This window comes from Salinivibrio sp. SS3, assembly GCF_001722105.1.
In the GTDB taxonomy this organism is placed as follows: domain Bacteria; phylum Pseudomonadota; class Gammaproteobacteria; order Enterobacterales; family Vibrionaceae; genus Salinivibrio; species Salinivibrio kushneri.
The window spans coordinates 1-91,126 of sequence record NZ_MEBQ01000002.1; the positions used below are offsets into that span (position 1 = coordinate 1).

The 91,126-nt window shown below is 52.0% G+C and carries 80 protein-coding genes, 4 tRNA genes, 1 rRNA gene and 1 riboswitch; of the genes, 52 read left to right on the plus strand and 33 right to left on the minus strand.

From position 1 onward, the window contains the following. The first annotated feature begins 115 nt into the window (after positions 1–115). Both rrf and BGL48_RS00170 read left to right on the plus strand, forming a co-directional pair. Positions 116–231, plus strand: a 5S ribosomal RNA gene (gene rrf / locus BGL48_RS00165). A gap of 241 nt (positions 232–472) precedes the next feature. Beyond that, positions 473–549: transfer RNA gene (locus BGL48_RS00170), tRNA-Asp, on the plus strand. 77 nt (positions 550–626) lie between these two features. Here BGL48_RS00170 and ilvY read toward each other — a convergent pair. Beyond that, entirely contained in the window at positions 627–1,490 is an 864-nt protein-coding gene (gene ilvY / locus BGL48_RS00175; protein ID WP_069360749.1) for an HTH-type transcriptional activator IlvY, read from the minus strand. Positions 1,491–1,622: 132 nt separating this feature from the next. Here ilvY and ilvC point away from each other — a divergent pair, with 132 nt between their 5' ends. Then, the gene (ilvC, locus tag BGL48_RS00180; protein ID WP_069360750.1) at positions 1,623–3,107 is read left to right on the plus strand and encodes a ketol-acid reductoisomerase; all 1,485 of its coding nucleotides are present in this window, start codon (positions 1,623–1,625) and stop codon (positions 3,105–3,107) included. A gap of 73 nt (positions 3,108–3,180) precedes the next feature. On the opposite strand, the gene ubiK is transcribed toward ilvC, so the two are convergent. From ubiK to BGL48_RS00200, 4 genes are all read right to left on the minus strand, one after another. Then, a complete protein-coding gene (gene ubiK, locus BGL48_RS00185; RefSeq protein WP_069360751.1) occupies positions 3,181–3,447 on the minus strand; it encodes a ubiquinone biosynthesis accessory factor UbiK in 267 nt (88 codons plus the stop codon). Positions 3,448–3,540: 93 nt separating this feature from the next. After that, entirely contained in the window at positions 3,541–6,633 is a 3,093-nt protein-coding gene (locus BGL48_RS00190) for a multidrug efflux RND transporter permease subunit (RefSeq protein ID WP_069360752.1), read from the minus strand. Positions 6,634–6,645: 12 nt separating this feature from the next. Continuing rightward, positions 6,646–7,752: an efflux RND transporter periplasmic adaptor subunit gene (locus BGL48_RS00195; protein ID WP_069360753.1), complete on the minus strand. Its 1,107-nt coding sequence runs from the start codon at positions 7,750–7,752 to the stop codon at positions 6,646–6,648. Between the two features lie 21 nt (positions 7,753–7,773). Beyond that, positions 7,774–8,334, minus strand: coding sequence for a TetR/AcrR family transcriptional regulator (locus BGL48_RS00200; RefSeq protein WP_069360754.1), 561 nt, complete (start codon positions 8,332–8,334; stop codon positions 7,774–7,776). 167 nt (positions 8,335–8,501) lie between these two features. Between BGL48_RS00200 and rep the strand changes: the two genes are divergently transcribed. Next, a complete protein-coding gene (gene rep / locus BGL48_RS00205; protein ID WP_069360755.1) occupies positions 8,502–10,523 on the plus strand; it encodes a DNA helicase Rep in 2,022 nt (673 codons plus the stop codon). Between the two features lie 46 nt (positions 10,524–10,569). On the opposite strand, the gene BGL48_RS00210 is transcribed toward rep, so the two are convergent. Continuing rightward, on the minus strand, positions 10,570–11,004 hold the full coding sequence (locus BGL48_RS00210) for a c-type cytochrome (protein WP_069360756.1): 435 nt from the start codon (positions 11,002–11,004) through the stop codon (positions 10,570–10,572). Positions 11,005–11,327: 323 nt separating this feature from the next. On the opposite strand from BGL48_RS00210, the gene BGL48_RS00215 reads away from it, so the two are divergent. The 8 genes from BGL48_RS00215 (at position 11,328) to BGL48_RS00250 (ending at position 18,672) form a co-directional block, all read left to right on the plus strand. Beyond that, positions 11,328–11,404: transfer RNA gene (locus tag BGL48_RS00215), tRNA-Arg, on the plus strand. A gap of 35 nt (positions 11,405–11,439) precedes the next feature. Beyond that, positions 11,440–11,515 (plus strand) — tRNA-His (locus BGL48_RS00220). 25 nt (positions 11,516–11,540) lie between these two features. Then, positions 11,541–11,617: transfer RNA gene (locus BGL48_RS00225), tRNA-Pro, on the plus strand. A 797-nt stretch (positions 11,618–12,414) separates the two neighbouring features. Continuing rightward, positions 12,415–14,133 carry an ABC transporter ATP-binding protein gene (locus tag BGL48_RS00230; protein WP_069360757.1) on the plus strand — a complete coding sequence of 573 codons (1,719 nt, stop codon included), beginning with the start codon at positions 12,415–12,417 and terminating at the stop codon, positions 14,131–14,133. An 88-nt stretch (positions 14,134–14,221) separates the two neighbouring features. Next, positions 14,222–15,775 carry an ABC transporter substrate-binding protein gene (locus BGL48_RS00235; RefSeq protein WP_069360758.1) on the plus strand — a complete coding sequence of 518 codons (1,554 nt, stop codon included), beginning with the start codon at positions 14,222–14,224 and terminating at the stop codon, positions 15,773–15,775. A 60-nt stretch (positions 15,776–15,835) separates the two neighbouring features. Then, positions 15,836–16,813 (plus strand): ABC transporter permease, encoded by a 978-nt coding sequence (locus tag BGL48_RS00240; RefSeq protein WP_046074479.1) that lies wholly within the window; start codon positions 15,836–15,838, stop codon positions 16,811–16,813. 3 nt (positions 16,814–16,816) lie between these two features. Next, positions 16,817–17,755, plus strand: coding sequence for an ABC transporter permease (locus BGL48_RS00245; protein WP_069360759.1), 939 nt, complete (start codon positions 16,817–16,819; stop codon positions 17,753–17,755). Between the two features lie 122 nt (positions 17,756–17,877). Further along, positions 17,878–18,672 (plus strand): SPOR domain-containing protein, encoded by a 795-nt coding sequence (locus BGL48_RS00250; protein WP_069360760.1) that lies wholly within the window; start codon positions 17,878–17,880, stop codon positions 18,670–18,672. Between the two features lie 112 nt (positions 18,673–18,784). On the opposite strand, the gene BGL48_RS00255 is transcribed toward BGL48_RS00250, so the two are convergent. The 4 genes from BGL48_RS00255 to hemC are packed head-to-tail and all read right to left on the minus strand — an operon-like array spanning position 18,785 to position 22,797. Then, entirely contained in the window at positions 18,785–19,981 is a 1,197-nt protein-coding gene (locus tag BGL48_RS00255; RefSeq protein ID WP_069360761.1) for a heme biosynthesis HemY N-terminal domain-containing protein, read from the minus strand. Next, on the minus strand, positions 19,978–21,108 hold the full coding sequence (locus BGL48_RS00260) for a uroporphyrinogen-III C-methyltransferase (RefSeq protein WP_069360762.1): 1,131 nt from the start codon (positions 21,106–21,108) through the stop codon (positions 19,978–19,980). Before BGL48_RS00260 ends, BGL48_RS00255 begins: the two co-directional genes overlap by 4 nt. Then, a complete protein-coding gene (locus BGL48_RS00265; RefSeq protein WP_069360763.1) occupies positions 21,101–21,865 on the minus strand; it encodes a uroporphyrinogen-III synthase in 765 nt (254 codons plus the stop codon). Before BGL48_RS00265 ends, BGL48_RS00260 begins: the two co-directional genes overlap by 8 nt. Then, positions 21,862–22,797 carry a hydroxymethylbilane synthase gene (gene hemC / locus BGL48_RS00270; protein ID WP_069360764.1) on the minus strand — a complete coding sequence of 312 codons (936 nt, stop codon included), beginning with the start codon at positions 22,795–22,797 and terminating at the stop codon, positions 21,862–21,864. Before hemC ends, BGL48_RS00265 begins: the two co-directional genes overlap by 4 nt. Before the next feature lie 389 nt (positions 22,798–23,186). Between hemC and BGL48_RS00275 the strand changes: the two genes are divergently transcribed. Further along, entirely contained in the window at positions 23,187–25,772 is a 2,586-nt protein-coding gene (locus tag BGL48_RS00275; protein WP_069360765.1) for a class I adenylate cyclase, read from the plus strand. A gap of 50 nt (positions 25,773–25,822) precedes the next feature. On the opposite strand, the gene cyaY is transcribed toward BGL48_RS00275, so the two are convergent. Further along, complete coding sequence (gene cyaY, locus BGL48_RS00280; protein WP_069360766.1) at positions 25,823–26,134, minus strand: iron donor protein CyaY; 312 nt, start codon at positions 26,132–26,134, stop codon at positions 25,823–25,825. Positions 26,135–26,211: 77 nt separating this feature from the next. On the opposite strand from cyaY, the gene lptM reads away from it, so the two are divergent. From lptM to BGL48_RS00305, 6 genes are read left to right on the plus strand one after another with little or no spacing between them, the layout of a single operon-like run. Beyond that, complete coding sequence (gene lptM, locus BGL48_RS16415) at positions 26,212–26,322, plus strand: LPS translocon maturation chaperone LptM (protein ID WP_219722564.1); 111 nt, start codon at positions 26,212–26,214, stop codon at positions 26,320–26,322. Between the two features lie 24 nt (positions 26,323–26,346). Then, entirely contained in the window at positions 26,347–27,600 is a 1,254-nt protein-coding gene (gene lysA / locus BGL48_RS00285) for a diaminopimelate decarboxylase (RefSeq protein ID WP_069360767.1), read from the plus strand. An 8-nt stretch (positions 27,601–27,608) separates the two neighbouring features. Continuing rightward, positions 27,609–28,439, plus strand: a complete 831-nt coding sequence (gene dapF, locus BGL48_RS00290; protein WP_069360768.1) for a diaminopimelate epimerase — start codon at positions 27,609–27,611, stop codon at positions 28,437–28,439. Beyond that, a complete protein-coding gene (locus tag BGL48_RS00295; RefSeq protein ID WP_241828106.1) occupies positions 28,427–29,128 on the plus strand; it encodes a DUF484 family protein in 702 nt (233 codons plus the stop codon). The genes dapF and BGL48_RS00295 overlap by 13 nt, the downstream gene beginning before the upstream one ends. Further along, on the plus strand, positions 29,125–30,102 hold the full coding sequence (gene xerC / locus BGL48_RS00300; protein WP_069360770.1) for a tyrosine recombinase XerC: 978 nt from the start codon (positions 29,125–29,127) through the stop codon (positions 30,100–30,102). Before BGL48_RS00295 ends, xerC begins: the two co-directional genes overlap by 4 nt. 1 nt (position 30,103) lies before the next feature. Beyond that, a complete protein-coding gene (locus BGL48_RS00305; RefSeq protein ID WP_069360771.1) occupies positions 30,104–30,832 on the plus strand; it encodes an HAD-IA family hydrolase in 729 nt (242 codons plus the stop codon). Here the strand turns inward: BGL48_RS00305 and BGL48_RS00310 are convergent. Genes BGL48_RS00310 through BGL48_RS00325 form a run of 4 tightly spaced genes read right to left on the minus strand, consistent with a single transcriptional unit; the run spans position 30,829 to position 33,167 of the window. Next, positions 30,829–31,272 carry a DoxX family protein gene (locus BGL48_RS00310; RefSeq protein ID WP_069360772.1) on the minus strand — a complete coding sequence of 148 codons (444 nt, stop codon included), beginning with the start codon at positions 31,270–31,272 and terminating at the stop codon, positions 30,829–30,831. The two genes, BGL48_RS00305 and BGL48_RS00310, sit on opposite strands and share 4 nt — an antisense overlap. Before the next feature lie 3 nt (positions 31,273–31,275). Continuing rightward, positions 31,276–32,016 carry a DNA-binding domain-containing protein gene (locus tag BGL48_RS00315; RefSeq protein WP_069360773.1) on the minus strand — a complete coding sequence of 247 codons (741 nt, stop codon included), beginning with the start codon at positions 32,014–32,016 and terminating at the stop codon, positions 31,276–31,278. After that, a complete protein-coding gene (locus BGL48_RS00320; protein WP_069360774.1) occupies positions 32,013–32,852 on the minus strand; it encodes a DUF692 domain-containing protein in 840 nt (279 codons plus the stop codon). Before BGL48_RS00320 ends, BGL48_RS00315 begins: the two co-directional genes overlap by 4 nt. A 54-nt stretch (positions 32,853–32,906) precedes the next feature. Beyond that, complete coding sequence (locus tag BGL48_RS00325; protein WP_069360775.1) at positions 32,907–33,167, minus strand: DUF2282 domain-containing protein; 261 nt, start codon at positions 33,165–33,167, stop codon at positions 32,907–32,909. A gap of 243 nt (positions 33,168–33,410) precedes the next feature. On the opposite strand from BGL48_RS00325, the gene uvrD reads away from it, so the two are divergent. Beyond that, entirely contained in the window at positions 33,411–35,591 is a 2,181-nt protein-coding gene (uvrD, locus tag BGL48_RS00330; protein ID WP_069360776.1) for a DNA helicase II, read from the plus strand. Between the two features lie 86 nt (positions 35,592–35,677). Here the strand turns inward: uvrD and BGL48_RS00335 are convergent, their stop codons facing one another. Together BGL48_RS00335 and rarD are read right to left on the minus strand one after the other, a co-directional pair. After that, positions 35,678–36,322, minus strand: a complete 645-nt coding sequence (locus BGL48_RS00335; RefSeq protein ID WP_069360777.1) for a LysE family translocator — start codon at positions 36,320–36,322, stop codon at positions 35,678–35,680. Next, on the minus strand, positions 36,319–37,251 hold the full coding sequence (gene rarD, locus BGL48_RS00340) for an EamA family transporter RarD (protein WP_069360820.1): 933 nt from the start codon (positions 37,249–37,251) through the stop codon (positions 36,319–36,321). The genes BGL48_RS00335 and rarD overlap by 4 nt, the downstream gene beginning before the upstream one ends. 237 nt (positions 37,252–37,488) lie before the next feature. On the opposite strand from rarD, the gene recQ reads away from it, so the two are divergent. The 4 genes from recQ to BGL48_RS00360 all read left to right on the plus strand — a co-directional run bounded on the left by recQ (position 37,489) and on the right by BGL48_RS00360 (position 40,869). Then, positions 37,489–39,303, plus strand: a complete 1,815-nt coding sequence (gene recQ / locus BGL48_RS00345) for an ATP-dependent DNA helicase RecQ (protein ID WP_069360821.1) — start codon at positions 37,489–37,491, stop codon at positions 39,301–39,303. Continuing rightward, complete coding sequence (locus tag BGL48_RS00350) at positions 39,290–39,592, plus strand: DUF3630 family protein (protein ID WP_069360778.1); 303 nt, start codon at positions 39,290–39,292, stop codon at positions 39,590–39,592. The genes recQ and BGL48_RS00350 overlap by 14 nt, the downstream gene beginning before the upstream one ends. A gap of 112 nt (positions 39,593–39,704) precedes the next feature. Continuing rightward, positions 39,705–40,373 carry a 7-cyano-7-deazaguanine/7-aminomethyl-7-deazaguanine transporter gene (locus BGL48_RS00355; protein ID WP_069360779.1) on the plus strand — a complete coding sequence of 223 codons (669 nt, stop codon included), beginning with the start codon at positions 39,705–39,707 and terminating at the stop codon, positions 40,371–40,373. Between the two features lie 61 nt (positions 40,374–40,434). Further along, complete coding sequence (locus tag BGL48_RS00360) at positions 40,435–40,869, plus strand: GNAT family N-acetyltransferase (protein WP_069360780.1); 435 nt, start codon at positions 40,435–40,437, stop codon at positions 40,867–40,869. A gap of 546 nt (positions 40,870–41,415) precedes the next feature. Here BGL48_RS00360 and elbB read toward each other — a convergent pair. Further along, entirely contained in the window at positions 41,416–42,066 is a 651-nt protein-coding gene (gene elbB / locus BGL48_RS00365; RefSeq protein ID WP_069360781.1) for an isoprenoid biosynthesis glyoxalase ElbB, read from the minus strand. Positions 42,067–42,519: 453 nt separating this feature from the next. Between elbB and polA the strand changes: the two genes are divergently transcribed. Then, complete coding sequence (gene polA / locus BGL48_RS00370; RefSeq protein WP_069360782.1) at positions 42,520–45,270, plus strand: DNA polymerase I; 2,751 nt, start codon at positions 42,520–42,522, stop codon at positions 45,268–45,270. Positions 45,271–45,826: 556 nt separating this feature from the next. Here the strand turns inward: polA and yihA are convergent. After that, positions 45,827–46,468: a ribosome biogenesis GTP-binding protein YihA/YsxC gene (gene yihA, locus BGL48_RS00375; protein ID WP_069360783.1), complete on the minus strand. Its 642-nt coding sequence runs from the start codon at positions 46,466–46,468 to the stop codon at positions 45,827–45,829. Between the two features lie 149 nt (positions 46,469–46,617). Here yihA and BGL48_RS00380 point away from each other — a divergent pair, with 149 nt between their 5' ends. From BGL48_RS00380 to hemN, 5 genes are all read left to right on the plus strand, one after another. Beyond that, on the plus strand, positions 46,618–47,235 hold the full coding sequence (locus BGL48_RS00380; protein ID WP_069360784.1) for a c-type cytochrome: 618 nt from the start codon (positions 46,618–46,620) through the stop codon (positions 47,233–47,235). Between the two features lie 668 nt (positions 47,236–47,903). Next, positions 47,904–48,545, plus strand: a complete 642-nt coding sequence (locus BGL48_RS00385) for a class I SAM-dependent methyltransferase (protein WP_069360785.1) — start codon at positions 47,904–47,906, stop codon at positions 48,543–48,545. After that, positions 48,542–49,027 carry a Der GTPase-activating protein YihI gene (gene yihI / locus BGL48_RS00390; RefSeq protein WP_069360786.1) on the plus strand — a complete coding sequence of 162 codons (486 nt, stop codon included), beginning with the start codon at positions 48,542–48,544 and terminating at the stop codon, positions 49,025–49,027. The genes BGL48_RS00385 and yihI overlap by 4 nt, the downstream gene beginning before the upstream one ends. A gap of 13 nt (positions 49,028–49,040) precedes the next feature. Then, positions 49,041–49,535 (plus strand): DUF2489 domain-containing protein, encoded by a 495-nt coding sequence (locus tag BGL48_RS00395; RefSeq protein WP_069360787.1) that lies wholly within the window; start codon positions 49,041–49,043, stop codon positions 49,533–49,535. Between the two features lie 200 nt (positions 49,536–49,735). After that, complete coding sequence (gene hemN, locus BGL48_RS00400; protein WP_069360788.1) at positions 49,736–51,109, plus strand: oxygen-independent coproporphyrinogen III oxidase; 1,374 nt, start codon at positions 49,736–49,738, stop codon at positions 51,107–51,109. A 68-nt stretch (positions 51,110–51,177) separates the two neighbouring features. Here hemN and add read toward each other — a convergent pair whose 3' ends face one another. From add to glnA, 6 genes are all read right to left on the minus strand, one after another. Then, positions 51,178–52,179, minus strand: coding sequence for an adenosine deaminase (gene add, locus BGL48_RS00405; protein WP_069360789.1), 1,002 nt, complete (start codon positions 52,177–52,179; stop codon positions 51,178–51,180). Positions 52,180–52,264: 85 nt separating this feature from the next. Then, complete coding sequence (locus BGL48_RS00410; RefSeq protein WP_069360790.1) at positions 52,265–54,817, minus strand: bifunctional diguanylate cyclase/phosphodiesterase; 2,553 nt, start codon at positions 54,815–54,817, stop codon at positions 52,265–52,267. 111 nt (positions 54,818–54,928) lie between these two features. Continuing rightward, entirely contained in the window at positions 54,929–56,338 is a 1,410-nt protein-coding gene (gene glnG / locus BGL48_RS00415) for a nitrogen regulation protein NR(I) (RefSeq protein WP_069360791.1), read from the minus strand. Beyond that, entirely contained in the window at positions 56,331–57,431 is a 1,101-nt protein-coding gene (gene glnL, locus BGL48_RS00420; RefSeq protein WP_255377275.1) for a nitrogen regulation protein NR(II), read from the minus strand. Before glnL ends, glnG begins: the two co-directional genes overlap by 8 nt. 73 nt (positions 57,432–57,504) lie before the next feature. After that, a complete protein-coding gene (locus BGL48_RS00425; RefSeq protein WP_069360793.1) occupies positions 57,505–58,044 on the minus strand; it encodes a DUF4124 domain-containing protein in 540 nt (179 codons plus the stop codon). A 112-nt stretch (positions 58,045–58,156) separates the two neighbouring features. Further along, positions 58,157–59,566, minus strand: coding sequence for a glutamate--ammonia ligase (glnA, locus tag BGL48_RS00430; protein ID WP_069360794.1), 1,410 nt, complete (start codon positions 59,564–59,566; stop codon positions 58,157–58,159). Positions 59,567–60,083: 517 nt separating this feature from the next. On the opposite strand from glnA, the gene typA reads away from it, so the two are divergent. Next, complete coding sequence (gene typA, locus BGL48_RS00435; protein ID WP_069360795.1) at positions 60,084–61,910, plus strand: translational GTPase TypA; 1,827 nt, start codon at positions 60,084–60,086, stop codon at positions 61,908–61,910. 67 nt (positions 61,911–61,977) lie between these two features. Here typA and BGL48_RS00440 read toward each other — a convergent pair whose 3' ends face one another. After that, complete coding sequence (locus BGL48_RS00440; protein ID WP_106407232.1) at positions 61,978–62,631, minus strand: DUF2959 family protein; 654 nt, start codon at positions 62,629–62,631, stop codon at positions 61,978–61,980. Between the two features lie 52 nt (positions 62,632–62,683). Between BGL48_RS00440 and BGL48_RS00445 the strand changes: the two genes are divergently transcribed. The 3 genes from BGL48_RS00445 to BGL48_RS00455 are packed head-to-tail and all read left to right on the plus strand — an operon-like array spanning position 62,684 to position 64,996. Beyond that, the gene (locus tag BGL48_RS00445) at positions 62,684–63,619 is read left to right on the plus strand and encodes a virulence factor BrkB family protein (RefSeq protein ID WP_069360796.1); all 936 of its coding nucleotides are present in this window, start codon (positions 62,684–62,686) and stop codon (positions 63,617–63,619) included. Then, entirely contained in the window at positions 63,591–64,025 is a 435-nt protein-coding gene (dtd, locus tag BGL48_RS00450; RefSeq protein ID WP_069360797.1) for a D-aminoacyl-tRNA deacylase, read from the plus strand. The genes BGL48_RS00445 and dtd overlap by 29 nt, the downstream gene beginning before the upstream one ends. Before the next feature lie 26 nt (positions 64,026–64,051). Further along, positions 64,052–64,996: a bifunctional GNAT family N-acetyltransferase/hotdog fold thioesterase gene (locus tag BGL48_RS00455; protein ID WP_069360798.1), complete on the plus strand. Its 945-nt coding sequence runs from the start codon at positions 64,052–64,054 to the stop codon at positions 64,994–64,996. Here the strand turns inward: BGL48_RS00455 and BGL48_RS00460 are convergent. The 4 genes from BGL48_RS00460 to hslR all read right to left on the minus strand — a co-directional run bounded on the left by BGL48_RS00460 (position 64,993) and on the right by hslR (position 70,226). Beyond that, complete coding sequence (locus BGL48_RS00460) at positions 64,993–66,834, minus strand: AsmA family protein (protein ID WP_069360799.1); 1,842 nt, start codon at positions 66,832–66,834, stop codon at positions 64,993–64,995. The two genes, BGL48_RS00455 and BGL48_RS00460, sit on opposite strands and share 4 nt — an antisense overlap. 126 nt (positions 66,835–66,960) lie before the next feature. After that, entirely contained in the window at positions 66,961–68,589 is a 1,629-nt protein-coding gene (gene pckA / locus BGL48_RS00465; protein WP_069360800.1) for a phosphoenolpyruvate carboxykinase (ATP), read from the minus strand. A 322-nt stretch (positions 68,590–68,911) separates the two neighbouring features. Continuing rightward, a complete protein-coding gene (gene hslO / locus BGL48_RS00470; protein WP_069360801.1) occupies positions 68,912–69,787 on the minus strand; it encodes an Hsp33 family molecular chaperone HslO in 876 nt (291 codons plus the stop codon). 34 nt (positions 69,788–69,821) lie between these two features. Beyond that, the gene (gene hslR / locus BGL48_RS00475; RefSeq protein WP_100297981.1) at positions 69,822–70,226 is read right to left on the minus strand and encodes a ribosome-associated heat shock protein Hsp15; all 405 of its coding nucleotides are present in this window, start codon (positions 70,224–70,226) and stop codon (positions 69,822–69,824) included. 226 nt (positions 70,227–70,452) lie between these two features. Here hslR and gspC point away from each other — a divergent pair, with 226 nt between their 5' ends. The 14 genes from gspC to cysQ are packed head-to-tail and all read left to right on the plus strand — an operon-like array spanning position 70,453 to position 83,077. Next, positions 70,453–71,379: a type II secretion system protein GspC gene (gspC, locus tag BGL48_RS00480; RefSeq protein WP_069360803.1), complete on the plus strand. Its 927-nt coding sequence runs from the start codon at positions 70,453–70,455 to the stop codon at positions 71,377–71,379. A gap of 56 nt (positions 71,380–71,435) precedes the next feature. After that, positions 71,436–73,430, plus strand: a complete 1,995-nt coding sequence (gspD, locus tag BGL48_RS00485; protein WP_069360823.1) for a type II secretion system secretin GspD — start codon at positions 71,436–71,438, stop codon at positions 73,428–73,430. Next, positions 73,427–74,962, plus strand: a complete 1,536-nt coding sequence (gene gspE, locus BGL48_RS00490; RefSeq protein ID WP_069360804.1) for a type II secretion system ATPase GspE — start codon at positions 73,427–73,429, stop codon at positions 74,960–74,962. The genes gspD and gspE overlap by 4 nt, the downstream gene beginning before the upstream one ends. Then, positions 74,962–76,197 (plus strand): type II secretion system inner membrane protein GspF, encoded by a 1,236-nt coding sequence (gene gspF, locus BGL48_RS00495; protein WP_069360805.1) that lies wholly within the window; start codon positions 74,962–74,964, stop codon positions 76,195–76,197. The genes gspE and gspF overlap by 1 nt, the downstream gene beginning before the upstream one ends. A 28-nt stretch (positions 76,198–76,225) precedes the next feature. Beyond that, positions 76,226–76,660, plus strand: coding sequence for a type II secretion system major pseudopilin GspG (gspG, locus tag BGL48_RS00500; RefSeq protein WP_069360806.1), 435 nt, complete (start codon positions 76,226–76,228; stop codon positions 76,658–76,660). A gap of 2 nt (positions 76,661–76,662) precedes the next feature. Beyond that, positions 76,663–77,229 (plus strand): type II secretion system minor pseudopilin GspH, encoded by a 567-nt coding sequence (gene gspH, locus BGL48_RS00505; protein ID WP_069360807.1) that lies wholly within the window; start codon positions 76,663–76,665, stop codon positions 77,227–77,229. Further along, a complete protein-coding gene (gene gspI, locus BGL48_RS00510) occupies positions 77,210–77,587 on the plus strand; it encodes a type II secretion system minor pseudopilin GspI (protein ID WP_235614237.1) in 378 nt (125 codons plus the stop codon). The genes gspH and gspI overlap by 20 nt, the downstream gene beginning before the upstream one ends. Continuing rightward, a complete protein-coding gene (gspJ, locus tag BGL48_RS00515) occupies positions 77,571–78,209 on the plus strand; it encodes a type II secretion system minor pseudopilin GspJ (RefSeq protein WP_069360808.1) in 639 nt (212 codons plus the stop codon). The genes gspI and gspJ overlap by 17 nt, the downstream gene beginning before the upstream one ends. Continuing rightward, positions 78,206–79,210 (plus strand): type II secretion system minor pseudopilin GspK, encoded by a 1,005-nt coding sequence (gene gspK / locus BGL48_RS00520; RefSeq protein ID WP_069360809.1) that lies wholly within the window; start codon positions 78,206–78,208, stop codon positions 79,208–79,210. Before gspJ ends, gspK begins: the two co-directional genes overlap by 4 nt. Further along, positions 79,179–80,423 (plus strand): type II secretion system protein GspL, encoded by a 1,245-nt coding sequence (gene gspL, locus BGL48_RS00525; protein WP_069360810.1) that lies wholly within the window; start codon positions 79,179–79,181, stop codon positions 80,421–80,423. Before gspK ends, gspL begins: the two co-directional genes overlap by 32 nt. Further along, positions 80,420–80,914: a type II secretion system protein M gene (locus tag BGL48_RS00530; protein WP_069360811.1), complete on the plus strand. Its 495-nt coding sequence runs from the start codon at positions 80,420–80,422 to the stop codon at positions 80,912–80,914. Before gspL ends, BGL48_RS00530 begins: the two co-directional genes overlap by 4 nt. A gap of 3 nt (positions 80,915–80,917) precedes the next feature. Next, positions 80,918–81,664, plus strand: coding sequence for a type II secretion system protein N (locus BGL48_RS00535; protein WP_069360812.1), 747 nt, complete (start codon positions 80,918–80,920; stop codon positions 81,662–81,664). Between the two features lie 42 nt (positions 81,665–81,706). Then, complete coding sequence (gene nudE / locus BGL48_RS00540) at positions 81,707–82,261, plus strand: ADP compounds hydrolase NudE (protein ID WP_069360813.1); 555 nt, start codon at positions 81,707–81,709, stop codon at positions 82,259–82,261. Positions 82,262–82,264: 3 nt separating this feature from the next. Then, positions 82,265–83,077 carry a 3'(2'),5'-bisphosphate nucleotidase CysQ gene (cysQ, locus tag BGL48_RS00545; protein WP_069360814.1) on the plus strand — a complete coding sequence of 271 codons (813 nt, stop codon included), beginning with the start codon at positions 82,265–82,267 and terminating at the stop codon, positions 83,075–83,077. 41 nt (positions 83,078–83,118) lie between these two features. On the opposite strand, the gene sthA is transcribed toward cysQ, so the two are convergent. Further along, entirely contained in the window at positions 83,119–84,537 is a 1,419-nt protein-coding gene (gene sthA, locus BGL48_RS00550; RefSeq protein WP_069360815.1) for a Si-specific NAD(P)(+) transhydrogenase, read from the minus strand. Between the two features lie 195 nt (positions 84,538–84,732). Between sthA and fabR the strand changes: the two genes are divergently transcribed. Together fabR and BGL48_RS00560 are read left to right on the plus strand one after the other, a co-directional pair. Further along, positions 84,733–85,368: an HTH-type transcriptional repressor FabR gene (fabR, locus tag BGL48_RS00555; RefSeq protein ID WP_046074425.1), complete on the plus strand. Its 636-nt coding sequence runs from the start codon at positions 84,733–84,735 to the stop codon at positions 85,366–85,368. A 13-nt stretch (positions 85,369–85,381) separates the two neighbouring features. Further along, on the plus strand, positions 85,382–85,765 hold the full coding sequence (locus tag BGL48_RS00560; RefSeq protein ID WP_046074424.1) for a YijD family membrane protein: 384 nt from the start codon (positions 85,382–85,384) through the stop codon (positions 85,763–85,765). 85 nt (positions 85,766–85,850) lie between these two features. On the opposite strand, the gene trmA is transcribed toward BGL48_RS00560, so the two are convergent. After that, positions 85,851–86,951 (minus strand): tRNA (uridine(54)-C5)-methyltransferase TrmA, encoded by a 1,101-nt coding sequence (gene trmA, locus BGL48_RS00565; protein ID WP_069360816.1) that lies wholly within the window; start codon positions 86,949–86,951, stop codon positions 85,851–85,853. Positions 86,952–87,077: 126 nt separating this feature from the next. Next, positions 87,078–87,306, plus strand: a riboswitch (cobalamin riboswitch). Between the two features lie 33 nt (positions 87,307–87,339). On the opposite strand from trmA, the gene BGL48_RS00570 reads away from it, so the two are divergent. Beyond that, positions 87,340–89,142, plus strand: coding sequence for a TonB-dependent receptor domain-containing protein (locus BGL48_RS00570; protein WP_069360817.1), 1,803 nt, complete (start codon positions 87,340–87,342; stop codon positions 89,140–89,142). Positions 89,143–89,220: 78 nt separating this feature from the next. Then, complete coding sequence (murI, locus tag BGL48_RS00575) at positions 89,221–90,042, plus strand: glutamate racemase (RefSeq protein WP_069360818.1); 822 nt, start codon at positions 89,221–89,223, stop codon at positions 90,040–90,042. On the opposite strand, the gene BGL48_RS00580 is transcribed toward murI, so the two are convergent. Continuing rightward, entirely contained in the window at positions 89,996–90,478 is a 483-nt protein-coding gene (locus tag BGL48_RS00580) for an RNA recognition motif domain-containing protein (protein WP_069360819.1), read from the minus strand. The two genes, murI and BGL48_RS00580, sit on opposite strands and share 47 nt — an antisense overlap. Positions 90,479–91,126: the final 648 nt, after the last annotated feature.

Consider the following 91,126-nt stretch of genomic DNA (forward strand, 5'->3'; position numbering starts at 1 on the left):
GTACTAATGGCCCGTGAGGCTTAACCATACAACACCCAAGCGGTTTTGGGTTGGACTTAAAATAAAGCCAGTTGATTGTGGCGAGAACGAACAGCTTTCTAGATTACCGAATTTGCTTGGCGACCATAGCGCTTTGGACCCACCTGACTCCATGCCGAACTCAGTAGTGAAACGAAGCAGCGCCGATGGTAGTGTGGGGTCTCCCCATGTGAGAGTAGGACATCGCCAGGCTTGCTTTCTTGTTTTCAGATTTTTGGAAAAATCTGAAGGCAAAAACGCTTATCTTGCTGATTGCTCGATGCTTTTGATAACGATGATGCTCATGTATTGGCATACACTGCGCGTCTCGATTCAAAATCCTCATCGCATCAAACAAGATAACCTAATTAGAGCTTACTGTTAGGCTTTAGTTAGCAAAAATTTAAGCATCAAAGCAGATATGCGTAAGACTTTGATGAGACAGAATTGGTGCGGAGTGGTAGTTCAGTTGGTTAGAATACCGGCCTGTCACGCCGGGGGTCGCGGGTTCGAGTCCCGTCCACTCCGCCACTACTTAAAAACCCTAGCTGAAAAGCTGGGGTTTTTTGCGTTTAAGCCCCAGCATCATTGTGTTGGGGCTTTTGTGTTTATCGCATGACGTCGAGTAGGGCGTTGAGTAAAGGCTCTTTAGCGCGGGAGGCTTTACAACAAAGGCCCAGTTCGAGGGGTTGCACAATTTCTTGGCGTAATCGCTCAACCTTGTCTTTTACTGGGCTGTTATCAATCACTACATCTGGCGCGACACCAATACCACAGCCCAATGCCACCATACTAACAATCGCCTCGTGGCCTGCTATTTGCGCATAGACGTTTGGCTCGATCCCTTTACTGACCAACCACTGATCAGCGAGTTCGCGCGCTGTTCCTGCTTCGGGCAAGATTAAAGGTGTGTGCTGCCAATCAATGGCTTGCAAATCAATGCCACTACTGGCCATTGCCGGTGCGATAACCGATAAACTCACGGTATCAATCGGTTGAAACACCAAGCTGGATGACAAGCGTTTCGGTTTAGCGGCAATGGCAATGTCGGCGCTATTGTCTTGCACCTTCTCTTCTGCTTGGGCGGGATCACCGGTCAGCAGTTGTAGCTCGATGTTTGGGTATTGCTGACAAAACCGCGCGAGGAGCTCAGGTAAATGGCTATAGCTTGCAGTGACCGAACAAAAGAGCGTGAGCTTACCGCCGAGCAAAGAGGCATGTTCATTGATACTGGCTTTGGTGGTGTGCCAAAGCTGCAGAATATCGCGTGCAACGGGCAGCAGCGTTTTACCCGCCGGGGTGAGGTCGACCGCTTTATTGGTACGAATAAATAGCGGCTGCCCAATATCTTCTTCAAGACGTTGGATGATTCGGCTCAGCGCAGAAGGGCTGACGTGCATTGCCTGTGCGGCCCGGGTATAGCTTTTGGTGTCACAGAGGTGGAGAAAGCCCGTGAGTTGCTTTGCATTCATGATTTTATTGTTGCTGTAATTGCAATGTTATGTTGTGAATATATCACTTTAGGCAATATAGTGGTTAGGGTAGTATCAAAAATACTCGGTGAAAACACACCCAATCACGGATTTGAATCAATGGAGCACCCCATGGCGAACTACTTTAATACCCTGAATTTGCGTCAACAATTGGAACAATTAGGCGTATGCCGATTTATGGATCGTGACGAATTTGCCATCGAGGCCGAATTTCTCAAAGGTAAAAAAGTGGTGATTGTCGGCTGTGGTGCGCAAGGGCTCAACCAAGGCTTAAACATGCGCGACTCGGGTCTTGATGTGGCTTATGCACTGCGACAGGCTGCCATTGATGAAAAGCGCCCTTCTTATCAGAACGCGGTTGAGCATGGGTTTGAAGTGGGTAGCTACCAAGATTTGATCCCACAGGCAGACTTGGTGATTAACCTTACACCAGATAAACAGCACTCCAACGTCGTCGAAACCGTGATGCCACTGATGAAAGAGGGCGCCGCGCTCGGTTACTCACATGGTTTTAATATTGTCGAAGTCGGTCAGCGTATCCGTGAAGACATTACTGTGGTTATGGTGGCGCCTAAGTGTCCGGGTACCGAGGTGCGTGAAGAATATAAACGCGGCTTTGGTGTGCCGACGCTGATCGCTGTCCATCCAGAAAATGATCCTAAAGGTGAAGGCTTTGAGATTGCGAAAGCGTGGGCAGCTGCAACCGGTGGCCACCGTGCTGGCGTACTTGCCTCTTCATTCGTGGCAGAAGTGAAATCCGATCTGATGGGCGAACAAACCATCCTGTGTGGCATGCTGCAGGCAGGCTCGGTCGTTTGCTATGAGAAAATGATCGCAGAAGGTGTTGATCCAGGTTATGCGGGTAAATTGATTCAGTATGGCTGGGAAACCATTACTGAAGCGCTAAAGTTCGGTGGCATCACTCACATGATGGATCGCTTATCCAATCCAGCGAAAATCAAAGCCTTTGAGTTGTCGGAGTCGCTTAAAGAACTGATGCGTCCTCTATATAACAAACATATGGATGACATCATCGCTGGCCATTTCTCCGCGACCATGATGGCCGATTGGGAAAACGGCGATAAAGATCTGTTCACATGGCGTGAAGAAACCGCACAGACCGCGTTTGAAAACTATCCCGAGTCGGATGTAAGCATCAGTGAGCAGGAATTCTTTGATAACGGCATTTTGATGGTAGCTATGGTGCGTGCAGGGGTCGAGCTTGCTTTTGAAGTCATGGTGTCATCTGGCATTATCGAAGAATCAGCGTATTACGAGTCATTGCATGAATTGCCTTTGATTGCCAATACTATTGCGCGTAAGCGCTTGTACGAAATGAACGTGGTCATTTCCGATACGGCTGAGTACGGCAACTACTTATTCGCAAACGTGGCGACACCGCTGTTGCGCGAACACTTTATGCCAACAGTGGGTGCAGATGTGATTGGTAAAGGACTCGGAGAAACCTCGAACCAGGTTGACAATGCCACCTTAATCGAGGTCAATGACCGTATCCGCAACCACCCGATTGAGTATATCGGCGAGGAATTGCGCGGCTATATGACCGATATGAAGCAAATTGCGCTCGACAAATAATAACGCGGATCGTTTGAGATAACGCGGAAGAGAAGCCTGGCCTGAGGGTCAGGCTTTTTTATATCTGCGAGGGTTATTCTTGGTTATCTGTCGACTGACCCACTTTTACTTCCATGGCTTCCAGCTTGGCTTCAAGCTCGGTGAGCTTTTGACGGGTGCGCAGTAACACCTGGGTTTGTACATCAAACTCCTCACGGCTTACTACATCCAGCTTAGTCAGCTGGCCTTGGATGGCTTGGCGCACACGGCCTTCCATATCCGTGCCTAACTCTTTAACAGGCTGAGGCATGGCGTCGTGAATTTGCTTGGCCATTTGCTCAAGTTTTTTGGGGTCAAACATGGAATACTCCTTTATTAACTGTCTTTATTCTATGTAAATACGCACAGCTTGTCGAAAGGATGATAAAAGAAAAGGGCCCGAAGGCCCTTTGGGTTAGTGTGATGCGCGATAGTCTTCATCGAGCTTATCAAGTTCATCGTCTTCGACAAACACAGGCAGTGGTTTGTGCTTGCTGGCCAGATAGGTATAAATCACTGGCAGAACGAATAGCGTGAATAACGTACCGATAGCGAGACCTGCTACGATCACAATCCCGATGCTAAAGCGTTGCTCGGCGCCTGCGCCGGTGGCAAACATTAGCGGGATGAGGCCTGCAATCATCGCGGCAGTGGTCATCAAGATCGGACGCAGACGAATCTTGGCCGCTTCTTTCACTGCGTCCATTCGGCTGGCTTGATGATGCAGTTGCTGCTCTTTGGCGACCTCACAGATCAGAATACCGTGTTTAGTAATCAGACCTATCAAGGTTATCAACCCGACTTGTGAGTAGATGTTCATGGATGACAGGCCCCACGCGAGCGCAATCAAAGCCCCACAAATCGCGAGTGGCACAGAGACCAAGATCACCAGTGGGTCGAGCAAGGATTCAAACTGAATCGCCAGTACCAGATAAATGATCGCTAAGGCGAACAAGAAGGTGGCATACAGCGCGCTGCCTTCTGTCACGTATTGGCGCGACTCACCGAGGTAATCGTGCTGATAGCCTTTAGGCAACTCTGCTGCCTTGCTCTCGAACCAATCCACTGCGGTACCCATGGTGACACCGGGCGCAGATACCGCACTGATGGTAGCAGCGTTTAGCTGATTAAAGTGCGGCAGTGAGCGAGGTTCCGCGGTGACTTCAATGTCAATCAGCGAGCCCAGCGGAATGGAATCACCATTGGCCGCACGCACGTAGTAGTTCTCGATCGATTCAGGGTTGAGGCGATACTTACGCTCAACTTGCGGGATCACCTCATATGAACGGCCATCAAAGTCGATACGATTGACGTAGCCATCGGCCATCATGGTGCCAATGGTGGCGCCAATATCACGCATGGTCACGCCATATGACCCAGCTTTGTCTTTATCAATGCTGATGTTCATGGTGGCCGAATCAAAATTGAGGTTAAGCTCCGAATAGACGAAATTCGGGCTAGATTGTACCTCGGACATAATATCGGCGGTCACTTGGTAGAGACTTTCGAAATTATTCGGGGTGGTCACCACAAACTGGATCGGCAAGCCGGAGGAGGCACCGGGCAGTTCTGGCATTTCAAAGGTAGTGACCTTCATACCCGGAATGTCTTTCACTTCGTCAGCCATGCGTTTTACCACTTCGGACTGACTGGCTTCCCGCTCACTCCAAGGCACCAGTGAGGCGATACCAAAGGCTTGATTCGACTTCGGCACCCCTGAAAAGACCTGAGAAAAGGCCACCTCTGGTTGTTCGTCGAGCTTTTGGTTCACTTCCGCCATGCTGTTTTGGATGTAATCCAGGTTAGCCGTCGAGGGCGCCGTCCCCATCATTACCACCACGCCTTTATCTTCCGATGGCGCCAGCTCACTGGGGATAAAGTTAAATAGCACAGGCAAAGAAGCAAAGACGATCACCGCAAAGGACACCACCACAGGACGGCGTTGCATCACCTTACTGAGGATGCGCGCATATTTGTCGGTCATGCCATCCAAGAAGCGGTGCACGGCAAGCTCAAAGCGACTTGGCTTGGCGTTAGCTTTCAGCATGGTTGAACACATCACTGGTGAGAGTGTCAACGCGACAATCCCGGAGACAAACACCGCCCCGGCAAGGGTTAACGCAAACTCCTTAAACAGCGAGCCGGTGATCCCGCCCATCATCGCGATAGGGGCATACACCGCCGCCAATGTTAGTGTCATGGAGATAACCGGCACGGCAATTTCCCGTGTACCAATAATGGCCGCGCGGAAAGGGGACTCTCCCAGCTTGATATGGCGGTCGATGTTCTCGAGTACCACGATGGCATCGTCGACCACCAAGCCGATAGCCAGCACCATCGCCAGCAGGGTCATCAAGTTGAGCGAGAAGCCAATCATTTCCATCACCAGCGCCACACCAATCAGGGACAGTGGGATGGTAATAATGGGGATAATCACCGCACGGAACGAACCTAAGAAAAGGGTAATCACCACCAATACGATCAGCGCCGCTTCAATGATGGTTTTGATGACCTCATTGATGGACTCATTGATTGCATTGGATGAGTCATACAGCACATTCATCTCGATATTGCTTGGCATGTTGCGCTCAACTTCCGGCAACATATCCATGACGTCAGCGGCAATATTGATGGGGTTAGCCGACGGGGTGGCATTGATCGCGGCGACAACCGCTTCAGAGCCATTAGCCAGTGCACGTACCCGATCATGGCTTTTCTCGAGTGAGACCTTAGCGATGTCTCCGAGGCGTACGACGCGGCCATCTTGGGTATCAACCACCAAATTACGCAGCTCTTCGGGCGTGGACACCTGAGTATCGGCGCTACCGTTATAGATCATAAAGGTACCAATCGCCTGACCAGTGGCTGACTGGTAGTTGTTGGCATCGAGCACGGACATCACGTCGGTGGCCGCTAATTTAAACGCCGCCATTTTCTCAGGATCGAGCCACACGCGAAGGCCATACTTCACCCCGCCGTAAAGGTCGATTTTGGAGACACCATCCACGGTAAATAGCTGAGGCTTGACCACGCGATCGAGGTAGTCAGTGATCTGACTGGAGTCGAGTTCGGGCGAGGTAAAGCCAATATACATGACAGCGGTGGTGGAACCGGTCGACATGGATACCGATGGATCTTCCGCCTCGGCAGGAAGCTGAGCACGCACCGAGTTTACCTTGGCAAGAATATCGGCCAAGGCGGCGTTAGGGTCGGTATTGAGCTTCATGTTGACCGTAATGGTCGAGGAGCCAAGTACCGACTCTGAGGTCATAAAATCAATATTATCAGCTTGGGCCACGGCTTGTTCGAGTGGCGTCGTGATGAAGCCCTGAATCAAGTCGGCACTGGCGCCATAATAGCTGGTTGTGATGGTGACCACGGTATTGGTCATCTCCGGGTATTCCCTGACTTGCATCTTAAATAAAGATTGCAGGCCGAGCAGCGCAATCAGAATACTGATTGACGCGGCTAGCACGGGGCGCCGGATAAAAATATCAGTAAAGCGCATCACATCCTCGTCTTACAATTGAGGTAATTGTTCTGGTGGTGTGAGAGCGTCGTTTTCGACGATTTTCACTTTGGAGCCATTGCTTAACCGCACTTGGCCGGAGGTGACGACCTGATCGCCAGGTTGCAGACCTTCGATAACACGCGCTTGATGGCCACGACGTTCACCGACCTTGAGTACTTGCTGATAAGCGCGTTTTTCTCCTTCCTCTTCGCGGATGACGTAGACGCTTTCTCCGTACAAATTGAAGTTAATCGCGGTTTGATCAATCACGATTTGCTCTTCAATGGTCGGTAAGACGATATCGGCGCGGGCAAACATCCCTGAGCGCAACTGGCCGTCGTTGTTGGGGATATTGGCTTCCACTTTAATCAGGCCGCTCTGGCTGTTGACTGCAGGCTCAATGGCACTGATAGAGCCGATAAATTCCTTTTCAGGATACGCGTCGACAGTAATGCGTAACGGCTGGCTTAAACGGATTTTGGAAATATCCGTTTGTGGCACGGTAAAGCGCAGCTTCATCACCGAGGTGTCCTCGAGGCGGGCAATGTCCGTACCGGGTTGTAAGTATTCACCTAAGAAAACATCACGCAAACCAATCACACCATCGAAGGGAGCTTGGATATTACGACGGGCAATGGTGGCTTTCAGCGCATTGATGTCAGCTTGTAGCGAGCGATAATTGGCCTCGGCTTCATCCAGCGCTTCTTTAGAGATAGAGCCTTTAGCAAACAGGCCTTGGTAGCGTTTAAACTTGGCTTCCGCCGCCGGTAGGCGCGCTTGGGTGCTGGCTAAATTGGCTTTTTCAACACTCGAGTCGAGCTCGACCAGGTTTTGTCCACGCTCAACGGTTTGGCCAGACTCAAAATTAATCACATCGACGACACCGGCAATTTGGGTGGTTAAGGTGATCCCTTGGTTAGGCTCAATAAACCCAATGGCGTCAAGCGTTGGTGTCCAAGGCTCAGCCTCAACCGTCACCGCGGTGACTGGGTGGGTGGGCTCTGGCATGTTTGCCATATACTCTGCAACTTTTTGCTGCTTGAACAGGTTAAAGCCAATCACACTGCCAAACAGCAGCAGCGCGAGGATAACCATAAAGAAAAACCATTTTTTCATCGAAGTAAGCTCCGAACGTCGTTAGTGAAGAGAAATTGCATCCCAGCAAGCGTGGATCGCATCTGCGATAGCATGACTGTCCAGGGTTATAACACCCCGAACCTGTTTGCGAGCTAAACAAAAAGCGGGTTCGAGTCCCAAGGTGATTAACACCTCATCATCGAGGGGCTTGAGCACGCCTTGTTGCTTACCTTCTTGAAAGACCAGATAAAGATCGGAGAAGGCTTCTCGCTCTTGCTGAGTATGAGACTGATCATCGCGTGGCAGGGCATCAAACTGGTCACGAGACAATAAAAGATGATCGCGTTGTAGCATCATGGTCCACGTATTGCGCCACAAGCGTTCAAACTGACGTTTGAGTGTCGGTTCATCCTTGACCCCTTGCTGGATATGGGTTGCACATTGCATCATCAGGTGCGAAGACAGTTGGCGAAGCAAGTCATCCTTATCTTTGAAATAGCGATAAATGGTCCCTGTTGCGACCCGTGCTTGTATCGCCACTTGTTGCATTGAGACTTTGTCGAGCCCAACCGTCGCGATTAATTGCTCGGTCGCGGCAAAGATTTGTGTACGTTTGTCCATGAATAATGCACCAAGCAATGAATGAACGTTCATTCATTTTAGAGCGTTTTTCGCGCAAATGACAAGCATAAAGTGTAGCAAGCAAAATGCACTCTGCTGCGGTGAGATAGACATCAGTCGGATTCGCTCTACAATGCTCATTCAGCCACTGATGAGGTGTTGTCACCATGAAACTTAACCCCGCGCAATCCGATGCCGTCCGACATATCTCTGGACCTTGCCTGGTTTTGGCCGGAGCAGGGTCGGGCAAAACACGGGTGATTACGCACAAAATCGCCTATTTGGTTCAGCAGTGCGGCTATAAAGCACGTCATATCGCCGCGGTCACTTTTACCAACAAAGCGGCTCGCGAGATGAAAGAGCGGGTAGCACAAGGTTTAGGCAAGCAAGAGTCGCGTGGTTTGATGGTGTCGACCTTTCATACCTTGGGCCTCAATATCATTCGTCGCGAGTACAAAACCTTGGGGCTCAAGGCGGGCTTTTCGCTATTTGACGATCAAGACCAATTAGCTTTGTTAAAAGCCCTGACCGAACAAGAGTTGGACAACGACAAAGATTTGCTACGGCAGTTGGTGCATACCATTTCCAATTGGAAAAATGCCATGTTGGGGCCGGATGAAGCACTGGCTCAGGCGCAAGGCGAGCGTGATCAACTGTTTGCCGCCTGCTATGCGCGCTACCAAAAACAAATGCGTGCGTATAATGCGCTGGATTTTGATGATCTCATTTTGATGCCAGTCGCGCTGCTTAGCCAAAACCAAGCTGTACGTGAGCGCTGGCAAGCGCGCATTCGTTATTTATTGGTCGATGAATATCAAGATACCAATACCAGTCAATATCAGTTAGTGAAGCTGCTAGTGGGTGAGCGTGCACGCTTTACCGTGGTCGGGGATGACGATCAGTCGATTTACTCGTGGCGAGGGGCTCAGCCGAAAAACCTGGTGTATCTGCAGCAAGACTTTCCGCGTTTGCATGTGGTGAAACTGGAGCAAAACTACCGCTCAACCAGTCGCATTCTGCGCGCCGCGAATATCTTGATTGCCAATAACCCTCATGTATTCGAAAAGACCTTATTTTCTGCTTTGCCTGATGGCGACATGCTCAAAGTACTGACCGCGAACAATGAAGAACATGAGGCGGAGCGCGTGGTCGGCGAGCTGATAGGTCATCGTTTTTTGGGGCGCACCCAATACAAAGACTACGCCATCCTTTATCGCGGAAACCACCAATCACGCTTGATCGAAAAAGCGCTGATGCAAAACCGCATTCCTTACAAGATCTCCGGTGGTACCTCGTTTTTCTCACGTGCAGAAATCAAGGACATCATGGCCTATCTGCGCCTGCTCACTAACCCCGATGACGACAACGCGTTCTTGCGGGTGGTTAACACACCACGACGTGAAATTGGCCCAGTGACGCTAGAAAAGCTCGGTAGTTATGCCAACCAGCGGGGAAAGAGCTTGTTTGCGGCAAGCTTTGAGCTCGGGCTCAGCCAACATTTATCAGGACGTGGTTTGGCGTCGCTACAAGCGTTTACCCGCTGGGTGGTGGAATTATCCGATCAAGCCGAGCGAGGCGATACCGTGGCGGCAGTGAGGGCGCTTTTGCGTGACATTCACTACGAAGAGTGGCTGTACGAAAGCTCTTCAAGCCCCAAAGTCGCAGAAATGCGGATGAAAAACGTCTCACAGCTTTACAGTTGGATTGTCGCCGACTTAGAAGGTGACAACCCCGATCAGGTGGAACGAACGCTAAGAGAAGTGGTTCAGCGCCTTACCCTACGTGACATGATGGAGCGGGGCGAAGACGATGATGACGCAGACCAAGTCCAGTTGATGACCTTGCATGCCTCCAAAGGGCTCGAATTTCCTTATGTCTACCTGATTGGCATGGAAGAAGGCTTATTGCCGCATCAGTCGAGCATTGATGAAGACAACATCGATGAAGAGCGGCGTTTGGCTTATGTCGGACTGACTCGCGCGCAAAAGGCGTTGACCTTTGTAGTGTGTAAAGAGCGGCGTCAATTTGGTGAAGTGATTAAACCTCAGCAAAGCCGCTTCCTGGAGGAGCTTCCTTTTGACGATGTGGAGTGGGAGTCGCAAAGAAAGCCTGTTTCACAAGAAGAGCGGATGGAGAAAGGGCAAGCCGCGATCGCCAACCTAAAAGCCATGCTGGATAAAAACAAATAACGCCGCAAAGGCGGCGTTATTGTCACGTTGGCAATGCGCCGCGGTATTAAAGTGCGTCGAGCATATGCTCGATGGCTGCCACTATTTCATCATCCGAACAATCCATACAGGTCCCTTTAGCCGGCATGCCATTAAAGCCGTTGATGGCATGTTTGGTGAGGGTCTCCATGCCTTTATCGACACGTGGGCCCCATGCAGCAGCATCGCCCATTTTCGGAGCACCCGCCGCCCCTGTACCATGACAGGCGGTGCAGTAGGTATTGTAGACCTGCTCGCCGCTGCGTGGGCCACTTGGCTCTGCGGCGGCGGTTTGCGTTGGCGCTTCGCCGTCAATATACACATCACCAACCGGGGCAATGCGTTCGGCGATGGCGGCTTTTTCTTGCTCAGACACTTCTAGCGCTTGCGCAGCAGAAGCAAACAACAGGGCCGCCACAGTGGCAACCATAATTTGACCTAGACTTTTTCCCTTTGCGCTCACAATGACACTCCCACATTACTGGTGGCTTAACGCCTTTTTTATCTTATTTGCCGCCAACCTAAGGGGGTGAATCAATCAAGGGTGATTCGGTTGCGGCCTGTCAGTCTCGTCTTAACGGATTTGCCAACGTTGCTGGGTTAACTCCGTGTAAAGATTAGGTGATTATAGCGCTTTAGATTGTTACGTTAAACCGTTATAGTAGAGACCTTACTGACGTTTTCTACGCAATTTGTTGAAAAAGAGACCAGTCAGTAAAAAAATTAAAAAAAGTGCTAGACGGCTGGTGGTGATATCCGTAATATTCGTCACCGCCAACGGGGCAAGCGCCCGTAGCTCAGTTGGATAGAGTGTTGGCCTCCGAAGCCAAAGGTCACAGGTTCAAATCCTGTCGGGCGCGCCATTCCGGGGATAAAGGAAATTGGCAAAAAATCAGTGGTGGCTGTAGCTCAGTTGGTAGAGCCCTGGATTGTGATTCCAGTTGTCGCGGGTTCAAGTCCCGTCAGCCACCCCATTATTTTCGCTAACAGCGAATATGTCGGTGAATAGCGCAGTTTGGTAGCGCATCTGGTTTGGGACCAGAGGGTCGGGGGTTCGAATCCCTCTTCACCGACCACTATTATAAACCCTAGCCTAACGGCTGGGGTTTTTTTGTTTATGCCTGTTCGTTGGAGAGCGAGGGTCGGGGGCCGGAAGCCGGCCCAACGGAAGCCCGGTCGCGCGGTAGGCCGCCCCATCGAAGCCCTCTTCACCGACCACTATTACAAACCCTAGCCTAACGGCTGGGGTTTTTTCGTTTCACCCACCCCCCTCTGGACATTTCTCTCCCCCCTCAAATTGTCACTGCTGTTGGGCGGTTTTATATCGCTTTGCCGAGTACGTGTTGGTGAGCCTTTTCCCTACGCGGCGACCTTGAGAGAGGATAAAATGCAGAAATTAGAGATCTATCAAGATTCTGATAGATAAAAAGTCACCAATTAGCAATAAAAACCACACCTTTTGATGTGACTGCTATACCTGTTGATTAGTGGTTTAAAAACCTACCTTTAATTGACTAACTAATTATTTAAGTTGTTAATTGCTTCTTTTTTGGAGTTTATCGCTATCATTGTTTACGCGCTGTTAAATAACTTTGCTTTATTCTATGCGCGATTTGCTTTAAAACAGGGGACAGCGTAATACCTTATATCTTTATGATATGAAGTGTATTTTTTGTTTGACGCTTGGGTGCGTAATCGTAGCCAAGTGAATGAATATTCGAGCCGACTGTGTCATTATGGCATTTTCTGCTGTGATGTTGATTTTTTGTGAAATGTTTGCCAGATTAAATCCGCATCTCTCCGAGGCAAGATCCTATCACCTTGTTTTGGTCAGGAAGTCGATCGTCATCGAGGACGATATCAAGGATGAAAAATGTCACTGCTAGAAGTAAATAACCTACGAATAGAGTACCCGTCTCGCCACGGCGTTCACGCCGCTGTGACGTCATTGTCACTCACGATTGAGCGTGGTGAGATTGTTGGCGTGGTGGGTGAGTCTGGAGCGGGTAAGTCAACGGTGGGTAATGCCGTGATTGATTTGCTCAGCCCGCCGGGCCGCATTGCCAGTGGCGATGTGTACCTTGATGGTAAAAAAATCTCCGGTCTTAGCCCTAATGAAATGCGCAAAGTACGCGGTGATAAAATTGGGTTTATCTTTCAAGACCCGATGACCTCCCTGAACCCGCTGTTTACGGTCGAACAACAGCTGACCGAAACCATTTTGACCAACTTGAATGTCACCCAGCAACAGGCCTATCAGCGCGCGCTTCATTTAATGGAGCAGGTGGGGATCCCGGAGCCAGAGCTGCGCATCAAACAATACCCCCATCAGTTTTCCGGCGGGATGCGTCAGCGCGTGGTGATTGCGGTTGCACTGGCCGGGGAGCCGGATTTAATCATTGCCGACGAGCCGACCACGGCATTGGATGTGTCCATTCAAGATCAGATTCTCACCCTGATCCGCGATTTATGCCAAAAGAAAAACGTGGGTTGTATGCTGGTCACCCATGATATGGGCGTGGTCGCCAACGTGACCGACCGTGTCGCGGTGATGTATCGTGGTGATTTGGTGGAGCTGGGCACCACCCAGCAAGTGTTAGGTGAGCCTCAGCACCCTTACACGCAAAGCCTTATTTCAGCGGTGCCACGCTCTGATATCAAGTTAGAGCGCTTTCCGCTAGTCAATTATATCGAGGAGGCCGGTGAGACCCTGGAGCTTGATGTTAAGAATCACTGGCTGGGGCAAAGCCAAGATCAGCGCGCTTACAGCGGTCCGCTACTGCAGGTGAAAGATGTGTCCTTGCGCTTTATTACTAAGGATTCTCTCTTTGCGAGCCGCCGCGAATACGTCCAAGCCTCTGATCATGTGAGCTTTGACGTGGTTGAGGGGGAAACCTTTGGTCTTGTTGGTGAGTCGGGCTCAGGAAAGTCGACCATTGCGCGCGCGATCACCGGGCTTTATCCGCCCAACACGGGGCAAATCATTTTTGAAGATATCGATCTGACCGCGATTAAAAACGAACGCGCCCGACGTCCTATTCGTCGCCAAATGCAAATGGTGTTTCAAAACCCGTATTCATCCATGAACCCACGGATGAAGATTTACGACATTATCGCTGAGCCCATTCGTTTTCACCGTTTGGCCGAAAGCGAGTCTCAAATCCGCCAAATCGTCGGCGACTTGCTCGACCACGTGGGTTTAGGCCGCGGCGCAGGGATTAAATATCCGCACGAGTTCTCTGGGGGGCAACGCCAGCGTATTTCGATTGCTCGCGCATTGGCGACGCGTCCGCGTTTACTGATTTGTGATGAGCCGACATCGGCGTTGGATGTGTCGGTACAAGCGCAGATTTTGAACCTGCTTAAAGATCTGCAGGACGAGCTCAATCTCACCATGTTGTTTATCAGTCACGATCTGCCGGTGATTCGACAAATGTGTGACCGCATTGGTGTGATGCGTAAAGGTCAGCTGTTAGAAGTGGCGCCGACAGAGCAACTGTTTACTAACCCACAACACGAATATAGCCGTCAGCTTATCTCATTGATGCCAGAGTTTAAGGGAATGAGCACGGAAGGTTTGCAACCGGCATAGCACGCTATGTCGACGCGGCATTGCGCCGCACCTCATCCATGATGCAAACACAGCAGGGGGCAACCCCTACGCATAAAGGAGCTATGCAATGAAAACAATGAAGAGCAAGATTGCCGTGGCGCTTATGGCCGCCGGCCTGAGCGTAAGTGCCGCGGCAGCGGATATCACCGTCGCTTATGATGCGGATCCGGTCTCACTGGACCCTCATGAGCAGCTTTCCGGTGGTACGCTACAGCTATCACACATGGTCTTCGACCCCTTGGTCCGTTTTACCCAAGAGATGGATTTTGAGCCGCGTCTCGCCACGTCTTGGGAGCGTATCGATAATGAAACCGTGCGTTTCAACCTTCGCGAAGGCGTGACGTTCCACTCCGGTAACGCATTTACTGCTGACGATGTCGTCTGGACCTTTGACCGTTTGAAGTCATCACCGGATTTTAAAGGGATTTTCACCCCAATCGTTGACATCAAGAAAGTCGACGAGCACACGGTAGATGTGGTCACGGACGGTACCTATCCGCTGGTAGAAAACGTCATGACCTACGTATTCCCCATGGACAGCAAATTCTACAGTGGTGAGACCGAAGACGGCCGTGATAAAGCTGAGCTGAAGAAAAATGGCTCAACCTATGCATCAACACACCTATCAGGCACAGGCCCTTATGTGGTCGACGAGCGTGAACAAGGCGTGGTCGTCGAGTTTGACCGTAATGAGAATTACTGGGACAAAGACAGCGAAGGCAATGTGGATAACATCACACTGCGTCCGATCAAAGAAGATGCCACCCGTGTTGCAGCACTGCTGTCTGGTGATGTCGATATGATTGCGCCTGTTTCTCCTAACGATTATCGCCGTCTCGAACGTGCCGACGAGCTGCAACTGGTTACCATGCCAGGGACGCGCGTGATCACCTTCCAAATGAACCAGAGCGTGGTGGATGAGTTTAAAGATCCACGTGTCCGTCAAGCGGTGGCTTATGCGGTCAACAATGAAGGTATTGCGCAGAAGATCATGAAAGGGGCGGCCACGCCCGCGAGTCAGCAAAGCCCGGTTGGTTACGCAGGCTATAACGCAGATTTAGCGCCGCGTTATGACTTGGCCAAAGCGAAAAAGCTGATGGAAGAGGCCGGTTATCCTGATGGTTTCTCAGTCACCATGATTGCGCCCAACAACCGTTACGTGAACGATGAAAAAATCGCCCAAGCGGTGGCGGCAATGATGGCGAAAATTGGTATCAAGGTTGACTTGCAGACCATGCCAAAAGCGCAGTACTGGCCTGAGTTCGATAAGTGCGAAGCCGGCATGCAGATGATCGGCTGGCACCCAGATACAGAAGATTCTGCCAACTTCACTGAGTTCCTCACCATGACCCGTGACGCTGACACCGGTAAGGGCCAATACAACTGTGGTCACTACTCGAACAGCGAAGTGGACAAGCTGGTGATGGAAGCCAACTCAGAAACGGATCTGGAAAAGCGTAGTGCCATGCTGAAAAAGGTTGAGAAGATCCTGTATGACGAAGCGGCCTTCTTACCTTTGCACTGGCAAGATCCATCATGGGCAGCCAAAAATAACGTTAACATCGAGCCGATCGTTAACGGTATGAACTTCCCTTACTTCGGCGATCTAGTGGTCGAGTAATGGACTAAAACAGGGCCCCAACCACTGGGGTCCTGATTATCCAATCGCTTAGAGGCACACATGGTAACGTTTTTAGTCAAACGTCTGGTACAGGCACTGATTGTGATGTTTGTCATCAGTCTGGTGGCGTTTGCTATCCAAGACAACCTCGGCGACCCCTTGCGGGAGCTGGTGGGGCAATCAGTATCAGAAGCGGAGCGTGATGCGCTGCGTGATGAAATGGGGCTTAACGATCCCTTCTTAACCAAATATACCCGCTTTGTAGGCAAGGCCCTACAAGGGGATTTAGGCAATTCTTATTTCTTTAAGCGTCCAGTCGTGGATGTCATTTTAGATAAATTGGTGGCAACGCTAGAACTCGTGGCGGGGGCGGCACTGATCATTGTCGTGGTGTCGATACCACTCGGCGTGTACTCGGCGATTCACCCCAATAGCATGCTCACCAAGATAATCATGGGCTTTAGTATCGTGGGTATTTCGATACCTGTCTTCTTAACCGCGATCATGCTCATGTATGTTTTCTCGATTGAATTAGGTTGGTTGCCCTCCTATGGACGCGGAGAAACCGCCAATTGGCTCGGTTGGGAGTCCGGCTTTTTCACTCTGGATGGCTTAGCACACTTGGTGCTGCCTTCTGTGTCGCTGGCGTCCATCATGTTGCCTTTGTTTATCCGCTTGGTGCGCTCTGAAATGCTGGAAGCGTTAGGCACCGAGTATGTGAAATTTGCACGTGCTAAAGGGTTACCCGAAAACAAGGTCTATTATCAACACGCGTTAAAAAACACCATGCTGCCGGTTGTAACGGTTGGCGGGGTGCAAATCGGTACCATGATTGCGTATACCATTTTGACCGAGACTGTCTTCCAATGGCCCGGGACGGGCTTTTTGTTCCTTGAAGCGATTAACCGTGTCGATACGCCGTTGATTACCGCTTACGTGATTTTCGTCGGGCTGATCTTTGTGGTGACCAATACCATTGTCGATCTGCTTTATGGCTTGATTAACCCAACGGTTAACTTAACCGGCAAGGAGGCGTAAGCGATGACACAAACAAATACGACACCAAGTCGCTGGCAGCGCTTCTTAGACTCGGATTTCTTTTATCACTTCAAACGCGATAAAGTGGCGATCGCTAGCTTCACCATTTTCATGGTGTTCTTATTGCTGGCGGTCTTTGCGCCCTTAGTGTCCCCGACCAATCCCTATGATTTAATGGCGATTGATATTATGGACTCTGAGCTCCCCCCCGTTTGGATGGAGTGGAGCGATCCGCGCTTTTTGCTCGGGACCGATAACCAAGGGCGAGATATCTTATCGACCATTATTTATGGTCTGCGGATCTCTTTGACCATAGGTTTGTGTGCCGTCGGCCTACAGTTGATTCTGGGGACGGTGATTGGTCTGAGTGCCGGCTATTTTGGTGGCCGCATTGATAGCTTTTTTATGCGTATCGCCGATATCCAGCTGTCTTTCTCGACCATGATGGTCGCTATTATTGTTTCAGCGATTTTTAAGGCCAGCTTTGGCAGTGAGTTTTACAGCCAATACGCGATTTTAATGCTGGTGGTGATTATCGGGATTGCCGAGTGGCCACAGTATGCGCGGACCATTCGTGCGTCTGTCCTGGCAGAAAAGAAAAAGGAATATGTAGAAGCGGCGCGGGTAATGGGTTTCCGCTCGCCTCGTATCATGTTCCGTCATATTCTTCCCAACTGCTTATCGCCTATTTTGGTCATTTCGACCGTGCAGGTGGCTAACGCAATCATGTCGGAAGCGGCACTGTCTTTCCTGGGGCTAGGGATGCCTGTCGATCAGCCATCACTGGGGTCGTTGATCAGCATCGGTTTTAACTACATCTTTTCAGGGGCGTGGTGGATCACTGCTTTCCCTGGCATCGTGTTGGTTTTATTGGTACTGGTGATCAACTTGCTCGGCGATTGGTTGCGGGATGTCTTCAACCCCAAAATCTACAAAGGGTAAGGAAAATGGCTGCGAATGCAGCCATTTTTTTGATGGCTGTCTGACAGCTTGGTGATCAGTGGCTTGAGTCAATGTATGACTTTGCTTAAGCTGAGCAGATTAGATTATCAAGGGAGCGACTCATGGGGCGGTGGCGAGGTTTGGCTGTCAGTGTGGTAGCAATGTGGGCAATCAGTGCGCCAGTGCGCGCAGAACAGAGCCCTTGCGCGATTGTTGACCGCCAGCAAGGCTGGCCAATCATTGGTGAGACATGTGATATCGGACAAGGTCTGTGGGGCAACCAAGCCCCCGATCCCAAAAGTGCCGCGTTCTGGGTGCAATGCGGTGCGACGCAAGGCGTGCCATCGCGTCAATTCTATCAGTCACTGCGTCAAGGCTTGCCGGACTTACCGTTTCAAGTGCAAGTGCGCGAGGGCCGAGGACGTTGCTTGATTGGTCCGTATCCTAACCTAGACGTGGCACAGTTGGTGCTGAGACGTGTGCGTCAATTTGGGCCGACCAAACAAGCGGTGTTACGCCAAACTCGTCAGCCATTGTCGCAACCAGCCGTGATCCGCTTACCGCCGCTGTCTCAAACCCAATCGTCCCCGGAGGATGAAACGTCGGCGCCGATGGAAACGGCGATTACCTTAAGCCATTTTGGTTTACCGGAGCCTGAGGCCGGAGATAAACAGTACATGGAAAAATCCATGAGTTGGTTGCGCGTTCCTTATGCGCAGGCGGCCCCTCGTTGCCAACGCGAAGGCATGATGTTGGCTTCCCAACAGGAATTAGTGGAAGTGGCAAAAGCGACGGATCAGCTCCCCATGCGCTTACCGTACTGGGTGCAAGGCGCTAAGGGGGTGGACGCCCGAAGTGGCAAAGTGGTGACACGTAATGCCGATGCGGCGCTCAATGTCCTGTGTAAAAAACGGTAGTCTTTACCCGCAATATAAAACGCCCCGCAGTGCGGGGCGTTCTTTTCCGCATTAGACGGCGAACTGAACTGACGGGCTTTTCGGCGAATAGCGAGGCTTTTTGGCCGAAATGCTATGCCGCGGGGGGCTGTTCAGGCAGTGCTAACTTTAACGCTGTACGTGAGACATCACTCGCCGCTTTACCTTGATCAAGCTTATCTAACACATCAGCTAAATACGCATAGTCGCTGACATCCGTGCGATACTCGAGGGCGTTTTCAAAGTGACTGCGCGCATCTTGCCATTTTCCCGACTGCATAAGCAGTTGCCCAAGCGCGCTATGAAGCACAGGGTTGCGGCTATCTTGTGTGAGCAATTCTTCTAGCATCACCACCGCGGGGTAGTTATCTGGTAAGTCTAGTGTCGGGATCAGCGCAATCAAGCGATCATCGGTGCGTTTTTTCAAGGCCTCACGCAGCAGAATATAGGCTTCTGAGTCGGCATTGCGCGCCGCGAGATGTTTGACTAACCCTGCTAAGAGTGAAGGCTGGTTGCGTTTGGCTTTGGGGAGTTGGTTCCAATGCGCCAGCAGCCCTTCGGTGCCTTGTTGACTGGCGACATGGGCCATCACGCCCAGCTCGGCTCGCTCGTGCAAGGCATCAAATTGCGCATCATCAAGCAGCTGGGCCTTTTTCAACGTGGGCAGAAGGTTGAGTAGGGCAGACCAATCCTCTAGATGAATATAGGTATCTTTGAGCAGCGCCAGCATCACTGGGTTGCGAGGATGCTGACGTTTAATCGCACGCAACGAGGCTAAGGCTTCTTCGTGCTGACCACTTTGGCTATGGAGTTGCGCACGAGTCAGGGCGAGAGCCAAGCTATTGGCGTTAAGATCAGCGGCTTGCTGCAGGTATTGGTCACGCGCCTGCAGGTTTTGTCGCTGCTGTGCCGCCTCCGCGGCAGCCAATAAGTTATGCATGGGCGCATCGCTGTGAGGGCGGGCTTTGGCGAGGAGTTTTTCGGCTTTTTTCCACTCCCCTTCGCGTAACTTGATTAAGCCGGTTTGGGTTTGTTGGCGCGCTTTGCGTTGCTTACGGCCGGACAACCAGCCTGTTGCGGTACTGCTGATAGATAAAAGCTTTCTCAGTAGCCACTCAAGTGCCCATAATACTGCGATTAAAATGCCAACCAGTACCAACAAAGTCGTGACACTCATTTCCAGTGTCTGCTCGGCAGCGGAAATAAGCACATAACCTTGCTGTCCGGCTAATTGCGGGCCAACCACTAATCCGGCCGCCAGAACAAGGACGAGCAAAAGCAATCTAATCATGATTGGCCTCCTGTCAGCGGCGCAATGTCTCGGCGCAGTCGGGTATTGATTTCATCACTGACTAGCGACTGGCTTTTCAGTTTTTGCGGCAGATCGACGCCAATGGTTTGTTGGTTTAGCTCATCAAGCTGCTCGACAAAGCGGCGCGTGGCATTCGCATCTTGATTATAAAAGCGTAGTGTCCAGTCTTTTCCCATCTCTAGCGCTTGGTGATACAGGGTATCATTGCCCTCATACACGGCGCGCATCGCTTGATCGAGCTTGTTCTTGAGATTTTCTTGCAGGTAATAACTTTGGGTGGGCGATAACAAGGGCACCACGTTGCCGTCACGTTTGCGGTAGGTGATAAAGTTATCGACAAAATCGGTAACCGACGTGGTGAGGTTGCGCTTCCAGTCATTGACCGATTCAGACACCACGGGTTTTTCTACTTCTTGTGCTTCTGGGATCACGGCACTGGCAAGCGGGAGGTTTTCGACTCGCTGCTGCATGCTGGTCAAGCGCAGTACAATCCCATCTCTATCGATCCGTTTTACCGCCTTTAACGCGGTGATATCGTCAGCCATCGCTTGGCGAATCGGCATCAAGGACGGGTCGTTGAGCTGAGCAATGCGGTGATCGGCCGCTTCCATCAGGGCGGTGGCGCTTTGGGCATCCTGTTCGAGCCAAATTTTACGCCCTGCCATTCGGATCAGATAGTCGGCTTCAGCCAGTAACCAGTCATTGGGGCGTCGGCCTTTCACTTCCGCCACGGCTTTTTGCAAGCTAGATAAACTGCTGTCCTGCTGGTTCAAACGTGTTTGCGTGGTGGCTTTAAGTTGTTCTCGCGCCTGTTCTGCCGCTTGTTTTTGTTGGTTAAGATCTTGCTCAAGGCGTGAGATATGAGATTGTTGCGCGGATACGGTGTTTTGCAACACGGTGGCTTGCTGGTGGCCATGGTAAAATACCCAGCCACTGGAGCCGAGGGCCAAGGCGATGGCGATAGCGCCGAGTAGTATGCCGCCACGTCCCCCCGATGAGGTTTTGCTGGCTTTTTCTGGTGCCGGCGCATCGGTAGCGTGGGTCTTGGGTGAAGATGGCGTGGTGGCCTTGCTTTGCTTGGTGTCGGTATTTTTGTTGTCAGTCATCCGAAAGTCCCGTTTTACTTAACCTGAGCAGCGTGTTAACCAGTGCATCATTGGCCACGCTGTCAACGGTCGTAATCGTGTCAAAACCAAGCGCAGAGGCTTGATCTTGAATCCTTTTACTGGGCACTAGTATACGGCATTGGCGCAGCCAGTGCTGTCCGCTCAGTGTGATAAGTTGATCAAAGTAGGCTAATTGTTGGCCACTGGTGATAACCACTATGTCGATAGCGTCATGCGGCCAGCTTACTACTTGCGATACTAAAGGCTCAATCGCCCATTGTCGCCGATAGGTCTCGCAATAGTGAACTTGCGCGCCTTGTGCTTGTAACGTTTGCCCCATCATATCGCGTCCACTCTCCCCGCGCAGAATCACCACTTGCGTCCCTGTCACGGCACTAAAAGGGGCAAGTGCAAGCATGCCTTCGCTGTCTTCACGGGTGGGGGTCAAGATAGGCTGCCCCGAGACGGCCTGCCATTCGTTGGCGGTGCGTTGCCCAACGGCGACGTAGTGACAGTCACTGGGCCATCTTCCACTTTGGTGTTGCAAGGCTTGATGCGCAAATGCCACGGCGCGTGGGCTCACGGCGACCAAGACGCTATCGGTAGGCAGTGAGGCGAACAGGTTGGCCAGAGAGGGTAAGCCTTGCCCCGGCGCAAAACTTAACAGTGGACAGGGGATCGCGGACAGCCCTTGCTGTGCAAGCTGATCGACTAACTGACTGCAGTCTGGCTCGGGGCGAACAACAACAATGGTCATGCGTCGTCTTGGTAAAGCTTATCCAGTATTTGCCGCGCGCCTTGGGCGAGAAGTTGCTCGGCTAAATCGGTGCCGAGCTGTTCGCCTTTTTCAAGCGGGCCCGTGACTTCGGCGCGCAAAATGGTCGAACCGTCTGGCTCTCCGACTAGCGCACGTAGCCAAATTTTATCGCCTTGAATTTCTGAATAGCTGCCGATGGGCACCTGACAGCCGCCTTCGAGACGGTTATTCATTGCGCGTTCACACAATACGCGTTGGGTGGTGCTGGCATCAGACAGTGGCGCGAGTAAGGTGCGAATGCGTTCATCATCCAATCGGCACTCAATTCCCACGGCACCTTGGCCGACGGCGGGTAAGATCACTTCAGGGGGAATTTCGCTGCGAATGCGTTCATTCAAGCCTAATCGTTTTAAGCCGGCGGCCGCGAGGACGATCGCGTCGTATTGGCCGTCATCGAGTTTACCGAGGCGTGTCCCCACGTTGCCTCGTAGAGTATTAATCACCAGGTCAGGTCGACGCTCGCGTAATTGACATTCACGGCGCAGGCTAGAAGTACCCACCACGGCGCCTTCAGGTAAGTCGTCAATACTGTCGTAATGATTGGAGACAAACGCATCACGGGGGTCGCCACGTTCGCAGATGGTGACCAGCCCTAATCCTTCAGGGAACTCAACCGGGACATCCTTCATTGAGTGCACGGCGATGTCGGCGCGACCGTCGAGCATGGCTTGTTCAAGCTCTTTAATAAACAAGCCTTTACCACCGATTTTTGCCAGAGGCGTGTCCAGAATCACGTCACCTTTCGTCACCATTGGCACCAGTTCAACCGTTAGCCCCGGGTGAGAGCGCTCTAATGCGTCTTTAACAAATTCAGCTTGCCAGAGAGCCAAAGGGCTTTTGCGCGTGGCAATGCGTACAGGCGTTGAGTACATGGTTTATTTTCCTTCTTGGTTCATAACGTCCATCGTAACATTGGCGCTGGGCGACTCGTAATCTCTGCCATGCGGTTTGACGATTTATGACGGCGTTATGGTCATATAGATGAAAAAATGTGATCGGTAGCGTGTTATTTACGCAAATAATGAGATCCTAACGCGGCAATATGGCTGAGTTACGACTAAGGTAGTAGAGCAGAAAAGTTGATATTGGTCTCAAAAAGCACCTATAGTGCGACCTTGATACCACCACACAGGCATCGGGGTTATTGGCTTTACCCGAGTTGTCGAGAGTGTTACATTGATCACGTTTTGTTATCTGCAATTGGGCGGATACGGTGAAGACAGTAACGTCGACCTGTTGACCGGGATGTCAACGAATCTGGATGATTGCCTTGCAAACATACGTAGAACAGCAAACTGAGCGCATAGAAGCGTTTAACCGCGTGAGAATGGATCGCGCGCGGTCCGCGATGAGTCGTCAGGCTCAAGCTATCTTTGATGTGCTGCCAGTGCTTTTACATCTAAATCACCCCGCATTACCCGGGTTTTGTGGCGACAGCGTGCCTTTCGGTATTGCTGACTACGCGCTCGATGAGACACAGCGTGAGTTTGTCTCTGACTGCCTGATCCACTCAGATACCCGTTTCTCCTCTTTAACTGCCTGTTTAGAAGGCCGTAAGCGCCATCCGATTAAAGGCATGTATACCATGGGCAGTACCGGGTCCATGGGGCAAAGTCTCACCAGTGATCTCGATATCTGGGTGTGCATCGATGCCTCGGTGACGGCTGCTCAGCGCGATAAACTCGATGCCAAGTGTATGGCGATCTCTGAATGGGCGTTAAGCCAAGGGATCGAAGCCAACTTTTTTGTGGTTTGTGAGGGGCGTTTTCGTCATCACCTCTCCCAGGCAATGACCAGTGACAACTGCGGCACCAGTCAGCACTTCCTGCTGCTTGATGAGTTCTATCGCTCTTCGATGCGACTCGCTGGGCAAAAACTGTTGTGGTACATGGTCCCACCAGAAATGGAAGGCTGCTACGAGGAATACGTCGATACACTGGTGGCTGAACATGGCCTTGACCGTCGTAATTGGGTTGATTTTGGTGGTTTGCCCACCATTCCCGCCGAAGAGTATTTTGGCTCGAGTTTGTGGCAGCTGTATAAAAGCATTGATTCGCCGTATAAGTCGGTGCTCAAAGCCATTTTGCTCGAGGCGTACTCGTGGCAGTACCCCGGCACCCAGCTGTTGAGTGTCGATGGTAAGCGTCGTTTCTATGCCGGTTGGGTTGATGTGTATCAGTCTGACGCCTATTACCTGATGCTGGAAAAAGTCACCCGTTACTTGGAATCGATTGGTGACACGCGCCGGTTAGATTTGGTTCGCCGTTGTTTTTATCTGAAAACCCACGAGAAATTGACGCAATCCCCAGCGACTGGCTCGGTCGCCTGGCGCCGTGAAGTGCTGCGCTTGTTAGCGCGTGAATGGGGTTGGGATGAGCAAGCATTGGCTTACCTCGACAACCGTCGCCATTGGAAAGTCGAAGAAGTCCAATACGCGCACAATGAATTGCTTGATGCCTTGATGCAAAGCTATCGTAACCTGATCCGCTTTGCGCGTCGTAACGACATTACATCCGCGATCAGTCCGCAAGACATCAGCATTCTTGCTCGCAAACTCTACGCCGCATTTGAAGAGTTGCCGGGTAAAGTGACCTTGCTTAACCCGCAAATTTCACCAGATTTACACGAAGCGGATCTCACTTTTATTCAAGTGCCTGAGGGGCGGACGAATGCGCCGGGATGGTATTTGTACAAGCACTCGCTTGATCCGGTCGATATCATCGGTCGCGCGCCTCTTGAGCACAACAGCTACCTCTCAAAGCTGGTCGCTTGGGCATTTTTTAATGGCCTGCTAACCGAGTCTACCCGACTGGATACTGTGGTGCGGGATGCCGATGTTAACCTTGATACTCTCTATCAGTTGGTGAGCGATATTCGCAACACCTTCTCGCTCAACCCACCACGCCCGACGCTGGATGCGCTGTCGAGCCCATGCGAAATCCGTCAGCTCGCGTTGTTTGTCAATTTAGAGCAAGACCCGACATCAGCGTACAAAAAGCCGTCGATGCGCTTTGATTTCAAAAATAGCGACATATTCAGTTATGGCCCGGAACAAACCTGCTTGGTGGGCAGTGTTGACCTCGTTTACCGCAACTCATGGAACGAGGTGCGCACGCTCAATTACCGGGGCGACGATGCCATTTTGGAAGCATTGAAAACCATGTTGGGGAAAATGCACCAGGATGCGGTGCCGCCAGAGTCGGTCGATGTGTTCTGTTATTCGAGCAAAATGCGCGGCTTAATCCGTAATTTGGTTTACCAACTGGTGGCGGAGTGCATTGAGCTGCGTCTTAAACCGGTTGAGAAAGAAAAACGTCGCCGCTTTAAGGCGCTACGGATTGGCAAGCAAACCCATGGTTTATTCTTTGAGCGTCGTGGCGTATCCGTCCAGCGGTTGGAAAACTCGGTCGACTTTTATCGCTGTATTTCCACCAACAAGGTCAACGGTACGCCAGTGATGGTGGTGGATAATCCGCAGGATGTGCATCCGCCAGAAGTCGTGGATGCCTATGCCAGCGAGGGCTTGGTGCAGTTTTTCTTTGAAGATTGCACCAATGGTTACAACCTCTATATTCTCGACGAGAATAACCGGGTGGAAGTGTATCGCCAGTGCAGCGGGGATAAAACCGAAATGGTGCAGGGCGTCAACCGTTTTTATACCTCGTCCCACGACCGTTACAGCTACAGCGCCAATTTCATTAACTTTAATTTGCCGCAGTTTTATCAGATTGTCACAGATGACAGGGGCGACACCCAAGCATTACCCTTTAAATGTGATAGTCAGTGGCAGCCACCACGTCCGCCTTCTCAAGGCGGGTTTACCGGGCAAGTCGCCTCATTTAAGTAAACATGAGATCCCGATGCGCGGGATCTCATGGGTGCTTTCCCCGCGCCCTCTTACCAAGAGACAGGCTCACCCGCGTGCTTGCTACACTCTTGCTGAACCAACTCCATCAGAATCAAGCCGGTTTTGCTGCAGGTCCACTCGCCGTCTTTAAGAGCAAAGTGGAACCCACCGCTTTTTGACGCCACCCAAATTTCTTGCATAGGCTCTTGGCGGTTAATGATGATCTGGCGGCCATCATCAAATTCCAGCGTCATCACGTTGCCAACGCTCTCATAATCGATGTCGGCGCCTGAGTCATCGATACCTTCTTCAATGGCCTGCATTTGTAAATCGACCAACTGATGATATTCCGTTGTGTTCATCCCGTTACATCCTATTGCTTTTCATGGTTGTGATGCGATTATAGAGGGCATTGACTCGATAATCACTGGCATTCACTATGCGAAAACTCGTCATTTTACTGATGTTCACTGTCATCATGACACTGACCGGCTGTGGCCAACAAGGGCCCCTGTATTATCCGGACGAACAACCGACACAAAATCAATAACCAACGACGACAGGGAAGAGCACCTTGGACTATTTCAATTATCAGGAAGACGGCCAGCTGTGGGCGGAATCACTGCCCTTAACCCAACTGGCCCACGATCACGGCACGCCTTTATATGTCTACTCGCGTGCTACCTTTGAGCGCCACTGGCACGCGTTTGATCGCGCCGTGGGCGACCACCCGCATTTGGTGTGTTATGCCGTTAAAGCGAATTCTAATATTGGCGTATTAAATGTGTTGGCACGTTTGGGCTCAGGGTTTGATATTGTCTCTCAAGGTGAATTGGAGCGGGTGCTTGCCGCCGGTGGTGATCCCACGAAAGTAGTGTTTTCTGGCGTCGGCAAAACGGCCGCAGAGATGCGTCGCGCGCTGGACGTGGGCATCAAGTGCTTCAACGTGGAATCACACTCTGAACTCGACCGCTTAAACCAAGTGGCGGGCGAATTGGGTGTGCAAGCGCCGATATCGTTGCGTATTAACCCCGATGTGGATGCCAATACTCACCCTTATATTTCTACCGGGTTGAAAGACAATAAGTTTGGCATTGCCTTTGATCAAGCGCTGACGAGCTTCCGTTATGCGGCCAGCTTGCCACACCTTAAGGTCGAAGGCATTGATTGCCACATCGGTTCTCAACTGACCGAACTGGCCCCTTTTATTGAATCCACTGACCGTTTGCTGGCGCTGATTGATACCTTGGCCGGCGAAGGCATTACGATTCGCCATCTGGATGTGGGAGGGGGCTTAGGGGTGACCTACAGCGACGAGACACCGCCTCAGCCGTCGGAATACGCTAAAGCGCTGTTGGCGCGTTTGGATAATCATCGTCATCTTGAGCTGATTTTTGAGCCGGGCCGCGCCATTGCTGCTAATGCCGGCGTCTTGCTCACCAAGGTGGAATTTCTTAAACACAGTGAGCACAAAAACTTTGCCATTATCGATGCGGGGATGAATGATTTAATTCGCCCGTCCTTGTATCAAGCTTATCAAGAGATCATTCCTGTAGTACCGCGCGACGGTGAGCCACAAACCTATGACCTGGTTGGCCCAGTGTGTGAAACCGGTGACTACTTAGGCAAAAACCGTTCGTTGGTGCTAGCAGCCGGTGATTTACTGGCAGTGCGCTCAGCCGGCGCGTATGGCTTTGTGATGGCGTCAAACTATAACTCACGCTGCCGTCCTGCCGAGGTGATGGTTGATGGTGACCAGGCGCACCTTGTGCGCGAGCGCGAAAGCTTGGCGTCGTTATGGCAGCTTGAACAGCGCCTACCAGAATAAGGATTGGCATGCAGGTACAGTTTGCAAAAATGCACGGACTGGGCAACGACTTCATGGTGGTTGATTGTGTGACGCAAAACGCGTTCTTTTCGCCGGATCTGATTCGGCGTTTGGCTGATCGTCAGCGTGGCGTCGGGTTTGACCAGCTATTGGTCGTGGAGCCACCTTACGATCCCGAGACGGATTTCCACTATCGCATTTTTAATCCTGACGCATCGGAAGTCTCGCAATGCGGAAACGGTGCGCGCTGCTTTGCGCGCTTTGTGCGAATGAAAGGCCTGACTAATAAGCATCAGATCAGCGTGAGCACCCAAGCGGGTAAAATGCTGCTGCACATTGAAAACGACAATCAGGTACGCGTGAACATGGGCGAGCCGGTCTTCACACCGGGGAAAATTCCGTTTCGTGCTAACTCACAAGAGAAAACCTACTTGATGCGGGTGGCGGAACAGACCTTGTTTGTTGGTGCCGTGAGCATGGGGAACCCGCATGTGGTGACTGTGGTTGAGGATGTCGACCACGCTGATGTGGACACCTTGGGGCCGTTACTTGAAAGTCACGAACGCTTCCCTGAGCGGGTCAATGCCGGCTTTATGCAGATCCTATCGCGTAATGCGATTAAGCTTAGAGTGTACGAGCGCGGCGCCGGCGAAACCCAGGCCTGTGGCAGTGGCGCGTGTGCCGCGGTGGCGGTCGGGATCATGCAAGGCGTGCTTGATGAGCAAGTGACGGTAAGTTTACCCGGTGGAGATTTACGCATTCGCTGGCGTGGGCCGGGTCACCCTTTATCAATGACAGGCCCAGCGACACATGTATTTGATGGACAATGGCAATTATGAATGATGGGGTAGAAGCCTCGACACTGGAAACCATGCCACTGAGCGACGAGGCGGTGGCGACGTATTTAAAAGACAATCCAGACTTTTTTATTCGCCATCGTGATTTACTGACGCAGCTGACCGTGCCACACGGTGAGCAAGGTGCGGTATCGCTGGTGGAAATCCAACTCAAGCGCCTGCGTGAACGGGTGACGGAGCTGGAAGAAGACATTACTCAGCTAATGAGCCTAGGGGCGAAAAACGATGCCCTGTTTCGTGCTTTTGCTGAGGCGCATCAGGCACTGTTGCGTGCCGACACACCGCAGGCGGTGCAAAAAGCGTTAACGGCACTTAGCGAACAACTGCAACTGAGCGTTAGCTTACGGGTGTATGCGCCAATCGACGGGCTGCAGACCATCTCGCGTCAGGTGGTGGAGCAATTAAAAAGCCATCATTTTGCCGGACGTCCTTGTTATCTTGGGCGCTTACGCCGTGTGGATGCGGAAGCGGTGATGGCAACGCCACCGGAGCTAGGTTCTTTCGCGCTGGTACCGATTAAAGGGGAAGGCAAAGAGTGGGGACTGTTGAGCTTTGCGAGCGCCGATGGCGGGCACTTTCAGCCAGAAATGGATACGCTCTTTATTGAACAACTGGCCTCGCACTTAGCCATCTTATGTAGCCAATGGGCAAAAAGGGGTGAGCGTCAGTGACCACGGTAACGTCTGACCAAGCTGCTAATGCCCCCCGTTCACTGACGGTCCCTCTTGACCGCTTTTATCAATATCAGCTCAGCGAACGGGGCCTCAGTGCCCATACGCAACGTAATTATCAGCGCCAGTTAGATAAGATTGTCGACTTTCTGACCGCGCGGGGCATCGCTCATTGGCAAGATGTAGATGCCGACTGGGTGCGACAAATTTCGAGCCAAGCCAAACGCGATGGCCTCAAACCGGGCAGTATTGCGTTGCGGCTGTCCGCATTGCGCAGCTTTTTCGACTATCTCGTGCAAACCGAGCAGCTCGCGGCTAATCCGGCCAAAGGGGTCGCCGCGCCCAAGCAAGGGCGCCAGTTGCCGAAAAACCTCGATGTGGATGAAATGAATCAGCTGCTCGAGGTGGATCAAGACGACCCGCTGTCGGTACGGGATCGGGCGATGATGGAGCTGATGTATGGCGCAGGATTGCGTTTAGCCGAGCTGGTAGATCTCAACGTGCGTGATGTCTCGGTGCGTAAAGGGGATTTGCGTGTCACCGGTAAAGGGGAAAAAGAGCGCATCGTGCCTTTTTCCGGCATGGCTAAAACTTGGGTGATGAACTGGCTGAAAGTGCGTAACCAGCTCCTCAAAGGGCCAGAAGAGGCGCTATTTATCTCTAAACTGGGCCAGCGAATTTCGCACCGTAGCGTGCAAAAACGTATGGCGGAGTGGGGACAAAAGCAGGCGGTAAACAGCCATATTAATCCTCACAAACTGCGCCACAGCTTTGCCACGCATATGCTGGAGTCGTCTGGGGATTTGCGGGCGGTGCAAGAGCTGCTCGGCCATGCCGATTTAAGCACCACACAAATTTATACCCACTTGGACTTTCAACACTTGGCCAAAGTGTATGACGCGGCGCATCCTCGTGCCCGTAGTACAGGGGCTCGTAAACCCAGCGCAGGCAAAAAAAACAACTCGGAGTCGTGATATGAAATTTTATCGTCGCTTAAACGCGTTTGATGCGGTGAGTTTTGACTTGGATGATACCTTGTACGATAACTGGCCGGTGATCGCACGCGCGGAGGCGGCGCTAAGCGACTATTTGAGTGAGCACTGCCCCCCGCTCGCCGCGCTTGATAAAACCACCCTTGCGGGATTTCGCCGCCAAGCCCGTGATGAGAATCCAGCCCAACGCTTTGACGTCACCGCGATGCGAGTTGCCCAGCTGACCTTAGCCGGAGAGCATGTTGGTTTAACCGCGGAGAAAGCGCGCGCACAAGCTCAAGCGGCGACGACCTTCTTTTGCGGATATCGCAGTGACTTTACCCCGCCGGCGCAAAGTTTGGCTTACTTAAAAGCCTGGTCCGAGAAACTGCCATTGGTGGCCATCACTAACGGCAACGTCGATACTGATGCGATTGGCCTGACGCCGTTTTTCCAGCATATTTTCCGTGCCGGTGAACACGGAGAGGCCAAGCCGAGCCCCGAGATGTTTGATAAGGCCGCGCAGGCCTTGGATCTTGCCCCGGCGCGTATTTTACATGTGGGCGATCACTTAAGCTCGGATGTGGCTGGCGCGCGCCAAGCGGGCATGCAAGCCTGTTGGATCCGCCCAGACCGCCAGTCCCCCATGATGCATAAAGGGCGCACCTTGCCGGATGTGGCGATCGACGATCTATCTGAACTCGATACCCTTATTCAGCAGAGGCTCCGCTAATCGCTGCCGCTTTGTTTGCGGGCTAGCCAGTTATCGAGGTTAAACCAACCCGGCCCCCACACACTGACCACCAACAAGATCACCCCCCACATAATGTGGTCATCATAGCCACGCTCCCATAGCAGTGGGTAGGAGGCGACCGCGACAATGTTGAACACAAACAGCGCCAAGGTCATGGGACGCGCGAGCAGGCCCAAAGCAACAAATACCGGCAAAATCAGCTCCGCCGCGGTCCCTAAATACGCGGCCAGCTGCCACGGCAGCAAAGGCACCTGATACTCAAACTCGAACAGGTATAAGGTGCTGTCCCAACTTTGGTATTTGATCAGCCCAGATTGAAAAAAAATCCATGCCACATAGACGCGGCCCACTAGCAGAAGTAACGGCTGCAGTGGCGTAAGCGCGCGAGTGAAGGTGTGATTGATCGTGGTTAGCCACATGGCTTACTCCTTTGCATTATAGGCAGTCGTTGGGGTGGTAAATGCATTCATGGCCGCGAGCTCAGACACACACGCCAGTTGCGCCTCTGACAGCGCGCCTAATGGTGTATGGGGGCAGGTTTTTAGCACGCTGACATGATGGGTATTGAGCGCGTACCAATGCACCTTGTCGTGGTGAGCAACCAGCAACAAAGCTTGCGGCTTCTCGACCACCAAGCCCTCGAACTGTTCGGTGGCGATCGCTTGCCACAGGTCACTCACCGCGTAGTCACTTTCAAACAAACGAGCTTGATGGTTGAGCGGTAAACAAACCTGCGCTTGTTGCTCAGGGCTTAGCGATGAGAGCGCGCTGCCTTCAAACGGTGGAGACGCTGGGGCGAGAGTGAGCGCTACTTGCGCCCACTCAAAACGGGCAAGCTCGGCGCAACACGGCACGGGCTCGATAATATTGGGCAGGGCGCGCAAGGTCGCATCGAACTGTGCGCCATAGTCTTCCATCACCCCGGTTTGCGGGGGATGCACCATCGCATGATGACGGGCTACCGCGTCAAAACACGCCTCACCCAGTAGCGCACAGGTCTTGGGATACTCGCATTTTAAGGTGTCGGTCAGGGTGACCACATAATGGTTGCGATAAATCTGCACTCGCTTGTCAGCGGCAAGGCGACCGTCTTTTATCGGCAGCGGCTGAGGGTCGTCCCGCAATGTGGCCGCAAAGGCCTGTTGCAGGGTGGCTAGCGTCATACTGCCTCCTTGTGTCGAGCCAGTCGGTGGTGGGCTTTGGCCGCTTCTGCTAACAATCGCTCGGGCGTGGGCAAGTCGCTATCCCATTCAATGAGGGTGTGGCGTGGGCCGTGGCGGTCAATCCACTGTTGATAGAGCGTCCACACCGCCTCGCTAACTGGCTGGTTATGGGTATCTATCCAAATCTCTCCTGCGGGTGTGTGTTTGACGGTAAACCCTGCCAGGTGGATCTCTTTCACCGCATGGGCAGGAATCGCGTCAAGGTAGGTGCTGGCGCTAAAATGATGGTTAAACGCGCTGACATGAACATTATTTAAATCGAGCAGTAAATCGCAGCCCGTGCGAGCGTGCACTTCGGCGAGAAATTCCCATTCGTGGTAGTCACCCTGAGCAAAGCTTAAATAGCTCGATGGGTTTTCAATCAGCAGAGGACGCTGCAGCGCGTCTTGAACCTGCTGCACATTGGCGCAAAACACCCGCAATGCCTGCTCGGTGTAAGGGAGGGGGAGTAAATCGTGAAAGTGCTGCCCATCTATCCGGCTCCAACTTAAATGGTCAGACACAAACAGTGGCTCGACGTGTTTGACCAGTGTACACAGCTTGTCTAAATGGGCCCGATCAAGCGGCTCGTCGCTCCCCAGCGATAATCCCACGCCATGGCAGCTGATGGCGTAATCCTCACGTAACCGCATCAAGGTCGAAAAAGCCGGACGGTGAGGGCGGAAATAGTTTTCACTGTGGATTTCTAACCAGCCAAGCTTTGGGCGATAGTGGTCGAAGTAGGTGAGATGGGGTTGTCTGAGTCCCACGCCAGTCAAAATGGTTGCTTCATCCATGGTCGCTCCTTGTGGTCGAGTGACAAAGCCCGGGGCAAGCCCGGGCGCGCCATATCAGGATGACGAGGTACTGCCGCCGACTAAGCGGTCGCATAAGCCTTCAGGCACCATGACAAAAGCGTCTTTTTGGCCATCTTTCGTTGACGTGCCCGCACAGGAGCTGGTGTTGGTGGCGCAGTCGTTTTCCCCTGCTTTAACGACGCCGTAGCATTTTTCTTTTTCTGCCGCATGGGCCGGTGCGCTAGTGAGTGTGGTGGTACCCACCGCCAACAATCCTGTGACAGCAGCGGCAACAGCTAGGTTAGTGTTTTTCATCATGTATCCTCTTCTTGTTCCGTGTTGGTGTTATCAGCCCTCTGATTCGTGGTGGGCCTATAAATCAAGATAGGAAAACATTGCACAATCTTTCATCATTTAAGTGTTTTTTTTGCATGGTTATGGATAAACTGCTGAATTTTAAACTTAAAAAAGTTGCGCCGGGATCGGGCGCGCAATTTAGCGCTGAGCTGGTATAATCGCCAACCAGTGTATAAATACCCAGTAAAATGGCAGGTGGCGATGGACGTATCAACTCTTCTTGACGGACTCAACGACAAACAGCGTGAAGCCGTGGCCGCGCCGCTCGGCAACCATTTGGTGCTGGCAGGTGCTGGCAGTGGTAAAACTCGTGTGCTGGTTCATCGTATGGCTTGGCTGATGCGGGTGGAAGAGGCGTCGCCGTTCTCGGTGATGGCGGTGACCTTCACCAACAAAGCAGCAGCGGAAATGCGTGGCCGTATTGAGCAATTGATGCAAGGCACGGCCTCTGGCATGTGGTGTGGTACCTTCCACGGTATTTGTCATCGTATTCTCCGTGCCCACTATTTGGACGCCAACCTGCCACAAGACTTCCAAATTCTTGATTCAGACGATCAGCAGCGCTTGCTACGCCGGTTAATTAAAGCGCAAAACTTGGATGAAAAACACTGGCCTGCCAAGCAAGCGAGTTGGTATATCAATGGCAAAAAAGACGAAGGCTTGCGTCCCAAGCACATTGATACCCGCCATGATCCGGTTGAAAGCACTTGGCTGCGGATTTATCAGGCGTATCAAGAAGCCTGTGATCGCGCCGGTTTGGTGGATTTTGCCGAGATCTTGCTGCGAACCTTAGAGTTATTGCGCGATAAAGCAGTGATCCGTGAACACTATCAAGCACGTTTCCAGCACATTTTGGTGGATGAGTTCCAAGATACCAACAACATCCAATATGCGTGGCTGCGTATGATGGCGGGCCAACAGGCGCATGTAATGATTGTGGGGGATGACGACCAATCTATTTACGGCTGGCGTGGCGCGAAAGTCGAGAATATTCAGCGTTTTCTGGACGATTTCACTACCCCACAGACCATTCGTTTGGAGCAAAACTACCGCTCAACCAGTACGATTTTGCAAGCGGCCAACACCCTGATTGAAAACAATGCCGACCGGATGGGCAAAAGCTTGTGGACCGAGGGCAAAGAGGGTGAGCCCATCTCTGTGTATGCCGGTTTTAATGAACTGGATGAAGCGCGGTTTGTGGTCGGGAAAATCAAAACCTGGCAAGACGAAGGCGGCGCGCTCACTGATAGCGCCATTTTATACCGCAACAACGCCCAATCTCGGGTGCTGGAAGAAGCCTTAATTCAAGCTGGCTTGCCTTATCGTATCTACGGCGGTATGCGCTTTTTCGAACGCCAAGAAATCAAAGATGCGCTGGCGTATTTACGTTTGATGGCGAATCGCAATGACGATGCGGCGTTTGAACGGGTAGTGAACACGCCCACTCGAGGGATTGGTGATCGTACCCTTGAGACGCTCCGTGGCGCGGCGCGCGATCGCGGCCAAACCTTGTGGCACACTGCCGAGCAAATTTTGGCAGAAAAAGCGTTGGCAGGACGCGCGGCCAATGCGTTGGGCCGGTTTATCGAGCTGGTCAATGCGCTAGAAGATGACACCCGTGACATGGCGCTGTATCAACAGACCGATGCCGTGATCCGTCACTCCGGCTTGCGCGCCATGTACGAGCAAGAAAAAGGCGAAAAAGCGCAAGCACGCGTCGATAACTTGGAAGAGTTGGTGACGGCCACGCGCCAATTTACGCCGCCCGAAGAGGCGGAAGCGGAAGGCATGACACCGCTGTCGGCATTCTTGGCCCACGCCGCCCTTGAGGCCGGTGAAGGTCAAGCGGACGAGTTTGATGATGCGGTCCAATTGATGACCTTGCACAGTGCCAAAGGCCTCGAGTTCCCCTTAGTCTTTATGGTCGGGGTAGAAGAGGGCATGTTCCCCAGCCAGATGTCAGCCGAAGAAGCGGGTCGCTTAGAAGAAGAGCGTCGCCTTTGCTATGTCGGTATGACGCGAGCGATGGAAAAACTCTATCTCACCTACGCAGAAATGCGCCGTGTGTACGGCAAAGACATGTTCCATAAGATCTCGCGCTTTATTCGTGAGCTGCCCGAGGCCTGCTTGGAAGAAGTGCGCATGCGTGCCAATGTCTCACGCCCTGCCGCCAGCGGTGGTCGTTTTTCCAAAACGCAGACTCAGGAGAACTTTAACCAAACCGGATTTAGTTTGGGTCAGCGGGTTCAACACCCTAAGTTTGGTGAAGGCACCATCATCAACTTTGAAGGCAGTGGCGGGCAAAGCCGCGTACAAGTTGCCTTTAATGGGGAAGGGATTAAGTGGTTGGTGACTCAGTACGCCAAACTGGAAGCGCTTTAATCTCGGCTGCTTAACGTCAAAAATACGCCCAGCCTTGGCTGGGCGTATTGGTCTTTATCCCATTGCCTGCTTTTTCTGCCGCGGCGTTAGCCGAACACGCCGGCTTGCCAAACGACCGCGCCACCTAACAGCAAAAATAACAGTGCACACAGGCCATCGATAACCGGGGCGACTTTGGTGAGCACTTGCTGTACGCGACTGCCTGATAGCAGCCAGGCGAGTGACGAAAACCAGCCCAATGAGAGTAGGAACACCACCGCCACGGCTATGGCTTTGCCACTGGCAGACATGCTGGCCGGCACCAAGGTACTCATCAAGGAAATAAAAAACACCAAGGCTTTAGGGTTAAAAAGGTTGGTCAGCACCCCTTTCCAAAAGGCCTGTTTTTGGCCGCGTACCGCAGGCGCATCATTGGCGGCTTGTGCCGGCGCTGTGGTAGCGGCGAGCAAGCCTTTGATTGCGCTAAGGCCTAAATACATCAGCACACTGCCCCCCGCCACTTGCACCCACATAAAGAGTTGTGGGTGCTGATGCACCAACAGACTGATGCCGGTAATGCTCAGTATTGTGTGCGCCAAAATACTGAGCGATAACCCTAGTGCGATCGCTAAGCCAGTGGCACGGCCATAACGGGTCGCATTTTGGAGCACCAAGGCAAAATCGGGCCCGGGGCTGAGCAGCGCAATCATATGTACCCCCGCCAGCGTGGCGAGAATAGCGAACTCATTCATCCTGATTTTCCTGCTGACAAAGGCGTGGTCTCTATCTTGGACTCTTGCTGTTGTTTTGCCCGATAAGCATCAAAGCTAAATATCGCCAAGGCGGCCCAAATAAAGGCAAAGGTGGTGGCTTTATCTGGGGTAAAGGGTTCGTCATACAAGCCGACGGCGAGTAAAAACATTAAGCTAGGGCCGATATATTGGAAAAAGCCCAATACCGTTAAGGGTAAGCGGGTGGCAGCACCCGTAAAGCACAGTAAAGGCACCGTGGTGATCAAACCGGCAGCGGCCAGTAGCATATTGAGGCTAATGGGATTCTCGAGCAGGTTGGCGCTGGGTGTATCGGCAAACTGCCACAGATAAATCAGCGCAATGGGTAAGAGTGTGCAGGTTTCCACAAACAAACCCGGCACCGCAGGAAGATTGATTTTTTTGCGCAGTAAGCCGTAAATCGCAAAACTGGTGGCCAGCACCAGCGCAATCCAAGGCAGTGAACCAAAGGTGATCAGTTGCACCAACACTCCCACCAACGCCAGCGCGGCGGCAAGCCACTGCAGACGGCGGAAACGCTCACCAAGAAAGATCATCCCCAGCGCCACGTTCACCAGTGGATTAATGTAGTAGCCAAGGCTGGCATCCAGCATGCGGTTATTAACAATCGCCCAGATAAAAATCAGCCAATTACAGCCAATAAAGCAAGAGGTGAGCATTAACATCAACAGCTTTTTCGGTTCGCGGATAATCGGCTTGAGCTGATAAAAACGACGGGTGAAAAAAAGCAGCAATGCCAAAAAGACAAACGACCACAATACCCGGTGCGCTAAAATTTCCGGCGCCGGAATATGGTTGACCGTTTTAAAGTACATGGGGGCGATACCCCACATAATGTAGGCCGCCAGGGCCAATAACACGCCTTGGCGTGTACGTTTGGGATCAGGAATCACAGCGCAGTCTCGTTATAAGTGTCGGTCAGGGATGAACACCAACGTGTGCATGTTGTCTAGATGTAACAAGTTGTAAGGATGGGCGCAAGCACCTTTCTCTGTGCTCAGGGTTTCATCGCCTACAGGGTGTCGGTAGAATGAGCGCCAGTTTGAATAACGAGCTTGATTATGTCCGCCACCCCCGCCCATGCCGATGCGTCAACGTCTAGCGACGCCCCCATTGCTGATCCTGCCATGAGCCCTGCCCATCAGGTACTCAAAGCGGTGTTTGGTTATCACCAGTTCCGTGAAGGGCAACAAGCGGTGATTGATGCGGCGATTGCGGGGCGTGATGCCTTGGTCATTATGCCGACCGGGGGAGGCAAGTCTCTGTGCTATCAGATCCCCGCGTTGGTGCGCACCGGCTTGACCGTGGTGATTTCACCTTTGATTTCATTGATGAAAGATCAGGTTGACCAGCTTAATGCCAATGGGGTTGCCGCGGCGTGCTTAAACTCAGCGATGACGCCTGAGGCGCAAGCGGATACCTTGCGTGCGTTAAATCAGGGGGAGGTGAAGCTACTCTATGTGTCGCCTGAGCGCGCGTTGGGGCGCGACTTTATCCATCGCTTAACGGAGTGGCAACTGGCGTTGATTGCAGTCGACGAAGCGCACTGTATTTCCCAGTGGGGCCATGACTTTCGTCGCGAATATGCCTCTTTAGGCCAGCTCAAACAGCACTTTCCTGACGTGCCTGTGATGGCGCTGACAGCCACCGCGGATGCCACCACGCGCGAGGATATTTTATCCCGCCTTGCCCTGAACGATCCGCTGGTACACCTGGGTAGCTTTGACCGTCCTAACATTCGTTACACCTTGCTGGAAAAGCACAAACCTTTAGCCCAATTGGTGCAGTTTCTGAGTGGTCAACGCGGCCAATCCGGGATTGTCTATTGCAATAGCCGCAAGCGAGTTGAGCAGGTCACTCAAAAACTGTGTGACAACAATATGCTTGCCGCCGCTTACCATGCGGGGATGACCACAGAGGCGCGCGGATCGGTCCAAGAGGCGTTCCAACGTGATGATGTCAACATTGTGGTGGCGACCGTGGCGTTTGGGATGGGGATCAACAAGCCCAATGTCCGCTTTGTGGTGCACTATGATGTGCCGCGCAATATTGAATCTTACTACCAAGAAACCGGCCGTGCCGGGCGAGATGGACTGCCGGCTGAAGCGGTGTTGTTATATGACCCCTCCGACATGGGATGGCTCCATCGCTGCTTGGAAGAAAAGCCGGATGGGCCACAAAAGCAGGTCGAAAGCCATAAACTGACCGCGATGGGGGCGTTTGCCGAAGCGCAAACCTGTCGCCGTTTAGTGCTTCTAAACTACTTTGGTGAGAACCGCCAAACCCCTTGTGGCAACTGTGATATTTGTCTCGACCCGCCCACCCATTTTGATGGCACCGAACAAGCACAAAAAGCGCTGTCGTGCGTGTACCGTGTTAACCAAAGCTTCTGGGTCGGGTATGTGGTGGAAGTATTGCGCGGGATGCAAAATCAGCGCATTAAAGATCATGGTCACGACAAGCTCTCTACCTATGGTATCGGGCGAGAGTGGAGCCATGAATACTGGGTGAGTATTATTCGCCAATTGATCCACCGCGGTTACTTGGTACAAAACATTGCCCGCAGCTCAGTGCTGCAGTTGACCGAACAAGCGCGGCCATTACTGCGCAGCGAGATTGCCCTTGAGCTGGCGGTGCCGCGTATTGGCCTAAGCCCGCGCACCAAAGCCAACAAACTGAGCCAGCGCCATTACGATAAAAAATTGTTTGCCAAGTTGCGTAAGTTGCGCAAGGCCATTGCTGACGAAGAAGATATTCCGCCTTACGTGGTATTTAACGATGCCAGTTTGATGGAAATGGCTGAGATGCTGCCGTCATCGCAAGCGGAACTCTTAGCGGTCAGTGGCGTCGGGCAGCGCAAACTGGAAAAATTCGGCGATGCGTTTTTGGACTTAATTGATGATCATCTTAGTGTAAGTGAATTTGGTTATGGCACCGAGTAACTGGCAACTGATGGCGTCCGACGGCGCCTTGGCGTTTTATCAGCCTCAGCTTGATGCGGATAATGCTAAAGAAGTCTGTCAGCCGTTGTTAGACACCCTCGCGGCCTCTGTGCTTGAGTGCCAACAGGACGCTGACATGATGACTTGGCTGATTGATTTTGAAGGCACGCGCTTGATGCTCAAAGCGGCACATTATACCCAGAGCGTGTGGGTAGAAGCGCTGGATAATGAGGGCGACGAGGTAATTGCCTTTTTGCGCCATTGGTGGACGCGTCATCCGCCTCTTTAAATTGCACTGGCACCGGCGCTTGATTGCTGTATAATTCGCCACCTCGCGCTGCCTGTAGACGGGTAGCTAAGTCTTTTGGGTTCCCTCGCCCCCAATAACAAAAAGGTGCACGATGAGCCACTTTTCTCTTGCTCAGCAGCGTAAAGCGCTGGGTTACCTCGTTCTATTCCATCTAATCATTATTGCCTCCAGTAATTACTTGGTGCAGATCCCCTTTACGGTTTGGGGTTTCCATACCACCTGGGGAGCCTTTACCTTTCCGTTTATTTTTTTGGCCACTGATTTAACCGTCAGGATCTATGGTCCGACTCTGGCGCGCCGCATTATCTTGCTGGTGATGGTGCCCTCGCTGCTGATTTCCTACGTGTTATCCGTCTTGTTTTACCAAGGCAGTTATCAAGGCATGGAGCAGCTGGGTAGCTTTAATCTCACCGTCGCGCGGATTGCGATTGCCAGCTTCATGGCTTACTTGCTGGGTCAGATCTTAGATATTCATGTGTTCAACCGGTTACGTCAGCAGCGCCAATGGTGGGTTGCGCCCAGTTGTTCGACCTTGTTTGGCAATGCGTCAGACACGCTCGCCTTTTTCGCGATTGCGTTTTACCAAAGCCAAGATGCTTTTATGGCGGCGCACTGGGTTGAAATTGCTTTGGTAGACTATGCCTTTAAGCTGATTATCAGCTTGGGGCTGTTTATTCCTTTGTATGGGGTGTTGCTCAACCTGATTATTCGACGAATTACACAGGTGACCCCGTCGGCGACGGTGCAGCAAACGTCCTAATCAGTCGTAGAATAAAGAGTCGCATCGCGGCTCTTTTTTTACGTCAATACGAGGAGGTGAGATGGAAATTCGTGCTGGGCACTTAGAGGAGGCGGTAACGGTACTTAACAGCGTGCCCGAGTTGGATGCAGGAGTATCCTTGGAGCAATGCCACGCGCGATTAGCCGGACGCACGGCATTGGTATTGGTCGCGTATCAAAACGGTGAGCCTGTGGGGGCGAAAATAGGCTATGCCACCAGTCAGACGCAGTTTTATAGCTGGCTGGGCGGGGTGAGCAAAGCGGCGCGAGGTCAAGGGGTAGCGAAAGCGCTACTCAAGGCTCAAGAAGCGTGGGTTGATGAGTTTGGTTATCAAACGCTTGCGGTCAAATCACGCAACCGCTTTACCGCGATGGTGTGCATGCTGGTGCGTCATGGCTATCAGGTGGTGGCATTGGAGCAAAAAGGTCAGCCTGCCGATTATCGACTTTATTTTGAGAAGCAGATCAATAAATGAACAGTGAGTGGAAAATAAGCATATTTTTTTCTTGATAAACGATAATGAGAATGGTTATTATTAACTCGAAATCAGGGTCAAGCCCACATGCTTAACCCTGAAGGCACGACATTGCTCACATTGCTTCCAGTGTATTAGCGGGGCGCTTATCAGACAGTGACTAAGTTAGCCCATTTTTGCTAGGCGACACCTTTCGGGGTGTCGCTTTTTTCTTTTCTGGGTACTGGCTTTTCGAACGATGGATGTTGGCATTATGGCGGTGGATGCAATGACAGTTTGATGACAGCGAGAGAGTCTGAGCACAAGATCAACAAATCAAAAAGCATCGAAATTATTTGTTGAAAATGCTAATGAGAATGGTTATTGTTAACTTGTCTTCAGGGCCAAGCCCACATGCTCAGCGCTGAAGGCACGACATTGCTCACATTGCTTCCAGTGTATTGGGGCCAGCAAACTGTTACTAAAACAGCTTTGTTTTTGCGCTCACCTGTTACAGCGACGCCGCTCTCGGCGTCGCTTTTTTCTTTGTGTCTTCCTATTATGTGCTTAGGCCAGCTCAACCAGTTTTTTCACCATCCGATTGATGCCACTCGCGGCGTCCGACACAGATGTTGCCAGCATATAGGCCGGTGTGGATAGCAGATGGTGGCGTTGGTCTAACACATAATCCGATACTGGACATTCGATATGCTCACCGCCCATACGGTTAAAGGCGGCGGCGATGTCTGGCTCATTACCAATGGTGCCTTTGACGCCTTTTGGGTAGATCTGCGGGATCATGATCGGGGCGATACACATATAGCCAGCAGGCTTCTCGGAACGGGCAAAGGCCTGACACACTGCAAACATATCTTGGTGTACCTGAACCGGATCGCCATTGTAAGCAAAGTCCGATAAGTTTTTCGCGGCACCAAAACCGCCAGGAACCAGTAGGGCGTCGAAGTCATCGGCGTTCAAATCCGTTAGCGGAAGTATTTCCCCACGCACAATGCGGCTGGCTTCAGTGAGCACATTACGCGTTTCGCTCATCGCTTCGCCAGTACGATGGTTAATAACATGGTGCTGATCGATATCTGGGGCAAAGCACTGCCATTGAGCATCGTTTTGCTCGAGGGCCAGTAGGGATAACACAGTTTCTTGGATCTCGGCACCATCAAACACGCCGCAGCCAGATAAGATCACAGCCACCTTTTTCATCACGCTCTCCTTGTATCGGCATTTAAAATATTGCAATCCGAGTGGGCAATGCTTAAAGCGTCGTCTACGCTTAATTGCGTCTAACAGTGTCGCATTGGCCAAGGGCTTATGCGAAATAGTAGCCAAGATCGCAAGAGAAATTGGTGATTATCTCCGCAGTTTGTGATGACTTTCTCTGCAACCTTTGACGCCAGTAGCGATTTCTTTTTCCACACCACAGGATCCTTTTTCGATCAAGATCTAGATCCTGTGATTTTTCCTAAGTTAATGTTTTTATTTAATAAAAAATCCATTTCTTATGTTTGTTTAGACAAAATCAAAACCCTATAAAATAATTACCAACAAAGTTATCCACAGATTGGCGACCTTGTGGGAAAAACCATGGTTAACAGGGGTCGAGACTCGTGGCATGCTTAACGGCTAACGTGTTTAACTGGCGATCAAGATTCTGATATGGCAACTCTTCCCGACAATCCGTTAATCCTTGTGGATGGCTCCTCGTATCTTTACCGGGCATACCATGCGTCCCCTAATCTCACTAATAGCCAAGGCGAGCCCACGGGCGCGGTATTTGGGGTGGTCAATATGCTGCGCAGCTTGTTGCGACAGTATCCACATTCACACGTGGCGGTGATTTTTGATGCCAAAGGGAAGACGTTCCGCGATGACATGTATGAACAATACAAAGCCAATCGTCCACCGATGCCAGATGATCTACGCGGGCAAATTGAACCTTTGCACAAGATTATCAAAGCCATGGGTTTGCCTTTACTCGCGGTAGAAGGGGTGGAAGCCGATGATGTGATTGGCACGCTCGCCACGCAAGCCTCACAAGCGGGGATGCCGGTGCTTATCAGTACGGGTGATAAAGATATGGCGCAGCTGGTGGATGAGCATGTCACCTTAATCAACACCATGACCAATGTGGTGATGGATCCTGAGGCGGTGCGTGAGAAGTATGGCTTTGGTCCTGAGCATATGATTGATTATCTTGCCTTGATGGGCGACAAAGTCGATAACATTCCCGGTGTACCTGGGGTCGGTGATAAAACCGCGACCGCGTTGATTGCCAATCTGGGCGGCTTGGATGATATTTACGCCAACCTTGAGCGTATCGCCGACCTTGGTTTCCGTGGTGCGAAGAGCATGGCGAAGAAACTGACAGAGCATAAAGAGTCGGCTTATTTGTCACACCAGTTAGCAACGATAAAATTGGACGTTGAACTGGACTTCACCCCTGAACAGCTGGTCAAGCAAGAGCCTGATAATGACACCTTGGTGGCCATGTATCGTGACTTGCAATTCCGCCGCTGGCTCAAAGAGCTGGATGAAGGTGATGCGCCAGAAGAGGCGGTGTCTGATGAACCTATCTCGCAAGCGGCCACGATTGACCGCAGTGGTTATCAGACCGTTCTGACACGCGACGCGCTGGATAGTTGGCTTGAAAAAATCCGTGATGCTGAGGTGGTCGCGGTGGATACGGAAACCGATAGCCTCAACTATATGGAAGCCAATCTGGTTGGGATTTCATTTGCCGTCGCGCCGGGTGAAGCGGCGTATGTGCCGGTAGCTCATGATTACCTGGAAGCGCCTGCGCAGTTATCGCTGGATCAGGTGCTGGACGTATTACGCCCTTGGTTGGAAGATCCTTCAGCGGCGAAAGTCGGTCAAAATCTGAAATATGATGCCAGTGTGTTTGCGCGTCACGGGATCACCTTAAAAGGGATCGCCTATGACACCATGCTGGAGTCGTACGTCTATAACAGTGTGGCGGGACGTCATGACATGGATAGCCTCGCTGAGCGCTACTTGCAGCATACCTGCATCAGCTTTGAAGAGATTGCCGGGAAAGGCAAGAAACAACTGACTTTTAACCAAATCCCGCTTGAGCAAGCGGCACCTTATGCGGCGGAAGATGCGGACATTACGTTGCGTTTGCACCAATACCTGATTGGGAAAGTCACCAGTGACGAGAAACTAAAAACCATTTTTGAGTGCTACGAGATGCCGCTGGTCAGCGTGCTGTCGCGCATGGAACGTCATGGGGTGCTAATCGACAAAGACAAGCTGGCGACCCAATCAGAGGCGCTACATACTCGTTTGATTGAGCTTGAGCGTGAAGCCTTTGAGATTGCCGGCGAAGAGTTCAACTTAAGCTCGCCCAAGCAACTACAAGCGATTTTGTTTGAGAAAATGGGCCTGCCGGTGGTGAAGAAAACCCCATCAGGGAGCCCTTCAACCAATGAGGAAGTGCTGCAAGAGCTCTCACTCGATTACCCGCTACCTGCGCGGATTTTGGAATACCGTGGACTGGCAAAACTCAAATCGACGTACACGGACAAATTGCCGCGCATGATTAATGCGCAAACGGGCCGCGTGCATACCTCGTATCATCAAGCCGTCACTGCGACGGGGCGCTTATCGTCCACCGATCCGAACTTACAAAATATCCCCATTCGTAACGAGCAGGGGCGTCGTATTCGCGAGGCCTTTACGGCAGACGCGGATAACACCATTTTGGCGGTGGATTACTCGCAAATCGAATTGCGGATTATGGCGCATTTATCTGGTGATAAAGCCTTGCTAGAAGCGTTCCGAGAGGGCAAAGATATTCACGCCGCCACCGCAGCCGAAGTGATGGGTATCCGCCTCGATGAAGTCACCAGTGAACAGCGTCGCCGCGCCAAAGCGATCAACTTTGGCCTGATTTATGGCATGAGTGCCTTCGGCTTATCTCGTCAATTAGGGATTGGTCGCCATGAAGCACAAAGTTACATGGATACTTATTTTGAGCGTTATCCAGGCGTGAAGGCCTACATGGACCGCACCCGTGAGCAAGCGGCGGAAAAAGGCTACGTGGAAACCATTTTTGGTCGTCGCCTTTATCTGCCTGAAATAAAATCACGAAACGGCATGCGTCGTAAAGGGGCCGAGCGCGCGGCAATCAATGCGCCGATGCAAGGGACGGCAGCCGATATTATCAAGCGTGCGATGATACTGGTTGATCAATGGATCCAAGCCAACGCCGCGGATGAGGCTCGCCTGGTGATGCAGGTGCACGATGAACTGGTGTTGGAAGTCAAAACGTCATCAATGTCCAAAGTTGAAAGCAAAGTACGGAAATTGATGGCGTCAGCGGCTGACTTGGATGTGCCTTTGATCGCCGAAGCAGGGTTCGGCGATAACTGGGGAGAAGCCCACTAAGTTCAGGGTTTTTATTGACCTTTCTGTCTTTTTACACTGAAAGCCGATATTTTTATCGGCTTTTTTTTATTCATTATCCACCTGATCTGTGGCGTTTTTACGCTAAATAGGTTTATTTTTATGAAAAAAAATTACGTAAGATACTTTTCAACACTGAGTGATTGATATACAGTTAACAGCGTAGGGTACAGAGGTAAGATGTTCTATCTTTCAGACCTTTTGTTTCACGTTATTGGATTTGGCTGATTCAGCAGCCCCAGTCAGGATACTGACTGGGGCTTTTTTTATTGGCTAATCGTCATCGCGAGGCGTCACCCTGCCACTGCCTTTTTATCGTTTGCTGACTCGCATTATTCCATTCTTTTCAAAAAAATTAGAGCAATTACTTTAATTTTGGCTAAGGGCTTGGTTATAATGCGCACAGCTTCTTGTTCTTTATGTGTCTATAGGGTCTGATTGAGATCGCTTAAGCACAAAGATTCGCCGGCCCTCATATTGAGGGTCGGCTTTTTTTTATCTACGTCAGTGACAGGCAGGCTTTCCCCGTTAAAGCGGGTTAATCGGTTGGTTGTGCGTCGTCGGCGAGGGGAGAGGGATCTTGTTGATACCAGCCGTCTAGCTTGCGGCGTAATTTATCGACGCCCATGCCTTTGAGCGATGAGTACAACTCGACCTCAACATCGCCGCAAAAGGCCAGTGACGCTTCACGGATTTTCATCAGTTGCTGCTTACGTGCCCCTGATTTCAACTTATCGGCTTTGGTCAGTAGTACCAACACTGGCAAGTGAGACTCTACCGCCCAGTAAATCAGTTGCTGATCCAAGTCTTTCATCGGATGACGAATATCCATCAACACCACTAATCCGCCAAGTTGATCACGTTTTTGTAAATATTCTCCCAGTGAACGCTGCCACTTCTCTTTCATTTCCAAAGGGACTTGGGCATAACCATAACCGGGTAGGTCGACAATATGACAACCTTCGTCCACCTTAAAGAGGTTAATTAATTGTGTGCGCCCGGGTGTCTTACTGGTCTTTGCTAGGCTCTTTTGGTCACAAAGACGGTTAAGGGAGCTAGACTTACCGGCGTTGGAACGGCCAGCAAACGCAATCTCTATCCCCGTATTATCAGGAAGATGGCGAATGTCGGGTGCGCTGGTAACAAACTGGGTGTTACGGTAATTAAGTGATTGCTCCACTGTTAACTCCGTCTCGTCTTGGTGTAGTAGACTGATTACTTTTGTGTGAATTTGTGTAAAATAACCGTGCTCGGTTTTTGATCGGTAATTGTACCATGACGGTAACTAAGTAGTGGTACTGGAAGCTTGATAATTATAAACGGAATGTCATGAAGAAATTAGCGCTAATATTGACTCTCCTCGCCAGCACTTCAGTCTGGGCCCAAGGAGATGCTGAAGCGGGCAAAGCAAAATCCAATACCTGTGTCGCCTGTCACGGTGCTGACGGTAACAGTGTTTTGCCTGATTACCCAAACTTGGCGGGTCAGCACGCCAACTATCTAGAGAAACAACTGAAAGAATTTAAGCTCGGCGCGCAAAGCGGCGGTGAGCAAGGACGATATAACGCTGTAATGGCTGGCATGGTCGCGCCGCTTTCTGAGCAGGACATGGCAGACTTAGCGGCGTATTATGCAACCTTAACACCCAAGCCTGGTACCACGCCTGAAGGCGCTATCGAGGTAGGCCGCCAGCTCTACATGGCCGGTGATCCTGAGCGCGGTATTGCAGCCTGTACAGCCTGTCACGGTCCTCGCGGGAACGGCACCCCTTCTTCTGGTTTCCCGAAAATTTCTGGCCAGCCTGCGAAGTACCTAGCCAGTCAGTTGAAAATGTTCCGCGCCGCAGAGCGTCATAATGATATGAACAAAATGATGCGGTCGGTCGCGGCGAAGCTGACGGACAAGGAAATTGACGCGCTGTCTAACTACTTAGGCGGGCTACACTAATAACCGAGCCGCTCTGCGAAAACGGTGGTGTGATAAACGCCGCCGTTTTATCCCTCCCGTTTATTCGCCCGGCCATCTCACTAGGCCCGCGCTTTGACATCACACCACGCCGATAGCGATAACGGAGACCTCGTGTGTGAGAGATTGGCTATTTGCTAGCAAGAAAAACACGTCACTTTTTGAAAGATATATTTTTTATCCTTTTAAAATCATTGCTTTACCTCCAATTTCCATTTTCGCTTCTTATTTTTATTTGGCGGTCATTCTAGGCAAGCGCGGTCACTGCGATATGCTATCACTATCAACAGGACGTTGGTCTTAAGGACAAGAGACTGAGCTAAGCAAGGCAGATGAGCACCAGGACGGTCTAACCACAGGATGTGGATGTTGCCAAGGTTGGCGCACAAGGATGACGTGACACAGGATGTGTAGTGGGTGTCGAGCGACAAGGACGCAGGAAGCGACGGATAGGCAGGCATGCTACCCACAATGACAGGGTGTTGATACTAAGGCGCTAAGCGCCATTTATCAGGGATGAACCCAGTACCAGGACGGACACGATCCGCTTATTATCGCAAGCGCGATACGCGACAGGCTTTATGCCTGTCGCTTTTTTATTGACCCACTTTCTGCTACATTCGCGCCAGCCTTTGGCATAGATGAATGATATGCAGCACTGCCCTTTATGTGAGCACACAACAACCCATCTTTATCATACCGACAAACGCCGTGCGTACTTTCAATGCACGGATTGCGCGTTGGTATTTGTTGATCGCCAAACGCTGCTTGCGCCCGAGGACGAAAAGGCCATTTATGATTTGCACCAAAATCACCCGGAGGACCAAGGCTACCAGCGCTTTTTATCGCGTTTAGCCACACCCTTGCTGGCGCGATTGGCGGTGCCTGCGAGCGGGCTAGACTTTGGCTGTGGCCCAGGGCCCGTGTTGGCGGGTATGTTGCGAGACGCAGGGCATGATGTGGCCTGCTATGATCCCTTCTATGCGCCACAAACCGACGTACTGGATGAATGCTATGACTTTATTACCTGTACGGAGGCAATCGAGCATTTTTATTGGCCGAAGGCGCAGTGGCATCAATGGCTCTCAATGCTTAAACCGGGCGGCTATTTGGGGATTATGACCAAACTGGTTAAGGATCCAGATGCTTTTTCACGCTGGCACTATAAGAACGATCTGACTCACGTTAGCTTTTTTAGTCGCCATACGTTCCAGTTTTTAGCTCACCAAGCTGGCTTGGCGCTCACGTTTATTGGCAACGACGTAATTTTAATGAGGAAACCACAGACATGACGCGTAAAAAGAAAACGCGCCGCGTAGGATCGGAAGGCCCGGCGCAATACGTAGATAAAAACCAGAACGAGCAAGACCGCATTGCGCGAATGCTGAAAAAGCAGAAAAAGCGTAAGGGCAAGAAAGCCGGCTCGCGTCATTCAGAAGAAGACAACAAGCAAGTGCGTCGCAGCGGTGGTAAAAAAGACCCGCGCATTGGCAGTAAAAAGCCGATCCCATTGGGTACGGATGCAGAAAAACCGAAGCAACCCAAACTCACGCCAGAGCAAGAGCTTGCAAAGCTTGAGCAAGACCCACAACTGAACGTGTTGCTGGATCGCATCGAAAATGGTGAGAAGTTGGGCGCGGGCTTGCAAGCTTACGTGGATGAAAAGCTGGATCGGATTGAAGTGCTGATGGATAAACTGGGCCTGCTGACCGACGACAATGAGTTGAATGATGACGATGACCTGCTGGCTAAATTTGAGCAACAGGATGATTAACAAGGAGTAACCGGTGCAGGAGTGGATCTGGATATTGGCAGGACTTGGGGCGCTGATTATTTTGGCGTTGTCGGTGTACGCAGGCGTATTGCTGGCGAAGCTAAAGCGACAAACCAAATGGCAAGCCGAGATGAAAGAGGCAGCGATCAACCAACGCAATGATAAAATCATTGAGAGCGTTGATGTGATTGCGTTTGCCGCACTGCAGGATCAATGCGATTTGTCGGAGGCCGCGATCCGTCTTTACATGATCATGGATCACCTACAAGGCGATAAGCGGGTTGAGTTTGATAGCCGCTATCCGGCCTTGTTTGAATTGTATGAGGCGGTAAAAGATACCCCTCGTGGTGAGGAAAGAAAGGGGCTGAAAAAGAATGAGCGCATGCGACTTGACTTAGACCGAGCCAAACATGAAGCGCGTCTAGAAGAGGCAATAAAAGTGGAGCTCTCAGACATTCTTGCCTTTACTGGGGGTCGCCACATCCCTGATCATATCCTGACACACTGAGTGTGACTGCCTGGAAAGCAGCCGATAACAGCTGCTTTCCACTGTCATTTTGTCCCAATACCCTTATAATTATTAGGCGAAAATCGATCTCGCCGACACTTTCGCAACATCAGTGCGGGTAGTGCTAAACACCTGACTTAAGGCTGTGGCACACTAGACGCTGTTACTCCTTTCCTAAGCGCTTTTGCGGAATGTAAGCCATGTCATCACCACAAATCATTTGGGATCAAGCCCTTATCAATAAGTACAACTATTCAGGGCCCCGTTATACGTCGTACCCGACGGCACTCGAATTTCATGAGGCGTTTGCGCCCGCGGAATTTGATATGGCGTGTAGCCAGTATCCTGAGCGCCCGTTGTCGTTGTATGTGCATATCCCGTTTTGCCACAAACTTTGCTATTACTGTGGCTGCAATAAAGTGGTGACACGGCACCAGCATAAGGCAGATGAGTATCTGGATGCGCTTGAGCACGAGATCCGTCAGCGTGCATTTTTACTTGGCTCACGTCGTGTGACGCAACTGCATTGGGGCGGAGGCACCCCGACGTTTCTCACTAAAGCGCAAATTTCTCGCTTAATGCACTTGCTACGCCAAGAGTTCGACTTTGAAGACGAGGCTGAAATCAGCATCGAGGTCGATCCGCGCGAAATTCCACTCGATATGCTCGATCATCTCCGCGATGAAGGCTTCAATCGTATCAGTATTGGGGTGCAGGACTTTGATAAAAAAGTGCAACAGCTGGTGAACCGAGAGCAAGATGAAGACTTTATTCACGCCTTGGTTGAACGTGCCCGCGAACTGGGCTTCCGCTCCACCAATCTCGATTTGATTTATGGCTTGCCCAGCCAATCGCCAGAGGGGTTTGCCAATACGCTTGAGCAAGTCCTTACCATGCGTCCGGGTCGACTCTCAGTGTTTAATTACGCGCATTTGCCCAACTTGTTCGCGGCGCAGCGCAAAATCAAAGAAGAGGATTTACCCTCACCGGACGCCAAGCTCACCATGTTGCAAGACACCATCAATACGTTGACGGGGGCTGGCTATCAGTTTATCGGCATGGATCATTTTGCTCTGCCTGATGATGAGCTGGCGGTGGCGCAGCGTGAAGGGCGTTTACATCGCAACTTCCAAGGCTATACCACCCAAGGTGACTGTGATCTGCTCGGGCTCGGGGTGTCGGCGATTTCGATGATTGGTGATTGTTACGCGCAGAATCAAAAAGAGATGAAAGCGTATTATCAGCAAGTGGATGCCGAGCGCCATGCCCTATTCAAAGGCGTGATGCTTGAGCCGGATGACCGCATTCGTCGTGATGTGATTAAAGCGCTGATGTGTAATTTCACCCTAGAGAAAGCGGACATTGCGACACGTTACCAGATAGATTTTGATCAGTATTTTGCTGAGGATCTGGCGTTACTGCAGTGCTTTATCGATGATGACTTGGTCCGGGTGACTGATAAAACGATTTCAGTGACCAAAACGGGCCGTATGCTGATCCGCAATATCTGTATGAGCTTTGATGTTTATTTGCGAGATAGAGCGCGTCAGCAACAGTTTTCGCGAGTGATTTAACCTTAAAAAAACCGCCAAATGGCGGTTTTTTACGGCGTGAGGCTCGCGTGGAGTGGCTCGACGACGACCTAGCGTGTTGCCGCGTGGGCTTTCAGTGCGGCTTTCTCACTATCAGACAAGAAAGCAATCGAAAGGCCATTTTCTTGCAATGTGGTGATTTGCGCCGGCGTTAAGCCCGCGGCAGGGGCAGCGACTTCATATTCATAGGGTAATTCAATCCCTTCCACGGCTGGATCGTCAGTATTTAACGAGGCCAGAATGTCATGGTCGAGGAATTGACGCACCGGGTGCTGCGCGAGATCAGCAATGGTGCTGGTTTGGATGTTTGACGTCAGGCAAGTTTCGATACCTATCTGGTGTTTCGCCAAGTAATCCATCAGCGCTGGATCCTCAATTGCTTTCACCCCGTGTCCGATTCGGGTGGCGCCGAGTTCGTTGATTGCTTGCCACATACTGGCGGCGCCAGCGGCTTCGCCAGCGTGCACGGTCACTTGCAGGTCGCTAGCCCGCACTTTGGCAAAGTGCTCGGTGAATTGGTCGCCCGGTTGGCCCAGTTCATCACCGGCCAGATCGATGGCCACTAAGTGTGATTTCTGTGTCAGTAGTGCATCCAGCTCGGCCATACAGGCTTTTGTGCCGAAGGTACGGCTCATGATGCCAATCAAGTTGGTTTTCACGCCAAAGTCGCGGCTACCCGCCTGTACACCATCGACCACGGCTTCGACCACGCCTTCTAGTGGTAATTGGTGCTTCAGCGCCATGTAGTAGGGCGAAAAGCGCAGCTCGGCATAATCAATTTGCGCGTTTAAGGCATCTTCTACGTTTTCGTAGGCGACGCGGCGAACGGCATCTAAATCCCCTAATACGGCTACGCCCCAATCGAGCTTAGACAGGAACGCCACTAAATCGGGTTCGTTCTTGACCACCTGCACATGTGGGCGCAGTGACTCGATATCGGTAGCGGGTAGTGGCATCGCAAATTTTTGCCCTAGCGCCAAAATAGTGTCGATACGAATATTGCCGTCCAAGTGACGGTGCAAATCTGTCACGGGTAAGTCTTTTGTTATCATCATCGGTTCCCAGCAGGTGAGTTGGGGCTCAGTATAGCGAGTGACTCTCTTATCGTCAGTAGTCAGTGTGTCGATGGCGTGACAGCTATCGCGTGGGGAGCTTATCCGTTACCCGTTCTGTTGGTTGTTCCGCCAAGGGGAGGGGTTTAGCAAACAAGAAGCCTTGTGCAAAGTGGCAACCAATGTCACGCAGCCGTTCGGCTTCTTCCTGGGTTTCTATGCCCTCGGCCACCAGGTGCACATCCATACCGCGTGTCATGGCAACCACGGCTTCAATGATGCGCTGGTTAGTGCTGTTTTCGGTCATCGAGTGAACGAAGCTGCGATCAATCTTAAGGCTGTCAAACGCCATTTGGTGAAGGTATGCCAGCGATGAATAGCCGGTGCCAAAGTCATCGATAGCAATTTTAATTCCCAGCGCGCGGATTTTGGTTAACCCTGAGGTCGCTAAGTGCTCATGACTCATCAGCTGTGACTCAGTGATCTCCAAGGTTAAATTCTCCGCTGGCAGTTGGGTACGATCCAGCACGCTTTGCAGTTTGTCGATAAAGTCGGCCGACAGTAGCTGACGTGCGGATAAATTCACGTGCAGCTGATAATTGGCTGGCCACAAGCCTTTTTGAATCTGCGCCACGGTGTCATAAGCGGCTTGCTCGAGTACCTGCATGCCGATTTGATTGATCAAGCCACTTTGCTCGGCGACGGGAATAAAATCAGCCGGGGAGACCATGCCACGCGTAGGGTGGCGCCAGCGCACCAAGGCTTCCGCGCCGCAGAAGCGGCCATCAAGCAAGCGGACAAAGGGTTGGTAATACACCTCAAATTGATGATGCTGTACGGCGTGATGAAGCTCGAGGAGGAGCCTTGATTGCTCTTGAATCCGTGCCTGCATATTGGCTTCAAAGTACACATACATCGCTGTTTCACTGCGTTTGGCTTCGCTCAATGCGAGACCGGCGTGATCAAGGCCTTCATAAATGGCATCGCCAAAGGTGTAGCCAAAGACTACCCCCGCACACGCGTCGACCAAAACATCATCGTTGCCAATGGTGACAGGGCGCTTAAACAAACTCAGTAACTGATCGACCAATGCCTCTGATTGCGTGCGGTTAGTGGTATTGGGCGCGAGAACGGCGAACTCATCGCCACGCACGCGTGCCAGTAGCATCCCAGAGCCATCGGAGAGGGCGCTGAGTCGATCGGCGATCGCGCATAAAAGCGTGTCCCCGCCTTCTTGTCCAAGGCTATCATTAATGTTGCGAAAGCCGTTGATCCCCAAAATTACTAAAGTATTGGGAGCGTGATAGCGCAAGCCAGCAGCCTGTTCAATCAAGCCTTCACGCGTATAGAGTTGCGTGAGGTTATCTTGGCGGACTTGTTGGCGCAGTGCATTGAACGACTGCTGCAACTTGACCGACATGTTGTTAAATGCTTCTTTGAGTATCGAGATTTCCCGTAGGCTTGCGGGCGTATTGATGCGGTAAGTCAAGTTGCCCGATGCCAGTTTGGCTGCCGCTTCAGCGGTGTCTCTCAATGGGCGAGTCAGTTGGCGTATAATGAAATACACCACCGCAAGCCCGATCAGTGCCATGGTCACCACCAGATAAATGCTGATCTCTTGCTGGCTTAGCAGGTTTTTTAATAGTAGCTGGTCGGGCAGTGCGACCACTACATACCATTGATGCTGAAAGGGAGCGGGCATCGCCACTTGTTTAATGGTGCCATAAAAATGGCCCTTGTCGGCAATATTGAAACTAAAGGGCTTGCCTAAACGGCCGGGTTCGGGCGGCCACGCGTTTGCGACCTGACTAATGGTATTATCGAGGACTGGGTTATGGCTAATATCGGGAAAATGCAAGATATTGCTGGGGCTCTCTTGGCCACTGTGGGCGATCATCCGACCCTCATCGTCGACAATAAACAGTGCCCCCCCAAGTTTTTGTTGACGCTCACTTAAGAAGCGATTAAACGCATTGAGCTTGATGTCGCTGGCGACCACGCCCCACACATTATCGTCGACCATCACCGGGGCAATCGCCGATAAGGAGACTTCGCCGACCTCATCGGCATCACGGTAAATGTCGGTCCAGCGCGGCTGCTCGCGATTGAAAGCAGGAATGTACCATGGTCGGATGCGTGGATCGTAGTGGTTGTCTTGATAAATGACGTTGGCGTGTGGGGTGCGGCCATCAAAAATCCGCAGCGCACCCTGGGTCGCGTCACTTTGTTCCATCAAAATATACTGACCGGCTTGGCTTTTACGATAGCCAAAATACTCGCCCTCAGCATCGACCCCGATACCGAGTGCCTGCATGTGAGGCATGGCTTGATAGAGAGAGGTGTAGCTATTGAGAAGGTAATCACGCAGCCCTGCGTCAGTCGTTGGCGTGTCGGCCAGCCGAGCGGCAAGGCTGTCGGCAACGAATATATTGGCATTAAATGGATGAATAAGATACTGGCGCAAGTCTCGCTCGATACCGACGGAGTAATCCTCGAGTAATAACTTGCCGACAAATTGCGAGCTGGCGCGATAGTGGTTGTTGATGGTAATAATGATCACGACCAGCGTGAGTGTTAGGACGAGAAACACGGGGAGCATCACGGCAGCGCGTATCGACAATGGGCGTAAGTTTCTCATCAGGACAGCAACTTTACTCTTATAAAAAAAACAACATGATTGTTAGATTTTACCTCAATCTCTTTACTTAAATTTAGCAGAGGTTCAAAGAGTGTCAGTTTCAATAATGAGTTAAGACTCAATATTTAGCTCTTTGAGTTTACGTGTCAGGGTATTACGCCCCCATCCTAAAATTTTAGCTGCCTCTTGTTTGTGACCATGCGTGTGCTTGAGCGCCGATTGCAACAAGATGCGTTCAACACTGGGGAGCGCTTGTTGCAAAATACCATGTTGTCCTTGTGTTATCGCATCTTGCGCCCAATACGTGAGAGCCTGCTGCCAATCATGGGCTTCATTGTCGGTCATAGCACTTGGCTGGTTGAGCAGCTCCCTTGGGAGATCGGAGGGCAGCACCTCCTTACTGCTGGCCATCACGGTCAGCCAGCGGCAGGTGTTTTCTAGCTGGCGGACGTTACCCGGCCAAGGTAACTGGCTCATCATGGTTTCTGTGTCTGGGTGGAGTTGCTTGGCTTCGACATCCAGCTCTTTGGCCGCGCGGGCAAGAAAATGCTGACACAGCTGGGGAATATCTTGGCGCCTGTCTTTGAGTGAGGGGAGATGAACGCGGATCACGTTCAAGCGGTGAAACAAGTCGTCTCGGAAACTGCCTTCTGTCACCAAGCGTTCAAGATCTTGGTGGGTCGCAGCGATAATGCGCACATCCACATCGACCGCCGCGTGACCGCCGACCCGATAGAATTGACCATCCGCCAGCACACGCAGTAAACGCGTTTGCACATCCAATGGCATATCGCCAATTTCATCCAAAAAGAGGGTGCCGCCATTGGCTTGCTCAAAGCGTCCTTGCCTGACCGCATTGGCTCCCGTAAACGCCCCTTTTTCGTGACCAAACAGCTCAGATTCAATCAAGTCTTTGGGAATGGCGGCCATATTCAGAGCGATAAAGGCTTGATTGGTCCGCGGACTATGACGATGTAGCGCTTGGGCGACCAGCTCCTTACCCGTGCCCGACTCACCATTGATTAATACCGAAATCGAGGAGCGTGACAGCCGGCCAATGGCGCGAAACACTTCTTGCATCGCGGGAGCCTCGCCGATGATCTCGGGTGTCTGTGTTTGCGGCTGTCGTGACGTTTGTTGCTTTTGCTGCTCTTTATAGTGGGCCAGCGCGCGCTCAACCAGGGCCAGCGCTTCATCAATATCGAACGGCTTGGGCAGGTATTCAAACGCGCCTTTTTGATAGGCGTTGACCGCGGCATCTAAATCCGAGTGCGCGGTCATGATGATCACGGGTAAGTCAGGATATTGCTCATGTACCGCTTTTAGCAGCGCCAGCCCATCGCTACCTGGCATGCGAATATCGGAGACCAACACATCAGGGCGACGTTCATGCAGGGCACTGAGTACATTTTCAGCATTGCTAAACGTATCGCAGGTGAGCCCGGCAGCACTGAGGGTGCGCTCCATCACCCAACGAATGGAGCTGTCATCATCAACAATCCAAATGGTCCCTTTACTCATGTAGCGTGTCCTTTTCTATGATTGGCAATTGGATGGTGAAGCAGGTATGGCCTGGCCAGCTATTCACGTCAATTTTCCCTTGATGCTGATCGATTAAATGATGAGTGATGGCGAGTCCAAGCCCATTGCCGTCAGCCTTGCTGGTGACCATGGGGTAGAACAAGGTGTCTTGCAGATGCGGCGCGATCCCGGGCCCATTGTCGATGATTTCAATTTGCGCGACCACCCGGTGACGCTCGCCATGGATCACGGTTTGAAAGCCCGTGCGCGTGCGCAAGGTGAGCCGCGCGTTTGGCTGACCACTTATCGCATCCGCCGCATTAGTGGCGACGTTGAGAATCGCTTGCTCCAGCTGCTCAGGATCCATCTCAAAATCAGGTAAGCTGGGATCATAATCGCGAATGATCTGGATGCCTTCGTGGTTATCGAGGCTGATCAATTGGCGGACTTTTTCCAATACCACGTGAATATTTTGTCGTTGGCGCAACCCAGGACGCTGTGGCCCGAGTAAACGGTCGACCAAGTTTCGCAATCGGTCGGCTTGCTCGATAATAATCTGGGTATATTCCGCTAAGCTCGCATCAGGCAGCATCTTTTCTAGCAGCTGTGCCGCGCCGCGTAAGCCGCCAAGAGGGTTTTTTATTTCATGCGCCAAGCCGCGTACCAACTCTTTTGCCGCTTGTTGTTGTGCTTTTTGGGTCAGCTCCTTACTGATCCTTTGCTGTTGGCTGACCACATTCACTTCCAGTAGCAGCCGCCCTTCGTCCTCTTGATCAAATAGCGGACTGGCACTGAGTTGCACCTTTTGTGGCTGACCGTCCACCACCCAGGTCACATCACTGTCCGTCAAGCTCTGCCCCGCCCGTGTAGTGTTGGCAATTTGTGCCCAGTCGACGCTGGCGTGCTGAATTTGCTCGGTGAGCGGTCGCGTCAGCAAGCGCCTGGCACTTTGATGCATCAGCTGCTCGGCGGCCGCGTTGACGTACTGAATACGCCATTGGCTATCCACCACAATAATGGCGGTGAGGAGGTGGTCGAACAGTTGAGCGGGTGCCATCCGTGTTGCGTCCTTGTTTGCACTGATTTGGTGCATTGAGTGTAATCGAGATCCTTGCTTGATGCAGCTTGCACTGCTGGGTTTGTGAATGCATCGGCGTTGTCATGGGTTAATCATGCGCGCGATGTGGCTGATTCACGTGGGCGCGATGCAAATACACCTGATGTTCAGAGGACGATGCAATTATCTTGCCGTTTTCTAAAACGCGCACTTTAAAGCGATGGGTGCCTCTGTCTACCGGGCCGAGGTGCCATTGCAGTGTGAGCTGTGAGGCGCTGCGCGTCTGCTCAGGGTGAGCCTGAACGGGTTGACCGTCCATCACCAGCTGCACGTGGTCGCTTGGGGACGCCGCCGGGGCCAGAATGGCTTTTACGGAAACCTTGCCGGGGTTGCTGCGCAACGTCGCGCCATCACTGGGGTGAACCAGTGTGATCGTCACCTTTGATTGATGTGTGGGCGTGGGGGGTGTCTGCGGCGGTTGCGTTAACGATGGCGACACCGGCGAGGGCGCGTAATGGCGCACTTGGTGGGGCGCGTTGGGAGGCTGATCACTGATATGCCATTGTCCGTTTTGATCCTGCCATTGGTAAACTGTGCCAGCCTGGCAGGTGATAGTGAGGCCGAGCACGATAATGGTTAGCCAGCGCATCGCTTCCCCTTTTTTATCTGCAGATACTGGCAATGATAAGCGAGATGGCGCGGGTAAAAAGCACAAAAAAGCCCACCTGCGAGGTGGGCTACAATTTGGGTTGTTTGCGCGCTTATACCGAGTAGTACAGCTCGAATTCCACGGGATGAGTGGTCATTTGGATACGCTCAACATCTTCGCCCTTCAGCGCGATGTAAGAGTCAATGAAGTCATCCGAGAACACACCACCAGCGGTTAGGAACTCGCGGTCATCGTCAAGGGCCTGTAGTGCCTCTTTAAGGGACTCAGCGACGGTTGGGATTTCCGCTGCTTCTTCTGCAGGCAAGTCGTACAAGTCTTTATCCATGGCATCGCCAGGGTGGATCTTGTTTTTAATCCCGTCGAGGCCAGCCATTAGCATGGCGGCGAAGCAGAGATACGGGTTGGCCGTTGGATCGGCAAAGCGCAGCTCAATACGGCGAGCTTTCGGGCTCGGCACCACTGGGATACGGATTGATGCTGAGCGGTTACGTGCCGAGTAAGCCAACATAACCGGTGCTTCAAAGCCTGGGACCAGACGCTTATACGAGTTGGTTGAGGCGTTGGCGAAGGCGTTGATCGCACGTGCGTGTTTGATGACACCGCCAATATAATACAGCGCGGTTTCAGACAAGCCGCCATATTTATCACCGGCAAACAGGTTTTGCCCATCTTTGGCAAGCGACTGGTGGACGTGCATCCCTGAGCCGTTGTCACCAACCAGTGGCTTAGGCATAAAGGTTGCCGTTTTACCAAAGGCGTGCGCAACGTTATGCACCACGTATTTGTAGATTTGGATTTCGTCGGCTTTGGTGGTCAAGGTGTTGAAACGGGTAGCAATTTCATTCTGACCTGCTGTCGCCACCTCGTGGTGGTGCGCTTCAACCACTAGGCCCATTTCTTCCATCACTAATGACATGGCAGAGCGGATGTCTTGTGATGAGTCAACGGGGGCAACCGGGAAGTAGCCGCCTTTTACGCCTGGACGGTGACCTTTGTTTCCCCCTTCGAGGGCGGTACCTGAGTTCCAGCTTGCCTCGACGTCGTCAATTTTATAGAACGAGCCGGCCATATCGGTGGCAAATTTAACGTCATCGAATAAGAAGAACTCTGGTTCAGGACCGATCAATACGGTGTCGGCGATGCCAGATGCGCGCATGTAATCTTCTGCACGTTTAGCAATCGAGCGAGGATCACGGTCGTAGCCTTGCATGGTTGAGGGCTCGAGAATGTCACAACGGATATTCAGGGTGCTTTCCTCGGTAAAGGGGTCAAGCACGGCCGAACTGGCGTCTGGCATCATCACCATGTCTGATTCATTAATGCCTTTCCAGCCCGCGACCGATGAGCCATCAAACATTTTGCCTTCTTCAAAGAAGTCATCATCAATTTGATGCGAGGGGATAGAAACATGTTGCTCTTTACCTTTGGTATCGGTAAAGCGCAGGTCGATGAATTTCACCTCGTTTTCTTGGATCAGTGCGAGCACGTTTTCTACTGACATGTGAAATAACCTCCGGTGTCAAATTGAGTAAATAGCGCGTTGGCTCCTTGCTGCATGACAAAGCGAAAACCGTGCCAACAATTTTAAGCCGCGCCAAACGGCGTTTAACGCGATAAAATCGTGTGCAGCCTTGTTCAAAAGCGTGCAATTTGCACCATCATGGTGCACCTTTGATCGCATCTGGTGCAAGGGGCAAAGACGGTGCGTCGCTTTGCACGAGATGCGTGCATGCGTCGCCCCCCTCTTTGTAGCAGACATTACATGACAAGAGTGTGGGCGGTCTTTAAAAATTCATTTTTTCCCCAATCACGATGAATCCTTGTATTTGCACAATAAATAACCAGTTGTGCCCGGGAGAAACCCGGGGGACGGTGAGCCAATTCACATAATAAGGTGGGTTTTGCGACAAAATCTGGTACATTACGGCCGTTTTTTTAATCAGGTGGCGGTGCCGTCGTGTTAGCATAGCTTGCCAACTTCGGCGCGCGCCCCGTCTATCGAGTGAAAAAGAGAGTCCATGACCAACATACAGACAGATAAATTAAGAAATATCGCCATTATTGCCCACGTTGACCACGGTAAAACCACGCTAGTGGATAAGCTGCTGCAGCAATCCGGTACGCTGGCTTCCCGCGGTGAGGTGGAAGAGCGTGTCATGGACTCAAACGACATTGAGAAAGAGCGTGGCATTACCATCTTGGCCAAGAACACGGCCATTAACTGGAATGACTACCGCATTAACATCGTTGATACGCCGGGACACGCCGACTTTGGTGGTGAAGTTGAGCGCATCATGTCGATGGTTGATTCGGTATTGCTGGTGGTGGACGCAGTAGACGGTCCAATGCCGCAAACCCGTTTTGTGACCCAAAAAGCCTTCTCTCATGGCCTAAAGCCGATTGTGGTTATCAACAAGATTGACCGCCCAGGTGCGCGCCCGGATTGGGTGATGGATCAAGTGTTTGATTTGTTTGACACATTAGGTGCATCCGATGAGCAATTGGATTTCCAAGTGGTTTATGCGTCAGCCCTTAACGGCTGGGCGAGTCTAGAAGAAACCACAGAAGGCGAGGATATGGAGCCGCTGTTCAACGCGATCGTTGATAACGTTGACGCGCCTGACGTTGATATCACCACGCCGCTACAAATGCAGGTGTCTCAGCTGGACTATAACTCCTATGTGGGGGTTATTGGCGTGGGTCGTATCACCCGAGGTTCGGTTAAGCCGAATCAGCAAGTGACGATTGTAAGCGCCGATGGCAGCAAGCGTAATGGCAAAGTGGGCAGTGTTTTAGGCTACATGGGCCTTGAGCGTCATGACGTTGATGAAGCTTCTGCCGGCGACATTATTGCGATTACTGGTTTGGGTGAGCTGAAAATCTCAGACACGATTTGCGATCCAAGCAATGTGGAAGCGCTGCCTGCACTGACTGTGGATGAGCCCACTGTGACCATGACTTTCCAGGTCAATACCTCACCGTTTGCAGGGCTGGAAGGTAAATACGTCACTTCACGTAACATTCTCGAGCGTCTGCAAAAAGAGTTGGTTCACAACGTGGCACTGCGCGTCGAAGAGACAGATAACCCGGATAAATTCCGTGTCTCTGGCCGTGGTGAATTGCACTTATCGATTTTGATCGAGAACATGCGCCGTGAAGGCTTTGAGCTGGCGGTATCGCGCCCAGAAGTGATCATCAAAGAAGAAAACGGCGAGAAGCTCGAACCGTTTGAGACGGTGACCATTGACGTACTGGAAGAGCATCAAGGTGGCGTGATGGAAAGCATCGGCCTGCGTAAAGGTGAGCTGACGAACATGCTGCCAGACGGCAAAGGCCGTGTGCGCATGGACTTTGTGATGCCATCTCGTGGCCTGATTGGTTTCCAAACAGAGTTCTTAACGCTGACCTCGGGCTCGGGCCTGATTTATCATACCTTTGACCATTACGGTAAGTACAAAGGCGGAGATATTGGCCAGCGCATTAATGGTGTGTTGATCTCAAACGCAGCGGGTAAGGCACTGACTTACGCCCTATTTAACTTGCAAGACCGCGGACGCTTGTTTGCCGAGCACGGTGACGAAGTATACGAAGGTCAGGTGATTGGTATTCATAATCGTGCCAACGATCTGACAGTTAACTGTTTGAAAGGTAAGCAGCTGACCAACGTTCGTGCCTCAGGGACCGATGACGCGCAGGTATTGAGCCCAGCGATCAAGTACACCTTGGAGCAGGCGCTTGAGTTTATCGATGATGATGAACTGGTTGAAGCGACGCCGGAGAGCATTCGTATCCGTAAGAAGCTATTGACCGAAACCGAGCGTAAGCGCGCAGGTCGTAAAGGTTAATCACGCGGGCATCACCGCGCGATATGGACAAAGGGCACCCTCGGGTGCCTTTTTTATTGGCTAGCGTTTAATTGAGGGTTTGGATAAAGCGATTTGACGCTTGGATGGCGCGTTGCATGTCAGCGACTGCGCGGTCTATCTCGCCCGAAAGGGCATCCAGCTCACCTTGTAACGCACCAATTGCGCGGGCATTGAGGTTGTGTTTGAGATAAAGCCGGTTATCTTGCAGCGTGTTCAGTACCGGTGTCATGGTTTGTTCGGCACGACGCATGGCATCACGCAGTCGCTCGTATTCCTCACGAGTCTGGCGTAAGCGCTGCTCACTATCACGCTGCAGGCGTTGATTGGTGTACAAGTCTAATTCGTCTTCCCACTCATCAAACAACGCTTCAGAGACAGACTCAAGGGCATCGATGCGTTCACGCACGCGGGTGACGGCTTCATGGCTTGTTTGATACTGGCTATCCACTGCGTCGTAGGCGGCTTGTAGCTCCCCACCGTCAAACTGGGTGAGCTGGCTCAAAGCTTGCCGTGCATTTTTAAACTGAGATTGCGCCGCTTGCTGCGCATCAGCCGCGTCTTCGACTCTGTCGACCATGATATCGCGTTTATGGATGCCCACTTGCTCCATGGCTGAGTAATAGGCAGACTGACAGCCGGTGAGTAGGGTTAAGCCGATAGCAAACAGAAAGATAACCCGCACAGGCAACTCCTTAATCATAAATCATGTACACTCATTACGCTTAAGGCTAACACAAGGTTAAGGTGGAAGGATGCGCAAAATTGGGATCCTGGATGAGAAGACGTGGTGTCATCACCGTGATTGGTTGATGGCGATGCTGGCCCATTTATGGCGGCGTATGGGCGAAGATCGGCTCACGGTGAGTGCGGGCCATATGGCGTATGTCACGCTGCTATCCCTTGTGCCGTTAGTGACGGTGGTGTTATCCGCCTTTTCGAGTTTCCCTGGCTTTTCCGAGGTGGGAGACACCTTACAGCAGTTTGTGATCAACAACTTTGTGCCGGCGGCTGGCGAGGTGGTTGCACGCTACCTTAATGAGTTTGTGGCCAATGCCGGTAAAATGACGGCAGTGGGGGTGAGCTTTTTGTTTGTGGTGGCCATTATGCTTATTTCGGCGATCGATAAGAGCTTGAACCACACCTTTAAGATTCAGACCAAGCGACCCACAATGATCGCCTTTTCCATCTATTGGATGGTGCTGACCTTAGGGCCGATTCTTATTGGCACCAGTATTGCGTTGAGCTCCTATCTCACCTCGCTGTCGTTATTACAAAGCGGGATTGCCAACGATTTATTTACCACCCTACTACGCATTTTGCCCTTTATCCTGACCACATTGACCTTCACGGGGCTTTATACCTTGGTGCCCAATACGCGCGTGCGTCTGCGTCATGCCTTTGTGGGAGCGGCGGTGGCGAGTATCCTGTTTGAGTTAAGCAAGAAAGTCTTCGCCTTGTATGTCACCCATTTTCCGTCGTATCAACTGATTTATGGCGCGTTGGCAGTGATCCCGATTCTCTTTGTCTGGGTGTATTTTAGTTGGTGTATCGTATTGTTTGGTGCCCAAGTGACGGCGACGCTGAGAGAATCTGAACGCTGGTGGTCGCGCGCTCAAGATGCGTCATCTGTTCCTTTAACCATGGAAAAAGAGGAAACCCATGATCGCCCTCATTCAACGCGTGAGTGAAGCCAGTGTGACCGTAGAAGGTACGACGCTGGGCTGTATAGGAAAAGGCTTGGTGGTGCTGCTAGGGGTCGAAAAAGGCGACACCGAGACTCAGGCAGCCAAACTGGCGCATAAAGTGCGCGGTTATCGTGTCTTTGAAGACGACGAAGGAAAAATGAACCTCAATGTGTCACAGGCGGGAGGCGAGTTACTGGTGGTCTCTCAGTTCACCCTCGCGGCTGACACGAAAAAAGGAATGCGTCCAAGTTTTTCAGGCGCATCACCCGCCGACGCTGAACGCCTTTATGAGGTGTTTTGTCACGATTGTCAGCAGGCCGGCGTGAAGACGCAAACCGGTCAGTTTGCCGCGGATATGAAAGTCAGCTTGGTCAATGATGGGCCGGTGACTTTCTGGCTGCAGGTATAATGTGCGCCTAACAGGGAGAGATAGGCATGTTTAAAATCGTCACGCCACGCACAGAGCAAGAGCTTGAGCGTTATTATGACTTTCGCTATCGCATGTTGCGAGAGCCTTGGCATGCGCCGCGCGGCTCAGAGCGCGATGCCTATGATGGCAATGCCTGTCATCGAATGATTGTCGACAGTGACGATGATCCCGTCGCCATCGGGCGTCTTTACTTAACCCCAGACAATGATGGACAGATCCGCTATATGGCGGTCTCTCCCGATTTTCGTAATCGTGGCCTCGGGGCGCTCATATTAATGGCGCTGGAGTCGTTGGCGCGGCAAGAGGGAGCCAAGCGTCTTGTGTGTAGTGCCCGAGAAGAGGCGGTGAGCTTTTATGCACAACACGACTTTATGCGTCAGGGAGATCTCAGTGATGAACGCGGGCCGATCCGTCATCAACAGATGGTGAAACCTTTAGACCCTTTGTCTGATGTAGTGCGTCATCCTGAGTGGTGTACCGAACTACAGCAGCGCTGGCAAGAGCAAATCCCCATCAGTGATAAAATGGGGGTACAGATCAGCCAATTCACCGGCTATCACTTTGAAGTGTGTGCCAATTTAAATGCCAACCTGAATCCACGTCATACCATGTTTGCGGGCAGTATTTTTAGTCTTGCTACGCTCGCGGGGTGGGGGATGGTATGGCTGTTGATGAAAGAGCGCCAACTCAGCGCGGATATCGTCCTCGCAGACAGCCATATTCGCTACCGCAGCCCAGTGGCAGAACGGCCAAGGGCGAGTGTCTCGCTGGATAACTTGAGCGGTGAGCTGGATAGGCTGGAAAATGGTCGCCGCGCGCGTGTCACGCTCGACGTTGAGTTTTTTAGTGGCGACGATAAGGCCGGCGTGTTTACCGGCACCTACGTATTGCTGCCATCAGACGATGGCGCCACCGCACAGCCTGCGCCTCAGTTGGCACTACTGCGTTAACGCACCCTTGGGGTGGCGGTTTGATAAATCGGCCAATCAATCGACACGGATGTCTCCCCCTGAAGAATGCCCGTGATATCGCCACGATCGGCTTTTAGAGAAAGTTGAGCAAATGGGAACGACTGCGACTGACGCTGTTTGGCCGGCGTTTTTTGAAACCACTCAGAAATTCGCGCTGGCCAGCCTTTATCTGGCATGACATCCGCGTGGCCATCTAATAGGGTGGCAGCGAGTGTGCCACTTAAGCCTACGTTGAAACTTTCAGTATCAGACGCTAGCCCAGACCATTGCCCTTGAAGATCGTGAAATCCGCTTAAAGGCAGCGGCCAGTTGAACCATGATTGATAAAGGGATAAGGGGACGTTGAGGCCGTCAACCTGGAATGACCACGGTAGGCTCGGTGTGTTGTAGTTCCACTGGCCAGAGGCCGCCAATTGCCCGTCAGGAAAGCCCAATAGTAATTGACGTAAGTTGACGTGACCGTCGTTCGCTTCTAACCGCAAATAAGGCTCTGCTAGCCATTGTTGGTTGATGCTGGCATAGCTGGCGCTTGCGGTGAGCGTGCCATCACGCAGTTGCCACTGTTGGTCGCGACTGACACGCAGGTCGCGACCGTCAATATCAATGCCATCCACTTTGACGGGAAACTGCGGCGATAACGCCAACCACTCATTGTGTTTGAGCGACAGATCAGTCACGACGATATGGTGCGGCCAATCTGGCAATGCGCTTATCAGCGGGCTAAGCCGTTCGCGGCTGAGAGTGAGGCCATTCGCGCGTAGCCTATCTATCTGCCAAGTCTGGGGAGAAAATTGGCCGGAAATCGCGATAAACCCTTCGTGCGATTGGCTAGTGAGTTGGTTGACTATCCAATTGTCACCGCGACGTTCCAGCTCCCCTAGAGGCTGCTCCCACGTGTGTCCTTGCCAACGGATATAGTCGGCATTAAACGAAGCGCGTAGCTGAGGTTGATGCCACCAAGGCGACTGAGGCGAAAACACTAATTGTTCCGCTGACAAGGTCAGGGCATTAACCGATAGCCGATCTGTTTCGGCACTGAGTTGACGAACGTCGGCACGATCGATGGTGAGTTGGGTGTCGGACGGCCAATGTGACAAGGCCTCGCGAAGCTGCTGTTGTGTTTGCTCACTGTCTACGATGGCATTGCTAATGGTCAATTGGCTCAAGGCGAGTACACCAGGTTGCCATTGCCCTTGGGCGCTAAAGGCCGCACGTTGCCATTGAAATGAGAGCCCATTCAGTTGCCACCCTTTAGGGGAGGGAGTGGCATCCAGAAGCGCATGAGAGAGCGTGAGGCCGTGCCAATCGATATGTTTGGCTTCCCATTGTGCGCGACCACGGACCGACCCCCATGGTGAGTCGCCCTTTTGCCATTCATCAAGCTGGGCACTCACGTGGCGCGCTTGCCAACCTTGCCCAATGAGATCTAAGTCGTTGAACAAGACACGGCCGATTTGCACAGACGCAGGCAACATCTCTAGGCTAGGCGGCGTGCTCTCAGTCAGATCGATAGCCAGACCATCAATACGCAGCCAATGAATGCGTGGCAATCGCGTGGCATCGAGCTGCACGCGCAGGCGGTCGGCTTGCCAATGTTGGGGACCGACGCGATAGCTAGGCTTGGTGAGGGTCAAACTCAGTGGTTGACGCCAATGATAGACCACCTGTTTGGCGGAGAGATCGCCTGGCAGCCAAGGCGAGACAACATGATGAAACAGCGCGGTGCTATAACGCGTGTGAAAGAGAACTGCTAACACCAATAATGCGGTGACACAGAGAATGAAAAAGCTGGCGAACAGTTTGGCCAGGATGCGCATGAACCAACCCTATCAAGGCAATCAGTAGCAATAAGACTGGCGCAAAAGTGCCGTAACTTCAACTATTAGCCAGTATAACCGTGGGGGAGGTGGCCCCGTATCGCACGCACGATACGGGGCAGGGGGTTAGTCTAGCTTGGGACCCGCTGAGACCAGTGCGGCCCCTTCGGGGGTATCGGTATATTTTTCAAAGTTATCGATAAAGCGCTGTGCCAGATCTTTGGCTTTGCTCTCCCACTGAAGGGGATCGACATAGGTATCACGCGGGTCAAGAATGCCGTCGCTCACTTCGTCGAGTGAGGTGGGCACTTCCAAATTAAAGATTGGAATTGACTTGGTCTCCGCTTTTTCGATGGAGCCATCTAAAATCGCGTCAATGATCGCCCGCGTATCTTTGATGGAGATCCGCTTGCCTGAGCCGTTCCAGCCCGTGTTGACCAAATAGGCTTCCGCGCCGGCGGCTTCCATGCGTTTGACCAACACCTCGGCATACTTGGTGGGATGCAAGGTCAAGAAGGCGGCACCAAAGGCGGCAGAAAACGCAGGTGTCGGCTCGGTAATGCCACGCTCCGTGCCTGCAAGCTTCGCCGTAAACCCTGACAAGAAGTGGTACTTGGTTTGCTCTGGGGTCAGCTTAGACACGGGGGGCAGCACACCAAACGCATCCGCCGACAAGAAAATCACCTTGTTTGCATGGCCGCCTTTCGACACCGGCTTAACGATATTGTCGATGTGATAAATCGGATACGAGACACGGGTATTTTCTGTTTTGGTGTTATCGTCAAAGTCGATGGCACCATTGCCGCGAACGGTGACGTTTTCCAGCAACGCATCCCGGCGAATGGCGTTGTAAATATCAGGCTCTGCCTCTTTCGATAGCTTGATGGTTTTCGCGTAGCACCCGCCTTCGAAGTTAAACACACCATGGTCGTCCCAGCCGTGTTCATCATCACCAATCAGCTGGCGTTTGGGATCCGTAGAGAGGGTGGTTTTCCCGGTGCCGGATAAACCAAAGAAGATGGCGACGTCGCCGTCTTTACCCATGTTGGCCGAGCAGTGCATCGACGCGATATCTTGCAGTGGCAAGAAGTAATTCATCATCGCGAACATGCCTTTTTTCATCTCGCCGCCGTACCAGGTGCCGCCGATGAGCTGCATGCGTTCGGTGAGGTTGAAAACGGTAAAGTTTTCCGAGTTCAGACCCTGCTCGCGCCATTTGGTATTGACGCATTTGGCACCGTTCATCACCACGAAGTCGGGCTCAAAGTCTTTCAGCTCTTCCTCGGTTGGGCGGATAAACATGTTTTTGACGAAGTGCGCTTGCCAGGCTACCTCGGTGATCACGCGAATACGCAGACGAGTGTTCGGGTTGGCACCGCAATAGCCATCAATCACAAACAGGCGTTTGCCTGATAACTGATCAGTGACGAGAGCTTTAAGATCCTTCCATACTGCTTGGTCAATCGGCTTGTTGTCGTTTTTGCCTTGATCAGACCACCAGACGGTATCGCGCGTGGTATCGTCGCGGACGATATATTTATCTTTTGGTGAGCGGCCGGTAAAAATACCCGTATCTACCGCCACCGCGCCGAGCTCGGTCACCACGCCTTTTTCATAGCCTTCCAGCCCAGGTTTGGTTTCTTCCTCGAACAGTTGCTCATAAGAGGGGTTACGGATGACTTCTTTGACATTTTCCAGACCATGACAGGAAAGATCGATGTCAGCGACCTCGGGTTCGACGTTCAGGACAGTCATAGGTGCTCCTTGGGGTAAGATGTTGTTAACTGTCTTTGTGCTAGCAACCTGAAAATGTGACTTCAGGGACTGACTCCATACAAGACGGCACACTGGGGTTATTTTGATTGTAGGGTACGGACCACCAGGTGCCATGTCATAGACATGGTAACGCTTAGTTAATCGTTTGCGCTACCCAAAGACCTATTATTGTTTGTACAAAAATAATGCGAGAAAAAATGTGAGTTAAGTCGGGTAGGTATAAGAAAAAAGCCAGCATAATGCTGGCTTTTGAACTCCGTCAGCTGGATTTGCTTCGGAGCGCTAAATATGTAGCACGCTGTTATTGCATTTGTGAGGAAGAGTCCGCGTTTTGCTCGAAAATGGCTGCCACATCAACACTATCGAAAGCGTAGTCTGTACCACAATAATCGCAATGCAAATGAATGGTTCCCATTTCTGCCACCATTTTATCCACTTCGCTGCGCTCAATGGCGGCGATGGCGCTGGCACTGCGCTCACGTGAGCAGCTGCATTTGAATACCACCTCTTGTGCGGGATACAGCGTGACTTTTTCCTGGTGGTACAAACGATGCAGCACATCTTTAGCAGGCAAGCTAAATAGCTCTTCGTTTTTGATGGTGTCGGTAAGCTGAGCAAGGTGTTCAAAATCGCCCTCGTCGCCTTTGCCGTCGGGGAGCACCTGTAGCATCATCCCCGCCGCATGCGGTTTACCTTCATGCTCACCTGTACGCAACCAAAGGCGGGTCATCAGTTGTTCTGAACGGGCAAAGTAATCTTCAAGACAGGCTTGTAAGCTGTCAGATTCCAGACCGACAATACCTTGATAGCGTTCACCGTCGACAGGCTCGATGGTGATGATGAGTTGGCCTTTCCCCATCATCTCCGGCAAGGTCGCATCGTCTTTGATGTCGCCTTTGACGCGCGCGGTACCACGCAGCTGTTGGTGATGATCGCCATTAATCACCGCGAGAGAGACAGGGCCATCGCCTTGCAGTTGCACTGTGATTGAGCCGTTAAACTTGAGTGTCGCGGTCAATAAGCTAGTCGCGGCAAGCATCTCTCCCAGCAAGGCATTGACCGGTGCCGGGAAATCTTGGTTTTCCAGTATGCGCTGATAGGTATCATCGAGCTTAACCAGCTCACCACGCACAGACACATCTTCAAATAGGTAACGGTGTAGTTGATCGTTTGACATGCAATTTCTCTCCGGCAATGGCGCGCTCGCGGCCTTAGTCTATGCCTTGTTTAAACTTACGAATATCTCGGCGTTGCTTTTTATCCGGTCGCCCATCGGGACGCGGATTGTGTGCGTTTAAGCGACGCATTTCTGACTCGTGCTCGCGCTTGGCGAGGCTGCTCTCGGTTTCTTGGTACAGGGTTTGCGCGATCGGCGCTCCCTGTCGCTGCTCTGAAAGTGCCATAACCGTGACGGTTTTTTCATCATGGCCTTGGCGAAGGCGGATTTCTGCCCCAACCTCTACCATTTTACTCGGCTTAGCACGCTGGCCATTGTACTGCACTTTGCCGCCATCTATCATGTTGCGCGCAACGGAGCGCGTTTTGTAAAAGCGGGCGGCCCACAGCCACTTGTCCAACCTGACCGCCGTCAAAGGCGTTGATGTGTGGTTTTTCATCATCCAACTCCTGCGCAATCTGGATCGGCGACATTAGCACAAAATTTACTTTAGAGCAGTATCACAGCATCGCGGTTTCGCTGCCCGTCCAGTCGATGACTTCGATAAAATACCGGTCTATGACTGAAAAAGTCTCACTATCACAATGCGTTTTTGCTAGCATGCCCAGCTTTTCGTAATCTAATGATGGAACTTGCTGGCAAAAAAAGCCATCAATGGATAAACGGTGACCCAAATTGGTTTAAAAGGCATGATCTCTCAGGCAGGACGCCAACATAATCGCTTCTCTTTGTCGCCACAAACACTGCGTCGCGCTGCCCCTTGGCTCAATATTGGCCTAGTCTGCGTGCTCGCATGGTTGGCAGGTCGTCTGGTGTGGGCTTTTTATCAGCCTGCGCCTCCTACGCAGTCGCCTGTGGTGCACGAAGCGTCCACCTCTCAATCACCCGGGAACAGGCTGTCACTTGCACCTGTGATCAATGCCCAGCTTTTCGGGCGTTATCAAGCCTCGAAGGCGCAGCGTCGACAAGCAGTGAGCGAGGTGCCGGAAACACGCTTGCAATTAACCTTGGTAGGGGTGGTGGCCAGTGACCAACCATCCCGCGCGTTGGCGGTGATCGCCAATCGCGGCCAGCAGGCCACCTATGGGGTGGGTGAGCAGGTAAACGGCACCCAAGTCAGTATTGACCAGGTGTTGTCAGATCGGGTGATCTTACGCCAGGGAACACGGCGAGAGGCATTGTTGATGCCAGGCGTAGAGGCGGATAGCACGCCGCAAACCGTCTTTTCACCGTCAAAAGGGGAGGTAGCGCCCCCAAAGCCCACGCCCCATGAGGGAGCCAGCACTGACTGGCCGGTCAATCTTGCGCAGCAGCTCAATCAAAATCCTCAGCGTCTATTTGATTATGTGCAGCTCGCGCAAGTGGGTGATGCCAAGGCGCTGAAAGGCTTTCGTCTCACCCCTGGGAAAAACCCGGTGTTGTTTGAACAATCTGGGTTGCAACCAGGAGACATCGCGATTGCGATTAATGGCCTCAAGCTCAGTCGTTCGGTGGCACTGCCTGACATTCTCAGTCGCATTCAACAACAGGGCACGCTTGATCTGGTGGTCGAGCGGCAAGGACAGCAACATGACATCTCGATTCAATTATAAATTACAACCACCGCTGCGCGCGGCAGTAGGAGCGTGACGTGAATTTAAGGCAACGACTGATCCCCTATTTCATCGCTGTGACTTTTCTTTTCTCTGGGCTGTCGGCGAGCGCGGCGGAATTCAGTGCATCATTTAAAGGCACTGACATTCAGGAATTTATTGAAATTGTGGGCCGTAACCTAGAAAAGACCATCATTGTCGATCCCTCCGTGAGAGGCACGGTCAACGTCCGCAGCTACAACACCCTGACTGAGGAGCAGTACTATCAGTTTTTCCTCAATGTCCTAGAAGTGTATGGCTTTGCGGTGGTGGAAATGGATAACGGCGTCGTCAAGGTGGTACGTGACAAAGATGCCAAAACCTCGCCCGTGCCTGTGGTTGGTGAAGCTGACAACGTGGTGGGCGATGAGGTGGTCACGCGAGTGGTGGCGGTAAAAAACGTCTCGGTGCGTGAGTTGTCGCCGCTGTTACGTCAGCTTATCAATAATGCGGGGGCGGGAAATGTGGTGCACTACGATCCGGCCAATGTGATCATGATTACTGGACGTGCCGCGGTGGTGAATCGCTTAACCGATATTATTCAGCGCGTCGATCAGGCTGGTGATAAAAAAGTCGAAGTCGTGCGCCTTGATCACGCGTCAGCCGCGGAAATGGTGCGGATTGTCGACACCCTCAATAAGCGTGACAACGCTAACACCCGCCCTGAGCTATTAGAACCACGCATTGTCGCCGATGAACGCTTGAATGCGGTGTTGGTCTCTGGTGAGCCCAAAGTCCGTGAACGGGTGATTGAACTTATCAAACAACTTGACCAAGAAATGGCGACCACGGGCAATAGTCGCGTGATTTATCTTCGCTACGCCAAAGCGGAAGACGTGGTAGATGTATTACAGGGCGTTTCGGATAATCTTCTGAAAGAAAAAGAGAAAAACGCCAAGCCGAGCGTGAATGATCAAGCAGTACAAATCTCCTCGCATCAAGGGACCAACTCGCTGGTAATTACCGCCCCGCCCGATATTTTAAAAACCCTTGAAAGCGTAATTTCCCAGCTCGATATTCGCCGCGCACAAGTGTTGATTGAAGCGCTGATTGTGGAAATGTCGGAATCCGATGGCGCGAACCTCGGCGTACAGTGGGGCTCGCTGGAAAACGGCGGTATTCAGTTTAATAACACAGGTGTCGGCATTTCGAGTTACCTCGGCGGCCAAGAAGCCACTAAAGATAGAACGCGCACTGAAACGCGTGTCATCGACGGTGTTGAAACGCCAGTCGAAGTAACCGAATCAGGCGACTACTCGGCGCTTAATGAAGTCTTAGGTGGCTTAAATGGCTTGGCGGCTGGCGTGGTCATGGGCGATTGGACCGCTTTGGTGACGGCCGTGGCGTCGAATAATGAATCCAATATTCTGTCTTCGCCTAATCTGACGGTGCTGGATAACCAAGAAGCCTCGTTTGTGGTAGGGGAAGAAGTGCCCGTCATCACCGGTTCGCAAACGGGCTCGAATAACGATAACCCGTTCCAAACCGTTGAGCGTAAAGATGTGGGCATCAAACTGAAAGTGACCCCGCAAATCAATGAAGGCTCGGCGGTGCTATTGGATATTGAGCAGGAAGTGTCCAATGTATTGGGTGCCAGTGGCGCAGTGGATGTGCGTTTTGGTAAGCGCCAGTTGACCACCTCTGTGATGGTGGGTGACCAACAGATGATTGTGCTAAGTGGTTTGATTGATGAGCGCACGGTCGAAAGTGAATCCAAGGTGCCACTGTTAGGGGATATTCCCGTGTTAGGGCATTTGTTTAAGTCGACCTCGACCGAAACCGAAAAGAAAAACCTGATGCTGTTTATTAAGCCGACCATTATCCGTACTGGTTTGACCGCGGATGGTGTGACGCAGCGTAAATACAATTATATCCGCGCCGAGCAATTACAGCGCGCCCAAGAGGGTGTGAAGCTGATGCCCGACGCTGAGAAACCGGTGCTGCCGGACTACAACAGCGAGGCGGTGATGCCTGCCGAGGTACGCGCGCTAAAAGCGGAGCTAGCAGGATGAGTGATCGCGCGAAAGAGCTCAGCCGAGATCCGGACGCTCGTTGGCAATTACCGTTTGGCTTTGCCCGTCGTCATGGGGTGATATTACTCAATGACACTGAGGGTAGCGAGCGCACGCGCTTGCTGTGCTTGTCCTCCGTAACGCCAGAGACCTTAGCAGAAGTACAACGGGTGTTAGGGGGTAACTTAGCACCTGAAATCGTCTCGGACAGTGACTTTGACCAACACCTCACCCGTTTGTATCAACGTGATAGCGCCGATGCCCAACAGTTAATGGCGGATATTGGCGCTGATGCAGACAGTGATGATTTTTTCTCTCTCGCGGAGGAATTGCCACAAAGCGAAGACCTGCTGGAATCGGAAGATGATGCGCCGATCATCAAGCTCATCAACGCAATGATGGGGGAAGCGATCAAAGAGAGCGCGTCTGATATCCATATTGAAACCTTTGAGCATGCGTTATCGATTCGCTTCCGCGTCGATGGGGTGTTACGAGAAGTGCTCTCGCCGAGTCGCAAACTGGCACCGCTGTTAGTCTCTCGAGTGAAAGTGATGGCCAAGCTGGATATTGCCGAAAAACGCGTACCGCAAGATGGCCGTATTTCAGTCCGTATTGGTGGTCGTGCGGTGGATGTCAGGGTGTCGACCATGCCCTCCTCCCATGGCGAGCGCGTGGTCATGCGTTTACTCGATAAGCATGCGGTCCAGCTCGACTTAGCCCAGCTAGGTATGGCGCCTGACCTTCACCAAGGGTTCCGAGCGCTTATTCACAAGCCTCATGGTATTTTGTTGGTCACCGGGCCGACCGGGTCGGGGAAATCCACCACCCTATATGCTGGGTTACAAACCATTAACAGTGAGGATCGTAATATTCTCACCGTTGAAGATCCGATCGAGTTCGATCTGGCCGGGATCGGGCAAACTCAGGTAAACCCCAAAGTCGATATGACCTTCGCGAGAGGGCTGCGTGCGATGTTGCGCCAAGATCCTGACGTGGTGATGGTGGGGGAAATTCGCGACTTAGAAACCGCTCAAATTGCAGTTCAAGCCTCCCTGACCGGCCATTTGGTGATGTCCACATTACATACCAACACCGCGATAGGGGCGGTGACCCGCTTGCGCGATATGGGGATTGAGCCTTTCTTGCTTTCATCATCGTTACTCGGGGTATTAGCACAGCGCTTGGTTCGTACGCTGTGTGAACACTGCCGTGTGCCCTATCAAGCCGACGACACGCAGCAACAATTGTTTGTGGATGTGGGGCTTGCCGATCAAGGCGATCCCATCACCTTGTATAAACCCAGTGGTTGTGAGCATTGCCACCAAAAAGGCTATCGCGGCCGCACCGGGATCCATGAACTGTTGACCGTGGATGAGAAGGTACAAGCGCTGATTCATCATGATGCCGGTGAGCATGCCATCGAGGAAGCCGTGCGAGCGCAAAGCCCCAGCATTCGCTATGACGGCTTGGCCAAAGTGCTGAACGGGGAAACCACCCTGGAAGAAGTGATGCGAGTGACCAAGGAGAGTTAATGGCTGCCTTTGACTACCAAGCACTGGACGCGCGAGGACGTAAACGCAAGGGCGTGATTGAAGCCGATACGGCACGTCAAGCGCGACAGCAATTGCGCGACAAGGGCTTTACTCCTCTCGAGGTCCAGGCCACGACCCGTCAGCGTGCGACACAAAAAAGCACGGCCTCTCAACCACTTTTTCGTCAGCGCGGACGCGGTATTAGCACCCAGGAGCTATCACTAATCACCCGTCAGTTGGCGACCTTGATTGAGGCGGCGATGCCTCTGGAGGAGTGCTTAAAAGCGGTGGCAGAGCAGGCCGAGAAACCGCGAATTGGCAGCATGATGACCAGTGTGCGCGCGCGAGTGATGGAAGGGTATACACTCGCCGATGCCTTGGCGGACTACCCGCAGGTGTTTGATGAACTCTACCGGGCAATGATTTCGGCGGGTGAAAAAGCGGGCCATTTGGGCACTGTGCTTGAGCGGCTGGCTGACTATGTGGAAAACCGTCAACGCATTCAAGCGACCTTGCTGCAAGCCATGCTGTACCCGGCGATTTTGACCTTTTTTTCGGTGTTGATTGTCGCCTTCCTGTTGGCCACCGTGGTGCCTGATATCGTCGGTCAATTTGTCCAAACCGGGCAATCACTGCCCGCATCAACCCAGTTTCTCTTAAGCGCCAGTGACTTTATTACCCAGTGGGGCGTGTGGGTAGTCAGTGGGCTAGCCCTTGTCAGTACGGGTATTCGTTGGTTACTGAAAGACACGCAAAGGCGCTTGGCTTGGGATAAGCAAAAGCTTTCTCTGCCCATTCTTGGCCGTGTTGCTCGCGGCCTCAATACATCGCGTTTTGCTCGTACCTTAGCGATTTGCACCGCCAGTGCGATCCCCTTGTTGGACGGAATGAAGGTTGCCGCGCAAGTGATCACTAACCAGTATGTGCGCAAACGGGTATTAGAGGCCGCCGATAAAGTGCGTGAGGGGGCCAGCTTACGTGTTTCGCTTGACCAATCCGGGCTGTTTCCGCCGATGATGCTGCATATGATTGCTAGCGGCGAGCGCAGTGGAGAATTGGAACCCATGCTCTCACGCGCAGCTGACAACCAAGACAAAGATTTTGAGGCGCAAGTGAATGTTGCCTTAGGGATATTTGGCCCGTTAATGATTGTACTGATGGCCGGATTAGTGCTTTTTATTGTGGTGGCCACCTTGATGCCAATCATTGCCATGAACGACATGGTGGGTTTGTGATTTGAATAATTTAAACAAGGAGAAAGCGATGCGTCGTCAACAAGGTTTCACCCTGCTCGAGATCATGGTGGTGGTGGTGATTATTGGGTTACTCGCCAGTTTTGTTGCCCCTAACTTACTGGGCAACAAAGACAAAGCCGCGGTGAAAAAAGCGGTGGCGGATGTCAGCGCGCTCGAAAATGCGCTGGATATGTACAAACTGGATAACAACCAGTATCCCACCACCGACCAAGGCTTAGACGCGCTAGTGACCCAGCCGCAAAGTGAGCCGGTGCCCCGCAATTATCCGGCACAAGGCTACATCAAGCGTTTACCGCAAGACCCATGGAATAACGATTATCGCTATGTCAGCCCAGGCGAGCACGGGGTGGTCGATATCTTTTCTCTAGGCGCTGATGGTCAAGAAGGCGGGGAAGGGGTTAACCAAGACATTGGTAACTGGAACCTCAACGAGCTGCAATAAACATGCGTCAAGCAGCCGGCTTTACGTTACTCGAGATCTTGCTGGTGGTGGTCATCGTTGCGGTGAGCGCCTCGGGCGTGATCATGGTGTGGCCTGAACCGGCCGACACCCGCACCCAAGAAGCCGGTCAAGCACTGTATCAGCGGATGAAGCTGTGGGCAGAGCAAAGCTGGTTGGAAGGACGTACCTATGGCGTGCGTATCGAGCAACAGCGCTATCAACTTTTAGTGTTGGGACAAGAACAATGGCAACCGGTCAGCAGTGACCGCTGGGCGACCCAAGGGCGCTTGCCCGAGCAAAGCCGCTTTGTCTTAACCATGGATGGCTTTGGTTGGCAGCAACAAGACAGGTTGTTCGAGGATAAGCCGCTGTTTGAGGATTTGTTTGACGAGGACGATGAGCAGACGGTGGCGCCACCGCAAATCTGGCTACTGCCCAATGGTGAGCTGACGCCGTTTACCCTGATGATTGAAACAGATGGCCGTGCGGTCTGGCAGCTCAAAGCCAATGAACTGGCGCAGTTTACCTGGCAGCGTGCAGGAGAGGGTGATGATGTTAGTGCGCGCTAACTCACAACAGGGAATGACTTTGCTTGAGGTCTTAGTCGCGGTAGCGATCTTTGCCGTGGCGGCGCTGAGTGTGATGAAAGCCACGGGGCAACACACCCGCTCACTGAGTCGCTTAGAACAAAAAACCTTAGCCGCTATGGTGGCGGATAATCAGCTGGCCGAGGTAGTGCTCAGCGCTAAGGTGCCAGATAAAGCCACGCAAGGCACGACTGAGATGGCGGGGCAACAATGGCAATGGCAGTTGGCGCCAGTCGCCACAGAAACCGGCCAGTTGCGTGCGGTTGATATGTCAGTGGCTGCCGCCGCAGAGACCGATCACCCGTTGGTGACCGTGAGGACCTATGTCGCCACGCGTTGAACGAGGATTTACCTTATTGGAAGTGCTGTTGGCGTTGGTGGTATTCGCTAGCATTAGTTTGACCGCCTACCAAGTCCTGCAAACTGTGCAGCGCAGTGATGAGCAGTCTCAGCAGGTGGGGGAGACCTTACAGCAACTGCAGCGCGCGTTGGTGATCATGGACAGTGACTTTCGGCAAATGGCGGCAAGACGTCAGCGGGTCGAAGGACAAGCGCCAACAGAGCAGCTGCTAATGGCTGGCTCTGACGTGCTGCAAAGTGACGCAATGGGCGTGCGCTTTACCCGCACCGGCTGGATTAACCCACAAATGCGCTTTCCGCGTGGTGAAGTGGTGGCGGTCGGGTACCGTCAGCGCCAGGGCAAGCTTGAGCGCTTGCGCTGGCGCTACCCTGACCAAGCGGCGAGCGATGAGCCCGCGGTGGCGACGCTGCTCAGTGATATTGATGATTTGACCTTTCGCTTCTACGTCAAACAGGGTTGGCAAGACGGTTTCGATACTAAACACGCATTACCGAAAGCGGTTCAAGTGCGCTTTACCCACCCACGCTATGGCCAGTTAGTACGCACTTATCTCGTGGCTGGGCAAACCTTGCCGGCTCCCTTGCAGCGGGAGGCGCAATGAGTCGGCAGCGAGGCGCGGCCCTTTTAGTGGTGATGATGATCATGGCGCTGATGACCGCGATTGCCGGGAGCATGGCGTCGCGGTTATACACCAACTATCATCGCGCTGAAAACCAGCTGCATTTTCAGCAAGCCTACTGGTTTGGCAATGCGGTTGAGGGGTTGGCGGCATCGGTATTGCGTGAGAGCTTAGCAGGCAGTGAGACGGTGAATTTAAGTCAGGCCTGGGCAGAGCCAGCTCGAACCTTTCCGCTGGATGGCGGAAAAGTAAGTGGACACTTACAAGATGCGAGCGCCTGTTTTAACCTTAATAGTTTACAGTTGCGCGGCGTCAAAGTGGGTGGGGCGACACCCTATGAGGTCACTGTGTTGCGGGCGCTGGTGGGACAGTATGTGGAAGATAGTTATCAAGCGGATGTCATCGCGCAAGCAAGCCGTGATTTTATTGATGAAAACAATCAGCTGGATCAGTCGCTCGGGGCAGAAGACGCGCACTATGAAAGCGTCCAGCCTGCGTATGTGACGGCGGATGCGTTGCTGGCCGATGTGAGTGAGTGGCGTGCGGTGCGTGGGGTGAATGGTGACGTGTTTCGGCGCGCCTCGCCTCAGCTTTGCGCGTTGCCGAGCGCTGAGCTTAAGGTCAATGTGAATACCTTAACCGAGAAACAAGCGCCTTTGCTTTCTGCACTATTTACCTCCGCGTTACCGGTGGAGCAAGCCCAGCAGGTGATTGCGCAGCGGCCTGAGGCAGGGTGGAAAAGTGTCGCCGCGTTTATCGACACCTTGAATCTCCCCGAGTTTGATGACGCCGAGCGAGAGCGAGTCGTGTCCCATCTCAGCGTGACCAGCGAGTTCTTTTTATTACAAGCCGATGTGCAGGTGGCCTCTGCCCAACGTCACATCCAGGCACTATTGCACTATCAAGACGATGGCGAGGTTTCCATTGTACGCCGTCGGTTCGGAGGAATGCGTGAGCGAGCGACTGATAATAAGGATCAGTGATGCCAGCCAGCCCGTTTATTGGGCGCAGGTTCGTGCCAGTGATAACCAGGTGGTAGATAGCGGCTGTTGTCAGCAACTGTCAGCGTTAACCGAGCAAGCACAAACACGATCCGTGGTGGTGTTGGTGGACAGCACTTGGTTAACATTAACCTCGGTGACATTGCCTCCTGGGTCTCGGCGCCAGCGCGACAAGGTGGTGCCTTACTTACTCGAGGAAGCCTTGGCGGAAGAGGTGGAAGCGGTACACGTGAGTATTGTTGACACCCAGGCAGACACGGCACAGGTGGCCGTGGTGGCGCATCAGCAAATGCAAGCTTGGCAACAAGCGTTGGACGAAGCCGGGATAAGTGCACGGCAGTGGATCCCCGATGTGCTGTGTATACCTTGGCAACCCGAGTCATTATCACTGTTGGCATTGGGTGAACAGTGGTTGTGCCGTTTGGGTGCCAATCAAGGCGTGGTAGGCTCGGCGGACTGGCTCACCTTTTGGGGACAGACTTGGTGGCGACAGCAGCAAGCGCAGGCGGACAGTAACACGCCTGAGCAGACTCGTGCTCTTAGCATTGACGCTTACGGTGAAAGTGATCGGCAAGCGTCTAATCCCTTTCATGCCTTACCGTTTCAATCTGAGTGGCATACAGAGGTGGCGCTGCACGTGTTGGCCACGCACAGCCACTCGGTGACGGCCAATATACTAACCGGAGATTATCGACCGCAAAGTCAAACCAAGCAGACACTGAAACCCTTTTTACCTGCCGCGTGTCTATTGGTCGCAATCGCTGGTTTGCTTGGTGTCGAGCAATGGCTGTCGATTCGTGATACCCAGCAGCAAGCGCAGGCCCTACGGACGCAAAGCGAAGCCCTGTTTCGTCAAACCTTGCCGCAGTATGAGCGGATCCCGACGCGCTCATATATGGTGCGGCAAATGGATGCAGAGATCGCGCGGTTGGAAAACCAACAACATGATGCGGCGCTTTTACCTTGGTTGGCGCAGTTAGCCCCCCTACTCACAGAGGTGCCCGGTATCGAGCTTCAGGCACTGCGTTATCAAGCCAGTCGCGACGCCTTGATACTGCGAGCAACCGGCAATGATTTCGCCCAATTTGAACGCTTACGTGCAGCCTTGAGTGAGCATTATGCGACAGACTTGGGGCAGCTTAATCGCAGTGGTGAGACGGTCAGCGGTGAATTTACCCTAAGGAGCCAATCATGATCGCACGTATTCAGGCACAGTGGCAGTCGATCAGCGTGCGCGAGCAGCGGCTTTTGTTGGTTGCCGGCGGTGTGTTGCTGTTAAGTGTGCTTTATTGGGGCATTGTGGTGCCGATACAGACACAAGCTGATCAGGCACGGACTGCCGTGATCAGTGAGCGAAAGATCTACCGTGAGCTGCAACAAAAACGCAATCATATTATGCAACTGCGCTCACAGTCTGGACACAGTCGCCAAGTGGTGGCCAGTCGAAACCAACCGCTTAACCAAGTGATCGCGGCCAGTGCGGGTGAGTTCAATCTGACCATTACACGGTTACAGCCTGGGGAAGACAGTGTGCAATTGGGTCTCGAACCTCTACCGTTTAATCAATTACTACGGTGGCTAGAGCAACTGGCGCAGCGACACGGGATTCAAGTCGTTCGCTTAAGCACTGAAGCGACCGATACGGCCGGTGTGGTGAAAGTCAACCGACTGCAGCTGGAGCGTTAAACCATGGCGAAAAAAGTACTGATAGGAGTAGGATGTCTGTTGGTTTTTGTTGTGAGTGCGATAGTGCACGCCCCAGCAACCCTGCTACGCTTAGCGCCTTTGCCGGCCGAGCTACAGCTTAGCGGTATCCATGGCACTGTCTGGCAGGGCCAAGTCAGGCAAGTTCGTTGGCAAGACCAGGCTGTCGGCCCAGTACAATGGGATCTCCATTGGCATCGGTTATTGACCCGCGCCACACTGGAAACGGCCATCAAGGTTAAAGGCCCGCAAGGTCTCAGCGGAAAAGGCGTGGTGGGCTTTAATGGCACCGAGCTAACGCTTTCTCAAACCTTGCTCTCTGCCCCTGCGCACCTGCTGACTCGTTCGGTGGCCTTGCCGCCGAGTGTGTCGATTGATGGCCGACTGGATGTGATTGTCCGCGAGGCGGTGTTGGCAGAGTCAGGGTGTCAGCAGTTAGCGGGACAGATTCAGTGGCAGCAGGCCGGGCTAACCCTGCCCTCGGGGCGGCTCAATGATATCCCATTGCGTGCTTCTCTCGCCTGTGACGGCCAAGGTGTCGCGGCGCGGGGGCAAGGTGATTCCCCGTCGTTGAGTAATAAGTTTTCATTGTCAATTACACCGTCTGGGCGATACTCTGTGTCAGGATGGCTGAAGCCGGGGCCAGCCTATCCTGAGCCAATGAAAGCACCTCTCTCTTGGTTAGGCGCACCGGATAATCAAGGACGCTATCGCTTTTCTTTTCGCGGCTAACAAGGCCTGATAGGCTTATCAAAAAGGGTGGCAAATCACGATATGACGCAGCGTAAATTTCCTCACATTCAGTCTAAGCAGGTGGTCGCCGCTTCTCGCTTGTTTAAAGTGGAGTCGCTAGAGCTGATTTTTAGCAATGGCGTCGAGCGTACCTATGAGCGGATGAAACCGTCGGGGCGTAATGCCGTGATGATGGTGCCGGTGACCGAATCGGGCGATCTCTTACTGGTACGCGAATATGCCGCAGGGACAGAGCAGTATGAGCTGGGCTTTCCCAAAGGACTGATTGACCCGGGTGAAGCGCCCGAGCAAGCCGCAGTGCGGGAGCTGAAAGAGGAAATCGGCCAAGGTGCCCGTGAGCTAGTGCCACTGAAAGAGGTTGTTCTGGCACCGTCGTACTTTTCCAGCCGTATGACGCTTATGTTGGCACGTGATTTGTATCCAGAAAGCCTTGAAGGGGATGAGCCTGAACCGCTTGAGATCATTCGTTGGCCACTTGCCCAAGCGGAAGAGTTACTCACCCACGGTGATTTCTGTGAAGCGCGCAGTATCACCGCATTAATGATGGCGCTGAAGTACTTACAATCTGAGAGGTGAGGCATGGCACTGCCTGAGTTGTTGCCCGAGGTAATTGAGATTGCTCGCTCTGCGGGTCAGGTTATTTTAGATATTTACCAAGACGGTGATTTTGAAGCGATCACCAAAAGTGACCAAACCCCAGTGACCAGTGCTGATTTAGCGGCACATAAGCTGATCACGGAAAAGCTCACCGCGTTGACGCCAGACATCCCCGTGTTATCGGAAGAAGACTGTGGTGTGCCATTAAGCGACCGTCAGCAATGGCAGCGCTATTGGTTGATTGACCCGCTAGACGGTACCCAAGAGTTCATTGCGGGCAGCGGTGACTTTGCCACTATTATCGCGCTGGTGGAGGACAACCATCCCGTGATGGGCGTGGTGTATGCGCCCGTCTCCGGGGTGACCTATTATGCTTGCCAAGACAAAGGGGCCTGGAAAATAACCCCAGATGGCGAAATGCATCGCATCTCGACAATGAAGCGAGAAGAGACGCTCACATCAATCTCAATCGCTATTAGCCGTCGCCAAGATATTCATGCGGTCACCGAAAAGCTGGCACCTGAAATTAATTATGATTTGGTGCCGTTAGGTTCGGCGGCACTCAAAGCCTGCTTGGTCGCAGAAGGCGCAGTCGATTGTTATTTGCGCTTAGGCCCCACGGGGGAGTGGGACACGGCGGCGACGCAGTGCATTGTCGAGCAAGCGGGTGGACGTATTCTGAGCACCGAGCTGGGGGCCTTGTCTTACAACGAACGGGACTCACTACAGAACCCTAACTTTATTGTGTTGGGGGATGAGTCGCTCGCGTGGTCGTCGATACTGCGGGCATCGTAATGATTGACGGCACCGTCAGGTGCCGTTTTCTTGATTACCGTTCAGAACAAGCGATTTAAGCCATTAAGCGCCGCCACCCGGTAAGCTTCGGCCATGGTCGGATAGTTGAAGGTGGTATTCACAAAATAGTCGATGGTATTCCCTTCGCCTTTTTGCTCAAAAATCGCTTGGCCGATATGAATGATTTCCGAAGCGCGTTCACCAAAGCAGTGAATGCCTAATATCTCGCGGGTGTCGCGGTGGAAAAGGATTTTTAAACTACCGACATCCATCCCAGCAATTTGCGCGCGTGCTAAGTGCTTGAATAGCGATCGGCCAACTTCATACGGGACTTTTTCTGCGGTGAGCTCTTGCTCGGTTTTACCCACTGAACTGATTTCTGGAATGGTATAGATCCCCGTGGGAATGTGTTCAATCAAGCGCACATTGGCGTTGCCCTGGCAAATGGCTTCCGCCACCACACGGCCTTGATCATACGCTGCGCTGGCAAGGCTAGGATAGCCAATCACATCACCGACCGCATAAATATGGCCCACGTCTGTTGCATAGCTTTCGCCATCAACGTCGAGCTGCCCACGCGAGTTAGGCGTCAGGCCGACTGAGGACAAATTGAGTTTATCGGTATTGCCTGCACGGCCATTGGCATACAGCAGGCAATCTGCTTTCATTTTTTTGCCTGACTCCAGATGCACAATCACGCCATCGTCGGTGCCCTCAATGCGCTCATAGGTCTCATCATTGCGGATCATGACACCGCTACTTCCAAAGTGATAAGACAAAGCATCAGAGATTTCATTGTCCAAAAATGACAGCAAGCGGTCACGCGTATTGATTAAATCCACTTTGACCCCGAGCCCGCGGAAGATAGATGCATATTCACTGCCAATCACGCCTGCCCCATAAATCATCACATGGCGCGGATCATGGGCTAACGACAAAATGGAATCACTGTCGTAGATGCGTGGGTGAGAAAAATCCACATCGGCAGGCTGATAAGGGCGAGAGCCGGTGGCAATCACAAAGTGATCGGCGGTGTAAGTATCAGCGCTGCCATCACTATGATGCACGGTTAAGGTATGCGCATCGACAAACTCAGCGTTGCCATGGAGCAGGGTACACTGGTTGCGGTCATAGAACCCTTGGCGCATGCGGGTTTGTTTACCTATCACAGACTCGGCATGGCTGAGTATTTGAGAAAAGGTACTGTGGATACTCTTACTGTTTTGGGTGTAGATAGGGCTTTGATTGAATTCAATGATCCGGCTGACAGTGTGGCGTAGTGCTTTAGACGGGATGGTGCCCCAATGGGTACAACCACCGCCAACGGTGCTTTCTCGCTCAATCACTGCGACTCGCTTACCGGCTTTGGATAAGCCCATAGCGGCCCCTTCTCCGCCGGGGCCGCTGCCTATTACGATAGCGTCAAAATGATCTTGCGGGCGAGGGCTTGACTTGCTCATAGGGATCAGACCTTATTTTCATTATTGCAACATCTGTTTATGACCAGTTTAACGCTTATTATCCGTAAGGTTAACTTTCGCAGCCAAATCTGTGTTCCAATCCGCGCGATAACGATGGGGAGCGCTGCCTGGATTGGCTGATTTAAACGCTAAAATTGCGTATAGTGACACCATGGTGACCATGAGTAGAGTGCGATGGGTATTCGAGCACAACAAAAAGAAAAAACGCGCCGTTCTGTCATTGATGCGGCGTTCAGCCAGCTCAGTGCTGAACGCAGTTTTTCTAGCCTCAGTCTACGCGAAGTGGCGCGCGAGGCGGGAATCGCCCCTACTTCTTTCTATCGTCACTTCAAAGATATGGATGAGCTGGGGTTGACCATGGTCGACGAGGGCGGACTATTGCTCCGACAACTGATGCGTCAGGCGCGTCAGCGGATCGCCGCGGAAGGCAGTGTGGTACGCACCTCGGTAGAAACCTTTATGGAATTTATCGAAAGCAGCCCCAATGTGTTTCGGCTACTTTTGCGCGAGCGATCAGGAACGTCTTCGGCATTCCGTGCTGCCGTGGCTCGAGAAATCCAACATTTTGTTGCTGAGTTGACCGAGTATTTACAATCTCGCACGCAGCTCACCTATGAAGAAGCGTACAATCAGTCGGAAGCATGTGTGATCTTGGTCTTTAATATGGGCGCGGAAGCGCTTGATCTCGATCCTCACGCCCGCGCAGAATTGGCCGAGCGCATGGTGTTACAATTACGCATGATAGCCAAGGGAGCTTACTGGTACCGAAAAGACCGGGAGCGGCGAGCCTTACAGGAAAAACTGTCATAAAACAGGTGAAGACATGGAACACGAGCAAGTGAAATCAGAACGTAAATTTTTGCTGCTGGCACTGGTTACCGGCATTTGTGGAAGTGCAACTCTCGCGACACTGTTCGTCAGTGGTGTGGCATTTTCTATTTTTCCCATTCTCGCGTTTGTACTGGCCGTGCACGCTTGCTACCAACTTCACGAACGCCAGCCGCTGACTGAAGGCACGCCGCTGATTGCGTTTGCCTGCTTCTTAGTGGGAGCATTTGGCTATTCAGCGTTTATCCGTATGCAAATGCCAGAGCTGGGCGGCAACTTCTTCTCGATTTTGGTTGCCATGGCACTGGCGTTCTGGGTCGGCCACAAACTGGGCTTTTTCAGCCGCAAAGCGAAAAACGATACCGCCTCTGACGTCTAATTGCTTCTAAGACAGCCGTTGGCGAAACCCAAAAAAGGCGTCGAGAAGACGCCTTTTTACGTTTATCCGCGCTTGCTTGCCGTGACTATTTGCGCTCTAACCACACCCCGGCTTCGGTATGGTGGGTGAACGGGAATTGATCAAACAGCGCACAGCGACTAATGCGGTGTGTTTGGCTGAGGCGTTCTAGGTTTTCGGCCAAAGTCTCAGGGTTACAGGAGATATATAAAATCCGATCGTAACCTTGCACCATTTTGCAGGTTTCATCATCCATGCCCGCTCGAGGGGGATCGACAAAAATGGTATTGCACTGATAGTCGCTCAGCGTCACCCCTTGATCTTTTAAGCGGCGGAACTCGCGCTCGCCATTGATTGCTTGGGTGAATTCTTCGGCAGACATGCGAATAATCTGCACATTGTCGATATTGTTGGCGGCAATATTGTACTGCGCCGATTGCACTGAGGGTTTCGCCAGCTCGGTGGCGAGGACGCGGCGAAAGTTTTTCGCCAAGGCGAGGGAAAAGTTGCCGTTCCCGCAATACAGCTCCAGCAAATCGCCTTGGCTATCGCGGGTGCAATCAATGGCCCATTCCAGCATTTTTTCCGCCACCGGCCCGTTAGGTTGGGTAAAGCTGTTTTCAATTTGCTGGTAGATCAATGTCTGACCATCGGCATTGAGCTTTTCCAAAACGTAGTCGCGGTCTAGCACTTTCTTTTGCTTGCGCGCACGGCCAATCAGGTTGAGATTAAAACCCTCATCGTTCAAACGTTGTTTAAGCGCTTGCGCGGCGCTGTCCCACTCTTCGTCTAGCTGGCGATGATAGAGTAACGACACCAAGATCTCACCGCTTAAGGTGGAGAGGAAATCAACCTGGAACAGTTTACGTCGCAAGGCGTCGTTGGGCTTGATCGCCTCCATTAATAGCGGCATGAGGTCATTGATCAAGCGGCTCGCGGCAGGAAAGGTATCGACGCGATATTTTTGCTTGGTCGCAGGATCAAACATGATGTAATACAGGTCGTCGCCTTCATGCCATACCCGAAACTCTGCGCGCATCCGATAGTGGGTTTCCGGTGATCGAAAAACTTCTAGCTCAGGTGCGTGAAACGGCGCGAGTTGTGCATTGAGTCGTTGGACTTTCTCAGCAAGCTGTGTGTCGTAGTCAACGGTGTGAGCCTTGGTCATGATGGCTGCCTCAGCGATTGGAAAATGAGCGCAGATTTTAGACAAATCCCCAGCTATGTCCACCCTTGCTCACGATTCTCCCTTATTCAATAAGGTTATCAATGGACAATATCCATCTAGACGGCTACTATTCCTGCGTGGGTCAGTGCTCTGTCTATACCCAATAGGACGGATCACAGGAATGCGGTGAGAGTCCGCAACTGACGCGCAGCGGTGTAAGAGAACGACCCTAACCCGACCCAAGGTCAGACACTGTCGCCAATGCTGATAAATAGTATGCGATGGGAAGTCGTTAGCAGTAGGCGGCGAAAGCCATGCTCTTAAGTCCGAATACAGCCCACAGACGCAGCACGTCGCTGCACATTCTCGCGATAGGAAGGAACAACCAATGAACAAACAGATAGTGGCGAGCCTGGTGGCAGCGTCATTTTTCCCTGTGAGCACGTGGGCCGAGCCAAACACCGAAACGGTGGTGGTGACCGCCAGTCGGTTTGCGCAGTCCGATGCCTCAGTGTTGCAATCGGCAACCATTTTGACGCGTCAAGACATTGCGCGCTTGCAGGCTCGAAGCCTTGTCGATGTATTGCGTACGGTGCCGAGCATCGAGATTGCGCAAAGCGGAGGCCGTGGCCAACTTGCCTCTATTTTTATGCGCGGCACAGAATCAGACCACTCTTTAGTCTTGATTGATGGGGTGCGTATGGCCTCGTCTATCACAGGCTCGGTGGATTTTAATCAGATCCCAGTAAACAGTATCGAGCGTATTGAGATTATTCGCGGCGCACGCGCCACACTGTATGGGTCGAGTGCGATTGGTGGTGTGATCAATATCATCACCAAAACCGATAAAGAGCGAGCCAATGTTTCCGCGACCGTAGGCAGTTTGGATCATCATGCTGTTAGTGGCGCATGGGCAACAAAATTGGGCGATAAGGGTCACTTCTCTGGCATAGCTGGGTATGAGTCGAATGATGGATACAATGTTCATCCAACGACAAGTAACTTGGGTGATCAGCATGGTTTTACCGGCCGCAATGCACAACTTGGCTACAGTCATCGTTGGAATGCATCTTGGTCGGCCGATATCACCGGGCGTTGGTATCAGAATGAATACGATTACAATGACAACGAATCTAACCAAATAAAGCACAGTTGGTTAGAAAGCCAAGCACTGGCTGGCAATCTGAATTATCGTTCAGGACACTGGAGTGCAACCTTGAGCGGGGAATTTTCTCAGCGAAATAAGTATGACTATTTCCCTGGTACCGTGCGCAAGGAGAATAAAACCTCTGATGTGGAGCAAGTCTCTACCTCATTGGGACTTCAGTATCAGGCCACGGAGGATTGGCTGCTTGGTGGCGGTGTGGATTATCGACAAGATACCTACAATAAAGGGGGGGTAGATATTGATGAAATTGCTATTAACCCGCGCGATAACCTGGGCACTTACCTTTTAACGCAATTTAGCCCAGTAGAGCCACTATCTATTGAAGCAAGCGTGCGCTTGGATGATAACCAACAATACGGCCAGCATACGACGTGGCAGACAAGCGCGGGCCTTGCGATAACGGAAGGGTATCAATTGGTCGCCAGTTATAGCACCGCCTTCAAAGCACCGCTTTTTACTGAGCTTTATGGTCAGTATGGAGATGAAAATTTAAATCCAGATGAATCTGCAAATACCGAGCTTGCTCTGCATGGCTTAACCGCAGACATTGATTGGTCACTTACCGGCTATATTAACCATATCGACAATATGATTGATTACGATATGACGACGAGTAAATATCGCAATGTCGAAGAGGTGACGATTAAGGGGATTGAGCTCATTGCGAGCTTTGATGTGGCATCACTCCATAACCAGCTCTCATTGGAGTATAAAGATCCCCAAAAGGATAACACCGGTGAGCAGCTCGAACGTCGCGCCAAACGGGTGGCGAAATGGGATACATCGTACCAATGGGAACGCGTATTGCTGGGCACACAGTGGCAATATCAAAGCGAGCGAACTGATTGGAATGACCGCTTAGGTAGTTATAGTCTTTGGGTGGTCACTGCATCCTATCAGGCGACCGATAATCTGACCGTAAAAGGTAAAGTCGATAATGTATTTGATAAAGACTACGAAACCGCGGGTGGTTATCCGTCAGCTGAACGCGGCTATTTTATGACGTTAGATTATCAGTACTAGTGCCTGTTTCACGGCGAAACTAGCTTTAATCACGCCTTTATCGTTATGATAAGGGCGTTTTTATTGTATGGGTGACTCATGGCGCAGCCTAACATTCTGATCTTTGACTCTGGTGTGGGTGGTTTATCGATTTATCAGTCAGTGCGAGAGCAGCTACCTGACGCTAACTACACCTATTTGTTCGATAACGAAGCTTTTCCATATGGTGAGTTAGAGGACACGCGCTTGGTCACACGGGTGGCGACTCAAGTGCGCGCTGTGTGTGCGCATCATGATATTGATATCGTGGTCATTGCATGCAATACAGCATCGACGTTGGTATTACCGACGCTCCGTCAGCAGTTAGCGCTTCCGGTCGTGGGGGTTGTGCCTGCGATCAAGCCTGCAGCAGCGATCAGTCAGAAAAAAATCATTGGCTTGCTCGCTACGCCAGCCACCGTCTCCCGCCCTTATACCGAACAACTGGTGGCGGACTTTGCCAAAGATTGCCAGGTAGTCTCAGTCGGTACCACGGCGCTTGTGCACATGGCAGAACGCAAACTCCGGGGTGAGGCGGTGAATCAGCAAGATCTCGCGGCTATATTGCGACCGTTTAAAGGAACCGTCGATACCCTCGTACTGGGTTGCACTCACTTTCCTTTACTGCGTGATGAAATCCAATCAGTAGTGGGTGACTCAGTCGGTTTAATTGATTCGGGAGATGCGATTGCGCGTCGCGTGGTTTCGCTGGTCAGTCTACATAGCGACGCAAGGGCTACCGTTGCGACGTCAAAGCATTATGCTTATGCGACGGCAACCCCTATTAAAGCCGATGCTTTAGCGGACTTTATCCGATCGATAGGTTTTACAGATGTCAGCTATTCGCCTGCTTTTTTGGCTCATTCGCTTCACGGACTTTAAGTGTCCGCTCGCCATAAACATTGTTATTGAGTGCGTTGATAGCGTCGTCGGCATGCCCGGCGGCCATCACCACAAAACCAAATCCTCGTCGCTTGCCGGTTCGCTTGTCTTTCATAAGACGAACGGCAAACACTTCTCCATGTTCGCTAAACAGCGTGCGCACATCATTTTCATTCGCACGATAAGGTAAGTTTCCGACGTATAGCGTTTTGCTTTGCGGAGACTCTTCTTCTTTTTCGCTTGATGGCGTTGATGTCGATGGCCTTTGCTCTGGCTGAATAAAATTGGGTAAAGGAAGATATAGGCAAGCTAGACCACTAAGTATTGCACCCACTGCAAACGAAAAAGCGGGTGAGTTGACGTCCATGAGGCTGACGATAATCGCGCCAAGGACAGCGATGCAGATGACTAAAGCAAAATTAACTGGTGATTTCATAAGCGTCATTAAATAGAACAATTAAAGTGATGACATGACAACAGTCCGGCAATGCATGTCGTGAAAAAGACCAAGAAAACAAGCCAGCGTTACCTTGCGGTAAAGGTCTCGTATCAATAATGTTTCAAAACGCTGGTTATTCATCATTTTAGGTGGATTATTGCTCAGTCGAAATAAAAAACGTAAAAATCCCTTGTCAGTGTGATCCGCGTCGCTATACTACGCCCCATATCGACACGGCACGCAGGGCAAGCGTTCAGCGAGCATGTCGAGGCAAAAAATCGAATAAAAATAAACGCTTGACGTGAGTTTTTAAAAGATTAGGATAGCCGTCCACTTAACGCTAAGCGTTAGGGGAGTCAAAAAGAGGTTTTGTTTCACCCGGTTGGGTTGAAAATAAAAGATAAAATTTCTTCTTGACTTTAACGGTAAGGCGCGTAAGATACGCAGCCCTGACCAAGTGAAGCGCCGCTTCGCACAGTCAACGCTCTTTAACAATTTGACCTATGCAATCTGTGTGGGCACTCGTTAAGAATAGACAAAAAGATTTATTCGATGAACTGAGTGACCAAACGACAACTTTTAACGTATTTCGGCACAGACATTTCGTTTATCACGTAAAACAAACAAAACAACATATTACACAAA

What these genes read in the sequence shown, in the direction of transcription:
- BGL48_RS00200 (WP_069360754.1), bottom strand. Translation starts at nt 8,334, where the DNA reads ATGGACAAACGTACACAAATCTTTGCCGCGACCGAGCAATTAATCGCG.
- gspI (WP_235614237.1), top strand. Translation starts at nt 77,210, where the DNA reads ATGATGTTAGTGCGCGCTAACTCACAACAGGGAATGACTTTGCTTGAG.
- sthA (WP_069360815.1), bottom strand. Translation starts at nt 84,537, where the DNA reads ATGAGCAAGTCAAGCCCTCGCCCGCAAGATCATTTTGACGCTATCGTA.
- BGL48_RS00440 (WP_106407232.1), bottom strand. Translation starts at nt 62,631, where the DNA reads ATGATTAAGGAGTTGCCTGTGCGGGTTATCTTTCTGTTTGCTATCGGC.
- elbB (WP_069360781.1), bottom strand. Translation starts at nt 42,066, where the DNA reads ATGAAAAAGGTGGCTGTGATCTTATCTGGCTGCGGCGTGTTTGATGGT.
- uvrD (WP_069360776.1), top strand. Translation starts at nt 33,411, where the DNA reads ATGGACGTATCAACTCTTCTTGACGGACTCAACGACAAACAGCGTGAA.
- hslR (WP_100297981.1), bottom strand. Translation starts at nt 70,226, where the DNA reads ATGAAAAACCACACATCAACGCCTTTGACGGCGGTCAGGTTGGACAAG.
- glnA (WP_069360794.1), bottom strand. Translation starts at nt 59,566, where the DNA reads ATGTCAGTAGAAAACGTGCTCGCACTGATCCAAGAAAACGAGGTGAAA.
- BGL48_RS00325 (WP_069360775.1), bottom strand. Translation starts at nt 33,167, where the DNA reads ATGAAAAACACTAACCTAGCTGTTGCCGCTGCTGTCACAGGATTGTTG.
- gspK (WP_069360809.1), top strand. Translation starts at nt 78,206, where the DNA reads ATGAGTCGGCAGCGAGGCGCGGCCCTTTTAGTGGTGATGATGATCATG.
- fabR (WP_046074425.1), top strand. Translation starts at nt 84,733, where the DNA reads ATGGGTATTCGAGCACAACAAAAAGAAAAAACGCGCCGTTCTGTCATT.
- BGL48_RS00350 (WP_069360778.1), top strand. Translation starts at nt 39,290, where the DNA reads ATGGCACCGAGTAACTGGCAACTGATGGCGTCCGACGGCGCCTTGGCG.
- BGL48_RS00295 (WP_241828106.1), top strand. Translation starts at nt 28,427, where the DNA reads ATGGCAATTATGAATGATGGGGTAGAAGCCTCGACACTGGAAACCATG.
- pckA (WP_069360800.1), bottom strand. Translation starts at nt 68,589, where the DNA reads ATGACTGTCCTGAACGTCGAACCCGAGGTCGCTGACATCGATCTTTCC.
- BGL48_RS00460 (WP_069360799.1), bottom strand. Translation starts at nt 66,834, where the DNA reads ATGCGCATCCTGGCCAAACTGTTCGCCAGCTTTTTCATTCTCTGTGTC.
- yihI (WP_069360786.1), top strand. Translation starts at nt 48,542, where the DNA reads ATGACGCGTAAAAAGAAAACGCGCCGCGTAGGATCGGAAGGCCCGGCG.
- BGL48_RS00265 (WP_069360763.1), bottom strand. Translation starts at nt 21,865, where the DNA reads ATGACCATTGTTGTTGTTCGCCCCGAGCCAGACTGCAGTCAGTTAGTC.
- ilvY (WP_069360749.1), bottom strand. Translation starts at nt 1,490, where the DNA reads ATGAATGCAAAGCAACTCACGGGCTTTCTCCACCTCTGTGACACCAAA.
- BGL48_RS00190 (WP_069360752.1), bottom strand. Translation starts at nt 6,633, where the DNA reads ATGCGCTTTACTGATATTTTTATCCGGCGCCCCGTGCTAGCCGCGTCA.
- BGL48_RS00355 (WP_069360779.1), top strand. Translation starts at nt 39,705, where the DNA reads ATGAGCCACTTTTCTCTTGCTCAGCAGCGTAAAGCGCTGGGTTACCTC.
- hemC (WP_069360764.1), bottom strand. Translation starts at nt 22,797, where the DNA reads ATGTACTCAACGCCTGTACGCATTGCCACGCGCAAAAGCCCTTTGGCT.
- glnG (WP_069360791.1), bottom strand. Translation starts at nt 56,338, where the DNA reads ATGAGTAAAGGGACCATTTGGATTGTTGATGATGACAGCTCCATTCGT.
- BGL48_RS00320 (WP_069360774.1), bottom strand. Translation starts at nt 32,852, where the DNA reads ATGGATGAAGCAACCATTTTGACTGGCGTGGGACTCAGACAACCCCAT.
- recQ (WP_069360821.1), top strand. Translation starts at nt 37,489, where the DNA reads ATGAGCCCTGCCCATCAGGTACTCAAAGCGGTGTTTGGTTATCACCAG.
- glnL (WP_255377275.1), bottom strand. Translation starts at nt 57,431, where the DNA reads ATGCACCAAATCAGTGCAAACAAGGACGCAACACGGATGGCACCCGCT.
- dtd (WP_069360797.1), top strand. Translation starts at nt 63,591, where the DNA reads ATGATCGCCCTCATTCAACGCGTGAGTGAAGCCAGTGTGACCGTAGAA.
- murI (WP_069360818.1), top strand. Translation starts at nt 89,221, where the DNA reads ATGGCGCAGCCTAACATTCTGATCTTTGACTCTGGTGTGGGTGGTTTA.
- BGL48_RS00315 (WP_069360773.1), bottom strand. Translation starts at nt 32,016, where the DNA reads ATGACGCTAGCCACCCTGCAACAGGCCTTTGCGGCCACATTGCGGGAC.
- BGL48_RS00275 (WP_069360765.1), top strand. Translation starts at nt 23,187, where the DNA reads ATGATTGCCTTGCAAACATACGTAGAACAGCAAACTGAGCGCATAGAA.
- BGL48_RS00380 (WP_069360784.1), top strand. Translation starts at nt 46,618, where the DNA reads ATGAAGAAATTAGCGCTAATATTGACTCTCCTCGCCAGCACTTCAGTC.
- BGL48_RS00260 (WP_069360762.1), bottom strand. Translation starts at nt 21,108, where the DNA reads ATGACTGACAACAAAAATACCGACACCAAGCAAAGCAAGGCCACCACG.
- BGL48_RS00445 (WP_069360796.1), top strand. Translation starts at nt 62,684, where the DNA reads ATGCGCAAAATTGGGATCCTGGATGAGAAGACGTGGTGTCATCACCGT.
- gspH (WP_069360807.1), top strand. Translation starts at nt 76,663, where the DNA reads ATGCGTCAAGCAGCCGGCTTTACGTTACTCGAGATCTTGCTGGTGGTG.
- polA (WP_069360782.1), top strand. Translation starts at nt 42,520, where the DNA reads ATGGCAACTCTTCCCGACAATCCGTTAATCCTTGTGGATGGCTCCTCG.
- ilvC (WP_069360750.1), top strand. Translation starts at nt 1,623, where the DNA reads ATGGCGAACTACTTTAATACCCTGAATTTGCGTCAACAATTGGAACAA.
- typA (WP_069360795.1), top strand. Translation starts at nt 60,084, where the DNA reads ATGACCAACATACAGACAGATAAATTAAGAAATATCGCCATTATTGCC.
- BGL48_RS00195 (WP_069360753.1), bottom strand. Translation starts at nt 7,752, where the DNA reads ATGAAAAAATGGTTTTTCTTTATGGTTATCCTCGCGCTGCTGCTGTTT.
- BGL48_RS00560 (WP_046074424.1), top strand. Translation starts at nt 85,382, where the DNA reads ATGGAACACGAGCAAGTGAAATCAGAACGTAAATTTTTGCTGCTGGCA.
- gspF (WP_069360805.1), top strand. Translation starts at nt 74,962, where the DNA reads ATGGCTGCCTTTGACTACCAAGCACTGGACGCGCGAGGACGTAAACGC.
- BGL48_RS00335 (WP_069360777.1), bottom strand. Translation starts at nt 36,322, where the DNA reads ATGAATGAGTTCGCTATTCTCGCCACGCTGGCGGGGGTACATATGATT.
- BGL48_RS00455 (WP_069360798.1), top strand. Translation starts at nt 64,052, where the DNA reads ATGTTTAAAATCGTCACGCCACGCACAGAGCAAGAGCTTGAGCGTTAT.
- ubiK (WP_069360751.1), bottom strand. Translation starts at nt 3,447, where the DNA reads ATGTTTGACCCCAAAAAACTTGAGCAAATGGCCAAGCAAATTCACGAC.
- BGL48_RS00360 (WP_069360780.1), top strand. Translation starts at nt 40,435, where the DNA reads ATGGAAATTCGTGCTGGGCACTTAGAGGAGGCGGTAACGGTACTTAAC.
- dapF (WP_069360768.1), top strand. Translation starts at nt 27,609, where the DNA reads ATGCAGGTACAGTTTGCAAAAATGCACGGACTGGGCAACGACTTCATG.
- BGL48_RS00535 (WP_069360812.1), top strand. Translation starts at nt 80,918, where the DNA reads ATGGCGAAAAAAGTACTGATAGGAGTAGGATGTCTGTTGGTTTTTGTT.
- BGL48_RS00235 (WP_069360758.1), top strand. Translation starts at nt 14,222, where the DNA reads ATGAAAACAATGAAGAGCAAGATTGCCGTGGCGCTTATGGCCGCCGGC.
- BGL48_RS00310 (WP_069360772.1), bottom strand. Translation starts at nt 31,272, where the DNA reads ATGTGGCTAACCACGATCAATCACACCTTCACTCGCGCGCTTACGCCA.
- gspE (WP_069360804.1), top strand. Translation starts at nt 73,427, where the DNA reads ATGAGTGATCGCGCGAAAGAGCTCAGCCGAGATCCGGACGCTCGTTGG.
- BGL48_RS00570 (WP_069360817.1), top strand. Translation starts at nt 87,340, where the DNA reads ATGAACAAACAGATAGTGGCGAGCCTGGTGGCAGCGTCATTTTTCCCT.
- BGL48_RS00250 (WP_069360760.1), top strand. Translation starts at nt 17,878, where the DNA reads ATGGGGCGGTGGCGAGGTTTGGCTGTCAGTGTGGTAGCAATGTGGGCA.
- BGL48_RS00530 (WP_069360811.1), top strand. Translation starts at nt 80,420, where the DNA reads ATGATCGCACGTATTCAGGCACAGTGGCAGTCGATCAGCGTGCGCGAG.
- cyaY (WP_069360766.1), bottom strand. Translation starts at nt 26,134, where the DNA reads ATGAACACAACGGAATATCATCAGTTGGTCGATTTACAAATGCAGGCC.
- BGL48_RS00305 (WP_069360771.1), top strand. Translation starts at nt 30,104, where the DNA reads ATGAAATTTTATCGTCGCTTAAACGCGTTTGATGCGGTGAGTTTTGAC.
- BGL48_RS00410 (WP_069360790.1), bottom strand. Translation starts at nt 54,817, where the DNA reads ATGAGAAACTTACGCCCATTGTCGATACGCGCTGCCGTGATGCTCCCC.
- lptM (WP_219722564.1), top strand. Translation starts at nt 26,212, where the DNA reads ATGCGAAAACTCGTCATTTTACTGATGTTCACTGTCATCATGACACTG.
- trmA (WP_069360816.1), bottom strand. Translation starts at nt 86,951, where the DNA reads ATGACCAAGGCTCACACCGTTGACTACGACACACAGCTTGCTGAGAAA.
- rep (WP_069360755.1), top strand. Translation starts at nt 8,502, where the DNA reads ATGAAACTTAACCCCGCGCAATCCGATGCCGTCCGACATATCTCTGGA.
- BGL48_RS00580 (WP_069360819.1), bottom strand. Translation starts at nt 90,478, where the DNA reads ATGAAATCACCAGTTAATTTTGCTTTAGTCATCTGCATCGCTGTCCTT.
- BGL48_RS00385 (WP_069360785.1), top strand. Translation starts at nt 47,904, where the DNA reads ATGCAGCACTGCCCTTTATGTGAGCACACAACAACCCATCTTTATCAT.
- gspJ (WP_069360808.1), top strand. Translation starts at nt 77,571, where the DNA reads ATGTCGCCACGCGTTGAACGAGGATTTACCTTATTGGAAGTGCTGTTG.
- nudE (WP_069360813.1), top strand. Translation starts at nt 81,707, where the DNA reads ATGACGCAGCGTAAATTTCCTCACATTCAGTCTAAGCAGGTGGTCGCC.
- gspG (WP_069360806.1), top strand. Translation starts at nt 76,226, where the DNA reads ATGCGTCGTCAACAAGGTTTCACCCTGCTCGAGATCATGGTGGTGGTG.
- BGL48_RS00255 (WP_069360761.1), bottom strand. Translation starts at nt 19,981, where the DNA reads ATGATTAGATTGCTTTTGCTCGTCCTTGTTCTGGCGGCCGGATTAGTG.
- BGL48_RS00230 (WP_069360757.1), top strand. Translation starts at nt 12,415, where the DNA reads ATGTCACTGCTAGAAGTAAATAACCTACGAATAGAGTACCCGTCTCGC.
- BGL48_RS00245 (WP_069360759.1), top strand. Translation starts at nt 16,817, where the DNA reads ATGACACAAACAAATACGACACCAAGTCGCTGGCAGCGCTTCTTAGAC.
- BGL48_RS00240 (WP_046074479.1), top strand. Translation starts at nt 15,836, where the DNA reads ATGGTAACGTTTTTAGTCAAACGTCTGGTACAGGCACTGATTGTGATG.
- cysQ (WP_069360814.1), top strand. Translation starts at nt 82,265, where the DNA reads ATGGCACTGCCTGAGTTGTTGCCCGAGGTAATTGAGATTGCTCGCTCT.
- hslO (WP_069360801.1), bottom strand. Translation starts at nt 69,787, where the DNA reads ATGTCAAACGATCAACTACACCGTTACCTATTTGAAGATGTGTCTGTG.
- add (WP_069360789.1), bottom strand. Translation starts at nt 52,179, where the DNA reads ATGATAACAAAAGACTTACCCGTGACAGATTTGCACCGTCACTTGGAC.
- BGL48_RS00425 (WP_069360793.1), bottom strand. Translation starts at nt 58,044, where the DNA reads ATGCGCTGGCTAACCATTATCGTGCTCGGCCTCACTATCACCTGCCAG.
- hemN (WP_069360788.1), top strand. Translation starts at nt 49,736, where the DNA reads ATGTCATCACCACAAATCATTTGGGATCAAGCCCTTATCAATAAGTAC.